General features: G+C 67.5%; 84 protein-coding genes and 2 pseudogenes (1 of these 86 running past the window's edge). 39 read left to right on the top strand and 47 right to left on the bottom strand.

Annotated features, from left to right (window positions below; translation table 11 throughout):
* Window positions 1-224: the 3' portion of a TraR/DksA family transcriptional regulator gene (locus tag F0U60_RS32325; RefSeq protein WP_395805641.1), read on the top strand. It extends 139 nt beyond the left edge of the window; the window shows 224 of its 363 coding nt (coding positions 140-363); the start codon falls outside the window, past its left edge; it ends in the stop codon at window positions 222-224.
* Between the two features lie 59 nt (window positions 225-283).
* On the opposite strand, the gene F0U60_RS32320 is transcribed toward F0U60_RS32325, so the two are convergent.
* Complete coding sequence (locus F0U60_RS32320; RefSeq protein WP_395805639.1) at window positions 284-1,039, bottom strand: FHA domain-containing protein; 756 nt, start codon at window positions 1,037-1,039, stop codon at window positions 284-286.
* A gap of 193 nt (window positions 1,040-1,232) precedes the next feature.
* Here F0U60_RS32320 and F0U60_RS32315 point away from each other — a divergent pair, with 193 nt between their 5' ends.
* Window positions 1,233-3,047, top strand: a complete 1,815-nt coding sequence (locus tag F0U60_RS32315; protein WP_395825552.1) for a protein kinase — start codon at window positions 1,233-1,235, stop codon at window positions 3,045-3,047.
* Between the two features lie 16 nt (window positions 3,048-3,063).
* Here the strand turns inward: F0U60_RS32315 and F0U60_RS32310 are convergent, their stop codons facing one another.
* Window positions 3,064-3,696, bottom strand: a complete 633-nt coding sequence (locus tag F0U60_RS32310; protein ID WP_395805637.1) for an FHA domain-containing protein — start codon at window positions 3,694-3,696, stop codon at window positions 3,064-3,066.
* Window positions 3,697-4,274: 578 nt separating this feature from the next.
* Between F0U60_RS32310 and F0U60_RS32305 the strand changes: the two genes are divergently transcribed.
* Complete coding sequence (locus tag F0U60_RS32305; RefSeq protein WP_395805635.1) at window positions 4,275-6,497, top strand: RelA/SpoT family protein; 2,223 nt, start codon at window positions 4,275-4,277, stop codon at window positions 6,495-6,497.
* Window positions 6,498-6,682: 185 nt separating this feature from the next.
* The gene (locus F0U60_RS32300) at window positions 6,683-7,069 is read left to right on the top strand and encodes a RidA family protein (protein WP_395805633.1); all 387 of its coding nucleotides are present in this window, start codon (window positions 6,683-6,685) and stop codon (window positions 7,067-7,069) included.
* A 97-nt stretch (window positions 7,070-7,166) separates the two neighbouring features.
* Here F0U60_RS32300 and F0U60_RS32295 read toward each other — a convergent pair whose 3' ends face one another.
* The 3 genes from F0U60_RS32295 to F0U60_RS32285 form a co-directional block, all read right to left on the bottom strand.
* Window positions 7,167-9,140 (bottom strand): DsbA family protein, encoded by a 1,974-nt coding sequence (locus F0U60_RS32295; protein ID WP_395805631.1) that lies wholly within the window; start codon window positions 9,138-9,140, stop codon window positions 7,167-7,169.
* 331 nt (window positions 9,141-9,471) lie between these two features.
* Window positions 9,472-10,386: an ABC transporter ATP-binding protein gene (locus tag F0U60_RS32290; protein ID WP_395805629.1), complete on the bottom strand. Its 915-nt coding sequence runs from the start codon at window positions 10,384-10,386 to the stop codon at window positions 9,472-9,474.
* Window positions 10,383-11,186: an ABC transporter permease gene (locus F0U60_RS32285; protein ID WP_395805627.1), complete on the bottom strand. Its 804-nt coding sequence runs from the start codon at window positions 11,184-11,186 to the stop codon at window positions 10,383-10,385. The genes F0U60_RS32290 and F0U60_RS32285 overlap by 4 nt, the downstream gene beginning before the upstream one ends.
* 139 nt (window positions 11,187-11,325) lie before the next feature.
* On the opposite strand from F0U60_RS32285, the gene F0U60_RS32280 reads away from it, so the two are divergent.
* The gene (locus tag F0U60_RS32280; RefSeq protein ID WP_395805625.1) at window positions 11,326-12,783 is read left to right on the top strand and encodes a penicillin-binding transpeptidase domain-containing protein; all 1,458 of its coding nucleotides are present in this window, start codon (window positions 11,326-11,328) and stop codon (window positions 12,781-12,783) included.
* A 218-nt stretch (window positions 12,784-13,001) separates the two neighbouring features.
* On the opposite strand, the gene F0U60_RS32275 is transcribed toward F0U60_RS32280, so the two are convergent.
* Window positions 13,002-14,174 carry a DUF4388 domain-containing protein gene (locus F0U60_RS32275; protein ID WP_395805623.1) on the bottom strand — a complete coding sequence of 391 codons (1,173 nt, stop codon included), beginning with the start codon at window positions 14,172-14,174 and terminating at the stop codon, window positions 13,002-13,004.
* A 21-nt stretch (window positions 14,175-14,195) separates the two neighbouring features.
* Here F0U60_RS32275 and F0U60_RS32270 point away from each other — a divergent pair, with 21 nt between their 5' ends.
* The 3 genes from F0U60_RS32270 (at window position 14,196) to F0U60_RS32260 (ending at window position 17,270) form a co-directional block, all read left to right on the top strand.
* The gene (locus tag F0U60_RS32270) at window positions 14,196-14,474 is read left to right on the top strand and encodes a glutaredoxin family protein (RefSeq protein WP_395805621.1); all 279 of its coding nucleotides are present in this window, start codon (window positions 14,196-14,198) and stop codon (window positions 14,472-14,474) included.
* A 122-nt stretch (window positions 14,475-14,596) separates the two neighbouring features.
* On the top strand, window positions 14,597-15,547 hold the full coding sequence (locus F0U60_RS32265) for a diguanylate cyclase (protein ID WP_395805619.1): 951 nt from the start codon (window positions 14,597-14,599) through the stop codon (window positions 15,545-15,547).
* A gap of 70 nt (window positions 15,548-15,617) precedes the next feature.
* Window positions 15,618-17,270 (top strand): sigma 54-interacting transcriptional regulator, encoded by a 1,653-nt coding sequence (locus F0U60_RS32260; protein WP_395805617.1) that lies wholly within the window; start codon window positions 15,618-15,620, stop codon window positions 17,268-17,270.
* A 357-nt stretch (window positions 17,271-17,627) separates the two neighbouring features.
* On the opposite strand, the gene F0U60_RS32255 is transcribed toward F0U60_RS32260, so the two are convergent.
* Genes F0U60_RS32255 through F0U60_RS32245 form a run of 3 tightly spaced genes read right to left on the bottom strand, consistent with a single transcriptional unit; the run spans window position 17,628 to window position 25,482 of the window.
* Complete coding sequence (locus tag F0U60_RS32255; protein ID WP_395805615.1) at window positions 17,628-18,830, bottom strand: cytochrome P450; 1,203 nt, start codon at window positions 18,828-18,830, stop codon at window positions 17,628-17,630.
* Window positions 18,827-20,341 carry a condensation domain-containing protein gene (locus F0U60_RS32250; RefSeq protein ID WP_395805613.1) on the bottom strand — a complete coding sequence of 505 codons (1,515 nt, stop codon included), beginning with the start codon at window positions 20,339-20,341 and terminating at the stop codon, window positions 18,827-18,829. Before F0U60_RS32250 ends, F0U60_RS32255 begins: the two co-directional genes overlap by 4 nt.
* Entirely contained in the window at window positions 20,338-25,482 is a 5,145-nt protein-coding gene (locus tag F0U60_RS32245) for an amino acid adenylation domain-containing protein (protein ID WP_395805610.1), read from the bottom strand. Before F0U60_RS32245 ends, F0U60_RS32250 begins: the two co-directional genes overlap by 4 nt.
* A gap of 397 nt (window positions 25,483-25,879) precedes the next feature.
* On the opposite strand from F0U60_RS32245, the gene F0U60_RS32240 reads away from it, so the two are divergent.
* Window positions 25,880-28,957, top strand: coding sequence for a triple tyrosine motif-containing protein (locus tag F0U60_RS32240; protein WP_395805608.1), 3,078 nt, complete (start codon window positions 25,880-25,882; stop codon window positions 28,955-28,957).
* A gap of 20 nt (window positions 28,958-28,977) precedes the next feature.
* Here the strand turns inward: F0U60_RS32240 and F0U60_RS32235 are convergent, their stop codons facing one another.
* A complete protein-coding gene (locus F0U60_RS32235; RefSeq protein ID WP_395805606.1) occupies window positions 28,978-29,610 on the bottom strand; it encodes a response regulator in 633 nt (210 codons plus the stop codon).
* Between the two features lie 187 nt (window positions 29,611-29,797).
* Between F0U60_RS32235 and F0U60_RS32230 the strand changes: the two genes are divergently transcribed.
* The 3 genes from F0U60_RS32230 (at window position 29,798) to F0U60_RS32220 (ending at window position 34,493) form a co-directional block, all read left to right on the top strand.
* Window positions 29,798-33,196 carry a WD40 repeat domain-containing serine/threonine protein kinase gene (locus F0U60_RS32230; RefSeq protein ID WP_395805604.1) on the top strand — a complete coding sequence of 1,133 codons (3,399 nt, stop codon included), beginning with the start codon at window positions 29,798-29,800 and terminating at the stop codon, window positions 33,194-33,196.
* A gap of 125 nt (window positions 33,197-33,321) precedes the next feature.
* Window positions 33,322-33,933, top strand: coding sequence for an NUDIX hydrolase (locus F0U60_RS32225; RefSeq protein ID WP_395805602.1), 612 nt, complete (start codon window positions 33,322-33,324; stop codon window positions 33,931-33,933).
* A gap of 269 nt (window positions 33,934-34,202) precedes the next feature.
* Entirely contained in the window at window positions 34,203-34,493 is a 291-nt protein-coding gene (locus tag F0U60_RS32220; protein WP_395805600.1) for a hypothetical protein, read from the top strand.
* Window positions 34,494-34,539: 46 nt separating this feature from the next.
* On the opposite strand, the gene F0U60_RS32215 is transcribed toward F0U60_RS32220, so the two are convergent.
* Window positions 34,540-35,478 carry a LysR family transcriptional regulator gene (locus F0U60_RS32215; protein WP_395805598.1) on the bottom strand — a complete coding sequence of 313 codons (939 nt, stop codon included), beginning with the start codon at window positions 35,476-35,478 and terminating at the stop codon, window positions 34,540-34,542.
* Between the two features lie 155 nt (window positions 35,479-35,633).
* On the opposite strand from F0U60_RS32215, the gene F0U60_RS32210 reads away from it, so the two are divergent.
* Window positions 35,634-36,494, top strand: a complete 861-nt coding sequence (locus tag F0U60_RS32210) for a haloalkane dehalogenase (protein ID WP_395805596.1) — start codon at window positions 35,634-35,636, stop codon at window positions 36,492-36,494.
* 27 nt (window positions 36,495-36,521) lie between these two features.
* Here the strand turns inward: F0U60_RS32210 and F0U60_RS32205 are convergent, their stop codons facing one another.
* Together F0U60_RS32205 and F0U60_RS32200 are read right to left on the bottom strand one after the other, a co-directional pair.
* Window positions 36,522-36,716: a hypothetical protein gene (locus tag F0U60_RS32205; RefSeq protein ID WP_395805594.1), complete on the bottom strand. Its 195-nt coding sequence runs from the start codon at window positions 36,714-36,716 to the stop codon at window positions 36,522-36,524.
* Between the two features lie 141 nt (window positions 36,717-36,857).
* On the bottom strand, window positions 36,858-37,406 hold the full coding sequence (locus F0U60_RS32200; protein WP_395805592.1) for a winged helix-turn-helix transcriptional regulator: 549 nt from the start codon (window positions 37,404-37,406) through the stop codon (window positions 36,858-36,860).
* A gap of 105 nt (window positions 37,407-37,511) precedes the next feature.
* Between F0U60_RS32200 and F0U60_RS32195 the strand changes: the two genes are divergently transcribed.
* Window positions 37,512-38,165, top strand: coding sequence for a glutathione S-transferase family protein (locus F0U60_RS32195; protein ID WP_395805590.1), 654 nt, complete (start codon window positions 37,512-37,514; stop codon window positions 38,163-38,165).
* Between the two features lie 102 nt (window positions 38,166-38,267).
* Here F0U60_RS32195 and F0U60_RS32190 read toward each other — a convergent pair whose 3' ends face one another.
* From F0U60_RS32190 to F0U60_RS32175, 4 genes are all read right to left on the bottom strand, one after another.
* Window positions 38,268-39,731, bottom strand: a complete 1,464-nt coding sequence (locus tag F0U60_RS32190; protein ID WP_395805588.1) for an RICIN domain-containing protein — start codon at window positions 39,729-39,731, stop codon at window positions 38,268-38,270.
* Between the two features lie 122 nt (window positions 39,732-39,853).
* A complete protein-coding gene (locus F0U60_RS32185) occupies window positions 39,854-40,828 on the bottom strand; it encodes a CAP domain-containing protein (protein WP_395805586.1) in 975 nt (324 codons plus the stop codon).
* Between the two features lie 199 nt (window positions 40,829-41,027).
* Window positions 41,028-44,423 carry a DUF4082 domain-containing protein gene (locus F0U60_RS32180; RefSeq protein ID WP_395805584.1) on the bottom strand — a complete coding sequence of 1,132 codons (3,396 nt, stop codon included), beginning with the start codon at window positions 44,421-44,423 and terminating at the stop codon, window positions 41,028-41,030.
* A gap of 227 nt (window positions 44,424-44,650) precedes the next feature.
* Entirely contained in the window at window positions 44,651-44,968 is a 318-nt protein-coding gene (locus F0U60_RS32175) for a hypothetical protein (RefSeq protein ID WP_395805582.1), read from the bottom strand.
* Between the two features lie 112 nt (window positions 44,969-45,080).
* On the opposite strand from F0U60_RS32175, the pseudogene F0U60_RS32170 reads away from it, so the two are divergent.
* The 3 genes and pseudogenes from F0U60_RS32170 to F0U60_RS32160 form a co-directional block, all read left to right on the top strand.
* Window positions 45,081-45,277, top strand: a pseudogene (locus tag F0U60_RS32170) (hypothetical protein); the annotation flags it as partial.
* Between the two features lie 316 nt (window positions 45,278-45,593).
* A complete protein-coding gene (locus F0U60_RS32165) occupies window positions 45,594-46,454 on the top strand; it encodes a hypothetical protein (RefSeq protein ID WP_395805580.1) in 861 nt (286 codons plus the stop codon).
* A 5-nt stretch (window positions 46,455-46,459) separates the two neighbouring features.
* On the top strand, window positions 46,460-48,676 hold the full coding sequence (locus tag F0U60_RS32160; RefSeq protein WP_395826026.1) for a hypothetical protein: 2,217 nt from the start codon (window positions 46,460-46,462) through the stop codon (window positions 48,674-48,676).
* Between the two features lie 215 nt (window positions 48,677-48,891).
* Here F0U60_RS32160 and F0U60_RS32155 read toward each other — a convergent pair whose 3' ends face one another.
* From F0U60_RS32155 to F0U60_RS32140, 4 genes are all read right to left on the bottom strand, one after another.
* Complete coding sequence (locus F0U60_RS32155; RefSeq protein WP_395805578.1) at window positions 48,892-49,827, bottom strand: alpha/beta fold hydrolase; 936 nt, start codon at window positions 49,825-49,827, stop codon at window positions 48,892-48,894.
* Window positions 49,821-50,546, bottom strand: a complete 726-nt coding sequence (locus tag F0U60_RS32150) for a MerR family transcriptional regulator (RefSeq protein ID WP_395805576.1) — start codon at window positions 50,544-50,546, stop codon at window positions 49,821-49,823. The genes F0U60_RS32155 and F0U60_RS32150 overlap by 7 nt, the downstream gene beginning before the upstream one ends.
* Before the next feature lie 89 nt (window positions 50,547-50,635).
* On the bottom strand, window positions 50,636-51,040 hold the full coding sequence (locus F0U60_RS32145) for a hypothetical protein (protein WP_395805574.1): 405 nt from the start codon (window positions 51,038-51,040) through the stop codon (window positions 50,636-50,638).
* Between the two features lie 220 nt (window positions 51,041-51,260).
* The gene (locus F0U60_RS32140) at window positions 51,261-51,812 is read right to left on the bottom strand and encodes a TetR/AcrR family transcriptional regulator (protein WP_395805572.1); all 552 of its coding nucleotides are present in this window, start codon (window positions 51,810-51,812) and stop codon (window positions 51,261-51,263) included.
* Between the two features lie 190 nt (window positions 51,813-52,002).
* Here F0U60_RS32140 and F0U60_RS32135 point away from each other — a divergent pair, with 190 nt between their 5' ends.
* Window positions 52,003-53,187 (top strand): oxygenase MpaB family protein, encoded by a 1,185-nt coding sequence (locus F0U60_RS32135; protein ID WP_395805570.1) that lies wholly within the window; start codon window positions 52,003-52,005, stop codon window positions 53,185-53,187.
* A gap of 86 nt (window positions 53,188-53,273) precedes the next feature.
* Here F0U60_RS32135 and F0U60_RS32130 read toward each other — a convergent pair whose 3' ends face one another.
* The 8 genes from F0U60_RS32130 to F0U60_RS32095 all read right to left on the bottom strand — a co-directional run bounded on the left by F0U60_RS32130 (window position 53,274) and on the right by F0U60_RS32095 (window position 65,319).
* Window positions 53,274-54,632, bottom strand: a complete 1,359-nt coding sequence (locus F0U60_RS32130; protein ID WP_395805568.1) for a TfuA-like protein — start codon at window positions 54,630-54,632, stop codon at window positions 53,274-53,276.
* Window positions 54,629-55,891 (bottom strand): YcaO-like family protein, encoded by a 1,263-nt coding sequence (locus F0U60_RS32125; RefSeq protein WP_395805566.1) that lies wholly within the window; start codon window positions 55,889-55,891, stop codon window positions 54,629-54,631. Before F0U60_RS32125 ends, F0U60_RS32130 begins: the two co-directional genes overlap by 4 nt.
* Window positions 55,888-56,673 (bottom strand): hypothetical protein, encoded by a 786-nt coding sequence (locus F0U60_RS32120; RefSeq protein WP_395805564.1) that lies wholly within the window; start codon window positions 56,671-56,673, stop codon window positions 55,888-55,890. Before F0U60_RS32120 ends, F0U60_RS32125 begins: the two co-directional genes overlap by 4 nt.
* Before the next feature lie 31 nt (window positions 56,674-56,704).
* Window positions 56,705-57,421: a hypothetical protein gene (locus F0U60_RS32115; protein ID WP_395805562.1), complete on the bottom strand. Its 717-nt coding sequence runs from the start codon at window positions 57,419-57,421 to the stop codon at window positions 56,705-56,707.
* Between the two features lie 196 nt (window positions 57,422-57,617).
* Window positions 57,618-58,541, bottom strand: a complete 924-nt coding sequence (locus F0U60_RS32110) for an SDR family oxidoreductase (protein ID WP_395805560.1) — start codon at window positions 58,539-58,541, stop codon at window positions 57,618-57,620.
* Window positions 58,542-58,635: 94 nt separating this feature from the next.
* Window positions 58,636-62,127: a serine/threonine-protein kinase PknK gene (locus tag F0U60_RS32105; protein WP_395805558.1), complete on the bottom strand. Its 3,492-nt coding sequence runs from the start codon at window positions 62,125-62,127 to the stop codon at window positions 58,636-58,638.
* A gap of 117 nt (window positions 62,128-62,244) precedes the next feature.
* Window positions 62,245-63,969, bottom strand: coding sequence for a DEAD/DEAH box helicase (locus F0U60_RS32100; RefSeq protein WP_395805556.1), 1,725 nt, complete (start codon window positions 63,967-63,969; stop codon window positions 62,245-62,247).
* 24 nt (window positions 63,970-63,993) lie between these two features.
* Complete coding sequence (locus tag F0U60_RS32095) at window positions 63,994-65,319, bottom strand: ATP-binding protein (protein ID WP_395825549.1); 1,326 nt, start codon at window positions 65,317-65,319, stop codon at window positions 63,994-63,996.
* Window positions 65,320-65,457: 138 nt separating this feature from the next.
* Here F0U60_RS32095 and F0U60_RS32090 point away from each other — a divergent pair, with 138 nt between their 5' ends.
* The 4 genes from F0U60_RS32090 (at window position 65,458) to F0U60_RS32075 (ending at window position 68,490) form a co-directional block, all read left to right on the top strand.
* The gene (locus tag F0U60_RS32090; protein WP_395805554.1) at window positions 65,458-66,252 is read left to right on the top strand and encodes an NAD-dependent epimerase/dehydratase family protein; all 795 of its coding nucleotides are present in this window, start codon (window positions 65,458-65,460) and stop codon (window positions 66,250-66,252) included.
* A 150-nt stretch (window positions 66,253-66,402) separates the two neighbouring features.
* Window positions 66,403-66,882 carry an RNA polymerase sigma factor gene (locus tag F0U60_RS32085; RefSeq protein WP_395805552.1) on the top strand — a complete coding sequence of 160 codons (480 nt, stop codon included), beginning with the start codon at window positions 66,403-66,405 and terminating at the stop codon, window positions 66,880-66,882.
* Window position 66,883: 1 nt separating this feature from the next.
* Window positions 66,884-67,690 (top strand): ActD protein, encoded by an 807-nt coding sequence (locus F0U60_RS32080; RefSeq protein WP_395805550.1) that lies wholly within the window; start codon window positions 66,884-66,886, stop codon window positions 67,688-67,690.
* 212 nt (window positions 67,691-67,902) lie between these two features.
* Complete coding sequence (locus F0U60_RS32075) at window positions 67,903-68,490, top strand: tetratricopeptide repeat protein (RefSeq protein WP_395805548.1); 588 nt, start codon at window positions 67,903-67,905, stop codon at window positions 68,488-68,490.
* 1 nt (window position 68,491) lies between these two features.
* Here the strand turns inward: F0U60_RS32075 and F0U60_RS32070 are convergent, their stop codons facing one another.
* A complete protein-coding gene (locus F0U60_RS32070; protein ID WP_395805546.1) occupies window positions 68,492-68,935 on the bottom strand; it encodes a GNAT family N-acetyltransferase in 444 nt (147 codons plus the stop codon).
* 111 nt (window positions 68,936-69,046) lie between these two features.
* On the opposite strand from F0U60_RS32070, the gene F0U60_RS32065 reads away from it, so the two are divergent.
* The 5 genes from F0U60_RS32065 to F0U60_RS32045 all read left to right on the top strand — a co-directional run bounded on the left by F0U60_RS32065 (window position 69,047) and on the right by F0U60_RS32045 (window position 72,934).
* Window positions 69,047-69,598 carry an RNA polymerase sigma factor gene (locus tag F0U60_RS32065; protein ID WP_395805544.1) on the top strand — a complete coding sequence of 184 codons (552 nt, stop codon included), beginning with the start codon at window positions 69,047-69,049 and terminating at the stop codon, window positions 69,596-69,598.
* The gene (locus F0U60_RS32060; RefSeq protein WP_395805542.1) at window positions 69,595-70,125 is read left to right on the top strand and encodes a hypothetical protein; all 531 of its coding nucleotides are present in this window, start codon (window positions 69,595-69,597) and stop codon (window positions 70,123-70,125) included. The genes F0U60_RS32065 and F0U60_RS32060 overlap by 4 nt, the downstream gene beginning before the upstream one ends.
* 24 nt (window positions 70,126-70,149) lie before the next feature.
* Window positions 70,150-70,722 (top strand): periplasmic heavy metal sensor, encoded by a 573-nt coding sequence (locus tag F0U60_RS32055; RefSeq protein ID WP_395805540.1) that lies wholly within the window; start codon window positions 70,150-70,152, stop codon window positions 70,720-70,722.
* Between the two features lie 79 nt (window positions 70,723-70,801).
* On the top strand, window positions 70,802-72,262 hold the full coding sequence (locus F0U60_RS32050; protein WP_395805538.1) for an amino acid permease: 1,461 nt from the start codon (window positions 70,802-70,804) through the stop codon (window positions 72,260-72,262).
* A gap of 63 nt (window positions 72,263-72,325) precedes the next feature.
* Window positions 72,326-72,934, top strand: coding sequence for a hypothetical protein (locus F0U60_RS32045; RefSeq protein WP_395805536.1), 609 nt, complete (start codon window positions 72,326-72,328; stop codon window positions 72,932-72,934).
* Window positions 72,935-72,949: 15 nt separating this feature from the next.
* Here the strand turns inward: F0U60_RS32045 and F0U60_RS32040 are convergent, their stop codons facing one another.
* Window positions 72,950-73,384, bottom strand: coding sequence for an EVE domain-containing protein (locus F0U60_RS32040; protein WP_395805534.1), 435 nt, complete (start codon window positions 73,382-73,384; stop codon window positions 72,950-72,952).
* A gap of 26 nt (window positions 73,385-73,410) precedes the next feature.
* Between F0U60_RS32040 and F0U60_RS32035 the strand changes: the two genes are divergently transcribed.
* Window positions 73,411-74,907 (top strand): amidase, encoded by a 1,497-nt coding sequence (locus F0U60_RS32035; protein WP_395805532.1) that lies wholly within the window; start codon window positions 73,411-73,413, stop codon window positions 74,905-74,907.
* A gap of 76 nt (window positions 74,908-74,983) precedes the next feature.
* On the opposite strand, the gene F0U60_RS32030 is transcribed toward F0U60_RS32035, so the two are convergent.
* The 3 genes from F0U60_RS32030 to rpoH form a co-directional block, all read right to left on the bottom strand.
* Window positions 74,984-75,187 carry a cold-shock protein gene (locus tag F0U60_RS32030; RefSeq protein WP_203405671.1) on the bottom strand — a complete coding sequence of 68 codons (204 nt, stop codon included), beginning with the start codon at window positions 75,185-75,187 and terminating at the stop codon, window positions 74,984-74,986.
* A gap of 149 nt (window positions 75,188-75,336) precedes the next feature.
* Window positions 75,337-76,002, bottom strand: coding sequence for a spermidine synthase (locus F0U60_RS32025; protein ID WP_395805529.1), 666 nt, complete (start codon window positions 76,000-76,002; stop codon window positions 75,337-75,339).
* A 32-nt stretch (window positions 76,003-76,034) separates the two neighbouring features.
* Window positions 76,035-76,916 carry an RNA polymerase sigma factor RpoH gene (gene rpoH, locus F0U60_RS32020; RefSeq protein WP_395805527.1) on the bottom strand — a complete coding sequence of 294 codons (882 nt, stop codon included), beginning with the start codon at window positions 76,914-76,916 and terminating at the stop codon, window positions 76,035-76,037.
* Between the two features lie 404 nt (window positions 76,917-77,320).
* Between rpoH and F0U60_RS32015 the strand changes: the two genes are divergently transcribed.
* Together F0U60_RS32015 and F0U60_RS32010 are read left to right on the top strand one after the other, a co-directional pair.
* On the top strand, window positions 77,321-78,886 hold the full coding sequence (locus tag F0U60_RS32015; protein ID WP_395805525.1) for an ATP-binding protein: 1,566 nt from the start codon (window positions 77,321-77,323) through the stop codon (window positions 78,884-78,886).
* A gap of 170 nt (window positions 78,887-79,056) precedes the next feature.
* Window positions 79,057-79,497, top strand: a complete 441-nt coding sequence (locus F0U60_RS32010; protein ID WP_395805523.1) for a DUF6918 family protein — start codon at window positions 79,057-79,059, stop codon at window positions 79,495-79,497.
* Window positions 79,498-79,602: 105 nt separating this feature from the next.
* On the opposite strand, the gene F0U60_RS32005 is transcribed toward F0U60_RS32010, so the two are convergent.
* Both F0U60_RS32005 and F0U60_RS32000 read right to left on the bottom strand, forming a co-directional pair.
* On the bottom strand, window positions 79,603-81,432 hold the full coding sequence (locus tag F0U60_RS32005; protein WP_395805521.1) for a CocE/NonD family hydrolase: 1,830 nt from the start codon (window positions 81,430-81,432) through the stop codon (window positions 79,603-79,605).
* A 16-nt stretch (window positions 81,433-81,448) separates the two neighbouring features.
* Complete coding sequence (locus F0U60_RS32000; protein WP_395805519.1) at window positions 81,449-83,125, bottom strand: serine/threonine-protein kinase; 1,677 nt, start codon at window positions 83,123-83,125, stop codon at window positions 81,449-81,451.
* A 119-nt stretch (window positions 83,126-83,244) separates the two neighbouring features.
* On the opposite strand from F0U60_RS32000, the gene thiM reads away from it, so the two are divergent.
* The 3 genes and pseudogenes from thiM to F0U60_RS31985 all read left to right on the top strand — a co-directional run.
* Complete coding sequence (thiM, locus tag F0U60_RS31995; protein ID WP_395805517.1) at window positions 83,245-84,039, top strand: hydroxyethylthiazole kinase; 795 nt, start codon at window positions 83,245-83,247, stop codon at window positions 84,037-84,039.
* Between the two features lie 13 nt (window positions 84,040-84,052).
* Window positions 84,053-84,703, top strand: coding sequence for a thiamine phosphate synthase (gene thiE, locus F0U60_RS31990; RefSeq protein ID WP_395805515.1), 651 nt, complete (start codon window positions 84,053-84,055; stop codon window positions 84,701-84,703).
* Between the two features lie 48 nt (window positions 84,704-84,751).
* Window positions 84,752-84,892 (top strand): annotated as a pseudogene (locus tag F0U60_RS31985) (serine hydrolase); the annotation flags it as partial.
* Between the two features lie 139 nt (window positions 84,893-85,031).
* Here the strand turns inward: F0U60_RS31985 and F0U60_RS31980 are convergent.
* The 9 genes from F0U60_RS31980 to F0U60_RS31940 form a co-directional block, all read right to left on the bottom strand.
* On the bottom strand, window positions 85,032-85,256 hold the full coding sequence (locus F0U60_RS31980) for a hypothetical protein (RefSeq protein WP_395826023.1): 225 nt from the start codon (window positions 85,254-85,256) through the stop codon (window positions 85,032-85,034).
* Between the two features lie 144 nt (window positions 85,257-85,400).
* The gene (locus tag F0U60_RS31975) at window positions 85,401-87,149 is read right to left on the bottom strand and encodes a glycoside hydrolase family 88 protein (protein ID WP_395805513.1); all 1,749 of its coding nucleotides are present in this window, start codon (window positions 87,147-87,149) and stop codon (window positions 85,401-85,403) included.
* A 79-nt stretch (window positions 87,150-87,228) separates the two neighbouring features.
* The gene (locus tag F0U60_RS31970) at window positions 87,229-88,008 is read right to left on the bottom strand and encodes an N-acyl homoserine lactonase family protein (protein WP_395805511.1); all 780 of its coding nucleotides are present in this window, start codon (window positions 88,006-88,008) and stop codon (window positions 87,229-87,231) included.
* Window positions 88,009-88,016: 8 nt separating this feature from the next.
* Window positions 88,017-90,056, bottom strand: coding sequence for an amylo-alpha-1,6-glucosidase (locus F0U60_RS31965; protein WP_395805509.1), 2,040 nt, complete (start codon window positions 90,054-90,056; stop codon window positions 88,017-88,019).
* Entirely contained in the window at window positions 90,053-91,933 is a 1,881-nt protein-coding gene (gene treZ, locus F0U60_RS31960; RefSeq protein WP_395805507.1) for a malto-oligosyltrehalose trehalohydrolase, read from the bottom strand. Before treZ ends, F0U60_RS31965 begins: the two co-directional genes overlap by 4 nt.
* A 154-nt stretch (window positions 91,934-92,087) precedes the next feature.
* Window positions 92,088-93,431 (bottom strand): hypothetical protein, encoded by a 1,344-nt coding sequence (locus F0U60_RS31955; protein ID WP_395805505.1) that lies wholly within the window; start codon window positions 93,429-93,431, stop codon window positions 92,088-92,090.
* Window positions 93,428-95,725 carry a hypothetical protein gene (locus F0U60_RS31950; RefSeq protein ID WP_395805503.1) on the bottom strand — a complete coding sequence of 766 codons (2,298 nt, stop codon included), beginning with the start codon at window positions 95,723-95,725 and terminating at the stop codon, window positions 93,428-93,430. Before F0U60_RS31950 ends, F0U60_RS31955 begins: the two co-directional genes overlap by 4 nt.
* A 53-nt stretch (window positions 95,726-95,778) precedes the next feature.
* On the bottom strand, window positions 95,779-104,733 hold the full coding sequence (locus F0U60_RS31945; RefSeq protein ID WP_395805501.1) for a CARDB domain-containing protein: 8,955 nt from the start codon (window positions 104,731-104,733) through the stop codon (window positions 95,779-95,781).
* A gap of 353 nt (window positions 104,734-105,086) precedes the next feature.
* Complete coding sequence (locus F0U60_RS31940; RefSeq protein WP_395805499.1) at window positions 105,087-105,287, bottom strand: hypothetical protein; 201 nt, start codon at window positions 105,285-105,287, stop codon at window positions 105,087-105,089.
* 362 nt (window positions 105,288-105,649) lie between these two features.
* On the opposite strand from F0U60_RS31940, the gene F0U60_RS31935 reads away from it, so the two are divergent.
* From F0U60_RS31935 to yvcK, 6 genes are all read left to right on the top strand, one after another.
* The gene (locus F0U60_RS31935) at window positions 105,650-106,228 is read left to right on the top strand and encodes a polysaccharide biosynthesis/export family protein (protein WP_395805497.1); all 579 of its coding nucleotides are present in this window, start codon (window positions 105,650-105,652) and stop codon (window positions 106,226-106,228) included.
* Between the two features lie 63 nt (window positions 106,229-106,291).
* Window positions 106,292-107,446 (top strand): hypothetical protein, encoded by a 1,155-nt coding sequence (locus F0U60_RS31930; RefSeq protein ID WP_395805495.1) that lies wholly within the window; start codon window positions 106,292-106,294, stop codon window positions 107,444-107,446.
* A 32-nt stretch (window positions 107,447-107,478) separates the two neighbouring features.
* Window positions 107,479-108,900 (top strand): GumC family protein, encoded by a 1,422-nt coding sequence (locus F0U60_RS31925; protein WP_395805493.1) that lies wholly within the window; start codon window positions 107,479-107,481, stop codon window positions 108,898-108,900.
* A gap of 40 nt (window positions 108,901-108,940) precedes the next feature.
* On the top strand, window positions 108,941-109,678 hold the full coding sequence (locus tag F0U60_RS31920; protein ID WP_395805491.1) for a CpsD/CapB family tyrosine-protein kinase: 738 nt from the start codon (window positions 108,941-108,943) through the stop codon (window positions 109,676-109,678).
* Between the two features lie 88 nt (window positions 109,679-109,766).
* On the top strand, window positions 109,767-111,152 hold the full coding sequence (locus tag F0U60_RS31915; RefSeq protein ID WP_395805489.1) for a sugar transferase: 1,386 nt from the start codon (window positions 109,767-109,769) through the stop codon (window positions 111,150-111,152).
* A gap of 213 nt (window positions 111,153-111,365) precedes the next feature.
* Window positions 111,366-112,322, top strand: coding sequence for a uridine diphosphate-N-acetylglucosamine-binding protein YvcK (yvcK, locus tag F0U60_RS31910; protein ID WP_395825547.1), 957 nt, complete (start codon window positions 111,366-111,368; stop codon window positions 112,320-112,322).
* A gap of 14 nt (window positions 112,323-112,336) precedes the next feature.
* Here yvcK and F0U60_RS31905 read toward each other — a convergent pair whose 3' ends face one another.
* The gene (locus tag F0U60_RS31905) at window positions 112,337-113,749 is read right to left on the bottom strand and encodes an FAD-dependent oxidoreductase (RefSeq protein ID WP_395805487.1); all 1,413 of its coding nucleotides are present in this window, start codon (window positions 113,747-113,749) and stop codon (window positions 112,337-112,339) included.
* A 61-nt stretch (window positions 113,750-113,810) separates the two neighbouring features.
* Window positions 113,811-115,220 (bottom strand): FAD-dependent oxidoreductase, encoded by a 1,410-nt coding sequence (locus tag F0U60_RS31900; protein WP_395805485.1) that lies wholly within the window; start codon window positions 115,218-115,220, stop codon window positions 113,811-113,813.
* Window positions 115,221-115,343 lie beyond the last annotated feature (123 nt).

Raw genomic sequence — 115,343 nt, 5'->3', positions numbered from 1 at the left:
CTTCTGAGTATGCCCAGTCGATGGTGTTCCGTCTGCGGGACCGGGAGAAGTTCCTGCTTCAGAAGATCGAACGTGCCCTTGCTCGTATCGAGGACGGCACCTTCGGCATCTGCGAACGCTGCGAGGAGGAGATCTCTCCCAAGCGGCTGGAGGCGCGGCCGGTGACGACGCTGTGCATCCGCTGCAAGGAAGAGCAGGAGAAGAAGGAGAAGTCCTACGGGTAGCTCGTAGGAGGGCAGGGGGGTTTCTCGCGTACGGGCCCGCGTGAGATCCCCTGCTCCCCTCAGGCCGCCAGTTGGATCTCCACCCGGAGCAGCTGGCGGCCAATGAGGAAGTGGTCCCCGTTGTCCACGAACACCGGACCGGTCAGTCGGATGAAGGTGCCGTTGGAAGAGCCAACGTCCTTCACTCGCAACCTGTCCTGCTTCACCAGCAACAGCGCGTGACGCCCCGAGACGAAGCCATCGGTGGCGAAGGTGATGTCTCCCTGCTCGCGCCCCAGGTGGTTCTCCCCTTCCTTGAGCGGGAAGGCGGCACCTCGGATACCCCCCTCCAGAATCTGCACCAGCCGCAGCCGGTAGCCCGGGTCATTCGAGCCCCAGATATGGGCTCCGCCCGGGCCCACGGCTGCTGCGGGAATGGGCTCGAGCACCAGGCGCTGCCGGCCCAGGCGCAGCTCGCCGCCCACGGGCAGCTCCCGCTCCTGGCGCAGGCGCACGAAGACGCCATTGGCGCCGCCCACGTCCTCCACGGCCAGCCGCCCTCCCGAGAAGAAGAAGCGGGCCTGCACGGGCATGATGAAGGGGTCGTCCGCCAGCGGCAGGTCGCCCTGGGGGCCGCAGGTGAGCGTGTCCTTGGTCATCCGCACCACGGACTCCGGGCCGCCGTCCGCCCGCACGACGCGCAGGGCCACCTGGGGCCGGGCCGCCGGTTTCGGCGAGGCCATCACCATCGTGCTGGAGCGGATGGACGAGCCACAGGCGTGGCAGGTGGAGGCGGAGTCGGGGTTGTCGGCGTCGCAGCGGGGGCAGTAGACCATGGCGGGCGGGTGTACATATCAAGCCCAGCCGGGGGTTGCTCGGGCGGCGAACAATCCCCGTACAGTGGCCGTCCACCTTGCGGGCAACCCGACGCTCGTGGGAAGTTCGGGCCCCAACACCCCGACCCCTGCTTCAGGGAAACTCTCCTTGCATTGCCCCAGCTGCGGCGCTGACGCCGGTGATGTCTCCAAGTTGTGTCTCTCCTGCGGCGCCACGCTCGCGCGCGGGGAGGCGGACGAGTACATCGGCCGCACCATCGCCAAGAAGTACCAAGTGGAGGCCCTCATCGGTGAGGGCGGCATGGGCAAGGTGTACCGTGCCCGCCAGGTGGCGCTCGACAAGCTGGTGGTGCTCAAGGTGTTGCGCCATTCGTTGCTCGGGGATGATCGCACCGTGGCCCGCTTCAAGCGCGAGGCCAAGGCCGCCAGTCGCCTCAACCACCCCAACTCCATCAGCATCCTCGACTTCGGCCAGACCGAGGACGGGGCCCTCTTCATCGCGATGGAGTTCGTCCCGGGGCAGGATCTGCACACCGTCCTGAGCAAGGACGGCCCGCTCCCCGAGCAGCGCATCATCCGCATCGTCAGCCAGGTGCTCTCCGCCCTCTACGACGCGCACAACGCGGGCGTCATCCACCGGGATCTCAAGCCCGAGAACATCATGGTGGAGCAGCGCCGCAACGATCCGGACTTCGTGAAGGTGCTCGACTTCGGCATCGCCAAGTTCCAGGACGGCGACGGAGAAGGGCCGGCTCTCACGCGCACTGGCTTCGTCTGCGGCACCCCCGAGTACATGTCTCCCGAGCAGGCGCGTGGCGCGACGCTGGACCACCGCTCGGACCTGTACGCCGTGGGCGTCATCCTCTACCAGCTCATTACCGGCCGGCTGCCCTTCGAGTCCGACTCCGCGGTGGGCTACGCCACCAAGCACCTCACGGAGGAGCCCCTTCCTCCGTCCCGCAAGCGCCCGGAGATCCGCATCTCCCCGGCCATGGAGCGGCTCATCATGCGGGCCCTCTCCAAGAGCCCGGATGATCGGCCTCAGGACGCGGAGGCCTTCCAGGCCGAGCTGCTCGCCGTGGACAAGGAGCGCGAGCGCCGCGCCCATGCGCCTGCTCCCGGTCGCCGCCAGCAGGGAGCGGCGGTGCTCGCGCCGCTGCCGCGCAAGGCCACGCCCCCTTCCAGCGGGCTGCACACGGAGGTCACCGATCCGGGCTGGGGGGGTGAGTCCGACGCCACCGTGCGTGCCATGCCCGAGCGGATGCATCCGGGAGCCAGCATGGCCCGCTCCGCGCAGGAGCGCACGCAGCTCGCGCCTCCTCCGAGTCGGCCACCCGATCGCGAGCGTGGAGAGCGCTCACAGCCCCAGCCGCTCGTCGTCGTGCGGCCCGCGCCAACCGAGCGCGTCACGACCGAGCGCACCATCGCCGTTGACCGGGCGCCGGCGACCCACGTCAATGCGTCCCTGCCTGGCAGCAAGACCGAGGCGATGGTCTCCGCCGTGACCGACACCGGTGGCGGCTTCGGCTTCCTCAAGGCCTTTGTCCTGACCCTGGCGCTCCTCACGCTCGGCCTGGTCGGCTACTGGCTGTACACGAGCTGGCGCAGCCAGACCCAGGAGAAGCCCTTCGTCCCTCCGAAGAACGCGCCCATCCCGGGACAGGAGTCCGGCGCCAACGTGCCCTCACCCGGCACGCCGCTGTACGAGCAGGATGTCCCGGCGAAGAAGCGCGATTCAAAGCAGGCGCTGCAGCGGCGGCTGGCGGGGTACGCCGCTTACAAGAACGGCAACCTGGAGCTGGCCGCCCGGGAGTTCGGCACGGCCTTCTCCCTGGAGCCTTCGCCGGAGCTGTCGTTGATCCTCGGCGAGGTGTACTGGGCGCTCGACAACCACGAGGAGGCGCGCGGCTGGTGGATGCGCCACCTGCGTGACCTGCCGGAGTCCAAGGCCCGTGACACCCTGCTGCGCAGGGAGCCACAACTGGCCTCCGCCGTTGGCGGCCGGTAACCGGCGGCTTGCTCCCTCAGCCCACCAGCTCCACTTGGACGATATGCTGGCCCAGGCGCACCCTGTCTCCGGCGCGCAGCGGCCTGTCCACCCCGGGCGTGATGCGCACGTACGTGCCGAGGCCTCCGGAGAGGTCGCGCAGCTGGGCGCCGGTGAGGGTGAAGCTCAGCTCGCAGTGGCGACCGGCCAGCCCCTCCTCCTGAGGAAAGCAGACGTCGCAGTTCGCCTGTCCAAGCGTCAGGAGCGGGGCGGAGGTGACGACGGTGCGTCCACTGCGGCCTCCTACCAGCACCTCCTCCACGCCAAACACGCCTTGCCCGGGAGGCACAGGCGCACCGTAGACGGTGGGACGCCCAGCCAGGGGCGGCGGGGCCTCGAGCTTGCCAAGGAAGCGGAAGAGGCGCTGGCCGATACTGAAGAAGGAGAGCGGCGGGAGCGTCTCGGCACCCGGGATGGTGACGTAGACGCCCGAGGCGCTGGACTCATCGCGCACATGTAGCACGTTGTCCTTGATGAGGAAGGTGGCGTGCTGGGCGGAGACGAACGGATCGTCCGCGAAGAGGATGGCGCCGCGGGAGCGGCCCACGGTGCAGCCCGTGACGGGCAACTTGAAGCGCTGGCCTCGGGCCGAGCCGGCGATGACCGCCAAACCAAAGCGCGAGGCGGCCGGGGCGGGACGAGCTCCTGAGACGGGCGCGGCAGCTGGTTTGGGTGCCAACGATGGTGGCACCGCCGGGTGTGGCGCTCCAGCGGGGCGCGTCAGGGGCAGGGGGGCCGCCGGGCCACGGGGGGCGGCCACACCTGGCGCGGGACGCGCAGCCAGGGGGATGCCTCCGGCTCCGCCGACGGGGGGCGGGGTGCGCGCGGCCGGACGCAGACCGGGCGGGGCGTCGGGCGAACGGATGGCACTTGAAGGGGCCCGGGATACACCCGAGACTGGCTTGCCCACGGAGGAGGCGGGCATGGCTCGGTGAGGTGGCGGCTTTGCCGTGGCCGGCGCCTCGCTCAGCGAGGTGCCGCAGCTCGCGCACACCTCCGCACGGGGCGGATTGTAGCCGTCACAGTTCGGGCACACCACGGCGAGAGCAGACAGCAGGAGCTGTGACATGGGCAGATCGACTCTAGAAGTGGGCGCAACACGGGGTCAACGAAAGCGCATCTCGCGCAAATCCCAAGGTCCTGACATTGCCCCCCCTGAGGGCGGCAGTTAGCATTGCTGACGATTCGATGATTCGCCTCAACGACATCCTCCAGCGGGTTGCCTCCTATCATCCGGACCCCGATCTGGACATCATCAAGAAGGCGTACGTCTACTCGGCCAAGGTGCACCAGGGCCAACTACGCAAGTCGGGTGAGCCCTACCTCATCCATCCGCTCGAGGTTGCTGGGCTCCTCGCCGAGTTGAAGCTGGACGAAGCGTCCATCGTCACCGGCCTGCTCCACGACACCATCGAGGACACGCTCGCCACGGCCGAGGAGCTCACCGAGCTCTTCGGCCCTGAGGTCGCCCAGTTGGTGGACGGCGTGACGAAGCTGTCCAAGTTCTCGGCCTCTGCCACCCTCTCACAAGAGGAGAAACAGGCCGAGAACTTCCGGAAGATGATCATCGCGATGGCGCAGGACATCCGCGTCATCCTGGTGAAGCTAGCGGACCGCACCCACAACATGCGGACCCTGGACCACATGTCCGAGGAGAAGCAGCGGAGGATCGCCCAGGAGACCCTGGACATCTACGCCCCGCTGGCCAACCGCCTGGGCATCAGCTGGATCAAGACCGAGCTGGAGGACTTGTCCTTCCGCTACGTGAAGCCCCAGGACTTCTTCGCGCTCCAGGACAAGCTCAACAAGCGCAAGAAGGAGCGGGAGAAGTACATCGAGGATGTCAGCACGCTCATCCAGAACAAGCTGGAGGATCGTGGCCTGAAGGGCGACGTCAGCGGCCGCTTCAAGCACGTCTACAGCATCTACAAGAAGATGAAGTCGCAGGGGATCGAGTTCGAGCAGATCCACGACATCATCGCCTTCCGCATCATCATGTCCTCGGTGCCTAGCTGCTACGAGGCGCTGGGCCTGGTGCACCAGCTGTGGAAGCCGGTGCCGGGACGCTTCAAGGACTTCATCGCCATCCCCAAGCCCAACATGTACCAGTCGCTGCATACGACGGTGATTGGTCCGCTGGGCGAGCGCATCGAGGTGCAGATCCGCACTCCGGAGATGCACAAGGTGGCCGAGGAAGGCATCGCGGCGCACTGGGCGTACAAAGAGGGCAAGACGCCCAGCGTCAGCAAGGACGACGAGAAGTTCGCCTGGCTGCGCCAGCTCATGGAGTGGCAGCAGGACCTCAAGGACCCCAAGGAGTTCCTGGAGACGGTGAAGGTGGACCTCTTCACCGACGAGGTCTTCGTCTTCACCCCCAAGGGGGACGTGAGGAGCCTGCCGCGGGGTGCGACGCCGGTGGACTTCGCCTACGCCATCCACTCGGACGTGGGCGGCCGGTGCGTGGGCGCCAAGGTGAACGGGAAGATCGTCCCGCTGCGCTACAAGCTGAAGAACGGGGACACGGTGGAGGTGCTCACCAGCCCCCAGGCGCACCCGTCCAAGGACTGGCTCACCTTCGTCAAGACGAGCCGGGCCCAGCAGCGCATCCGTGGCTTCATCAAGCAGCAGCAACGCGAGAAGAGCCTTCAACTGGGCCGCGAGCTGCTGGAGCGGGAGCTCAAGCGCTACCAGCTCAACTTCAACCGGCTGCTGAAGAATGGCGAGCTGAAGAAGACCTGCGAGGAGCTGGGCTACCGAGTGGAGGACGACCTGCTGGTGGCCCTGGGCTACGGCAAGGTGGTGCCCAACCAGGTGATCTCCCGCGTGGTTCCACCGGAGAAGCTGGCGGCCTCGACAGGAGAGAGCAAGGGCTCCGCGACGTCCGGGGAGAGCCAGGCCTCCTCTTCCAGCAGCAGCATGCTGCCGGGCCTGTCTCGCGTCACCGACTTCGCCAAGAAGCTGGTGGGGAAGCAGAACAGCAGCGGGGTGCAGATCGGCGGCGTGGACGACGTGTTGGTGCGCTTCGGTCGATGTTGCAACCCGGTGCCGGGAGACCCCATCGCGGGCTTCATCACCCGAGGCCGGGGCGTGACGGTGCACACGGTGGGCTGCGACAAGGCGCTGGCCACGGATCCCGAGCGTCGGGTGGACGTGTCGTGGGACGTGCGCGGCGACTTCAAGCGTCCCGTCACGCTGCGCGTGCTCACAGCGGACCGGACGGGCCTGCTCGCGGACATCTCCAACACCTTCTCCAAGAAGGGCGTCAACATCTCCCAGGCCAACTGCCGGGCCACGGGGGATGATCGCGCGGTGAACACCTTCGAGGTCACCATCTCCGATCTCAAGCAGCTCACCGATCTGATGCGCACCATCGAGCGCCTCCCGGGCGTCTACTCCGTCGAGCGCATCTAACCGTGCACCTCCTCCCTCTCCCTCTGGGAGAGGGTCGGGGTGAGGGTCTGTGACGAAGCCAGTGCAGTGCCCCGTTCGCACAGCGACGAAGCCATAGGGCAGGGGGTTGGCCGCTCGCCGGGCTGGTGGTAGAGCCGCCGCGGATGCGCGGCCGCTCCTGGCCGCCTCACCTTGGAGGTGAACGCATGGCTCGCAAGATTGTGCACTCCGACGACGCGCCCAAGGCGATCGGTCCCTACTCGCAGGCGGTGCAGGTGGACGCCGGGAAGATGACCTTCCTCTCCGGGCAGATTCCGCTCGACCCGAAGACGATGAACATCGTGGAGGGGGACGTCATCGACCAGGCCGAGCAGGTGATGAAGAACCTGAGTGCGGTGCTGAAGGCCGCGGGCCTGGACTTCTCCCACGTGGTGCGCAGCACCATCTTCCTCACCGACCTGGGCGACTTCACCAAGGTGAACGAGGTCTACGGCCGCTACTTCACCGGCGCGCCCCCCGCGCGCGTCACCGTGCAGGTGGCCGCGCTGCCCCGTGGCTCCAATGTGGAGATCGACGCCATCGCCGTGTCCTGACGCGTGCGAGGAGGGGGGGGAGGAAGACCCCCGCAAAGAGAAAGGCCGCCGGACCCGCTTCGGTCCGACGGCCTTTTTCATTCAGGCGGGGCGGGGACTACTTCTGGTCCGCGGCGACCGTGCCCTTCTTCTTCAGCTCCTCATCGATGACGCGCTTGAAGGCCTCGGCGGGCTGAGCACCGACGAGCGAGCGGCCGTTGATGAAGAAGGTGGGGGTGCCGTTGACGCCCACGCGGGAGGCCTCGCTCATGTCGGCGGTGACCTGCGCGTCGTACTTGTTGCTGTCGAGCGCGGCCTTGAACTGGTTCATGTTCAGGCCCAGCTCCTGGGCGTACTTCTCGAGGGAAGCGCGGTCCAGCGCACGCTGATTGGCGAACAGCTTGTCGTGGTACTCCCAGAACTTGCCCTGCTCGTGGGCGGCCATGGCGGCCATGGCGGCGGGCTTCGCGTTCGCGTGGAAGGGCAGCGGCTGGTGCTTGAAGGCCACGCGGACCTTGCCCTTGTACTCGTCCTCAATCTGCTTGAGCGTGGGCACCACGCGGCTGCAGAACGGGCACTCGAAGTCGGAGAAGGCCACGATGGTGACGGGGGCGTTCTTCGGGCCACGCGCCGGGGCGTTGCCAACCTCGATGTTCTGCACGGGCGGCTCGGCCGGGGCCTGCGCCTGGGGAGCAGAGCCGTTGGACTTCACGCCCTCCTCGATGAGCTTGGCGTACAGGTCGCCCTGCTTGGTGCCGGAGGCCAGCAGCTTCTCGGCGCGAGCCTTCTCCTCCTCGATGATCTTCTTGAAGTTGTCGAAGGGCTGGGCGCCCACGAACTCACGGCCGTTGACGAAGAACGTCGGGGTGCCATTGGCGCCCACCGCGGCGCCGGCGGCGGAGTCCGCCTCCACCTTCGCGCGGAACTTGCCGGAGTCGAGCGCGGCCTTGAACTGGTTCATGTTCAGGCCCAGTTCCTGGGCGTACTTCTCGAGGGAAGCGCGATCCAGGGCGCGCTGATTGGCGAACAGCTTGTCGTGGTACTCCCAGAACTTGCCCTGCTCATGGGCGGCCATGGAGGCCTCGGCGGCGCCCTTGGCGTTCGGGTGGAAGGACAGCGGCTGGTGACGGAACACCACGCGCACGTCCTTGGCGTACGTCTCCTTGATCTGCTTGAGCGTGGGACCCACGCGGCTGCAGAAGGGGCACTCGAAGTCGGACCACTCGACGATCGTCACCTTGGCGTCCTTCGGGCCGAAGGAGGGGGCGTCGTCAGGCACGTCCACCTTGCGGTAAGCCTGGGCGGGAGCCTCGGGCTGCTGCGCGGCCTTGGAGGGAGCGGACTCCACACCCTTGGCCATGATGGCGGCGTACACCTGGCTCGCCGGGGTGCCCGAGCGCGTCAGGGCCTCGGCCTTGCCGAGCTCCTCGTCGATCAGCGTCTTGAAGTTGGCGATCGGCTGCGCGCCGGAGAGGAAGCGGCCGTTGATGAAGAAGGCCGGGGTGCCGTTGGCGCCGAGCTTGCCAGCCAGGGCCTGATCACGGTCCACGATGGCCGACAGCTTGGGGCTGGCCATGTCCGCCTTCCAGCGGGTGATGTCCAGGCCGAGCTGGCTCGCGTACTTCTCCAGGTCCGCGTCCTCGAGCGCCTTGCTGTTGGCGAAGAGAATCTCGTGGTACTCCCAGTACTTGCCCTGCTCACCGGCGGCCAGCGCGGCCAGCGCGGCGGGCTTGGCGCGCGGGTGGAAGGAGAGCGGGTTCTGCTTCATGACCACGCGCAGCTTGCTGCCGTAGTCCTTCTGGAGCTGCTCCACCGTGGCGTTCGCGCGGGAGCAGAACGGGCACTGGTAGTCGGAGAACTCGACGAGCGTGACGAGCGCGTCCGCGTTGCCCTTCACAGGCGAGCCGTCGATGGGCACCTTGAAGACGGTGGGGTCCACCGGCCGGGCATTCGGACGGGGCGCGTTGGCGGCGGCGGCCGCCGTGGGCTTGTTGCCAGCGGCATTGGTCGTGGGGCTGCCGGTGAAGGCACGGCCACCAACGAACCCCAGCACCAGGCCCACCAGCAGGGCCACGATCACATTGGGTTTCATGAGTCTGTTCAGCTCCTCGTACGTCGTCAGGTCCGACTGCGGTCCCGGGCTTTGATCAAGTCAGCAAGGCGCGGGTAGATAACAGAGCCCGTTCCGAGCACGCAAGGCGACGCAGGCGTACCCGGCCGGGTGAAGACACCACCCAGGGCCCCGAAAACACGAAGCTTTTTGGCAATAATTCCCCCAGCACCTGCGCCGTCCAGGCCCGCAGGGCAGGTGGAGATGCATGAGGGGGAGCGGGTTGCCATCGGCTCGTGAGTGACACGAGCGGACCCGGAGTTTCATCCGGAATTTCCGACGGGATTTTCTTCCGCTCCTGGGTGCCTGCTTCCTAGGTGAGCTGCAGCACCCGCTCCTCCAGCCGGTGGCCCCGCGAGACGCCGAGGATGAGCACCCCCGTCTGCAGCAGGTGGCCCACCACGCGGCTGATGACTTCCTCGGGTTTGTGGTTCTGACCGTCGAAGCGGACGTGCAGGAGCGTCTCGCCCTCCATGCGTGCGGAGGTGACTCCCGGGAGCGCATGGAGCTCCGGGATGATGACGGTGCCGCTGGCCACCTGGACGCGGAACTCGGCGGTCTGGCTGGTGAGCTCGGCCATGGTACCGGCCTGGGCCAGCCTGCCCCGATCGAGGATGGCCGCCGCGTCGCACAACTGCTCCAACTCCTGGAGGTTGTGACTGGAGACCACCACCGTCGTGTGTTGGTCCCGCAGCTCCCGGATGACCTGACGCACCTGGTTGGCGATGCGTGGATCCAACCCGGCGGTGGGCTCGTCGAGCAGCACCAGCGGCGGCTTCCCCATGAGCGCCTGTGCCAGGGCCGCGCGCTTGGCCATACCGTGCGACAGCGCGTGCGTGTCCACGCCCCAGGCCTCCATGAGGCCCACCTTCTCGAGCGACCCGCGCGCCTCCTGCTCAGGCCTGTCCAGACCGCTCAGCCGCGCCCAGTAGGTGAGCAGCGGCCCCACCTTCCAGCCACCGGGCAGCACCGCGTCCTGGGGTAGCACGCCGAGCTTCCCCTTGAGGGCCCCATCCACCCACGGATTCACGCCCATCACGCGCAACGTGCCTCCGGAGGGACGCAGGTAGCCGCACATCATGGAGAACGTGGTCGTCTTCCCAGCGCCGTTGGGGCCGATGAGTCCGTACACCTGGCCCCGCTGCACGGTGAGGCTCACTCCATCCACCGCGCTCTTGGCGCCAAAGCGCCGGGTGACGTTGACGAGATCGATGGCCGGCTCGCTCACAGGTCCCTCGTGCGCAGGGCGGTGTAGGCGCCACCCAGGAAGAGCAGCGCGAAGACGACATAGGCCAGGGCGCTCCCGCCGAACTGCAGGGGCTCCGGGTCGAGCAGCTTCGTGCAGTAGTTCATGGGCGACAGGTAGCGGATGGACTCGAGCGGATGGCCCTCTTCGCGGCCGAACCACAGGCCTGCCAGCCAGAAGCAGAAGGAGAGCAGGATGAAGATGAAGTTGAAGACCAGGCTCACCGCGGGGGTGGAGGTGAAGCTGGAGCACAGGGTGGTGAGCGCCAGGAAGGCCAGGGAGAAGACCATGGTCCCCGCCCAGAACCGGAGCAGGTTGAGGAAGAAGGTGCCGAAGCCGAAGCCCGGCGTCGATAGCCACGCGTAGACGCAGAGGATCAGATCGAGCGCGAGTACCAGGCCCAGCAGGATCGTGGTCTGGGCGAGGAACTTGCCCAGCAGCACCGATGAGCGGCGGGCGCGCACGGTAAGGTAGCGGATGGAGCGCGGGCCCACCTCTCCGCTCAGTTGGTCGAAGCCCATCAACGCGACATAGAGGGGCAGGAAGAGGATGCTGAGGTAGAAGACCACCACCACCAGGGTGGGCATCTGCTCGGAGGGTGCGAGCACGCCGCCGGCTTGCTCCGCCATCTGCTGGATCCAGGCGCGCAACAGGGCCCCCACCAGCAGCACCGCCAGGGAGATCAAGCTGTAGAGCCCAAGCAGAACCACCGCGCGCGCGCTGCTCACGGTGCGACGGCACTCGGCGCTCCAGATGACCGCGGTCTCTTTCAGTACGTTCAAGGCGGTCGGACCCTATCGGGCCCAGCAGGGGCTCGCCAGGATTCTTGCTCTCCAGGGGAACTTGGGCGGGAGAATGGACGTCTTGTGTGGGGCAGGTACCATGCCTCCCCCCCAACCCCCTCCCGCGAGACGGTTCCGTATGACGCTCTCCCGCGCCTTTCCGGCGATGCTGCTCCTTCCCGTGTTCCTCTTGCTCGTCGGTGCGGACGAAGGGAGCGCCCAGGATGCAGGCCAGGATGGAGGAACGACGCCGGGGGCCGAGGCCGCGCTCCTGGATGCTGGGACGCCTGGCTCCCCAATCGCCGAAGTGGCGGAGCCGCCTGATGCCGGGGTGATGCTGGGGCTCGTTCCGCCCGTGCCGGTGCCCTCGCGCGAGCAGGACCCGCCCTTCGCCCGCTTGCGCTCGCTGTCCATGAAGCAGGACGTGCTCGCCCGGGCGAAGAAGGATGCCCAGGGGCGACTGGTGGTGCCGGGGCCCCAGGGCAACGTGCCGCTGACCATCGACCCGACGCTCCAGTCGCAGCTCACCCACATCCTCACGGACTACCAGGTGCCCTACGGCGCCGTGGTGGTGCTGGATCCCTCCACGGGCCGTGTGCTGGCCATGGCCGAGCACTCGCAGGCGCAGCCGGGCTTGCGCGGGCTGTCCACGCGCGCTGTCTTCCCCGCGGCGAGCATCTTCAAGATTGTCACGGGCGCCGCGCTGCTGGAGGCCGGCGTCACCCCCATGGAAGAGACGTGCTTCCACGGCGGCAAGCGGCGGCTCTCCGAGAAGCTGCTGGAGGACAGCTCGCGCGATGGCCAGTGCCACTCGCTGGCCGAGGCGATGGGCAAGAGCGCCAACGTCATCTTCGCCAAGCTGACGCAGCGCTACCTGTCGCCCGATGCGCTGAAGCACGCGGCGGCTCGCTTCCGCTTCAACCGGGAGATCTCCTTCCCCGTGCCCACGGACGTGTCGCTCGCCTCCGTGCCGGACAGTGACGAGTTCCGCTTCGCTCAGACGGGCGCGGGCTTCGGGGACGTGTACCTGTCGCCGCTGCACGGCGCGCTGCTGGCGTCCGTGGCGGCCAACAAGGGAGTCTGGAGGGAGCCCATCCTCTTCGAGCCCGACGCCAACGCGGCGCCCCCGGCCGGCGAGCAGGTGCTGTCGCCCGAGGTGGCTCGAGACCTGACGACCCTCCTGGAGGCGACGGTGACCAAGGGCACCGCGCGCCGCACCTTCCGCGAGCGGGGCATGGGGGTGCCGGGCGCGGTGGGCAAGACGGGGACGTTGGCGGACCGCAAGCCCTTCCGGGACTACTCGTGGTTCGTGGGCTTCGCGCCCAAGGACAATCCGAAGGTGGCGGTGGCGGCCGTGATCGTCAATGAGCCGCTTTGGCGCATTCGAGCCACGTGGCTTGGCCGCGAGGCCATGCGTCTGGGCCTGGCGCGCCTGCCTCCGGGCTCCCTGACCCCCGCGAAGGACGAGGCCACGCCCGCGGAGGAGGTTCCGGCGGAAGAGGAGTCCTCGGACGAGGAGCTGCCTGCTGAAGAGGTGGCCGGACCCCCCGCCACGCCCACCGCTCCGGGCGCGAAGGCGGCGATGACAGGACCCTGAGAGCATCCCTGCCGCGACTACCGTGTAGGTCCCCTCTCCCCCTGGGAGAGGGCTAGGGTGAGGGTATTTCCTCCCCGTGTTCCTGAATGGGACTGGGGTTCTAGCGCGGGCCTCGAGAGAACCGTCCGTCACCACGTGAGCCGATGCACACACTGGCTACGGGTGCACGCGGGTGACGACTACCCTCACCCCCCGCCCTCTCCCAGAGGGAGAGGGAGCTACCGCGGGGTGAGCTTCACCAGCCCCGTGTCCACGAAGGCTCGGAAGTACTTCAGCGCCTCCAGCTCCTTCAGCGGAGACACGCTGATGATGGTGCCCAGGTCTCGCTTGCCATCGATGCGTGACAGCAGGTAGCGCTCGGGGGCGCTGAGCTGCGTCGTCTTGAGTTGCGCCGTCGAAACCAGCAGCGAAGGCACCTGGGGCTTGTCCAGCATCTCCCGGCGCAGCGCCCCCAGCAGCGCGGCCTCCGCCGAGCGCAGCAGCGCCTCCGTCTCTGGCGTGGCCGACATCTCGTGCGCCCGACGCGCCAGCGCCTCCCCGTCCCGGAAGTTGCCGTTCTCGAGGAACGACTGCGCCGCCTGGATGACCTCGGCCGTGGGTGACTCGGCGCCGATCACATCCACGTCCACCACCTGCGCCTCGCCCTCGTCCTCGGACAGCGCGGGCCGCTGACGCCCCGCAGGCGGCGTGCTCTGCACCTTCACCGCCTCCAGTCGATAGAGCGCGTACAGCCGCTGGTACACCAGGAAGTCCGAGGCGTGCAGCACCTTGGTCATCTCGTCGAGCGTCAGCCCCTCGCGGATGCGCTTCACCAGCTTCGCGTCCAGCGTGCCTGGCTTGGGCGGCTCGGGCAGCCGGCTCTCATCCATCGTCAGGTACAGGTTCCCCGAGGGAAAGGCCCCCCGGATGGCTTGCCATGCTGTCTCGCGGAACTCGCCCTCCCGGTGGATGTCCGTCAGCTCCACACGAGCCTCCACCCCCTCCACCTCAGGCACCGCGCCCGCGTCGAAGGAGAACTCGCCCTCCTCCCAACGGAACATGTCCAGCAGTGTCTCGCGGAACTTCAGGTTGAGCGTGCCGCGGACTGTCTGCTCGGGCACCAGCCCCGCCATCACCAGAATTTTCCCCAATGGCACCCGCGTCTCGCGCTGGGTGGCGTAGGCCCTGCTGAAGTGCTCCTCGGTCAGGTGCCCCATGTTGATGAGGAACTGGCCCAGGAACTCGCGCGGCTGGTTGGAGCTGGCGCTCAGCACCTGCCCATCACGCAGCAGGATGAGCTTGCGCACGCCTGCTCGCATGACCCTCAGGGTTCCAGAGGCTCGCCGGCTGCCCAGGTACGCGACGAGATCCTTCAAAGGCATCGTCGAGAAGTCACCTGACAGACCGCGCATTGCGTCACATCCTTCGACCGAATGATTGTCCGACTCTACTCGAAACCCAACTGTTCCCTCTGTGACCAGGCCAAGGGAGTACTGGAGCGTCTACGCGAGCGCATCCCCTTCGACCTGGTGGAGGAGGACATCCGGGCCGATCCCGCCACCTTCGCTGCCTGGCGGTACGACATTCCGGTGGTCATCATCGACGGCCGTGACACCTTCAAGCACCGCCTGGTGGAATCGGAGGTCGAGGCGAGTCTCCTTCGGGTGACAAATGGCACGCCAGTTGCTGATTCAGGTGCGCACGAGGAGTAAGTCCCTTCCCACCCCCAGGAAAAACAAGGGGATGGAAAGGGCAGGGGTGGGTAGGACTGTAAACCTGGGAAGTACGCCGGAGGAACGATGAGGAAAAAGGTTCTGGCCGGACGGGGGACACGGTGGCGTTGAGGCGCAAGCACAAAAGGGCGGAGCAGCCGCTGACGGTGCTGGTGGTGGAGCCGCGAGCGGGAGACCTGGAGAGGACTCGGGTCGTTCTGGGCGAGGCGGGCTTTCGGGTGGTGCCAGTGACGCGCTTCGACGCGGCGGGGCCACTGTTCGAGGCCATCCGCCCGGACGCGGTGGTGCTGGCGGCCCAGCCGCCGGACTACGCGGCGATTGCGGTGGCGCGACGGCTGCGGCAGATGGGCCGGGGCGCGGTGCCCATGCTGTACCTGGTGGACTCCGACGATCCGGACACGTACCGCTGCTGCTTGGAAAAGGGGCTGTGCGTGGACATCGTGCCGCGCTCCGGTTCGGGCGAGGAGTTGGTGCTGCGGCTGCGGGCCCAGCTGCGCCTGAAGGCGGCGGTGCGCCGGGCGATTGTCCCGGAGGACGCGGGCTCGGCGGCACTGCATGATCCGCTCACCGGGCTGTACACCCGTGCCTTCTTGCTGGAGCTCATTGCTCTGGAGATGCGGCGGACCGAGCGCTTCGGGGGCACCTTCTCGGTGGTGACGGGGTCGCTCGACGATTTCCGCGCCCTGCGCAAGGCATCCGGTCGGCCGCTGGCCGAGCGCCTGCTCGTCTACAGCGCCGTGGTGTTCGGCCAGACGGTGCGCGAGGCGGACATGGTGGCCCGGGTGGGTGAGGAGGAGTTCGCGGTGCTGTTGCCGGGAACTCCGGCGGAGGGCGTGCCGGACGTGATGGCGCGCGTGAGCGAGCGCTTCGCCCTGGCCCGCTTGCAGGTGGAGGGACGGGTGCTGCGCCCCTCGTTGACGCTGGGCGCGGTGAGCTATCCGGACGTGGTGGGGACGCCCGTGCAGTTGCTGAGCAGCTCGTTGCAGGCCCTTCGCAGGGCTCGCGAGGAGCGCCGGGGAGCAGGGGCGGCGGGGATGGGACTGACGGTTTGACGAGGGGCGGACCCGAGAGGGACGTCCCACGGAGTGAATCGAGATGGACAGGGTGAGGGGAGGCGAGGGGATGGATCGGATCGCGGTGCTGGTGGTGGACGACGAGGAGCAGGTGCGGACGTTCCTCGCCGAGCTGCTCAGCAGCTCGGGGTACCAGGTGCGCTGCGCGTCGAGTGGCTCCCAAGCACTGGAGATGCTCTCCGGTGGCTCGTTCGACGTGGTGCTGCTGGACGTGATGATGCCGGAGATGAGCGGGCTCGAGGTGCTGCGGCGCTACCGGGCCTCCGGTGGTGGCGCGCCCGTCATCGTGCTCTCGGCCCTTTCGGGGGCTGAGGACGCCATGCGCGCCATGAAGCTGGGTGCCAGCGACTATCTGTCCAAGCCCTTCAGCAATGACGAGCTGGAAGATGCAATGAGCCGGGCCCTGGGCAGCCGCATGCCGGCGCGGCAGGGCTCCGCGGGCGCACAGGTGGCGAGCGCGGCGACCAAGGAGGAGTCGAGCGGGGAGCGTGTCCTCATCTCGCACTCGCCGGCCATGCGCCGGGTGCGCGCGCTGGTGGAGCGCATCGCGGACACGGACGTGCCCGTGCTGCTGCTCGGCGAGTCCGGTACGGGCAAGGAGGTGATTGCCCGCGAGGTCCACGCGCGCAGCAACCGGCGCAACCGGCCGTTCATCAAGGTGAACTGCGCGGCGCTGCCGGGCGAGTTGCTGGAGAGCGAGCTCTTCGGTCACGAGCGTGGCGCCTTCACCGGCGCGACGGCGGAGAAGCCGGGCAAGTTCGAGCTGGCGGACCAGGGCACCATCTTCCTGGACGAGATTGGTGAGATGGCCATCCGGCTGCAGGCCAAGCTGCTGCAGGTGCTGCAGGACGAGGAGTTCTTCCGGGTGGGTGGCAAGAAGAGCGTCCGGGTGGACAGCCGCGTGGTGGTGGCGACGAACCGTGACCTGGAGCGGGAGATCGAGCTGGGCAACTTCCGCGAGGACCTGTTCTACCGCCTGAACGTGGTGGCCATCCGGCTGCCGGCGCTGCGCGAACGTCCCGAGGACATTGTTCCGCTGACGGACCACTTCCTGAAGAAGTACGGGCGGCAGTACATGAGCGGGGTGGCGGAGCTGCCGCCCGAGGTGCTTCGAGCCTTCACCGAGTACGAGTGGCCGGGCAACGTGCGCGAGCTGGAGAACATGGTGCGCCGGCTGTGCGTGCTGAAGGATCCGACGCTGGTGCTGGACGAGCTGCGAGCCGGGGGCAGGGCGCCGGCGAGCGCGCCCTCGCTGCCGACGTCCTACGCGGGAGACGGGGACGTGGAGCCTCCGGCGCCGACGATCCGGGTGCCGGTGCCCGCGACGATGCCGGCGATGCCAGCGGTGACGGCGGCGGGAGCGGGCGGCTCGGTGCAGGTCCTGGAGATGCCGTCGCGAGGAGTGGTGCCGCCGGTGGAGGTGCCGGTGAATCAGGTGGCACCGGTGCGCTACGCGAATCCATTCGACGTGCCACAACCTCCGCCTCCGCCGCCGAGCGTGCCGGAGGGGGAGATGTCGCTGAAGGACATCGGCAAGCGAGCGGCGATGCTGGCCGAGCGCGAAGCAATCCTGGCGATGCTGCAGCGGACGGCCTGGAACAAGAGACGAGCGGCGGGCAAGTTGCGCATCAGCTACAAGGCGCTGCTCTACAAGATCAAGGAATGCGGCATCGTGGACCCGAGGGCCACAGCCGAATTCTGACCCTAAGAGTTAGACCCTCTCCCTCTGGGAGAGGGACGGGGTGAGGGTATAGAGGATCCCAGGTTGGCTCGGGACGAAGGTTCTCGGCGCTCCCCGTCATGTTCAGACGGGTAGCAGGCCCCATGCACATAGGGTGCATGGGGCCATTTTTATTGGGCTCAAGCCAGGCGAGCTCATCCGCGGGAGGACAACGGGGCCACCTGTCCCTTGTGTCCCCAGGCCTTCACCGCGCGGTAGAGCTCGAAGCCCCCCAGTCCCCCCAGGCCAAGCTTTGGCGCGGCCATGAGGAGCCCGAGATCGCAGGGACATGGGGCGGGAGCCTAGACAACTCCCGGGGGGCTAGTAAGCGAGGGCGGGCTACCAGGTGACCGGCATCTCGTGCGCACCGAGCAGGTTGTCGTTCTGCTTGAAGGGGATGTCCTCGAGGGGCACGGCCAGTCGCAGGGTGGGGACACGTCGGAACAGCGTGGGGAACATCACCTCGAGCTCAATGAAGGCGAGCGCGCGTCCCGTGCACAGGTGAATGCCATGGCCGAGGGCGAGGTTGCGGTGCGGTGTACGGTGGATGTCCAGGCGGTCCGGGTCGGGGAAGACCGTCTCATCGCGGTTGGCCGAGTCTATCTGGACGATCACGCCTTCACCGGCGCGGATGAGCTGGCCACCGAGGGTGATGTCCTCCGTGGCGACCCGTTGCCTGCCGCTGTGTGAGACGGTGACGTAACGCAGGAGCTCCTGGATGGCCGCGGAGAGCTGGCGCGGATCATCCGCTACCGCAAGGAACTCGCCGAGCTGGGCCGGATCGAGCAACAGCGCCAGCGTGCCCATGCAGACCATGTACGCGGTCGGTCCATGCCCGGCGTGGAACAGCATCTGGAACATGGCGGCTGCGTCCTGCGGGCTCAGCGCTCCCTTCAGCACGTGCTCGGCCACGACGCGGCCGACGAGCGTGTCGCTGGGGTTGCGCATGGTCTCGTCCACCAGACGTTCGAAATAGCGTTCCATCTCGTCCAGTGCTTGTCCGGCCGCCTCCTTCGGCGAGTCCCGGGACCCGATCGTGCAACTGAGGTTGTGCAGGTGCACGTGGTCGTCGTGGGATACGCCGAGCAGCTCGCAGATGACGCGAATGGCCACGGGGAGCGCGAAGGCCGCCATCAGGTCGGTGGGCCTTGGCCCGGCCAGCATCGTGTCGAGAGTCTCGTCGACGATGCTTTGGATCCGCGGTCGAAGGGTCTCCATCCGCCGTGGAGAGAACTCCTGCACGAGCATGGCCCGCTGAACCCGGTACTCCGAGTCGGAGCGGAATGCGAACGGCAGGGTCCGCTCCAGCCGAGCAGCCGACGCGGGCGATGTGTGGGGGAGTCCCGGCAGCCGGAAGTCCATGCTCAGCCGCGGGTCGCCAAGGGCCGCGTAGGCGTCCTCGTAGCGGGTGATCAGCCACGGTGTGCTGCCGTCCCACGCCCGAACACGAGTGATCGGGGCCTCTTGCCTGAGGCGCTTGTACTCGGCCGGAGGGTCCAGCGGGCACCGCCAGTTCTTGGGCAACGGATAGGAATCGCTCATCGTGACGCTCCTGATGAATCAAGCAGGGCGGCGGCTCCGGCCACCGTTGGGGTTGCGTACAGCTCTCGCAGTCCGATGTGCCGGTTGAGCTCGGCACGTACGCGGACTGCGATGTCGACCAGTTGCAGGGAATGGCCGCCGAGACGGAAGAAGTCATCGTGCGGACCGACGGTCTCGACACCCAGCACGTCGGCGAAGATCCGGGTGAGAGCCCGCTCCGTCGTGGAGCGCGTGGGCAGCAGTCGAGACACCGGCACACCCGGAGCAATGGCGCGCAGGACCTCCACGTAGGCCGACAGCAGGCCATCGACGAAGCGGGTGTCGAACACACTCTCGTCGAACTCGGCCCAAGCGACGGCCCTACCGTCGGAGGTCTCCTCGATGCGAAGGGTGAGCTCGAACTTGGCGGTGGGGAAGTCTTGCAGGTGTTCCGTCACCGAGCAGCCGTGCAGCGCCAGCGCACCGATTGTACCCACCGGGTGGTAGGCGAAGTTGACCTGCACGACTGGTGACCGGGTGGGGTCTCTCGGTGGGGCGAGCTCGACGACGAGCTGCTCGAAGGGCAGATCCTTGTGCACGTGGGCGGTGACCGTGGCCTTGGCCACCCTGACGAGCAGCTCGCGGAAGTCGGGGTCCCCACTCAGGTCGACCCGCAGCACGACGGTGTTGACGAAGAACCCGAGTACGCGCTCGAGCTCGGGCAGGTCGCGGTTGGCCACGGCCAGACCGAGCAGGACTTGCTGCCTGCTCGCGAAGTGCCCGAGCACGACCCCCCAGGCCGCGGCCAGAACCGTGAACACGGTCTGACGCTCGGCACTCGCGAACGCGTGCACCGCAGCGGCGAGCTCGGTGGGGAGCGCGCGATGCAGGCGCCGCCCTCGCCCCAGCGCGCGGCGGGGTGGGACGAGGTCCAGCATGAGCGGGAGTCCGGACAGGTGCTGACGCCACCATCGCGACAATTCCGCGCGCCGCTGCTCGGTGAGCTGCTCCCGCTGCCATGCCGCCCAGTCCGCGTATTGCACGGGCAGCTCGGGCAAGCTGGCGGGCTCACCGAGAACCGCCGCTCGGTAGAGGATGGCCAGCTCCTCGAAGAGGAGCTCCTGCGAACAGCCGTCAGCCACCAGAAGATGCGCCGAGAACACGAGGAAGTGCATCTCCGGAGCCAGCCGGAGCACGGCGATCCGCAATAGCGGACCGTGCTCAATGTCGAACGGCTGGGACACGAAGGCTTCCGCGTGCCGCAGTGCCTCGGGTTCGTCCGTTACATCGAGGACGCGCACGTGTCCGCGTCCTTCTGGCAACACGTGTTGGTGCGTACCGAGTGGAAAGACGGTCCGCAGCGATTCATGCCGGGCCACCAGTGCGTCCACTGCCGTGCGCACGGCGTGGGTCTCCAGCGGACCCGTCACCCGGAAGCAGCGGGCCGAGCTCTGCGCGAACCCCGAGGGATCGAGCCAGTGCAGGAAACACAGCCGCTGCTGGGCGAAGGACATCGGGAACACGGTCGTCATGCGCGCGGCCGCCTCGCGATGGTGGGCCGCGCGAGCGGCAAGGTGGAGAGCGCGGCGGCCAGTTGCGCAACGGTCGGGCCCTCGAAGAGCGTGGCGAGACCGAGCTCCCGGCCGGTGGCCCTGCTCAGCCGCGAGGCGAGCTTCAGGGCCAGCAAGGAATGCATGCCCAGCCCGAACAGGTTGTCGTGGACTCCGACCGGGTCCACCTTCAACAGCTCGGCGACGACTGCGGCGATCCGGGCCTCGCTCTCGTTCCTCGGTGCCGTGAACGGCGCGTCTGCTTCCCCCTGTGGCGTTGGCAGGCGGGTCCGGTCGAGCTTGCCCTGGGTGGTCAACGGCCACGCGTCGAGAACCATGACAACCTCGGGCACGAGATGTCCGGGCAACCTGCGCGCCACCGCCTCGCGCACGGCCTGGCCGGACACCGCCGACCCCTGCGCGGCCAGGACGTAACCGACGAGCCGCAACTCGTCACCCATCCGAGCGGCGACCACGACGGCGTCGATCACCTCGGGGTGAGTGGCCAATGCAGCCCGCACCTCGGCCAGTTCCACCCGGACGCCGCGGATCTTCACCTGTTCATCGCGGCGGCCCAGGAACTCGAGCACCCCACCGGGGAGCCACCGGCCCAGGTCTCCGGTGCGGTACATCCGGTCCTCTGGTGACGACCCGAACGGATTCGCCACGAACCGCTCGGAGGTGAGCTCCGGCATGCCGCGGTATCCACGCGCGACGACAGGCCCTCCGATGCAGATTTCTCCGACCACGCCTGGTGGCACCACCTGCAGGTGCTCGTCGAGCACGACGAGTTGGGAGTTGGGCAGTGCTCGGCCAATGGGCACACTGGCTCCCTCGACATCGTGCCAGTCGTCGAGCCGTTGACCGCTGACGACGATGGTCGCCTCGGTCGGGCCATAGGCGTTCGTCACCGCCGTGACGCCCCTGCGCCGCAGCGCGCGGAATGCCTCAGGGGAGACGACATCTCCCCCGACCAGGACCTGCTCCAGGTGGTCGAATACTTCCGGGACTTCCGCCACCAGCGGGTGGAAGACCGCGGGCGTGAACAGGGCATGGGTGATCGCGTTGTGGGTGACGCACCGCAACAGGCCATGCATGTCCCAGCCGGGCTGCAGGAAGTGGATCGCGGCGCCGTTCATCAGCGGCCCCCAGTACTCCAGCACCGACACGTCGAAGGCGGGCGACGCAATGGCCAACATCGTCTTGCCCGGCACCAGGTCCATCGTGTTCGTCCCGTGCAGACGGGCCACGACCGAGCGATGCTCGATCTGGACTCCCTTGGGTCTGCCGGTGGACCCGGACGTGAACATGACGTAGGCAAGGTCGGTGGGCGCTCCCGAGGGCAGCGGGATACCGGGCGTGTCGGGGACATCGTCCAGCAACACGATGGGGATGCCCGAGGGGACCCGATCCACCAGCCCCGCTGTCGTGACCACGGCTCGTGCCTCGGCGTCCCGAACGAGCCTCTCCAAGTGGGACGAAGGGTGGTTGGGCTCCAGCGGCAGGTAGGCCGCACCCGACTTGAGGACCCCCAGTTGTGCCATGACGCGCTCAGCCGAGTGCGGTGCGAGCACCGCCACCAGTTCCTCCCGGTCAATCCCCATCCCACGGAGATGACGCGCCAGCCGTCCCGCCCGATGCGTGAGCTCGCGGTAGGACATCGGCGAGGCACCTGATGTCACCGCGGGGGCGTCCGGGATGAGTTGGGCCCAGTGTTCGACGAGGTCGGGTATCCACTCCGCCGGTGCGTCACGCCTGGGGCCCGAGGAGATGAGCGCCCGCTGCTCCGCGTCGTCCAGCAGGGACAGTCTCGACACCGGGGTGTCCGGAGCGGTGGTGATGGCGTGGAGCAGCTTCTGGTACGCGGACAACATCCCGGAGATGAAGAACTCCTCGAACAGGTCGGAGTCGAACTCCCAGGCGAGAAGGATCCCCGAGAGGGACGAGCGTGGGCTGGGACGCACCGGAGCGTCGGACTGGGGGATGTGCACCACGTCTCCGGCCAGCCTGCTGATGTGCCCCGGCTCGGCGTAACGGGGCACCGCGATGACGCTCAGCTCGAACTTGGCCGAGCCGTTGCTGAGGCCTTCGATGACGGAGACCTCGAGCGGGGCCGCACCGAGCGCACCCGGCGTTGTGTCGTGGAAGCTGAACATGGCCTGGATCAACGGGTTGAGCCCGCCGTGATGCCGTGCGGGCGACTCCGCGAAGATCATCTCGTACGGCAACTCCTGGTTGTCGTAGACCTCCAGGGAGGTTCGCCGCACCCGCGCCAGGAACTCCTCGAACGTGGGGTCTCCGTGCAACCGGCCACGTATCACGACATTGTTGACGAACATTCCCAGCAGGTTCTCGGTGTCCTGCCAGCGCCGGTTGGCGACAGCGGAACCGACGAGGATGTCCCGTGAGCCGGTGTACCTGTGCAGCAGGACGAAGAACGCCGCGAGGAGTGTGGTGAACAGGGACGTGTTGTTCCGGTCCGCCAGGTCCTGCAGACGGCGCGCGAGCTCGCCGTCAAGCTCCATTCGGGGCGCCATGCCGCGGAACTTCCTCGACCTGGGCTCCGTGCGGCGGGGGAGTTGGAGCACGGTCTCAGCGCCTTCCAGCTCCTGGCGCCAGAAACGGCGCTGCGCCGCCGCGGCCTCGGTGCCGCACCACTCCCGCTGCCATCGCGCATAGTCGGAGTACTGCACGGGCAGCTCCGGACGCCGCACCTCGCCGTGTCGCACGAAGTCGGCGTAGCCATCGAGCAGATCGCGGACGAAGACGAGGAACGACCAGCCGTCATGCACGATGTGGTGCTCGACGTGCACGAAGATGTGCTCGTCCGCGCGGAGCCTGAGCAGCAGCCAGCGGAACGGCCTGCCGTCGGAGAGCGAGAACGGCGCCTGGACCATGTCGCGAACAGCCTCACCGACCAGAGTCTCCTGCTGGGCTTCGCCTGCGCCGCTGAAGTCCCGCAGCGGGACCTCTACATCCCAGGGCGGATCCACCTCACACCGGAGCTCTCCGTCCACCTCGATGAAACGCGTGCGCAGCGCGCTGTGGCGCCGGACGATGTCGGTCAGACTGGCGTGCAGCGCGGCGATGTCCAGTTCACCCGCGAGTCTGAGCACCGCTTGCGTGTGGTAGGCCTTCGCGTCCGGGTTGAGCTTGTGCATCAGCCACACCCGCTGCTGGGCGTAGGACGGAGCGATCTCCGCGCCGGGTTCAGCCACCCGCGGGCCCCGCTCCACTGCGTCGTGCCGCTCACCGAGCCGTGCCGCGATCTCAGCAACCGTGGGGGCCTGGAGAACGGCACTCAGCTCGAGGTGCACCCCCATCGCGCTGCGCACCCGGGCGACGAGCTGGGTGGCGAACAGGGAGTTTCCGCCCAGCTCGAACAGGTTGTCCTGCACCCCAACCCCATCCATTCCGAGCAACTCCGCCGCGATCCTCGCCAGCGCCTCTTCCACGGGCGTGCGCGGCGGCTGATAGCCAGTGCCTTCCGGCCGTTGTGGCCGAGGCAGCCGGGTGCGGTCGACCTTGCCGCTTGTGGTCAGCGGCCACTCGTCGACCGACGCGATCACATCCGGTACCAGATAGCCGGGCAGGTGACGGCGGAGCTCGGTGCGCACCGCGTCGACAGACAGCACCGTTCCAGCGGCCGGTATCACATAACCCAGGAGCCGCTCACCTCGTCCGTCGATGACGGCCACAGCGTCACGGACGCCCGGTAGCGCGAGCAGTGCTGACTCGACCTGGCCCAATTCGATGCGCGCACCGCGGACTTTGACCTGGTTGTCGCGCCGTCCGAGGAACTCGATGGTCCCGTCCGCCAGTTGCCTGCCTCGATCGCCGCTGCGATACAGCCGGCTTCCTGGCACCGGGCTGAACGGATCCGGAACGAACCGTTCGGCGGTGAGGCCGGGCTGTCCCAGATACCCGCGCCCGACACCGTCCCCACCGATGCAGATCTCGCCCGGAGCTCCGTCGGGAACGGGTCGCCAGTGCTCGTCGAGGATGACGACGTGCCAGTTGGAGAGGGGACGGCCAATGGGCACCCGCTCGCCGTTCTGGGTCCCCACGGTGTGCAGCGTGCTGGCCACCGTCACCTCCGTCGGGCCGTAGCCGTTGATGAAGCGGTGGCGCGCCGCCCATTCCCGAGCGGTCTCCGGGAGGCACACGTCACCGGTGCTCATCACCACCTGAAGGTCAGAGAACCGGCCCGGTTGCAGTGTGCGCAGGACTGTCGCGGGCAGCACTACGTGGGAGATCCGGCGGGTTCGTAGCACCTCGGCCAGCGGCTCACCGCCGATCTGCGAGGCGTCGAGGGTCTCCAGACGACCGCCGTTGGCCAGCGCCATCAGTATGTCGAACAAGGCGCCGTCGAAGGCCGGGTGGGCGAATTGCAGCACGCGCGTGTCCGGCCCCAGCGCTCCCAAGTAATCCCGCTGGGCGTGGAGCAGATGGGAGACACCCCGATGTTCGAGCATCACCAGCTTGGGCTCACCGGTCGAACCGGACGTGCAGATGATGTACGCCAGATCTTCGGGAGCGAGCGTCGCCTCGGCTGCTGCCTCCTCGAGCGTGGGAACGGGGGTGGGGGAGAGGGGAGCGCTGCCGAGGTCGAGGTGGGGCACGCCCGGCACGGCGCTGGCCTGCGACAGACTCACCACCAGCGTCGCCCCCGCCCTCCGAATGACGTCCTCACGCCATGCCGCAGGGTGCGCAGGGGCCAATGGGAGATAGGCCGCACCGCTCCGCCAGATGGCGATCGCGGTCTCGACGAAGGCGGGCCCACGGTCCATCACGACCGCGACCACATCACCGTTCCCAATCCCCCTGGCTCGCAGCATTCCGGCAAGGGTACGGGTCCGCTCCCGCAGCTGAGCGTAGGTCACTTCGACGACCGCGTCCGCTATCGCGACACGATCAGCATGTCGCCTCCATTGCTGCTCGAGCACATCCAACACCGACCGCCACGGTCCATGGTCGATCCTGTTGTCTTGCACGCGCGCTGCCAGCCGCGCATCATCCATGCCCTCTGGAGGTATATTCCCGGCGTGAGCATCTCCTATCGCCCATGGGCTCTTCAGTCGCAGGCTGGACAGCAGTCTTTCGTATTCTGTTCCGGTGACCATGCTGGACAGAGGGGGAAGGCGGGTTGGCTGTTAAGACTGACAATCACTTCAACATCACGGGCCACCCAACCCATGCCCGGCATGGGGTAGGGTCATTCAAAGACATGTCACGCGTGATGGAGCTGGCGCACAGACGCTTCACGGACTGTCTCAGAACGACAGGGTGAATACTTCACGAGGACGAGTGAGGGCCGGCTACCTCCCAAAGGGGGCCATGAACTCCCACGAAAGGGGTATGACGCTTCCTTGGATTGCAGTCTTTTGGTGAGTTGGACCACCCACCAGGCGGCGCCCCTCTTCGACCTGCGCACCTACCTTCTCCCTCTTTTGAGGGATTTCTCTCACCCGGGTTGGAAGGTATGTAAATGTTTTGTATCACGAGAGGAACGCGGAACGGATGATGGATGCGAAAAGCCATCGCTGGGAGCGGTTGTTGCGCCGGTGGGCCTTGCCCTGGTTCTGCCTGTTCCTGCTCTACGGCGCGGTCGCCACTGCACACACGAATGGCCGCGATCGCAGCATCGGCCAGTTCTATCACTCACGCTGGACCATCAAGGACGGAGCACCCGGACAGATCTCCGCGCTCGCGCAGACCCGTGATGGCTTCATCTGGCTGTCCGCCGCGGCGACGCTGTACAGCTTCGATGGTGTCCGCTTCGAGCGTTTCGATCCGCCCAGCGGTGACCCATTCACCACCATCCAGACGCTGGAGGCCTCGCCAGAAGGGGGATTGTGGATCGGCTTTCAGCATGGCGGCGCGGCCTACCTGAAGGACGGGCAGGTCACGCGCTACGGCGAGGCGGAAGGACTGTCGTCGCTCCAATTGCAGTCATTCGCGATTGACGCACAAGGAGGCGTCTGGGCCGGCGGAAGACAAGCCGGGCTCTATCGCTTGCAGGACGGACGCTGGCATCGTGTCGGCGACGACTGGAGCTTCTCGCGCACGCGCGCCACGGCGCTGTTCGTCGACCGCGACGGGACGTTGTGGGTCTCCACGGGGGATACGCTCGTGTTCCTTCCGAAGGGCGCTCGCGCGTTTCGCGAGACCGGCACTCGCGTACAGTGGGTGGGGAGGATCGCGCAGGCGCCCGATGGTGCCATCTGGATCACCGAGTTGGATGGCTTCGTGCGGCCCGTGGTGCGCGCAAATGGGGAGCCTCTCTCCACCTCGACGCGGATCGAGGTGCAGTCGGCCGGGATGGTGTTCGACCGCGAAGGCAGCCTGTGGCTCAGCACGCTCGGTGATGGCATGCGCCGTGTGCCTCATCCCGAACGGATGGGCGATCAACCCATTGGACGGATTGATCCGGCCGCGGAGCTCTTCACCGAGAAGGAAGGCCTCAGCGCGGACTACGCGTGGCCGCTCATCCAGGACCGTGAGGGGACCATCTGGGTCGGCACCAGCGGAGGGCTCGACAGCTTCCGCCACAGCTCGTTGGTGCTGGCGGAATTTCCGCGCGGCTCACATGACTTCGCCCTGGCCGCGGGTGACAACGGTGCGATCTGGGCGGGCAGCACCAACCGGCCCTTGATGCGGCTTCACGACAAGCAGGTCGAGCTCACCGAGCTCGGTGACGCCGTTCGCAGTGCGTATCGCGATCCGGAAGGCACCGTGTGGTTGGGGACCTCGACAGGTATCTGGCGCATTGAAAACAACCGTCCCGTGCGTGTTGCCACGGTTCCAACCCAAACGACCTTTCCGCAGGTCCAGGCGATGACGAAGGACGCGACCGGTGCGTTGTGGGTCGCGATGGCGTCGGACGACGGGGTGTTGCGTTGGAAGGACGGCGTGTGGACGCGCATGGGCGAACAGCTCGGCATGAGCGCGGAGTCGCGCATCTATTCCGCGACGACCGACGCGCGGGGCCGCGTCTGGCTGGGGGACCGCGACAACGCGATCATCATGGTCGACAACGGTCGCGTGCACCGCTACGGCGCCGCGGATGGGCTCAACCTGGGACTGGTGACCACGCTGCGTGCCGGGCGACGGCTGTGGGCGGGTGGGCAGTTCGGCCTCGTCCATTTCGACGGGCAGCGTTTCCAGCCCCTCACCGTGGCCAGCAGCGAGCCCTTGCGCGGTGTCGCGGGCATCCTGGAGATGCCCGATGGAGCGCTGTGGATCCATGCGGTGCCGGGCATCTTCCACCTCAGCGCGGAGGAGGTGGCGAGCGCCATCGCCGACCCGAGCCATCGCGCACGCTGCGAGCGCTTCGACTTCCTCGATGGTCTGCCAGCACGCCCCACCCAACTGCGCCCTCTGCCCACCGCGGTCCAGGGCACCGATGGCAGGCTGTGGTTCGCGACCAGCAATGGTGTGGTGTGGATCGACCCGGCGAACATCTTCCGCAATCCGCTGCCGCCTCCCGTGCGGATCCGCTCAATGCGTGTGGATGGCCGGCTGCTCGCACCCGGTCCGTCGCTCACCCTGCCGGAGCAGGCGACGAACATCGAAATCGATTACACGGCACTGAGCTTCGCCATCCCCGAGCGCGTGCGCTTCCGCTACCGACTCGAAGGCGTGGACGAGACGTGGCAGGAGGTTGGTACGAGGCGCGAGGCGTATTACACGCATCTCGAGCCCGGGCAATACCGCTTCCGTGTCATCGCCGCCAACAACGACAGCGTCTGGAACGAGACCGGCGCGACGCTCGAGTTCACCTTGCCGCCGGCTTTCTTTCAGACGTGGTGGTTCCGCGCGTTGTGCCTCGCCGTGATCCTGGCGAGCCTGTGGGGGTTGTTCCTGCTGCGTCTGCGCCAGGTGCGGGCGCGCATGCGCGGCTTGCTGGAAGAGCGTCACCGTGAGCGCGAGCGCATCGCGCGCGAGCTGCACGACACGCTGTTACAGGGCGTCCAGGGGGTGATCCTGCGCCTCCAGTCGGTGGCGGAACGGCTCCCGGTGGCCGATCCCGTACGAAAGGCGATGGAGGATGCGCTGGACCGAGCCGACAACGTCCTGGTCGAGAGTCGTGCCCGGGTGAGAGAGCTGCGCGCCGCTTCGGAGCGCACCGGAGACCTGTCCCAGTCCTTCGAGAAGGTGGGTGAGGAGTTCAGGCAGGAGCATTCCGCGGGATTCCATGTGGTGGTGGAGGGGCAGCCCACGTCGCTGGACCCGATCGTTCGCGACGAGGTCTTCCGCATCGGTCGCGAGGCGCTGGTGAACGCGTTCCAACATGCCGACGCGCAGCGGATCGAGGTAGCGCTCACCTATGATTACCGCGAGCTCCGCCTGCGCGTCCGCGACGACGGACGTGGCGTCGACGTGGAATTTCTGCAGGCCGGTGGACGGCCTGGTCACTGGGGCCTGAGAGGGATGCGCGAGCGGGCGAGGAAGATTGGCGCGCAGCTCGACATCTTGTGCCGCAGCGAATCCGGGACGGAAGTGGAGCTGCGCGTGCCGGCCAAGGCCGCGTATCTCGGCGCTCCGAAGCGTAGCTGGCGCAACCGCCTGCGGCACCTCGTCAGCGGAGGTCGCTGAGCCGCCTGGGCGCACCGGGTTCAGACGTCGATGATTCCCCGCTTCAGCGCGACAACCACCGCATGCGTCCGGTCCTTGGCACCGAGCTTGGTCAGGACGTTCTTCATGTGCGTCTTGACCGTCTCCTCGGAGATGCCCATTCGGGCGGCGACTTCCTTGTTGGCGTTTCCGGCGGCAACGTAGGACAGGACGTCACGTTCTCGCGCCGTCAACTCGTCGTCTGCCACGTGCTCGGCCATTTCGGAGGCGATGTCCGCGGCGATGCGGCGACGTCCCGCATGCACGCTGCGTATCGTCTCCACCAACTCCTTGCGCAGCATGCTCTTGAGCAGATAGCCGGACGCACCAGCCTTGATGGCCCGCAGCGCCTGCGCGTCGCCCTCATAGGTCGTCAGGACGATGATTCGTGCCGTGGGAAACTCCGAGCGTATCGCCGTGATCGCCTCGATGCCGCCCATCGCGGGCATCCGCACATCCATCAGCGTGATGTCGGGTTGATGTTCGCGGAAGGCTTGCAAGGCTTGCTCGCCATTCTCCGCTTCGGCCACCAGCGCCATGTCCGGTTGTCCAGCGAGCATGGCGCTGAGCCCTTCGCGCAGCACCGGATGATCGTCGACGACCAGGATGCGAATGATCGAGCCTGAGGAACTCATGGGTATACCGGATACCCTTCGTCAGCCACGTCGGAATCCCCCAAAAGAGGGAGGACGGACCCTCTTATTCTGGCGGAAAACCCCCTGCTGCGGCTGTGCAGGCAGTCCCAGGTGGGGGCTCGACTCCGGCGGCGGATGGTCATAGAAGGATTATACTCATAATCCAGAATTCCCTGGGAAGGCATCCATGAGCCCGGCCAGACCCGTTGAGGCGGGTGTACCCGCTGACCCTGCCCCTGCGCAGGACTCCTCCGGAATAGGAGACGCGCCCACACTGCGGGCGGCCACTCCCTCAAGCCTGGCGCCACCTCCGCCAGGGCACCTGCTGCCCGTGGTGGACCCTGCGCATTACCTCCTTGAGGGGGAGCTCGCGCATGGCGGCATTGGCCGCATCCTCCGCGCCCGAGACCTGCGGCTCGGCCGGCCCGTGGCCCTCAAGCAGATGCTCGCTCCGTCTCCGGAGGCCGAGTCCCGCTTCATGACCGAGGCGCTCGTCACCGCGCGTCTGCAGCACCCGGCCATCGTGCCGGTGTACGAGGCGGGACGCTGGCCGGACGGCGAGCCCTTCTACGCGATGAAGCTCGTCTCCGGGCGCTCGCTGGCGGACGTCGTCTGCGAGTGCAAGACGTTCGAGGAGCGGCTGGCGCTGTTGCCCCATGTGTTGGCGGTGGCCGAGGCCATGGCCTACGCGCACTCCGAGCGCATCATCCATCGCGATCTCAAGCCGGCCAACATCCTGGTGGGAGGGTTCGGCGAGACGGTGATTATCGACTGGGGCCTGGCCAAGGATCTCTCGCGCACGGAGCACACCGCGCCCACGGGCCTCCTTGTCTCCGCTGGCGCCGCGCTGGACAGCGACATGACCCGGCTCGGCACGGTGATGGGGACGCCCGCGTACATGCCGCCGGAACAGGCCGCGGGCCAGCCTGTGGACGAGCGGGCCGACGTCTACGCCCTGGGCGCCATCCTCTATCACCTGCTCGCGGGCTCCCGCCCCTATGAGGGGACGACCTCGGATCAGGTGCTGGAGCGGGTGATAAGCGGGCCTCCGCCGCCACTTTCCAGCCTCCTGGACCGCATCATCCCGAGGGATCTGCTGGCCATCGTGACCAAGGCCATGGCGCGTCGTCCCGCTGAGCGCTACGCCACCGCGCGCGAGATGGCGGAGGATCTCCGTCGCTTCCAGACGGGACAGATCGTCGGCGCCTACCAGTACTCGCGGATGGAGCTGCTGCGCCGGTTTGTGCGCCGCTACCGGGCCACGCTGACGGTCTCGGCGGTGGCGCTGCTGCTGCTCGCCACCCTGGGCGCGGAGAGCTTCCGCCAGGTCAGGGCCGAGCGGGATGAGGCCCATGCGGCCCGGTTGCAGGCGCAGGCTCAATCCGATGAGCTCCTGCTGACCCAGGCGCGGGACATCGTGGAGGACGCGCCCAACGATTCGCTCGATTCGTTGCGGCAGCTCTCGCCAAACTTCGAGAAGTGGTCGGCGGCGCGGACGATCGCGGCGGATGCCCAGGCCCTGGGGTTCGCCAGGGTGCTGCGTGGCCACACCCAGCACGTCAACGACATCTCCTTCATGCCAGACGGCAGGTATCTCGTCTCCGCCAGCGACGATCACACGCTGCGCGTCTGGGACCTCGAGCAGGGCGGGGAACACCTGCTCCTGCGCGGTCACTCCGACGAGGTGTGGAGGGTCCGGATGCTCCCGAATGGCGAGGGCTTCGTCTCCAGCGACAAGGATGGCGTCCTGCGCCAGTGGAACCCCGCAGCCAAGGACGGCAAGATCGAGGTCAAGGTCTTCCCGGCCCTGCCAGGTCCCATCTCGGCACTCACCGTGGGTTGCCAGGGCCGATGCCTGCTCGCCGCCACCCAGACGGATGATGTGCTCCATCGCTGGGACCTGGCCACGGGAGAGGCTCGCACGTACCACACGGGGGTCCAGGGCATCGAGGAGCTGTTGGCCTCGCCGCTCGGCTCCTGGGTGTTCGTGCGAGGCCACCGCAACGCCATCTCCGCCGTGGGAGACGTGGAGACAGGTTCCTTCCAGGCGTTGACGCAGGCCCGGCCCACCGTGGGGGGCTTCTCCGCGGACGGCCGCCTCTTCACCGTGAACATGCGAGGAGAGCTTCACTCCTGGATGCCTGGAACCACCGAGGGACAGCTGCTCGCGAGCAACCTCGGCATCGGCACGTCGCTCGCCTTCGTACCGGGGACCCCCTGGGTGGTGATTGGTACCCAGGAGGGCGTGATCCGGCTGCGGAACTCCGCCACGGGACAGGCGAGGGACCTCCACCACCACGAAGGGCTCGTGAACAGCCTGGACGTTACCTCGGATGGGCGTTACCTCGCCTCGGCCAGCGCCGATCGGACCGCGGTCCTCTGGGAGCTCGCGAGCGGAGAGCCCCGTGTGCTGCGCGGGCCCCGGCAACAGGCCCACCTCGTCCTGTTCTCACCGGATGACCGGCGGCTGGCCGTCGCCAGCTACACCGGGCAGGTGCGCGTGTTCTCCATGGAGACGCAGGTCCACCGTGTGCTGTCGGCGGGTATCGACCCTCAGAGCGCACTGGAGCTCTCCTCCGACGGACAGCGGATGGCCTCGCAGTCCGAGCAGGGCGTCCTGCGGCTTCTCGAGGCCTCCTCGGGGAAACCCTTCTTGGAGGCACCTGGCTTCGCTCCGGACGCGATGCGCTTCTCTCCGGATGGCCAGTGGCTGGCCGCGGGTGGACTCGATGGACGGCTCCACCTGTTCGCCTCCGCCACCGGAAGCGAGCGGTCCCTCCCGCCAGGACATGACACCCGCGTCACTGCGGTCACCTTCTCCGGGGATGGCCAACGCCTCGCCTCGGCGGACGAGAACGGTGGGGTGTGGCTGTGGGAGCACGCTTCGGGGAAGGGACAGCGGCTCGGAGCACATGGCGCGAAGGTGTGGCAGCTCGCATTCTCTCCTGACGGCGGGCACCTGGCCTCCGCGGGTGAGGACAAGGTGGTGCGGCTGTGGAACGTGACCACGGGTGAGTCCCGGGCCCTGACCGGTCATCAGGACGCCGTGCGCGCCGTGGCCTTCTCTCCGAGGGGCGATCTTCTCGTGACGGGAGGAATGGACCAGCTCGTGATCTTCTGGGAGCTGAAGAGTGGCCAGCGCCGTCACCAGGAACCGAGCGGTGGAGGCGTCCTGGAGCTGCGCTACTCGCCCCTGGGCGATGTGGTGGCCAGCCGCAACCAGAAGGATGGCCGGGTGATGCTCTGGGACGGGCGGACGGGAGAGCCGCGCCCCGTGTCCCGAGGTCACCAGGGCGACGTCCTGGACCTCGCCTTCTCTCCGGATGGAACGCGCCTGGCCTCGGCGAGTCTCGACAAGACGGTGCGGCTGTGGGACCTGGCCACCGGAGAGAGCCGCGCGTTGCGAGGCCACATGGGGCAGGTGGAGGCAGTGGCCTTCTTCCCGGACGGAAAGACCCTCGTCTCCACGGGACAGGACGGCAGCATCCGGCTCTGGCCAGATGATCTACCCATGGAACCGGAGGCCCTGCGCGCCTGGCTGCTGTCCTTCACGAGCGATGAGCCACCACCGGGTTCCAGGCATTGAGGCGGGATGGACCCGGGATGGTGTCAAAGGAGTCGAAACGCGAGACCCGGTAGCCGAGTTGCCACGGCAGGCCCAGGTGTCTCAATGCGTGTACACTGCCACCCCCGTTCTCCTCGAGCTCTTGCATGCGACGCCTCCAGTGGATCCAACGTCTCCAGGCCATCGCCCAGACGGGCCTCACCTATGCCAGGGATCCGTACGACCTGGAGCGATACCGCGAGCTGCGCGCACTGGCGGTGGAGATGCTCGCGGCGGAGGCGGGCGTGCCGGAGGAGCCGCTGCGCCTGGTGTTCGCCGCGGAGGACGGCTATCCCACGCCCAAGGTGGACGTGCGGGCGGTGGTGTTCCGCGAGGGCAAGGTGCTCCTCACCAAGGAGCGCGCGGACGGGCGGTGGACGCTGCCTGGCGGCTGGGCGGACGTGGGCAGCAGTCCCGGCGAGATGGCCGCGCGCGAGACGCTTGAGGAGACAGGCTACGTGGTGCGCCCGGTGAAGCTGCTCGCAGTGCTCGATAAGGCGAAGCACGCGCACCCGCCGCAGCCCTCGTACGTGTACAAGCTCTTCATCCGCTGCGAGCTGGAGGGCGGCGCACCGCAGGAGACGCTGGAGACGGAGGGCTGTGACTACTTCGCACGGGATGCGCTTCCACCGCTCTCTCTCGACCGGGTGACGGAGCCGCAGTTGCTGCGGATGTTCGCGCACCTGGATGACCCCGAGCGGCCCACGGACTTCGACTGACGCGGCGGTCCTCGCCGTACGGCTCAGCGCAGCGCATAGGAAGAACTGGAGGCCTCTTCTGCGCCGCTGTGGATTACTTGCCGCCAGCCTTTTTGAATTCCTCGAGCGCGTTGGACGTGAGCTTGTAGTCCGGGCTCAGTGACGTGTGACAGGACTTGCCGTCCTTGATGCTGGGGTTCTTGGCCTTGGCTGTACTCAGGAACTTGTGTTTACTTTTAGTCTTAGCGCCCTTATCGTTGCGTGTCAGTACTCACCCGGATGGAGGAATCATGAGCAACCTTCTGAGATCTCTGCTGGCCGCCACCGCCTTCCTCTCCCTCGCCCCCCATGTCGCTTCGGCCCGCCCGCCGAATTGTGATGTCGTTTGTGATGAGAGCAGCCACTGCAGTGATACCTGTTGGTTCGGCCACACGATGACCTGTGGAGAATGGGGCTTCTGCGGCAGCACTCTCACCGAGCCCTCCGATGAGACCGCCTCGGTGGCTCAGGACGATGCGTCGTCGCAGGTCTGCAGCGAGGAGCAGCAGTCCGCGGAGCTGTCCGCCTCCGTGGAGAGCTGAGCCGCTTCACCCCTGCCAGCCTTTACACCTCACTCCAAGGTACTCTTCACCGGCGTGGGCCGTTCCCGGCAGGAGAGCATTCCAGGACCGCGCGCCGGACGAGCGCGCGAAAGCCCTGCGCCGCGAGGTCTGCATGGGTTCGCTCGTGCCAGCACAGCGCGATCTTGACGGTGTGCGCGGGTACCGGAGCATCAACTGTCTTCACGCCCAGGCGCGAGCCCTGCGCGGCGATGAGCGACTCCGGCAGCGTCGCGACGAAATCCGTCTCGGCCACGACGGCTGCCGCGGTCATGAACGAGGGAACCGTCATTGCGACCTCGCGGCGCACGCCCGCCCGGGAGTAGGCGACACCGACGAGGTCCCTGAACGCCTTCCCCGGAACCATCTCCACGCCGACGTGCCGGAGCGTGCCGAGCGCACGTTCGGACAGACGTCTGCCGAGAGCGGGGTGGCCGACGCGCGCGACCAGAACGGTTCGCTCGTTCATCAGCGGCTCGATGTGGAGCCCCGCGCCCCGGCCGGCGAGGCCGATGTGCAGGTCGACCTGGGACGAGGTCAGGTCGCCGAGCGCGACAAGCGAGGCAATCCCCACCACTGAGAGGTGCGCGTTCGGCATCTCCGCGCCCATCAAGGCGGCGATCCTCGGCACCCAGGTGACCTGCCCCGCATCGGCGACGGCGAGGGTGAAGGTGCGCGTGCAGCTCGCCGGCTCGAAGGGAGCCGCATGAAGCGCGGACTCGAACTCGCGCAAGCCGCGCGCGATGGCGGGCGCGAGAGAGAGCGCGCGCGGAGTGGGGACGATGCCGCGCCCCTTGCGCGTCACGAGCGGATCTCCGAGCGCGGAGCGGAGACGCGCGAGGCCATTGCTGATCGCGGATGGCGTGACGTGGAGCCGCTCGGCCGCGCGCGCCACGCTGCGCTCGGAGAGGACGGTGTGGAGCATCAACAGGAGATTGAGGTCGAGGGCCGAAATCGGAGTGCTCACGAAGGGTGAGGTTACTCCTCACGAATCATCACTAACAGGGAGGATTCAGCCTCCCCCATGATGTGGACATGCACAACAGATTGCTCGGCTGGCTCCTCGCGAGCGCACTCGTCGCATGTCACGCCCCCACGTCTTCTCTTCCTCGGAGCACTCCCATGCCCACGTCACATCGCGTCCCTGTCCTCGACTCGTTCATGTCGTACCGGGAGGTCGGGACTGGCTCGCCCATTGTGTTCCTGCATGGCAACCCCACGTCCTCTCACGTCTGGCGCGAAGTGACGCAGCGGCTCGCCCATCGCGGCCGTTGCCTCGCGCCCGACCTCATTGGGATGGGGAGCTCGGGCAAGCCCGACATTCCCTATCGGTTCGCGGATCACGCGCGGTACCTCGATGCGTGGTTCTCCGCGCTCGACCTCCGCGATCTCGTACTCGTCGGTTACGACTGGGGAGGTGTCCTCGCCCTGGATTGGGCACGGCGGCACCCGGACCGCGTGCGCGGCGTGGTCGTGTTCGAGACCTTCCTGCGACCGATGCACTGGAGCGACTGGCCGCCCCAGGGCGAGCAGTTCTTCCGCGCCTTGCGCACTCCGGGGGTGGGGGAGGGGTTGGTGCTGGAACAGAACGAGTTCCTCGCGCGGTCGCTCGCGAACGGCGTCCTGCACGGCCTCGCGGAGAGCGACCGCCGCGTGTACTACGCCCCATACCCAGATCCGGCGTCACGACGTCCGCTGCTGCAATGGCCTCGTGAAATCCCGATTGATGGCGAGCCCGCGGACGTCGCCGCGGTCATCGAGCGCTACGACGCGTGGCTCGCGAGTACGGCGGCGAAGCCGACGCTCTTGTTGACGTTCGGGGACACGGGGCTCAGCGCGCCGAAGATTGTCGAATGGGTGCGAAGCACGCTACGAGCGGTCGAAATCGTCCCGCTCGGTCGTGCGGGACACCATGCGCCTGAAGACGCGCCCGAGGAAATCGCGAGCGCCATCGAGCGCTGGCTGGAACGGCAAACGCCGTGAGCGCCTCGCGCACCTGTTGATGTGGGTCTATTCCTGCTCCTGCCTGGGGGGAGGGAGCTCCTTGAGGAGAAACTCCTCTTGCAGGGGCGTGAGGTCGAAGCGCCGGGCCGCCTCATTGATGAGCTTGAAGAGGCTTGCCTGCGGTTGCTCGGCGCGACGGGCGGCGATCCACCGGACTGCATTGCGCAGCGGCTCGCCCTCGGGCTGGATTTCTTCGTGCATGGCTGCAATCCCTGGCGGTCGGGTAGCCCCCGGTGGGCCACTCCTTCCCAAAGATTCGAGCGGAGAGCGCAGGAGACAAGCCAGAGGCCATGGAGGAACCTGCCGGCCTGGTAGGCGAGGGCGACGTTGAAAGAGCCCTTGTCACGGCGCGGAGCGTTTGCGAGGGGCCCGTTTGGGCCTCGCCCCGCCCGGCCCCGTTCCGGTCTTCCTGGCGAGAGCCGCCTCGAACGCGGCCTGGAGTTCCGCCAGGACCGAGCGTTGGGGCACGGGCGCGCCGAGGTGTACCGCCCGGAGTTCCGCCATGAAGGCCTCCCACAAGGCCGGGCCGCCTTGTTCCAGCAGCTGCGCGCGGATCGACAGCTCCTCGGAGGCGGGCGTATGCCGCACGCCCCAGGCGCCCATCTGGACGAGCAGCGGTACGAGCTGAATGGCCGGCTCGGTGAGGCTGTAGATCGACTTCTGCCGGTGCGTGGGGTCATCGCGCTTCGACAGCAGGCCGGCTTCGAGCAGGCGCTTGAGGCGGTCCGCCAGGATGTTGGAGGCGATGCCTTCCTCGGATTGGTTCAGCAGCTCGCGGTAATGGCGCCGGTTGCCGAACATGACGTCGCGAATGACGATCAGGCTCCAGCGATCGCCGAGAACTTCCAACGTCAGGTTGATCGGGCAGCCCGAGCGTGGCGCGCCTTCCATCGAGTGAACTCCCACGGACTGCTTGCAAAGTAGGAGCAGTCTGGCTAGAACGCAACCGCTTGCGAAGTGCAAGCAGTACGACCCGCATTATCCGAGGAGCCCGCGATGACCCTGAAGCTCTATGCGCACCCGTTCTCGTCGTACTGCCAGAAGGTCTTGATCGCGCTCTACGAGAACGCCCTCCCTTTCGAGCTGCGCATGCTCGACAACCCCCAGGCGATGGCCGAGCTTGCGGCGCTCTGGCCGCTCAAGCGCTTCCCCGTGCTGGTGGACGAGGGCCGCACGGTGCTGGAATCGAGCATCATCATCGAGCACTTGCAGCTGCATCACCCGGGACCGGTCCGGCTGATTCCCGAGGACGCGCGCGAGGCCCTGGACGTGCGGACGATGGACCGCTTCTTCGACAGCTACGTGTCGACGCCGCAGGGGAGGATCGTCTTCAACCAGCTCCGGCCCGAGGCGGATCGCGACCCCTACGGGGTGGCGGAAGCGCGGGCGATGCTCGACGCGGCGTATGGCTGGCTCGACGGAGTGATGGCGAATCGCGAATGGGCGGTGGGCACGCGATTCAGCCTCGCGGACTGCTCCGCCGCGCCGGCCCTGTTCTACGCGGACTGGACGCATGCGATTGACGCGCGATTCGCGAACGTCCGGGCGTACCGACAGCGGCTGCTGGCCCGGCCGTCATTCGCGCGCGCCGTGGACGAGGCGCGGCCGTATCGCCCCTTATTTCCGCTGGGCGCGCCGGAGCGCGATTGAGGGCGCAGAGCGCAGCCTGACCTCAGTCCCTTGAGGCCCGCGGTCGAGCCTGACGGACGAGGCGTCCGAGAGGCCCTCCCGTGGGATTCGGACGCTGCCAGCTCAGGGCTGATACGGCAGCGTGTCGAACGCGCCTCCGTAGTACAACCCGACCTTCTGGTTCGACTCGGTCCCCCACAGCCCGCAGTTGGCGATCGTGCCGAACACGTTCCCCGTGAAGTCGGTGTGCGCGCAGAAGTTGTTGGCGACGTTGTGCAGACGGATGGGGAAAGACTCGTCGAAGCCGCCCTGGTCGTTCCTCTCGAGCCTCCAGCGCTGCTTGTTGCTGCCGTCGCACGGGTCGGTGACGACGGTCCAGGGGCCGGCGAGGATGCCGGACTGGCTCAGGCACTCGCCGTTCGCGAGGTTGCGGAACCCGAAGGCGTCGTCGCCGTCGGGGAACATCTGCCATTGCTGGAGCGGGTCGGCGGGCTCGCACGTGCTCGTCGAGTGGACCTTGTCGTCGCCGGCGAGCAGGCAACGGTTCTTCGTCTTGAAGCGGATGACGATGAAGCCCGGGTTGTCGTCGCAGGCATCGCCGATGCCGTCGCTATCGACGTCGGCCTGGTCGGTGTTCGGATGCTCGGGGCAGTTGTCGTCGGCATCGACGATGGTGTCACTGTCGACGTCGGGCTTCTCGCAGCCGGCCACGGCGGAGACTGGGCAGATGCCGCCGTGGCAGCTCCAGTCCGGGAAGTCGTAGGCGATCTTCGCGCTCGACGGGGCGCACTCCATCCCTTCCAGAGGATCTGCCGAGCATGCCGCCTCGAAGCTGCCGCCGCCGCGCTTCTTGTTCTTGATCATGATGCGCGAGGTCACCGTGCCGGTGAAATCGCCTGACACCGTGACAGTCCCGCCCTCGTTACCGGTGCCGCTGAAGTCGGTGTCCTGGATCAGTTGGCCGTCGACCACGAGGTTGAACGTCCGCGCGACTGTCGTTCCGTTCTCCTCGACATCGAGGGTGACGGCGTGAGCGCAGGCGGCGAAGGTGAACGTGCTGACCGCGCGCAGGCCGTCGAGGCTCACGTTCCAGGCGACGCTCCCGGTGTCGCACTGCGCCGACCAGTTGCCGGTGGCCGCCGGGTTCTCGCACTTGTTCATCTTGCACTTGACCTCGTCCTGCCAGAGCGCGAAGGCGCGCACCAGCTCTCCGTTGGACCAGGGCAGCACTGGGTCGCAGCTTGCCTTGCAGTCCTCGCTCTCGACCACGTAGCTGGCCTCGTCCGTGCCCGTTGACCACGCGATGCGGATGATGTTGAACCCGCAGTGGGGCACCGCGATCTGGCGGTTTGCGTCGAGCCGATTCGGGCAGTCGCCCCCGTTCCATTCCGGGGCCGTGCCGTCGGTCGTGAAACAGACCACCGGCTCGTCGTCGAGGTTGATGACAGAGACGAGCGAGCCCACCCCGGGGAGGGTGGTGGCGCTGGGGGGATCGAAGTGCGGCGTGGGGGGCTCGATCCCACTGCTCCCGCAGTGGCAGCTCGCGAGGGTCAAGCAAAGAAACGCGTACGCGAAGCGATTGTACATGTTCGGACACTATCACTGCCCGTGCTAGGGCGCCGCCGAACTTGCACCGATTCTTCCGGCGGGCGGACGGCGCGTTCCCCCAAGCAGGCTCGGAGTCGCCAAGGCAGAGGCGGCTCGAAGCCCTAGGGGCAGTTCACCGGCTGCACGGTGTAGTGGATGGGGTTGGTCAGTCCCGGCGCGGTGATGGTCACCGCATAGGTATGGCCCGCCTGAGTGGTCCAGCCCTGAGGGTTGAAGCGGATGGCGTAGGCGGAGCCGTAGTTCGCGAGCAACTGCGTCACGGTGACCGGAGCGGGCTGCCCGTTGTCCGTGACCGTGACCTGCGCGTTCCCGAGGTTGTAGCTGGACGCGTAGGTCTGTACGGACCACCCGGTGACATCGACCGAGGTCTTCCCCGGGATGTGGATGGCTCCGAGGGGGACGGGGCCCGGCGGTGGCCAGGCGGTCCAGGCGCGGTTGGCGCTGCCGCTGCCGCCAATGACCCAGTGGCAGGAGCCGCCTGTCGTACCTCCAATTCCCACCGGACCGAGCTGATTGGAGAGGAACCAGCGGCGATGGCCGAGCGTGGTCGCGTTGCCGGAGTCCGACATGTACAGGTCGATGCAGCCCACGGCTCGGCCCGAGCAGATGTTGCTCTTGCCAGCAGCCTCCGCGCCACCGGAGGTGTAGCAGCTCCAGCTGGAGGGCGGGCTGTGATTGAGGCTGTTGTTGGCGTCCATCATGAGCGCGCACTCCTGGGCCTTCTGATTGCGCACCGCATCGGTGGTCACCGCGGGCAGCTCGGCGAGGAAGCGGTAGAGGTTGATGAGCCGCAGCGTGTTGGCGCGGGCGCTCGCCCCCAGGTCGCCCGCGATGCACCCATTCACGGCTCCGCTCCAGGTGCCTTCGGAGAGGTCCGCGCGGTCACACTTCCAGCGCAGACACACCTGGGTGGCGCGATCTCCGGTGATATTCGAGCAGGAGGGGGGCCCCGCATCCGGAGCCTCCGAGCCCGGCCCCGCATCTGTGGGCGCGTCGACTCCGCCGTCCACCTCTTCGACTTCTCGGACTTCCGCCGCGCAGGCGGATGCCAGCACTGCGGCGGCGAGGCACAACATTCGGAATGGGCTCAGGATTGGGAGGTGGCGCATGGTGTCAGGATATTCGAGCTCGAGCCTGACGGACGAGGGATCGTCAGGCCTGAGACCACGTGGCCCCGTGCAGCCCCTTGGGACACACGCCGCACCCCGCCCCCCTCCCAAGGGAGAGGGGGAGGCGGCGCCACCGTCCCCCCCGAAGAGCGGAGTGGACCGCGACTCAGTTGTACGTGGCCGTGTACGTGCCGGCCTGCGCGCCGTTGATGAACGCGAAGCCCACGCCCTTAATGGTCTGCGGCACCGTCGTCACCGGCGTGCCGTTGACGCTCACGGATACGAGCGTGCGGCCCGTCGCCGTCCGTGTGGGAATCATGAGCGACAGGTTGCGCGCCGGGGTGGCCACGGTGAAGGTGAGCGCCGTGCCGGTAAAGGCCACGGAGGACACCCGGGTGGCCTCTCGCGCGTCGAGCCAGGCGAGCAGTTGCTTCGCGGTGATGACGGACACGCCCTCGCGCCGGGCCGAGGCGATGATGGCCGCCGAGCCCGAGGAGCCCGCCGACGGGTCCGTGTCCACGTGCATGTTGGCGTTGAACGCGCCGTAGTACCCCTTGGGGCCGAGCGCGTTGGCCAGCAGCGTGTCGATGTGCAGCGGGTACGACTGGCCGGACTCGTCCGTCATCTGCGTGGCCAGCTGGTAGACGTCGATGGGCGTGCCGTCCACGTCCGCGAAGCGCATGGCCATTCCCGAGCCGGTGAACAGGCCCGGGCGGTCCTGCACCCAGTAGTCCGGCCAGTAGTAGTAGTTCGTGTCCAGCCGGATGCCGTGGCGCAGCGACACCTTCGGCTGCGTGGCCCAATCGCTGAAGACGATGCAGTGCGTGCGGTTGGTGGTGGGCGCGGGGATGCCCGGGTACGACGCGGCGAAGTTCGCCAGCTGCGGCGTGAAGAAGTTCGGGTCCAGCGTGGCGGCCGTGTAGTCCGCGCAGCCGGTGTTGACGTGGAGGGCGTACTCGAAGCCCTGAGCCTCGTATGCCACGGCCTGCGTCGCCGTCAGCCCGCCGATGAAGTCATAGACGGTGCCGCGCACGCACTCCCAGTTGTCCACGTTGCAGCTCGCGGGGCTGGCGTTGAGGTACTGCTGCCAGCGCTGCACGGTGGCGCCACCCGGGTGCCCGTCACCCGTCATCACCACCACGGCCTTCTTCGCGCCGGGGAAGTACCAGAGACGCGGCAGCGGGACGGCGCTGGTCAGGTGGAGCATGTTCGCCAGCAGGCGCTGCTGCTCGTCCGCCTGGGGAATCTGCACCTTGCTCATGTCCACCCAGTCCGGCTTCGGGTCGAAGGACGCGTTGCCGTAGAACATGTCGTTGGAGCGCGCCCCCGGGCCGATGCTGGAGCCGTCACGGTTCTGGCCTTGCCACGCCGGGTTGCCCTGGCGCGTGAGGATGACGGACTTCGCCAGGTCGTACGCGAAGGCGATGGCCGTGCCGCTGCCCGCCGGACGTAGGCTGACCGCGGCGTAGGACGTGGGCGTGGTGGCGCTCGAGTAGAGCGTGGCGACGGCGCGCGTGCCGGCGGCCAGCGTGTGCAGGTCCGCGGTGCCGTGGTACTGCATCGTCTCCGCGGTGAGGCCCGCGCCCGGCGCCTGGGTCGTGTCGAGCAGGAGGTAGCCCTCCGACAGCGTGCCCGTGGACGGGTTGAGGCCGAGCAGCGCGTTGAGGTTGGCGGAGGGTCGCATGGCGATGAGGCTGCCGCCCGCGTTCACCCAGTTGGTGACGAGCGTCACCTGGGCGGCGCTCAGCGTCGTCTCGCCGAGGATGAGCACCCGGTAGTTATCGAGCGACACCGACGTGCCGATGTTGCCGGCGTCGGTGGCGGCGAACGAGGCGATGCCCTCGGCCTTGAGAAGCTCCTTCAGATAGTCGGTGAAGGCGTTGGCCGGGTCGGTGGCCAGCAGCACCGGGCCGGAGCCGGTGACACCCGGGCGCGGCGGCGGGCCGTTCGACTCGAAGATGACGTCCACCCAGTAGTTGGCGTTCTGGTAGCTGGTGGTGGGGAAGCTGGACACCGTGCCGTAGGCATATACGCCGTTGCCGCCGCTGGTGGTGCTGCCCGGCAGTGCGTGCAGGGGCGGCGCGTCCACGCCGTTGGCCAGCCCGCCCAGGTCGGCGGAGTAGCCGCCGACCGGCGCGAAATACGAGGCCACATACGTGGTGCCCGCGGTGATGGACACCGGCGAGGCGAACGTCACCTGCTGCCAGCCCGTGGCCGTCTCGTTCGTGAAGGTGGCGCTGGCGAGGAGCTGGCCGGAGGCGCTCCACAGGTTACCCACGTGGGTGCCGGTGTTACCCGCGCCCTTGTAGAAGCGGATGCCCTTCACCCGGCCGTCCACGTCCGAGCGGAACTTCACGCCCACCTCGATGGAGGACGCGTCTTGGGCCGTGGGGGTGCCGGGCGTCGCGCTCACGGGGAAGAGGCTGAAGGTGTTGCCCGGCGGGGGTGGCTCCGGCGGCGGCGCGCCCGTGGCCTGGAACAGGACGTCCACCCAGTAGTTGGAGTCGCGGTAGCTGCCTGTGGGGAAGGTGCCCGAGGGCCCATACGCGTAGACGCCGTTGCCGCCGCTGGTGGGGCCGGGAAGCGCGGACACGGGCGGAGCACTCACGCCGTTGACGAGGCCCGCGTCGTCGAAGGCATAGGCTCCGTTGGGCGCGTGGTACGAGGCCACGTACGTCGTGTCGGCGGCGATGGGCACTGGATTGGAGAACGTCACCTGCTGCCAGCCGGTGGCCGTCTCGTTGACGAAGGTGGCCGAGGCCAGCAACTGCCCGGAGGCGCTCCACAGGTGGCCCACGTGGGTGCCGGTGTTGCCCGCGCCCTTGTAGAAGCGCACGCCCACCACATTGCCCGTCACGGAGGTCCGGAACTTCACGCCTACTTCGACGGGGCGGGAGTCATTGCTCACCGAGGCGATGACCGGTGTGGCGGTGGACGGCCAGATGCTCACCGGCGCCGCGGGCCGGAAGACCACGTCCACCCAGTAGTTGGAGTTGCGGAAGCTGTCGGTGGGGAAGGTGCCGGAGGGGCCGTACTTGAAGACGCCGTTGCCGCCGCTGGTGGTGCTGCCCGGCAGCGCGTGCAGGGGCGGGCTGTCCACACCCGCGATGAGGCCCGAGTCCGTGAAGCCATAGGCCCCGTTGGGCGCGTGGTACGAGGCCACGTACGTGGTGCCCGCGGTGACGGGCACCGGGGTGGAGAACGTCACCTGCTGCCAGCCGGTGGCCGTCTCGTTGACGAAGGTGGCCGAGGCGAGCAACTGCCCGGTGGCGCTCCACAGGTGGCCCACGTGGGTGCCGGTGTTGCCCGCGCCCTTGTAGAAGCGGATGCCGACGATGTCGCCCGCCACGTCGGACTTGAACTTCACGCCCACCTCCACCGCGGTGGAGTCATTCGTCACTGAGGGCACGGCGGGCGTGCTGTTGGGCGCGAAGAGGGAGAAGGCCGTCTGCGCGTGCGCGCTCCCGGGGGTAAAGGCCAGGAGGGCCAACGCGAGCGCCGTGGTAACGCACCGGAGCAGGTGCTGGACGGCCCGGGGGGGCCGTTGGGGATGTTGTGTCATTGGGACGTTCCTGATGGGGGGTGGAGTCGTGCTGCGACGCGGTATTCAACCGCGCAGCTCCATCTTTCTGACGGGTTGCTTCATCCACAATGACACAGAGGAGTGACAAGCTCGGAATTCGCGTTTCCGTGCCACCTCATGAAACTTTTGTCACGCCATTGCGAAAGAGGCACTTGGGCTCAGGATGTCCTGGAGCCGCACTCCATCCTTACGCGGAATGGCCCCCTTCAGGGCGCCTTGCCCGAGGCGATGGGCGCCACCCAGAGGACGTACTCCGGTTTCGAGGCACTCGAGCTCGAGATGGCGGCCACCTGGCGCTGATCCGGCGAGACGAGCAGGGCCGTCCAGTGCCCGCCCTCGGGCTCCGGGGGCGGCGGGGAGAAAAGGTGCCAGCTGCGCACATCCTTGGGACTCGTGGGGATGAAGAAATCTCCTTTCCAGGTGAGATAGCGGCCACCGCCCAGCACCGAGCTGCCCACCCCGCGAGCAAACTGCCTCCACACCGAGGGCAGGCGAACACCTCCAGCGCTTTCGCTCCTGCGCACCAGCCCGGCCCCATCCACTCGTGGCGTCCGCTCCTTCTTCGGCTCTGCCCTCGTCCCTGCCTCAGGCGCTGGGCTCTCCTCTCGCGGCTTCGGCTCCGCTCCCGCTTGAGGCGCGGAGACCCGGTTCGGGAACCTGGACGCCGCTGCCCACGTACTCGAACAGCGGCGCGAGCTGTTTTCCTGGAACAGTTCGACTAGTCGGCTCAAGATGAGGACATCCGCGCGGTGACTCTGGCGGAAATGCGGTTGGCCGAGAATGCCGTGGCTCGCCAGGACACGGCGCAGGCGGCCCGTTGGTTGAGCAAGGCGCGTCGAACCTATACCTAACGAGTAGGCGCGGATCGCCTTGGGAGACCAGCGAGGAGGCTACCCTGGGAAAAGTCCCCCAGGATGGCTTCGGTTCCGTTCACACGACATTACCCGGAGGGCTCGTCCTTGCACCGGCCGGCACTCTCCCTGCACGACCGGGACCTTTCCCAGAGGAGCAGGAAAGAAGTGAGAGTCTTTGAATAGACGTGATGCCGTATAAACATGGTTCATCAACTTTCTGCCCTCAGTTGGCTCCGTTGATCTGTCCGCAGCCTCCGTGTAGCGTCCACCACAGTGACTCATGAAGGGGATTGAGATGAAACTCCGCCTCGCTTGTGCCTATGCCACGGCCGTCTTGTTCGTGCTGCCTCCACCGATCCTGGCTGCCGATAAATCGGGGAATAAGGCTGCGAGTTCCGCCCAAGAGCGTCCCAATCAGCTTTCTGATGACTGGAAGGGTTTGATTCAGTTCCCGACGAGCAGCCAGCGAGTATGGTCAGCGAAAGACCAGTCCGGTTTCGGCCTCGGCGACCACCACGCACTCGCGGAGAAGGGCGGTACCATTTGCAGCGAGCAGCTCGTTGCGGCGCAGTACCGCCAGGACATCCAGAAGCAGTTTGATGCAACCGCGCATTTCGACAATTGCGTGATCGAAGGTTCATTCCAGGCCCTGGACACGGAAATCACTGAAATAAACAAGATCCTTTCGGCACCGAGTGACAAGAAGGCCGCCGCTCAGAAGGCCATGTCGCATATCGGGCGCATACTGCATGCCGTCCAGGACTTCTACGCTCACACGAACTGGGTTGAACTGCAGCATTCGGCTGGTACTCCGTTCGACAACGCGACCGTATCGATCTGGACGGAAGAGGGGCGCAAGCGCGTGCGCGACACAAAGAACCTGGTGAGTGGTTACGTCTGGTGGTCGCGAACTCCGAGCCAGTGTGAGTCCGATAAGGTGACCCACGCGATTCTCGCCAAGGACTCATCGAGCACGCAGGGCGGGAAGGTTCCTCTGTTGCAGTGGAAGCGGTCGGCCTACATGGCGGCGTTCACGCTTGCGCAACGGTCCACTGGTGCGTTCCTCGAATGGGCCTATGGGAAGTGGCCGTTGCTAGCGCAGCAGTGCGGTAACGAGTTGTACGTGGTCGTCACTCCTGATCGGCGCCCTGAATGAAACCTATGCGCACGTCGCTGCTCATCCTCGTTCCGTTGATGCTGGCAACCCAGGCGTGGCCCGCGCGTGCTGAGCTGCCCTCCGTTCCCAAGTGCCGCCTCGACTCGTCACTCGAGGCCCCGTTTCAGTCTGCATTCGAGGCAATTCGCAAGCATTGGTCCGAGACAGACCCTTCGGCTTTCCCTTTCGACTCGCTAACCATCAATGCAGAGCCTCTACCGAGAGGACTGCGCCTCGATGTTGTTCGAGATGCCTACGCTGGACAGGTCAATGACAAGGGCTGCCCAATCGGTGGAAAAACCAGGAAGGCGAGGGGGAGCCCGGACGACAAGACAGTGGCTCGACTGTGTCAGCCGGATGGTCCTCGGCGCCTGCGCTGCTCGGCAGATGGAATGCGTGCATTGCTGGATTCCGATCCACAAGAACGAAAGCCGAACTTGGGCTTCGTGTTGGTTCTTGCCCACGAGATGTCGCACCTCGTACATGGAGATCCTGGAGCATTCATCTCTCCTTTCAAGCCAATCTCGAGAGCCTTGTCGGGCGATGAAAAGTGGGCTGCATTATCGCTCGCCTGCGAACTTCCAGACCCAAAGAGAAACAAGGCCCAACTGGACCGGGAGGAGCGTGCAGACAACGAAGCCGTAGCCATCGTCGAACGTCTCGTGGCCGCACAAATGAAGGACGACACCTCCGCAGGTCCCGCAGGTGCTCGTTCCCTACTGTTGGGCAGCATCAATGCGAGTCTGCTCGGGCTTCGCCAATGGCAGGCTAGCCTTCAGGGACGCCGCGACATCCCCCCTATCGACACGCCCCTGGAGCAGGACGACGTGGAGCGTTTCATCGAGTGGGTGACCGATCGGCGACTCTGCGATCTGTTCGCGAATTCGAAGGGTACGGCCCTCGTGCCACAAGTCCCTGCAGATCATCCGATAGCCTCCGTGCGGCTCTCTTATCTCGCGCTCAGATTGGCCTCCCTTCCCGTGTCTGGAGACGGTCCGACTCTCCTGGATCAGATGGGGACAGGAAACGCGAACGAGCTTCTCAACCGGATGGCGAGCGTCATTGCCCTCATTGCCCGGAACGAAGCGGAGGCGGAGGTGCGAAGCACTCAATCCTTCTGCGAACGTGTCAGATGGATGACCGTTCCTGCGTGTGAGGCGGTTCCCGCTCAGTTCCCTCGTGCACCCCGCTCATGCCCCGAGATGCAGGCCAAGGTGGAGTGGCGCCCGTTGAAGGTCAGCCCGGAGAAGACGCTCGTGACGAAGGAGCAGGAGGTGCTCCAACTCGGGGCTCGCAACTTGACCTTCGCACGTCCATTGGGTGGCAACACCCTGCTGGTGGGGGGAATCGGCAGCCTCGGTTTCGTCGGCGCAGACGGTACAGCCTCCTGGTTCGAGGTTCCGTGCATCCCTCGGGATGCAGTCGAGACGGACGACGGAGCGCTCGTCATCTGTGATCATGCGCTTGGGCTAATTCGAACCTCGCGCTCGGCGCCCCTTGCGTGGGGTCGAGCGACGAACCCGGTCTTCAACGGCGAGCCCGATGAAGAGCAGTCCAGTGTTCGTTGGATGGGCCGGGTGGGGGAGCGAATTCTCGCGTTGTTCGTGTCGGGCTCGGGGACCACGCAGACGATCGACGTGACTTCGGACCAGTGGAGGACCGCCGCACCTTGGCGCCAGCAGGGTTGTGACGTCCTCATTCATGGGATGGAGGTGGGGCTGGCCAATGGCCGGTGGACAGGAGCCAGTACGGGGGTGGAGTCGATACATAGAACAGCGCGCTTCGATGACAACTTCACGCGCCCCACGACCTTCACCGCGCGTTCATCACCCGAGTCGCTCACCTGTGGAATTGGCCCGAAGGGCCCACTCTGCTTGGCGGTGGATGGACGGCTCTTCGAGCCCGAACCGAGCCAGCCCCGGGTTATGGCACGCCTTTCCATTGCCGAGCTCGTGCGGAAGGGAAGGCTTCGCGACGCATCACTTTGCACCTCGGGCGAGTCAGTCTGGGCGTTGCTCGTCGAAGATGTTCGTGGGGAGCCGGTGGCGGAGCTTCATCACATCCAGGGTTCGTCAGCACGACGCGTCGTTGAGAGGAAGGGCTTCGATGCGGCAAGCCTTCGCTGCTCATCGGATGAGACCACGGTCATGTTCTCGAGCGGCCTTGCTTCCGAGGTCCATCGGTTCAAGACTGCGGAGAAGGTGACCCGGGACGGTAAGTAGAAGGTATCTCGAGCCAGGGGGCCTCTGATTCACCCCGAGGCCCGTCCCGCCCAGCTCAGGTAATCCGCGTTCTCGCAGATCTGAGTCCCTGCACGAACGGGCCCATACGCGGGAACTTAGCTCCCTGACCGATGGTGTCAAAGGACTCGAGTGGACAGAGGCCCGGCGGCGCTCACCCCCGGCCAACCAACCATGGGGAGCGCCCGGGGCTCGACTCATCGACTCTCCAAACGCCGTGGCGCGGTCCCCGCCGCCCTCGCCTCACCCTTGCGCACAATGGCGGCGATATGATCGGCGATCCGCTCCCAGAGCCCGGGCGGAAGGTTGTGCCCCATCCCGTCGATCAGCACGAGCTCGGCCCCCGGAATCGCGGCAGCCGTGGCACGTCCACCGCTTGGGTCGCACAGTGTGTCGGCGAGCCCGTGCAGCACGAGCGTGGGTACGTCGAGCGTGCGCAGCCGCGGGGTGCGGTCACCCGACGCGACCGACGCCACGGCCTGGCGCGCGATGGCGACTTCGTCGTAATCGCGATCGTACGCAAGCCCCGCGATCTCGGCCACGCTCGCCAGATCCGCCGGGAACGCCGGCGAGCCCACCACTGCAAGGTGGCGCACGGCGCGCGCGACGACCTCCTCGCGCGTGCGTACGGGAGTCCCTCCGAACAACGCCTTCATGGTCTCGGGGTGCGCCTGCCCGACCGACATGTCGCCGGTCGTTGACATCATCGTCGTGAGCGAGCGCACCCGCGTCGGATGCTCGAGCGCGATCGTCTGCGCGATCGCGCCACCCATCGACGCTCCCACCACGTGCGCGGCGTCGATCTTCAGGGCATCGAGCAGGCCCACCGCGTCAGCAGCCATGTCGGAGAACGTGTACGACGCCGAGGACAGATCGCCCTTGAGCGCCGCGGGCAAATCAGGAGTCGGGGCATCGCGCATGTGCGTGGAGTGCCCCGAATCGCGGTTGTCGAAGCGCACCACGTGGAGCTCGCGCGCGACGAGCGCCCGCAGGAAGCCGAGCGGCCAGTTCACGAGCTGGGCGGCGAGTCCCATCACGAGCAGCACCGTCGGGTGTTTTGGATCGCCGAGTTGCTCCCAAGCGATGTCGAGATGTGCTGGTCCGACGTCCTTCGCGATTTGTTCGTTCAGCATGGTTCGTGCTCCTCTTTGTGAAGGCTGGCCAGGGCCTGGTTGAGGTACCGCATCAGCGCGGGGTTCCACCCGGCGAGGTTCTTCGGGGGCGCGAACTGGCGAAGGTGCGCGAGCGCATCCAACGTGGCGCGATCGCCACCGGCGAATTCAACGATCCGCGCCAGGGCCGTGCGGGCCACGGCGCGAGGGCGCGGGGCCGATGGGGCCTCTCCCGCCTTCATGCACGCACGAAGCTTGTCGCCCAGCTCCCGCCACCGGGCCTCTTCCTCCTTCGATGCGTTCCCCTTCTTCCGGAGTGCGTCGCCACGGCGAACGACCCGCGACATGGCCTCGATCGTGGCGAGCACGTCGTCGGGTTCGACGCCGCGGTCCGCATGCTCGCACGCGTGGTCGAGGAGCGTCCGAAGTCTTTCGAGCCGATCGAGCTCGGCCTCGACGCGAGCCCGATGGGCACGCAGGACGTTGGCGAGCGTGGCACGGTCGTCATCGAGCATGCGACCGATGTCCGCGAGTGAAAGCCCCAGGTCGCGCAACGCGCGAATGCGGTAGAGGCGTCGCACGTCGTTCTCGTCGTAGAGCCGTTGGCGTCCCTCCGTCCGCGCCGCTGGCGCGAGCAGCCGGATGTGCTCATAGTGGTGGAGGGTACGCACCGTCAGACCGGTGGCGTCCGCCAGGTCGCCGATACGCCAGCGGCGTCGGCTCGTCGCTCGTTCCTTCATGTCGGCGAACGGTACAACCTGACGCAACGTCAGGTGCAAGCCTGTGCCAGGAGATGACCGCCAGCGACAGGTGCGTGGAGCGCCTGTCTTCAGTCCGGGAGCGTGAGATGCGCGCCGTCGGATTCGATGCTGCACGACGTCATTCTGACGGAGACGTTTTGCTCGGCGGAGCGGCTACCGTCCGCGCTCGTCGCCCGGACGAGATACGTCCCCTCGCCATCGCCGCCTGTCCACCTCTCACAGTTTTGATCGCTCCCAAAGGACTCAGCGCACCAGGCTGGCTGCTCGGTGCCTCCCTCCGGGGTATAGGTGACGCGGGCATCCCGGACTGGATTGCCCCGCGTGTCCACCACGGTCACCATGAAGACTCCGTTGGCGGACCTGGCCGCCGCCAAGAGAGCCCCGTTGGTGGTGCTGGCCGCGCAGATCCCTGGCTCACAAGCGGGCAACAGCGGGAGGACGGCGAGCAACAGGGACGCACGAATCAGACGCATAGGACTCCTCGGGTGTGAAAGAGAAGCCCCGCTCCTTTGCATCCGATATGCCGGGCCTCTTCCTTCGAGGCCCGTGCTCCTCACGCCGGTCCAACTCTGTCGGACCCGCCTCACTCTTTCAGATTTCCGTGGCTCCTCGCGCTTAGCGCAGCCCGGCCCACGGGTGGGCATCGATATCGGAGACGGCGCCATAGCGACTGTTGCCCCAGCGCACGGGAATCTACTGGGTCGTCCGTGGCGCGGTGCGCCCGAGGATTCGCTCGGCGGTCGCCAGCAGGTGTTGGTTCAGTTCCTCGTCCGAGAGTTGGGGGAACCATGCCGCCGCATTGCGCAGCCCGCCGAGCGCGACCGCTAGGTACACCAGCTCCGCGTTGTCGGGGGCGTCACTCTCGAAGAGATGTCTGATGCGCTCGGCGAAGAGCGTCATCTTCTCGCTGATAACCGGGCTGGTCGCCGCGATCGGATCCTGCTCCAGCAGGGCCAGGAGCCCTCGGTGCTTGACCAGCAGCGACACGTAGCCCCTGAGCGCCAGGCGTCGTCGCACCGCCTTCCTGGGCTCGGCCTCCGTCTCGTCCAGGAACTGTCCTAGGTCCGTGAACGCTGGCTCCGCCACGGCCGCCAGGAGATCCTCCTTCGTGCGGAAGTGGTAGGACACTGCCGCCTTGGACAGCTCCATGGCCGTGGCAATCATCTGGATGGACGTGCCTTCGTAGCCGTGTTCCGAGAACAGTTCGAGCGCGGTGCGGATCATGCGCTCTCGCGTTCGTTCCATGGCAGGGGTCGTCATTCCTCCTCTTTACACCCCAAACCCACCCCTCCGTCCTGGATGTCCGCTCGGCTCATGACTGGACGATCGTCCAGTCATGAGCTTGACGATCGTCCAGTTCGCACGTTAGACAAACTGGACGATCGTCCAGGTTTCTGGCCGGTCGCTCTCCCGGCGGACCGGGATGGAGATCTTCATGAGTGCGACGGACCAGGACGTTGGGTTCTCTGGCAGGTTGGCCAACTTCGGGGCCGCGCGCGCCCGGCATGGTGAGAGGGCGGGCTTCATGGCACGCATGCTCGCCGTGGGCGATCCGCTCGCGGATGCGGTGATCGCCGAGTTGGATGCGCTGGGCCAGGCCGGACGGCAGATGCTCAACGCGGGCCTCTCCGACGGGCTGGGCAGCCTGAAGGACCCTCCACCGGCGATTGCCGCGTTGCTGCGTCAGCTCGAGACCGTGCCCGAGTGGGTCGACCGCGAGGCGCTGATCCAGGGCGACGTCGTGTCCCAGTCCATTCCTCCGCTCTGGAGCGATCTCGCCTTCTCCGTCGGCTCGCTGGTGCACACCTACAGCTCGCCAGCCATCGCCCGGCTGCTGGTGCAGACCGGCCAGCTCTCCTCCATGGCGCCGAGGCGGCTGCTGGAGACCGGTATCTGGCGCATCCAGAGCATGCTTCCTGGAGGGCTGGTGCGCGGTGCTCCCGGATACGTTCAGACTGTTCAGGTTCGGTTGCTGCACGCCCGGGTTCGTGCCACTGCGCTCAAGCGCGGCTGGGAGCACGAGCGGTGGGGTGTCCCCATCAATCAGACCGACGTCGCCCGCACCTGGCTGGACTTCACCGTGGTGCCCTTCCGCGCCTTGGAGAAGGTGGGGATCGTTATCACCGAGGCGCAGCAGGAGGCTCTCTACCGGCACTGGTGGTACGTCGGCTACCTGTTGGGTCTGGACGAGGGGTTCTTTCTGCCTCTGCACAACCACGCCGAGGCCGAGGCCTTGCTGGAGTTGGTGGATTCCACCCTCACTCCGCTGGACGAGAACACGCGCTCCCTGGCCACGGCGCTGCTGGACGCCACCGCGGATGCACTCTGCGCCGTCCCGGGCTCTCCCTTCACGCAGCCCTTGGCGCGGGAGCTGCTCAACGCACTGACCCGGAGCTTCCAGGGCGACGCGGTCGCCGATGCTCTGGGTGTTTCTCCCTCGTCGGTGACGTCGTTGCTCCCGCTGTTCGCCGCGGGCAATGCCGAGACCCGTCGCTGGCAACTCCGCACTCCGGATGCCGCGGAACAGGCGCGCGCGGAGAACCTTGTTGTCTACCGCGAGCGGACGACCCTGGTTCCCGATGGCACCGAATACCAGAAGCACATTCGGGCCACGGGCTAGGGGGCTCCCTGGTGGTCAACTCCAGGCGGACATACCCTCACCCTCGCCCTCTCCCAGAGGGAGAGGGGATATCCACGGGTTTTTGTTTAAGAACTTCGTGGGACTTCATTTGCCAACCGAAGGAGGAAACAGCGCTCCCTCTGCACGGCTCGTCGGAGCTCGTCCTCGTCGGTGAATCCTAGGGATTGTGCATACACGTTGATGTCTGGAGGCACGGGACGGCCGAGCCGCTCTTGGAAGTACCATTCCCAGAGCTTCTCCTCGGAGAGCCTTGTCTCGGCGAGATCCGGCCTCTCTTGTCCGGACTCGGCGAGCGCCTGTTCCTTGTGGCGAACGCGCTCCCGGAGCGGGCCGTACTCGCCCGTGGAGCGCAGGTAGTCTGGTAGATGCCAGGCAATGTCCGGTTCGAGCAGCGCCTCGAGCCGGCGCACTTGGAGCTCCGTTTCGAAGAACGACACTTCATCCTCGACGTGCTGTTCCTCCAGCCAGCTCTCGAACTGCTCCGCTTCGAGCAAGCCTCGCTCGCGCCGGAAGGTGTCACAGACCTCGCTCAGCTCCTCTTCCCGGACGGCATGTCCCTGCCGCACGGCCTCCTCCACCGCTAACGCACGCAGCAGCGCCCCCTGCCGAGCCCGAGGGAACGTGCCGGAGATCCGCAGCTCCTCGAGGAGCGACTCTCGCAGGGGTTCTTCTCCCTGTTCCTCCGAAGGCGAGGGGAGCTGCTCGGAGCGGCGGCGCGCCTCCTCCCAGGCATCCGTCCGCGAGAGTGAATAGGTGACCTTCTTCGGACCGGGGTGGCTCGCCAGCTCCTCGCGCATGCCGCGCAGCATGATCAGCGCATCCTCGCGCTTCTGGTTGATTCTCCCCCGGGGGAGCCAGGCGCGCAGCCGCTCCAGCTCAACGGCCGGGACACCCTCGCGAGCCGCCTGAGTCAGCAGGGCAGGGTAGCAGCGCTCCGGGTAGTAGAGCCCTTTGGCAATCCGTTCCAATGTGGCCCGCGTCGGCAGGCGGATCACCCCTGACCGCGCGGCGCTCGCCAGCGTGGCTCGGATGTTGACCATCGCCTCCGAGAGCGGGCGATAGTCCTCCTCCGCCGGGGCATGCACCACCGCGACCTCGTCATCGTCCTCCAGGTCGCCGTGCAGGAACGCCTCGAAGGTGGCGCCGACTCCGCGCATGCCGAACGGGGCCAGCTCCGCCGCGCGCAGGGCGCCCATGCTGGCGCTCCCGTAGACGTGGATGCCCTCGGCCATGGCCCACAGAAGCTCCTTGTGCCACACGGCGGGCGTGCGCTCGAAGTAGCCGTCGATGAGGCCGATGGCCTCGGGGTGCTCGCATGCGGCCCGGTACACGTCTCCCTGCGCCGCAGGTGGCAGGAACACTGCGTCGAGCTCCGCCCTGGCTTCCTCCTCGGAGAGGGTCGGTCCAACGAAGACGTAGATCATCGCGAGCGCTCCTCCAGGAGCCGGCGGGCCCGGGCCCCTGGGACGTAGCCGGGCGCGTCGTGAATGGCCTCCAGGCCGGGAATGACCACTCGTGCCACCGCAATCCCAAACGCGGGTTTGGAGAGGTCCACCACCACCACTTGCTCGAGCCCCACCGCGGCCAGACGCTCCAGCTCCCAGGCCACGTCCTCGTCGAAGCTGTCTCCCTCGAAGGAGGGAATCTCGTGGAAGCGTCGCACGGGCTCGCTGGAGTGCATCAGCTTCTGGACGCGGAGCCAGAGCGTCGGGTCCTGCAGAGTCTCGTAGTAACGGGCTACGCCCAGGTCATCGCGGGAGCCGGAGATCAACGTCGCTCGGACCTGCGCTGCCTCGGTGAGGGCTCGGAGGAGCGCCACCTGGCGGGCGGGATGGCACCCCGCGCCTGTCGTGGGAAAGAGCGGGCGGAGGGGTTCCGGCGAGCGCTCGGCGCTCATGCAGAAGAAGGCCGGCAGACCGACATCCGACGTCGTCTCCCAGACGGCCACGTCCACGCCGGCGCGATCGAACTTCTCCAACACCTCGCGGCAGCCCGGGTCATCCACTGTGTCCAGGTCGAGCCGCGTCCGCTGTCGCTCCTCCGCGCTGCGCAGGTGCCAGAGGGTGGTCGCGTCGCGCTCCACCACCTCGCACAGGCCGTGGCTGATCGCCTCCAGCAGGTGGTTGCCGGAGGCCAGCCCGTTGGAGCTCATGAAGAATGAGCCGCTGCCGGAGGGAAGCGGCAGCGTGTAGTCGGTATGCACCAGCTCGTAGGGCAACCACACCGGGGTGTTGCTCCGCAGGTCGCGACCTTCAATCCACAGCAGTCGAAGGGAAGGGTGGAAGGAGCCCACCGACAGCCGGGGCAGTCGAGTGACGTCGACCAGCGGGTGGCTGAAGCGCAGCTCGTTGTGGCTGGCGAGCACGAGCGGGAGGGTGATGTGCTCGGCGTGATACGTCTCCACGGCCTCCATGAGCCCGGAGACCTTGGCCGAGGTGAGATCCAATCCCTTCCCCTGGGAGACCGCGAGGGAGCGCGAGTTGGGCCGGCAGACCGTCACCACGGGAATGCCCAGCCGGTCCAGGCCGGTGATGTTGGCGATGCGGGTGATGCCCATCACCGCCATCAGGGGACGCACCCGCCGCAGCGTCTCCTCGGGGGAGCGCAGGCGGTGCGTCCCCGCCCGGTACCGCTTGGGCGCCGCCGGGCCGGTGGCGCCGGTGTGGGTCGCCGGATCGATCATTTGTTTTTCCCGCGGCGGACGATGGACCTGGTGCCCCTGCGTGAACCCCCGGGCCCCGAGCCACGCCGGGCCTGGACCTGGACGCGGTGCTCGACGGGCTTCGCAGCGCCGGGGACGGCGAGCCTCTTCTGCCTGATGCGCTCGGCGACGTACGTGCTGCCCTTCCGAATGGAGGCCAGATTCACCAGCTGGCAGGCGCTGCCCGCCGTGGGCAGGCGGGGGATGTCCGCAACCACCGTTCCCAGCTCCACCATGAGCTGGGGCGCGCTCTTCATGTCATCCGGGAGCTTCTGCTTCTCGTAGTACTCCTTCCTCACCCAATAGAAGTTCCCGTCCTCGCCGAAGATGACCAGGTCGTCCTCTTCCACGCACAGCCCTGCCCCATTCTTGACTTCGGGTGGCGCGGACGTGGCCTGCGCCGAGTGGCCGTTCGCGAGCGTGTGCCTGGCGCGGGGATCCTTGTGCTTCTCGCTCTCTTGTCGGATGGCGGCCATGTTCAGCACGATGCAGGAGCAACCCGCGGTCATGGGCTCGCCATCCGCGCCATCCAGCTGCGCCGATTTGTAAGCGGTGACGTCCGCGACCACTGCGCCCAGTCCTACGACGAACTCCGGTGCGCTTCTGAATCTGTCCGGGAGCCGTTGCTCCGGGGTCGCGTAGTAGGCCTTGGGTACATGGTGGAACTCTCCGTCCACGCCGAAGATGACCAGATCATCTTGTTCGAGTTGCAGCACCGACACGCGTGGCTGCTCGGAGTTGTCTGGTTTTTTTCCATTGTTCATGATGTGGGTTCCTGCTGATGGGCCGCCTGTTTCAGGCCGTCATCAAGAAGGGATGGTGTTGGTAGAAGCGCGACACGTTTCGGCAGAGGTGCTGGTCCTGATTGCACATCTTGTCGATCTCGGAATACACGCGGTTGTCTGCGAGCCGCAGCATCAGCTCCCGGTGCTGCTCGAGGTCCTCGAGCTGCCAGATGTTCAGGATCCAGTCGGGATGATCCGTGAACCGGCCCGCGGCGAGCAGGGAGAAGCCCGATTGAGCGAAGGTGGGAATGATATCGCTCACGTAGTCACTGAATCGGCTCAGCCTGCTCTCCAGATCCTCCCCGTCTTCGTCCTTCAGGACGCAGATGTCGTTCAGGAGGTAGGGGGCCGTCGCCAGTCCCCGGGCAACCTCTTCCTGGCTCTTGTGCTTGAGCAGGTAGGGCATCTGCACGAGCGCCCTCACGTGAGGGATTGTTGGGCGTGCGCGATCCAGCACCTCGATCGCCGAGAGCTTCTCCGCGTCGATGATCTTCTGGAGCGCCTGGTACTGTGCGGCGTCCTCCTCCTGCATCATTCCATAGATCGTCTCATCCAGCTTCTCGGGCGGGTGGGAGTTCCAGCGCAGCCGCTTGGGATCCTCGGCGTAGTAGAGCTCGAAGACATGATCGGGGTCACCCGTCAGCGCGGAGGACTTCATCTGCCGACGTAAACCATAGGTCTCCAGCAATCGCTTTCGACCCTGGGTCGCCAGGAGATAACGCAACAAGTGGCCGTGTTTCACCTTGCCAGTGAAAAGGATATACCGGGCGTGCGAATCGAATTGGCCGTTATGATTCAGTGGCCCATGACCGTTCTGATTCATGTGCTCCTCTTGGGATTGACACAGATGACATGACGAGGACGTAGGGGTGCCCGGACGGACGCGACCCCGGCCCTGCCAACAGGGATGACTCTGGTGAGAGTCAGCGCAGCTGGGATTCACGTGACGATAGCGACTGCTCGGCCACGACGCGCGCCACGTAGTCGCGTAGTCGGCTGGGGCGTAGCGACAGGGCCTCCATCGCCGGCCTGGGATCGATCGGGGCTCCGAGCGCGACGTTGAGCATCAACGTGGCAAAGGATCGCTGGAGTGAGTCCGACGCGCCGAGGCTCTGCTCGCGGAGCTCCTGCTCGGACATGTGCTCCAGGGTCCAGGTCCGCCCGCTCGCCTGCTCGAACAGCCGGACCACGTCGAGCTGGCTGAGGGCCTCTTCACCGCCGAGCTCGAGCACCCTGTTCCAGGCCCGAGGACTCGTCAGGGCCCTCACGGAGAAGCGGGCCACGTCCTCGACGGAGATCCAGTTCAGCCTGCCGTGTCCCGTTCCAAAGATGCGGGCCCGGGCATTCCGGTAATCGAAGCCAAGGGCGGGGCTCAGCCAGACCTCGGTGAAGTAGGTGGGCTGGAGGATGGTGTAGCGGGGGAGTCCACTCCCCATCAGCGCTTCTTCAACCGCACGCTTGGCATCCTGCAAGGGAAAGCGTCCCTGGAGCGGGGCGAAGGAGATGAAGACGAAGTGCTCCACTCCGGCACGCTGGGCGGCCTTCACGAGGGCACGCTGGCCGTTCAAATCCACGGATTGAATGGAGTCCCCCTCCTGTCGCGAGAGCGTGGAGGAGGCTGTTGAGATGACGGCCCGGGCTCCCTCGCAAGCGGCCTCGAGAGAGGCGGGATCCTTGAGGTCACCCTGTCGTGGCTCCACCCCCGACCGCGCCAATCGCTCGACCGTGGCTGGCTCCGACGTTGGCCGGACCAGCGCCCTCACAGGCACGCCCGTTGCCGCCAGTTGCTCGCAGATCGCACTGCCCAGCAGCCCGGTGGCACCTACCACGGTCGTGACGTGCCTCATGATGTTCAGCCTCCGCCAAGGAAAAGTGAATCCATGGGGAGAGAGTGGGGCGGCGATAAATGTGACGAAAGATGAACCGGCGGGCTTGCCTGCCTCACAGAAATCCCTGGCTCTGCGCGGCGCTGACGGCGTGTTCCAGGTGTTCCCGCGCCTGCTCCTCCCGCCCCTGCTTCCAGGCGTCGAGTGCCGCTTCCAGCTCGGAGGTCAGGGCCTCTGGCAGTCGCTGCTGCGTAGGGTCCAGCAGTGCGTGCGCATGCTCCACTGCTTGGGCGAGCGCATGACGCTGGAGCTCCGCCGCCACGAGCACCCACAAGCCCAGCCACTGGAACGGATAGGGGTAGAGCGTTGAGAGCTTGCTCCAGCATTCCAGGGCCGTGCGAGCCTCCTGCTCGGCCTCGTTCATCCGCTGCTCTCGCCAGGACACCCAGGCGTGGTTGGCCCGGGCCGCGCCGACGTAGTCGCGCATCTGCGTGACGAGCGCCACCTCCAGGCTCTGCTCGCAGTACTCGCGCACGCGGTTGACGTCACCTCGCTTGCGGTAGACCAGGGTCAGGTAGGTGAGGAGGCGTGACTTCTGCGTCAGGTCGCCTGTCTGCTCCACCAGCTCCAGTCCGGCGAGGCTCTGGCGCTCGGCCTCATCGAGGTCTCCATAGAACAGCAAGGCGAAGGCGTTGCTGAAGCGGGTCGCCACGCGCGTGCCCGGGTCTCCCGAGGCATCGGCGGCCTCCACGGCGAGGCGTCCGTACTCCAAGGTCTCCGCCTGGACCACGTAGCGCTCCTGGCGGAAGGCGGTGTTGAGCACCATCACGAAGAAGTTGGCGCGCTGCAGCGGGGTCAGCTGCGTCTCCGCGACGGCACGCAGCTTCCTCACCAGTGCGTTCATCTCCTCTCGCCGATTCATCCAGTAGTACGTCCAGTGGCGATCCACCTGGATCTGCACCCATTCCTTCCACCAGTCGGCGACACCCGGGTCTCGCTCGCCGGCTTGTTCGGGCGCGGGCCCCAGGGCGGCCTCGGCCTCGTCATAGGCGCGCAGCGCGTCTTCGTGCTGGTGGAGTGTCTCCCACGTCTTGCCCACCTTGCGGTGGATGCAGGCGCGATGGAGTCGCTCGTCGGGGGAGAGCCGGGACAGGGCGTCGCCGAAGGCTGCTCGGGCCTCCTCCTGCCGTCCTGAGAGCGCCAGCACGTCTCCCAGGCGCTCGTGGACGCGGAGCAGGATCGGACGCCAGTGCTCCGGCTCGTGGTGCTCCTGTTGGAAGTACGCGTGGGCCTCGGTGAGCGCCGCCCGGTAGAAGAGGATGGCCTCGCCGTTGGCATGGGCCGCACTCGCGCGATCCCCTGCCAGTTGGAAGTAGCGGCTGGCCTGATCGTGGACATCGGCCTTTGCCCAGTGATTGGCCAGGCTCGGGAAGTACAGGGCGAAGTCGAGCGCCTGTTGGTAGCGGTGCTCGATGGCCTCGGCAGCCCGGCGGTGGTGCTGGCGGCTGCGCTGGAGCGTGATGCTGGCGTAGGTGAACTCCCGCAGCTTGTCGTGGAGGAAGCGCAGCCTGCCGCCCGAGGCCTTCTCGAGGATCTGCCGAACCCGCAGCGTCTGTAGGGCCTCCAGGGCCTCCGTGTGCTCCAGCGGCGCCGTGTCCAGCAGGAGGTCCGCGTCGAACTCGCGCCCGAGCACGGCCGCGGTCTCTGCCATCAGCTGGGCCTTGGGATCCAGGTCGCGCAGGCGTCGGTGGATGATCTCCGCGATGGAGCCGGGCAGCGACAGCTCCTCGAGCGCTCCCCCCGTGCGCACCTGTGCGTCCAGCCGCCACTGGCCCGCGGTGTCTCGGTGGAGCAGCCCCTCGGAGATGGTGGCGCGCAGGTATTCGGCGACGAAGAACGGGTTGCCCTCGGAGCGGCGGACCAGCCTGTCGAAGTCCCGGGGGAGCACGTGCAGGGCGAGCATGCCGCGCGCCATCGACTCAATGCTGCGCTCGTCGAGCCGTCCCAGCTCGATGTGGAGGGAGCCCGGCGCGGAGACCACCTCTCTCAGCGCATCGCCCATCTCCTCCATGCGGTAGGTGCCCAGCAGCAGCACGCCCCGCTCGACCAGGTCCTCGTGCCGCAGCTGCCGCAGGAAGGCCAGGGTCATCTCGTCCGCCCACTGGAGATCGTCGATGATCAGCAGGAGGGGATCCTCCTCGGCGAAGGCGAAGAGGACATCCTGGAGGGCAGAGAAGGTGCGGGCGCGCGCCGTGTCGGCATCCGGGAGCGGGGGAGGTGGGGGCAGCTCTCGCTGGCCGGGGAGCTGGTCCAGAGAAGGCTCGTAGGCGACCAGCACCTTGCCCTTCGGCCCCAGCAATCGTGCCGTCTCCTTCTCACCTCCGTGCTGGCAGTGATCCGCCACCGCGGCCAGCAGCGAGCGGAAGGGGTGGAGGGGCGGGGCCCTCATGCCGGCATCCACCTGTGTGCCGGAGAGACCCAGTGGGATGCACTCGCACGTCACCACCGGGAGATCTCGGTGGATGGCCTCGCGGGCCACCTCCAGGGCCAGCCGTGTCTTGCCGACGCCACTGCCGCCGCCGATGAAGACTCGCCCGCCCTTGCAGAAGAGCATCTCGTCCAGGAGATCGTTCAGCTTCCGCATGGCCTCCTTCCGCCCCGTGAAGGGCGGGCGGTAGAGGTAGGGGTGGGGCTTGGGGAGGGGCTCGGGCTCGCCCGCCTCCACGCCCAGCTCCACGAGCACCCGGGCGACGTCCTCGGCATAACCGAACCGGTCCTCGGGTCTCTTCGCCAGGAGCTTGAGGATGAGCCACTCCAGCTGCTCAGGGATGGGCTCCTCGACGAGCAGGGAGGGGGGCGTGGGCTGCTCCTGAAGGTGCCGGCGGCGGACGAGCTGCGGCGAGCTTCCGAAGAAAGGGGCAAAGCCGGTCACGCACTCGTAGAGGATGCAGCCGAGTGCGTAGAGGTCCGCCCGGGCGTCGACGAGATCTCCGCGGATCTGCTCGGGCGCCATGTACATCAGCGTGCCCATACCGGCGCCGTCGACATGGAGGACCTCTCGCCCCAGGGCTCCGCCGAACTCCACCACCACACCGAAGTCGCCGAGCACCACGGTGCCGTTCTTCCGGATGAAGATGTTCCCGGGCTTGAGGTCCCGGTGGACGAGACCGCAGCCGTGCAAATAGGCCAGCGGCGCGCACAGCTGCAGCACCTTCTCCAGAAGAGGGCGGGCGGGCAGCTTCGGGTCCACTTTCCGAGAGTTGGTCTGGTGGTAGTACCGCTCGATGAGCTGGTTGAAGGTCCGGTTCTCCAGCAGCTCCATGGCGTACCAGGGCAGCCCGCCGGAGATTCCGTGGTCAATGATTCGGACGATGCCCGGGTGGTGGATGCGGCTGAGCGACTGGACCTCCCGCCGGATGCAGGCCAGCGTGGAGGAGCGGGTGACACGCACCGTCTTGAGCGCCACTCGCTCGCCCGTCTCCCGGTGGACGCCCAGGTAGACGATCCCCATGCCACCACTGCCGAGAACCCCTTGGAGCAGATAGGGGCCCATCTCCTGGAGCACAGGCGTGTCCTGCTCCACTCGAGAGACCTCCACCCGGCTCACGGCTCCCCCTGTTCCCAGGTTCTTCGTGCCTATATGGGTAGGGAGGGCGTGGCGGCGCTGACAAGAAGGCCCGACGGAGGGCACGAGCCCTCGTCGTGTCCCTCCTGCCTCCGGCGCTCAACCGCGGTCGCGCCGGACCTGCACCTTCTTGCCGCGCAGGGTGGCCTGGCGCAGCGCGGAGATGATCTGCTCGGCGAGGGGCTCAGGCACCTCGACGAGGGAGTAGTTGTCGCCGATTTCGATGGCGCCGATTCGCCGACCCTCTACGCCCGCCTCGCCGGCGATGGCACCCACCAGGTCCGCAGGCCGTACGCCCGCGTGCCGGCCCACGCCGATGAAGAGGCGCGCCATGTCGAAGTCCTGCGGCGGACCCGAGCGACGCTTCGTGCCCGGCGGACCGCCCGGCCGCTCTCGGGGGCCGGCGCGCTCCGCCATCCGGGCGTTCTTGCCCGGACGGGGGGGCTTCTGCGTGGGCGGGGGCAACGTGGGGATGTCCTCCTCCTCCTCCTCTTGGCCCTCCACCTGGGCGTCGTGGAGCAGCTTCACCGCGGCGGTGGCCACATCCACCAGGTCGAACTCCGAGGCGAGGCTCTCCACCACGGAGCGGTAGGAGTCGAGCTCTCCGGCCACCAGGGCCTCGCGCAGGGAGGCACGCACGAGCTCCAGCCGGCGGGCACGCAGGTCCGCCACGGTGGGCACGGTGGCCACTTCGATTCGTTGGCCCGTGAGCTTCTCGATGTTGCGCAGCAGCCGGTGCTCGCGCGGCTCGGCGAGGGTGATGGCCACGCCCTCGCGCCCAGCGCGGCCCGTGCGGCCAATGCGGTGGACGTACGCCTCGGGGGCGTTGGGCACGTCGTAGTTGACGACGTGGGAGAGCTTCTCGATGTCCAGTCCGCGAGCGGCCACGTCGGTGGCGACCAGCAGATCCACGGCGTGGGTCTTGAACTGCTTGAGGACGCGGTCGCGCTGGGCCTGGTCCATGCCGCCGTGGAGGGCCTGGGCGCGCCAGCCTCGGCCGTTGAGCGACACGGTGAGCTCATCCACCTCCGTGCGGGTGCGGCAGAAGACGATGGCGGCGGTGGGGGCCTCCACGTCCAGCACGCGTCCGAGCGTGGCGGCCTTGAAGGCGCCCGGGACGATGTAGGCCGTCTGACGCACGCGAGGGCCGGTGCCGGGCGCTACCTTCTCCTTGGCGATGCGCACGTGCACGGGCTGGTGCAGGTGACGCTCGGCGATGGAGGCGATGCGGGGGGGCAGGGTGGCGGAGAAGAGGGCCGTCTGGTGCTTCTCCGGGGTGGCCTCGAGGATGGCCTCCAGGTCCTCGGCGAAGCCCATGTCCAGCATCTCGTCGGCCTCGTCGAGCACGACGGTCTGGACGGAGTCGAGCAGGAGGGACTGGCGGTTGAGGTGATCGAGCGCGCGGCCCGGGGTGGCGACGACGACGTCCACGCCGCGCTTGAGGACGCGCAGCTGCTGCCCGATGGGCTGGCCACCGTAGAGCGGCAGCACGGTAATGCCGAGCTTCTGGCCGTAGCGGTGGATGGCCTCGGCCACCTGCATGGCGAGCTCGCGTGTGGGGACGAGCACAAGCGCGGAGGTGGAGAACGGCGCGCGTTTGGCCTCGGGGGTGAGCCGCTGGAGGAGGGGAAGCGAGAAGGCGGCGGTCTTACCGGTGCCAGTGGCGGCGATGCCGAGCAGATCCTTGCCCGCGAGTAGCGGGGGGAGGGCAGCCCGTTGGATGGGGGTGGGCTCCTCGTAGCCGAGTGCGCTGAGCGCCTCGATAAGGGCGGGCCCGAGGCCCAGTTGTTCAAAAGTAGGGATGGTGTCTGTAGCGGTGCTCACGTTGGGCGGCTTGTATCACAATGCCTACGCCGCCGAGGCGGCTGCCGACGCCTCCGTCAGAGTGAGGACGAAGCGAGCGCCGCCCTCGGGCCGGTTCTCCGCCGTGAGAGTCCCCCCCGTCCGGGAGACGTACTCGAGGCACAGCGGCAGCCCCAGGCCGGTGCCCTTTCCCGGGGGCTTGGTGGTGAAGAAGGGCTCGAAGATCCGCGGTAACACCTCTGGGGGAATGCCCGAGCCGTTGTCCGCCACCTCCAACCGGACGCCCTCCTTTGTCCGCCGGGCCCGCAGCGTGATGCGTGCCCGTCGCGCGGGCACTGCGCTCTCCACCGCATCTGCCGCGTTCAGCAGCAGGTTCAGCAGCACCTGCACCAGACGTCGCTGTCCCAGCCGCACCGGCGGTAGACCCGAGGGGATGTCCAGCTCCACGTCGCCCAGGCCGCGCAAGCGGACCGAGGCCAGCCGCCTGGCTTCTTCCATCGCCTCCCCCGGGTCGCCCCGGTCCTCGTTTCCGTCCCCCTCTCGCGAGAAGCGCCGCAGGTCCGTGACGATCTGTTGGATGCGCAGCACCCCCTGCCGCGTCTCGTCCAGCAGCTCGCGCAGCTCGGACGGGTCCGGAGGCTTGTCCCCGCCCAGCAGCTCCTGCTCGAGGTAGTGCAGGTTGGACTTCACGAAGGCCAGCGGGTTGTTCACCTCGTGGGCCACTCCGCTGGCGAGCTGCCCCACCAGCACCAGCCGCTCCACCTCCGCGCGCTCGCGCTCGGCGCGCCGCCGCAGCCGCTCGCTCTCGGCCAGCCGCTCCAAGGCACGCAGCCGCTCCTCCTGGGCCACCTTCTCCGCCTCGCGCAGCCGCCGGTAGGTCGTCCCTCCGTACAGGCCGATGCTGCCGATCAGGCCAAAGGTGAGCACCTGCGGAAGGAAGGTGTTCGTAGGTATTCCGGCCAGGGTATTCAACAGCACCACTGCGCCCAACATCATCCCGACGGACACCAGCGTTGGCAGCCGGGAGTCCGGGGTGAACATGGACAGCAGGAGGGGCGCGGCGACGAGCGTCACGAAGTAGGGGCTCGCCGGTCCGCCGGTGTAGTGGACAATGGCCGTCACCGCGGTGATGCACACCAGAGCGGACCCGGTCCCCGAGGCCCAGGGGGGCAGCAGTCCCGCGCCCACGCCCAGTCCGAGCAGGACGAAGCTCACGCTCCAGGCGAGCTGCACCACCACCAGCCTGGGGTCATGAGTGGGGGAGAGCAGACGGTGGAGCAGGAGGCTCGTCGCCATCATCCCCGCGGAGACGAGGAAGGCCCTCCTTTTCACCCGGAGTTGGGCCTGGAGCGCGGCGCGATCTGCGTTCATCACGGTGAACGCTGCCACGGGGGGCAGGGTGGCACGGTGTCACCCCGTGGACCCACCACGAAGGGGCATCCAGTTTATGACATATGCCCCCAGCAGCGCCCGCTTGCGTTCCTCGCACCGGCCCAGTAATCGCGGGGCATGGTTCCTCTCATCCTGCTCGGGTGTGGTTACACGTTGACGCGGCTGGCGCGCGAGGAAGCCCGCAAGGGGCGCCGGGTGCTCGCGGTGACCCGTGACGAGCAGCGTCGCGAAGAGCTGTCCCGCGAGGGCGTCCAGCTGCTCTCGCTGGAGGAGGCCGTGGCGTCCTCGAAGGAGGCGCATGTGGTGATCTCCATTCCGCCGGACGCGGGGCTCGACGCCTCCCTGGCCGAGTCGCTGGAGCGCACGGGTCCCTCCTGCCTCGTCTATCTCTCTTCCACGGGCGTCTACGGGGGTGCGCGGGGACACGTGGACGAGGACACGCCCGTGGATCCCACCTCCGCGAATGGTCGGGGCCGCATCGAGGCGGAGGCGCGGTATCGGCGGCTCGGTGGTATCGCCCTGCGCATCGCGGGCATCTACGGTCCTGGCCGGGGTCTGCACGAGCGCCTCCGGGCTGGCACGCTCCGCATCCCCGAGAGCGGAGGCGGACGCATCTCCCGGGTGCATGTGGACGACCTGGTGCAGGCCATCCAGGTGGTGCTGGAGAAGGGGGAGCTGGGGGGCTGGTACTGCGTGGCGGATGACCGGCCGGCGACCCAGGCGGAGACCTCTGCCTGGCTGTGTGCGCGAATGGGGCTGCCGCCTCCGCCCGCCGTTCCCCTGGCTTCCCTCCACGAGTCCCTTCGGGGTGATCGGGCCGTCTCCAATGCCCGGCTGAAGGCGCTGGGGTGGAGGCCTCGCTACCCGGATTTTGTCGCGGGTTTTTCGGCCCTTTTGGACGCTGGGACCTGAGCTTTTCCAGTGCTTCCGCGCTGGCCGATGGACGCGATTCCAGCTACTTACGGCCCCTCACCTTCCAGTTGCACGAAAAGACGGGACGCGAGGTAACAGGTCGTGCCCGCTCCGGTGTTCAGGTGCGCGCAAGGGACGGAGGATCCGACGTTGGCCATCGATGTGGAAGCCTGCTACCGCCGGTATGGACCGATGGTGCTCCGGCGTTGCCGCTTCCTCCTCCGTGACGAGGAGCGGGCGGTGGACGCCATGCACGACGTGTTCGTGCAGCTCATCGATCACCAGGAGGTGCTGACGCAGACGGCCCCTTCAAGCCTGTTGCACCGCATGGCGACGAATGTGTGCCTCAACCGGATGCGCTCGGAGCGCCGGCGCCCGGCGGACGCGGATGAGGAGCTGCTGGTGCGCATCGCCTCGCTGGACGACATGGAGGCGCGCACGGGGGCAGCGGCGGTGTTGGATCGACTCTTCGGACGGGAGCAGGTGTCTACGCGCACCATCGCCGTGCTGCACCTGGTGGATGGGATGACGTACGAGGAGGTGGCGAAGGAAGTGGGCCTCTCCGTCTCTGGCGTCCGCAAGCGCCTGCGCACCCTGCGCGCTCACCTGCAGGAACTGGAGGCCGCCTGACATGTCCCAACGCACGCCCGATTGGCTGTTGGAGCGCATCGCCCTGGGAGAGCTGCCCCCCGAGGAGCTGGCCGCCGCCCGCGCGCGGCTGGCCGCGGAGCCTGGAGGTCTCGAGCGGCTCGCCCAGCTGGAGTCCGATGATGGCGCCACGCTCCAGAAGCTCCCCCCGTCCCAGGTTGTCGCCGAGGTCGCGCGCCGTCGCCGGGTGGTGGAGGCCTCCCGCTCGATGCCGGCCGCCTCTCCGTCCCGCCGCTGGCTGCCGGCCGTCGCGCTGGGCGCGCCCCTGGCCCTGGGGCTCGCGCTGATGATGGTCTTCTCGCGTGACGAGCTGCCCGAGGAGGCCCGGCCCCAGCAGGTGGCGCTGCTGGAGACCACGCGCACCAAGGGGTTGGAGCCGAAGCTGCTCATCCACCGCCAGACGCAAGGTGTGCCCGAGCTGCTGGTGGACCCGGCTCGGGCGCGGCAGGGGGACGTGCTGCAGCTCAGCTACGTGGCGGCGGGCCAGCGCTACGGCGCGGTGCTGTCCGTGGATGGACGGGGCTCCGTCACGCTCCACTTCCCGGAGTCGCTCACGGGCTCGCTCGAGTTGAAGGGCGGCACGGTGGCGCTGCCGAGCGCCTACGAGCTCGATGATGCCCCTGCCTTCGAGCGCTTCTTCTTCGTCACCAGTGACGCGCCCTTTGACGTGAACGCGCTGATGGAGTCGGCGCGCCAGCTGGCCCATGACCCGAGCCGCGCTCGCCGCGAGCCGCTGCCCTTGCCGGAGTCGCTGTCACAGACCTCCCTCTCCTTGGAGAAGGTGCCTTGACGCGGAGCGCCGTTCCTCGGCGCGGTGTTGCAGAAGATTCACTTTTTGTCCGGAGAAGCCGGAATCCGGGTAGAGGTGTAGCCCGGGCTACAGCACCTCCAGGTTTAGGATTCCCGAAGAGTCTCCTGTCCTGTCACGCTCTCGTGTCCGACCGCTGTTTGTGAGCCGGTCGCACGACGAGGCCGGCCTGCGTGCCGGCGACAAGGGGCCCTATGTCCACTCTGCTCGCGGCATTCAATGAGGGTGTCAGCCTCTCGATGTCTGGCCATCACCAGGCCGCCATCCAGGTGTTCGATCGCGTTTTGGCTCAGGATCCGAGCCATGTGTTGGCGCTGAGCGCCAAGGGATCCTCGCTCTCCAGTCTGGGACGTCCGCGCGAGGCGCTGAAGTGCTTCGAGCGTGCGATTGATCTGGATCCGGAGACGGCCGAGCACTATCGCAACGCGGCGCTCTGCCAGCTCGAGCTAGACGAGCCAGAGGCTGCGAGGACGCTGCTAGACGAGGCGCAGAAGCTCAACCCCGAGAAGGCCTGGCTCGAGGCGACGGCGGTGGAGATCTCCAACCTCGGCGAGGCGCTCCTGACGGAGTCGGGCAAGCACCGGACCCGGGGCATCGGGCTGACGGGGAAGGCGCGCTACCGTCACGCGCTCCACGTGTTGCAGATGGCACTGGAGCTGCACCCGGGGCTCACGGAAGCGGCCCGGGCCCTGGCGGATGTCTGGGCGCACCTCGGGGACACCGAGAAGCGCGATCAGTACACCCAGCTCGCGGGCCGGCTGATGCGCGCCACCGCGGTCTGAGTCAGAGGGCCCGCCACATGAGGTAGTGCGGGCCAATGCCGGGGAGCTCGAACTCCCCCCCTTCCACGGCGAAGCCCAGCTTGCGGTAGAAGCCCGAGGCCGTCGTGCGCGCGTTGCACCACAGCCGGGTGCCTCCCTGGCGCTTCGCATGATCGATGCAGGCCTGGAGCAGGGCGGCGCCATAGCCCTTGCCCTGATCCGCGGCGAGCACCGCCATTCCCCGCAGGCGCCACTCGGTGGTCGACTTCGAGCCCGGCTGGGACTCGCGGTAGAGCGAGGCCACTCCGTGCTGCTGGCCCTCCACGTACAGCGCCAGGTGCAGGGTGTCGGGGGCCTCGTCTCCCGGGTAGACCAGCTCCTCGGGGCGCTGGTGCGGGCGGAGCACGACGTGGCGGAGGTAGCGCGTCTCTGCGGCGGGAACCTGGCGAAGCTCGTACGGGGGCATGGGGCTGGGGATTCTCCGGGCGGGGCTGGAAAATAGGGGAAAAATCGGCGGTATGCCTCCGATGGGGCTCGTGCGTCCTCCTGTGTGGAAACCGGGCAACGAGGTTCAACCTTGAAGGGCACCGCCGTCATCAACGAGCCGCCAATGGAGGAGAGGGCCACCCCCCTCGACTTCGACGCGCTCGTGGAGGGCGAGCAGGCAGCCCTCCTGCGGTTGGCGCGGCGGCTGGTGTGGGATGGGGAGGAGGCGAGGGACCTCGTGCAGTCCGCCCTGGCCGATGCCTACGAGAAGCGCCACACCCTGAGGGACTCCAAGGCCGGCCCTGCCTGGTTGCGGCGCATCCTCGTCTCGCGCGCCATGGGCCACCTGCGTCGGCGCCGGGTGTGGAATGTCCTGCGCGAGGTGCTGGAGCTCGGTCCGGCTCCGCAGCCCTCTCCCGAGGAGCACTTCGCGGGTGCCGAGCGCTGGCGCGCCTTCGGCCGGGCGTTGCGGACGCTCCCGGCCCAGCAGGCCACGGCCTTCTCCCTCCGGTATCTGGAGGGGCTCGATCTCGATGCCATCGCCGATGCCATGAACATTGGACGCGGCACCGTCCGCATCCACCTCTACCGGGCGCTCCAGAAGCTCAAGGCCGCGGACGCGCTCCAAGGAGACACCCCATGAGCTGCCAGGACATCGCCGCGGCCCTCGTGGACGAGCGGCTGCCCCGGCCTCCGGACTTCCAAGCCCACTTGGAGCGGTGCGCTGCATGCCGCTCGCTCGCCCGCCTTCACACCTCCGCCAGCGCGCTTCAGTTGCCGGAGCCGCCCGCTCCAGCCGCCCTCGCGCGCGAGGCCATTCTGGGCGAGGTGCGCCGTCGCCAGCACCGCCGCCGGAGGGTGGCCACCGTCACGGCCACCGCCGCCGTGGTCACCTTGTTCCTGCTCGTCTCGCCCCACGAGGATGCGCCGGTGCCTGTCGAGGATGCGCCGGTGGTGGTGGGAGGGCCCGTCGAGGGCACCCTGCGGGTCGAGCAGCCCGAGCGGACGGCACCGGCAGGGCAGGGGGACGAGGTGGTCTCCATCGGGGAGCTGTTCGGCGAGGTGTACGGCTACACGCGCACCCTCCCGGGCGTCCAGGACGAGATGTACCGACCTTTTGGGGCGCTCGCCGTCTGGGTGCGCCTGCCAGACGACTTTCGAAGTGAGTGAGCTGTGAATCAAAGGAGCAGAACCATGATGAAGAAGCTGCTGTGTGCCCTCGTGGTCCTCACCGCTGTGCCGGCGCTCGCGCAAGACAAGGTGGAAGACGTGCGCTTCAACGCGCAGCCGACGATGCTGCCCATGCCGCCGATGCCTCCGCATCCGCCTGAGCCTCCGATGGCACCGCCGTCCTATGGAATTCCGCCGCAGGTGGCGGCGAAGATCGGCCTGCCGCAGAGCCTCTTGCAGAAGGTGCAGGATCTGACCTTCGAGGCCAATGACGCGCTGATCGGCCTGGAGGCGGAGCTCAAGCGCACCCAGCTCGCGCTGGAGAAGGAGCTCCGCCAGCCGAGCCCGAACGAGGCCACCGTGAAGGACCTGGTGGAGAAGGCGGGCCGAGCGGAGACGGCGGTGCGCCAGAACCGGGTGGGCTTGATGGTGGCCATCAAGAAGGCGCTGGGCCCTGACTACTGGCAGAAGCTGGAGGCGGAGATGGGCCCCATGACTCCGGGCCCGTCGATGCGCCACATCCGCATCGAGCGGCGCATCGCGACCCCCAAGACGCCTGCTGTCCCAGCCCCGGAGCGAGAGGACGGCAAGCGGTAGCGCCTCCTCCCCGGTATCACCGAGCCCACACTTTCGAGCCGCCGCCCCTTCCCATCCCCCTGGCCGAGGCGCCATGGTCATGGGTATGGATGCAGACAAGAAGCACCAGCTGGAGGCGGATGCAGCTCAGCTCCAGCGTCTGGGATATGCGCAGCAGCTGCTGCGCGACATGGGCGGCTTCTCCAACTTCGCCGTCTCCTTCTCCATCATCTCCATCCTCACCGGAGCGGTGACGCTCTATGGCCATGGCCTGCGCTTCGGCGGGCCGTTCGTCATGGGAGTGGGCTGGCCGTTGGTGGCGGTGATGACGCTGACGGTGGCGGCGAGCCTCGCGCAGCTCGCCTCCTCGTACCCCACGGCGGGTGCGCTCTACCACTGGGCCGCCATGCTGGGGGGCGTGCGGGTGGGCTTCTTTACGGCGTGGCTCAACACCATTGGCCAGTTCGCCATCACCGCGGGCATCGACTATGGCCTCGCGGAGTTCTTGGCGGACATGTTTGGGTGGCCGCGAGAGCGGGGCTATGTGCTGCCGCTCTATGCGGTCATCCTGCTGTCGCACGCGGTGCTCAACCACGTGGGCGTGCGCGCGGTGGCGCTGCTCAACAACGTTTCGGCCTGGTACCACGTGGCGGGTGTGGCGGTGGTGATTGGCGCGCTGATGGCCTTTGCGCCCAAGCAGGACTTCTCCTTCCTGCTCACGCGCTTCACCTCCGAGAGCAACGTCTACGCCTACGGCTTCCTCATCGGCCTGTTGCAGGCGCAGTGGACGTTCACGGGTTATGACGCCAGCGCTCACGTCTCCGAGGAGACGGTGGATCCAACGCGCAACGCGCCCTGGGGCATCTTCCTGTCCGTGGCGGTGAGCGCCGTGGTGGGGTATGTGCTGCTGATGGGGGTGACGCTGGCGATTCGAGACCTGCCGGCCGCGGCCGCCGCGCCCAACCCCTTCCTGTACGTGCTGAGCGAGTCGCTCGGGCCCGCGCTCGGCGGGGCGCTGGTGTGGATCGCCATCGGGGCCATGTGGTTCTGCGGGCTGTCCTCGGTGACGTCCAACTCGCGCATGCTCTTCGCGTTCGCACGAGATGGGGGGTTGCCGGCCTCGCCGCTGCTCGCGCGCGTGTCACCGCGCTTCCGCAGCCCACATGTGGCCATCTGGGTGTCCGTGGCGGCGGCCTTCGTGGTGGCCATCTGGAGCGGGGCCTACGCGGCCATGGTGGCGCTCAGCACGCTGGCGCTCTATGCCTCGTACGCTCTGCCCGTGCTGGTGGGCCTGATCGCGCGGCGCAATGGGACGTGGACGCACCGAGGGCCGTGGGACCTGGGACGCTTCTCCACGCCGGTGAACGTGGTGGCGCTCTGCTGGTGCGCGGTGGTGATGGTGCTCTTCATCCTGCCGCCCAACGAGCTGGCCGGGTACACGTTCGCCGGGGCCCTGGCCCTGCTGACTGTCTACTGGGTGGCATTCCAGCGTCACACCTTCGTGGGGCCGAAGCTGGCGCGGGTCGCTCCGGCGCCGCTTCAGGCCACTTCGGGGAAGTGAGTTGGGAGGCGATCTGTTAGGAACAGGGCTCGGCCCTTCTTCTTCCCGACGGGAGCAGCACCTATGAGCAAGCGGCAGCAGTCCGAGTCCTCCGAGCTGGTCAACGCCGCGATGGCGATCGAAGAGGAGCTGCGCAAGTTCGAGACCCTCGCGGAAGAGGTCCGCACGGGCGAGCTGCGGTCGCAGAAGCACCTGGAGCGGATGGGCAAGCTGCTCAACCAGGTGGCGGACTGCGACGAGCGGATGGTGGCGAACATGCGCTCGCTGCTCTCGGTGCTCAACGGCTGGAGGGATCGGCAGCAAGAGCTGGCGGCCGAGGTGAACAACCGTGCGCTGGAGCTGCAGGAGCGCACGAAGGTGTACCAGTCGTTGATGGAGCGCTTCGCGGCGTTGGGGCAGGAGGCGGGTTCGCTCAGCTCGCACATGCAGGAGCTGGCCAGCCGGACGCAGAAGGGCGAGCCGGTGAAGGCCGAGGACATCATCTCCTCGCTGCAGATGGTGAACGAGCGGATGTCGAAGGTGGCGGAGAGCGCCGGCTCCCTGGCGAGCGACGCGGAGGCGCAGGACTTCGTCGATGTGGCGCGTGATGCCGAGTCGCTGCGGCAGCAGCTGTTGTCGGCGCGCAACCGGGCGAACCTGCTGCAGCAGAAGTTGCACCCGGCCAGCGCCTGAGCTGCCGCGCTCTGCTCACTTCGCCCGGGGCAGCTTCGTCCCGCTCATGGCGAGGATGTGCTTGAAGTGCTCGGCGGTGGCAGGGGCCACGCTCAGCCGGCTCCGGGTGATGAGCGGGAAGTCCTTCAGCTCGCGGGTGGCCTTGATGGTGGCGAGCGTCACCGGCTCCTCGAGCGCCACCACGGGCCCCACGTCCACCGAGGCCCAGTCCTCACCGGGCGCGGTGGGATCCGGCCCGGGCTCGGTGAGCACCCGGGCCACGCCCACCACGGCCTTGTCCTCGTTCGAGTGGTAGTAGAGGCACAGGTCGCCGGGCTTCATCGCCCGGATGTTGTTGCGAGCCTCGAAGCTGCGCACGCCCGTCCATTCCGTCCTGCCGTCCTTCTCCAGCTGAGCATAGGCGTAGACGGAGGGCTCGCTCTTGATCAGCCAATACTGGGGTTTCGCCATGGCGGCGCATGGTAGATACCTGGTCCATGGCCATCCAGGGTTACGACGAGCTCGACGCCACCGCCCTTGCCGGGCTGGTTCGCAAGAAGGAAGTCCATCCCACCGAGCTGGTGGAGGAGGCGATCGCGCGCATCGAGGCCATCAACCCCATGCTCAACGCGGTCGTCCACAAAATGTACGATCAGGCGCGTGAGGCCGCCGTGAGGCCGCTGCCCGAGGGGCCGTTCTCCGGCGTTCCCTTCCTGGTGAAGGACCTGGACGGCTATCTGGCGAACGAGCCCTACGCGGGCGGCTGCCGGGCGCTGGTGGGCTTTGTCCCCGATCATGACGCGGAGCTGATGAAGCGCTTCCGTCGCGCGGGCGTCATCATGCTGGGCAAGACGGCCACGCCCGAGCTGGGGATCCTCGGCATCACCGAGCCCGCGCTGCGCGGTCCCACGCGCAACCCGTGGAACCCGGACCACACGCCCGGAGGCTCCAGTGGAGGCTCGGCGGCCTGTGTGGCGGCACGGGTGGTGCCCATGGCCCACGGCGGAGACGGAGGCGGCTCCATCCGTATCCCCTCATCCGCGTGCGGCCTCTTCGGCCTCAAGCCGACCCGCGCCCGTAACCCCGTGGGCCCGGATGTGGGGGAAGGGTGGGGCGGGTTCGTCCAGCAGCACGTGCTCACCCGCAGCGTGCGCGACAGCGCCGCGATGCTCGATGCGACCCAAGGGACGGAGCCAGGTGCGCCCTACGTGGCGCCGCCTCCCGCCAGGCCCTTCCTCCAGGAGGTGGGCACCGCGCCTGGACGGCTCCGCATCGCCTTCTCCACGAGCTCGCTCCTCGGGAAGAACATGCACTCGGAGTGTGTGGCCGCCGTCCAGGACGCGGTGAAGCTCTGCCAGGAGCTGGGTCACGAGGTTGTCGAGGACGCCCCCCGGTTCGATCGCGAGGAGTTGGCGCGTGCCTACCTCGTGATCGTCGCGGCCAACGTGGCGGTGCAGGTGGAGGAGATTGGCGCGCTGAACGGCAAGACGGTGGGCCCGACCGACGTCGAGGCCTCGACCTGGGCGCTCGCGCAGATTGGCAACATCCTCACCGCGGCCGATCTACAGAAGGCGCGGAACTCCATGCACCGGGCCTCCCGAATCATGGCGGCCTTCCACGAGCGGTACGAGCTCTTCCTGGATGCGACGCTGGCCTATCCGCCGGTGCGCATCGGAGAGCTGGCGCTCAAACCTGCCGAGCTCGCGGCCCTGACCGTCTTGCGCAAGCTCCCGTTGAAGCCCGCCATCCTCAAGATGTTCGACGAGCTCGCCGGCAACAGCCTGGAGCGGACGCCCAACACCCAGCTCTTCAACCTGACGGGGCAGCCGGCCATGTCGGTGCCGCTCTACTGGAACGCCGCCGGGCTGCCCATCGGCGTGCAGTTCGCCGCTCGCTTCGGAGACGAGGCCACACTCTTTCGCCTCGCCGCGCAGCTGGAGCAGGCTCGCCCGTGGGCAGGGCGCAAGCCTCGGATCTCCGGACGGGCGCTCTAGAAATACCAAGGGCCTGCTCCCAGTAAGGGAAGCAGGCCCTGGTTCGAGCCACTATTCGAAGTGGCTCAGGTCCGCATCACAGCGGACGGACGTTCTGCGCCTGCAGACCCTTGGGGCCGCGGGCCACATCGAACTCCACGCGCTGGCCCTCGGCCAGGGTGCGGAAGCCCTCGGTCTGGATGGCGGTGTGGTGGCAGAACAGATCCTCGCCACCGCCCTCCTGCGTGATGAAACCGAAGCCCTTCGCGTCGTTGAACCACTTCACGGTACCAGTCGCCATTTACTTTTCTTCTTTCTCATCCGGCGCGGTGGAATGCGCCGAAACTCCGTCGCTCTGTGCGAGCGGAAGCCCCTATGTGGCATCTTTGGGGGAACAAAGGAAGCCCCCCCTTTTCATTTCCCGAAGCCTCATTGTCAGGTGGTTGTCACTTACACGCGCCCGATGAAGAGGGTGTGCAGGGGCCCACCCCCCTTGCCTCGCGCGGGAGTCTCCACCACCTCCGTGTTGAAACCCGCCCGCTTCAGCCGGCTGGAGAAGGCGCGATCCGGCGAGGCGGACCACACCACCACCACGCCCCGCGGCTTCAGCGCGCGCCGGATGGAGGCCAGTCCGCGCTCTCCGTAGAGCCAGCGGTTTTGCTCTTGGGTGAGGGCCTCGGGCCCGTTGTCCACGTCCAGGAGGATCGCGTCGTAGTGCCCCTCCGCCTGACGGAGGAGCTCTCCCACGTCCCGCGTCTCCACCTTCACTCGGGGATCCTCGAGGGGCTTACCCGCCAAGGGGGCCAACACGCCCTGGTTCCACGCGACGACCGCCGGGACCAGCTCCGAGACAATGACCTCGGCTTCTGGCGGCAGCCGCTCCAGCGCGGCTCGGACCGTGTAACCCAGCCCCAGTCCGCCCACGAGGACTCGTGGGCGTTTCCCGCCGAGGCCCGTACAGGCCACCTCGGCCATCTTCTCCTCGGAGCCATGCTGGCGGCTGGACATGAGCTCGCGGCCGTTCACACGGATGGCGAACTCCTCACCTCGCTGGTGCAGCACCAGCTCCCCACCGCCCGGAGCGGGCGCCCGATCAATCACCTTCCACGGCTTCATCGTCCCTGAAGCCTACTCGTTCCCGAGTAGGGTTACAGGGCGGACGCCTCGTCCATGCCCACCTCGGCCATGAGGGAGGCCAGCTCCGCCTTGAGCTTGTCCTTGGCGCGGATCTCCAGCTGACGGGCGCGCTCGCGCGAGAAGCCGAAGTGCTCGCCCAGCTCGCTGAGGGTCATCTCCGCGTCGCCCATCACCCGGTGCTCGATGATGAAGCGCTCGCGCGGATCCAGCCGCATCAGCGCCTGCTGGATGCGATCACGCGTCATCTTCGCCTGCTGCCGGTCGGCGACCTCATCCACCTGCGAGCTGGACTCCGACTCCACGAAGTCCAGGTGCGTGGCGTCGCCCTCCTCGCCCACGGGCGCGTCCAGCGACAAGTCCCGTCCGCCCATGCGCTGCTCCATCTCGCGCACCTCGGAGGCCTTCACGTTCAGCTTCCGGGCGATCTCTTCCGCGTCGACGATGGCGCCGTCGCCCGAGCCGAGCTTTTCCAGCTCGCGCCGCGTACGCGCCAGGCTGAAGAACAGCCGGCGCTGGGCCTGCGTGGTGCCCAGCTTCACCAGGCTCCAGTTCTTCAGGATGTAGTTCTGGATGTAGGCGCGGATCCACCACACCGCGTAGGAGATGAGGCGGATGCCCTTGTCCGGATCAAACTTCTGCACCGCCTTCATCAGGCCGATGTTCGCCTCCTGGATGAGGTCGGACATCTTGATGCCGTAGGAGCGGTACTCGTAGGCGACCTTCACCACGAAGCGCAGGTTGCTCGTCACCAACTTGTGACCCGCGGCCAGGTCGCCCGAGCGGAAGCGGCGAGCCAGCGCCTGCTCCTCGGGCTGCGTGAGCAGCGGGTACTGGTTGATGTCCGAGAGGTACGTGGAGAGGGTGTCGGCGGAGAAGGAAGAGGTGGCCTGCATGGGGTCGTCTCTCGGGGGTGGTTAAGAAGGTGGGGTTTGCGTTTCGACTTCGTGCCCCTTGCCAAGAGCAATACGGGTGCCAGCGGGCAAATCGGAACGTCCCTCAGTGAAAGCAGGCACTTGCAGCGCGGGCCCACCATGACTAGGCCGGTAATCGGTCGTTTTTACAGACCCGGTTTCTGGAACTTCTTACAGCCTTGGGGGTTTTTCCCGGGTTCGAGGGGATCGCTCCGTGTGTGTGGTTCCACCCACATCCGGTGCCAAACTGGGGTGGAGGTGTGCGGCAGCGGACGCGCCCTGGAACCCCGGTTGGACCAAATGTGAGATGTTGGACGAAAGAGGCGGGGGTTGGACGAGGGATCAACTGCACCCGCCACCCCTTCATGGGTATTCCGTTCTTCATCATGAACGATGGCAGCGTGGCTGGGGGGGCTGGAGGAGCGGGGTCAGAGCCTCTTCCGGGCCACACCGACCGAGAGCTCTTCCTCTCCATTGTCGAGGAGCTACCGGACGCGGTCTTCACCAAGGATCTGCAGGGGCGCTACACCTTCATCAACAGCGTTGGGGCGCGCTTCCTCGGCAGACCGGCGGAGGAGATCATCGGTCGCAAGGACAGCGAGCTGATGTCTCCGGAGGAGGCGCAGAACACGCTGGAGTTCGACCGGCAGACGCTGCTGGCCGGGCACACGCTGCACGCGGAGATCCGCGAGCAGTTGGCGGGAGTGCAGCGGGATTGGCTCTCCACGAAGGGAATCCTCCGCCGGCAGGATGGGCAGGTGGTGGGGCTGTTCGGGATCGTCCGGGATCTGTCGAACTACCGGCGAGGCGAGGCGGCTCAGCGCCAGAGCGAGGCCCTCTTCCGGGCGGCGGCCAGCAGCAGCTTCGACGCGTTCTTCATCCTCCAGCGCGAACAGGAGCAGCTGCGCCTGCTGCGCCTCAACGCCCATGCCGAGTCCCTGCTGGGCCGCGAGGCGCGCGAAGTGGAAGGGCACCTGCTCTCCGAATTTCCGCACGCGGCCTTCATCGCCCCCTTCCCCCTGTGCGAGCAGGTGTGGCGGACGGGCCGGCCCCATGACGAGGTGGTGGAGCAGGTCGTTCCCGGGCAAGGCCGCCGCTGGTTCCGCCGCCAGCTGAACGCGGTGGGCGACTGCATGGCTGTCACGGTGCGGGACATCACCGAGCAGCGCGAGAACGAGCAGCGCCTGCGGCTGAACGAGCGGATGGCGTCCATCGGGATGCTCGCCGCGGGCGTGGCGCATGAGATCAACAACCCGCTGTCCTTCGTTTCCAGCAACCTCGGCTTTATCGGCACCGAGCTGCGCCGGTTGGAGCTGCCCCAGGAGGACCTGGGCGAGCTGCTGGAGGCGCTCACCGAGGCCCGCGAGGGCACCGAGCGCATGCGGCTCATCGTCGAGAGCCTCCGGGCGCTCTCACGCGGCGACGCGGTGCTCACCCACCCATTGGATCTGCACGAGGTGCTGGAGAACTCGGTCCACCTGGCGTGGGGCCGGCTGCGCAGCCGAGGGCGGCTGGTGCGTGATTACGGGGAGCTGCCCCAGGTGCTCGGCAACTCCGTGCAGCTCGCCCAGGTCTTCACCAACCTGCTCATCAATGCGGCGCAGGCGCTGCCCAAGACCGGGGGGGAGATCCGGCTGGTGACGCGCATGCAGGGCACCACGCAGGTGGCGGTGGAGATCCAGGACAACGGGTGTGGGATTCCCGTCGAGAACCTCGAGCGCATCTTCGAGCCCTTCTTCACGACCAAGCCGGTAGGAGAGGGGACAGGGCTGGGCCTGTCCATCAGCCATGACATCATCCGCGCGCTCGGCGGCGTCATGTCCGTGGACAGCCTCGAGGGGCAGGGCAGCACCTTCCGTGTGTTCCTGCCCGTGGCAGAGGTAGCCGGGCAGCAGGAGTCGGAGGAGGAACCGGAGGCGCTCGAGGCGGAGCTCCGGCACTCCGTGGCGTAGCGCACGTCCCGAGGGAGACTTGATTCGGAACCCAGGGGTGTTTACCTGACGGCCTGGCCCGAGGCGTGAAGGCCCTCCCGTGCGTGGGATGTGCTATGCGCCCGGTCGGGCCGGACAGGAACTCCCGGCCCCCGGTTGCGTTCCGCCCGGTGAACGAAAGGCATGATGGGATGGCGTCACTCACCGAGACACTTACCAACGAGACCAAGAAGGCTGCGGTCATCGACGACTGCTGTGAGCTCATCGACGCCGAGGTCGCCGACAAGGGCGGCATCTCGGGTTTCGCCATCAAGGCGGGCTACAGCGCCGTGAAGGGCATCAAGCCCGGCTTCATCAAGCACGCCGTCGAGGATCTCCTCCCCGCGTTCGCCGCGGCGCTCGAGCCGCTCTACCAGGAGGCCAAGACGGGCGGGAAGTCGGTCTCCGCCCACATCACGTCGAACTCGGGGCGCGCCGCGGATGCCCTGCTCGCCATCACCGACGGGAAGGTTCGCAACGCGCAGAGTGGGCTCGTGAAGGGCACCTACGAGAAGCTCCGCGGCACGGCGAAGAAGAACGTCGAGGCCGCCATTCCCCGCATCGGCAAGCTCATCGAGAAGCACGCGGGCTGAGTGTCTGGCTCCCTGTAGCCTCGCGAGCAGCACCTGACGGGAGGGATTTCGTATAGGTGTTGCCCGGGGGCTACACAGCCAGCGTCACCGGATGAGAGGGATTCTTCACCGTGCCGCGGAGCCGGCTGTGGCTGGGAGTTCGAGTGGCAGGGAGAGCCGCGAGCCTCCCTCTCCTCCGAGCACCACCGTCTGCCGCGCCACCACGGGCGTTGTCTCCTCGTACCAGGGACGCGCGGTGTTCATGTGCACCGACAGCATGGGGTGGCTCGATGAGGACACCCACACCCCGAGCCGGTGCCCCTTCGCGAGCACCCAGGAGGTGGGATGGAAGTCGATCTCCACCTCGCGCTCGGTTCCTGGTGCGTAGGGCACGAGCGTCTCTGTCTCCGCGGTGGGCCAGCGCAGGGTGGCCGCGCCATCGGTCACGTGGAGTGCTCGCCCCCGAGCGTCCACGTCCACGAGCTTGGCGACGAACGCGGTGTCCTCCGCGCTCGAACGCACGCGCAGGCGCAACCTCGCCCGGCCGGCGATGCGCTCGTCACGGACGGCTTCTGCTCCCAGGAAGCGCAGCACATCCTCGCGCTTGCACGGCCACGTCTGCTTCACGGGTCCAGGCTCGACGCCATCCCCTCGCAAGAAGGCAAACGCGATTCCTCGTGCGCCGCCCTCGCTCTTCCACGGCTGGCGAGGGTCATAGCGGTAGCTCAGCTCCGCGAGCGTCGAGGCCGGCTCGGGCATCAGCGAGGAGGAGGCACAGGCCCCCGGCGCCGCGGCGGCCTGCGCCGCATTGAGGAAGAGCACCTGCTCCTGCGTTGCGGGAGGCCAGGTCGGCAGCTCGCGGAAGCCCGAGTCTCCATGCCCGGCGATATGCGCGCGACCGGTGGCATACGGCAGGGGAACGCCCTGGAGCGTGTGGCGCAGCCAGGGAATCACGGTTCCCCACTGCTCAAGGCCGTCCTTGACGCCCTCGACCTTCGCGCTTGCTCCACCTTGCGTTCCCAGGTGGTTCCACGGCCCCACCAAGATGACGCTCTGCTCGCGCGTGGCGAGCGATTCCCAGGTGCGCAGGGTAGCCGGGAGGAAGGGATCGTCGAACCCTCCGACGAGGAGCATCGGAATCCCAAGGTGCTTTGGGCTCTGGCGCAGGGCCTCGGTCTCCGGCCGCTTCCACAGCGGCCCTCCGGGCTCCAGGGACGTCAACCACTCACGGTAGAAGGGGAGGGGCTTCCCGAAGCTCGCGACATCCGCCTCGAGGTGGGGCCAGTGCGCGAGCATCTTCTTGTAGGCCGATCCCGCGCTGCGCTTCGCCTCGCGTCCCGGCATGTAGGCCGCCCACGCCGTCAGGAGCTCGTGCGGCATCAGGCCTCGCTCGGAGAGCACCTCTCTCAGGTCCGTGCCGAAGACGCTGACGACGATCGTCTTCACCTCCGCCGGGAGTTGCCCCGCCGAAGCCGCGAGCGCGGTTCCCCCGAGATACGACATGCCATAGAGCGCGACACGGCCGTCGACGAAGGGCTGCTGCACGAGCCAGCGCAGCGTGTCCTCGCCGTCGGCGAGCTCATTCATCAGGGGCCACCACTCGCCACCGCTGTCGAGCCGCCCGCGCACGTCCTGGAGGACACAGCCCATGCCATAGCGGACGAACAGGTCGCAGCTCAGCTCGAAGACGAAGCGGAGATCGTAAGGGTTGCGGATGAGCACCACCGGTGCCCGCTCTACGCCCTTGGGCAGCAGGATGCGGGTGGACAGCTCCACGCCATCCCGCATCCGCACTTGCTCGGTGCGCCAGGCTCCCGCCTGATGGGTGAAGGCCGGAAGCTCGTGCGAGGACTTCCGGTCCTCCTGGATGTAGTTGCGCACCAGCCCACAGGCGCTGAGCGTGAACCCCAGAAGGAGCAAGAGGCCCACTCGGAGCCATGAATCGATGCTTCGCATGTTACCTCTTTTAACGTCAGTCCTTCCCACCCGCCGCGATCGAGCCCTTCGGTGAGAGGACCGCCGTGGGCTCCTCGCTCCTCGCGAAGACCGGGCCACCCTCCGGCCGGGTCTCCTGCTCCGGAGTGGGCACCGCGACCGGTACCCTCTTGTGCACCATCGTCTCCTGAACCAGGCGGGCCAGTGCTTCCTGCCCGTGGGGATAGGGCGCGAAGGCTCCGGTGAGCGCACAGAGTTGCTCGCGCAGCCGCAGTCCTCGGGGCGTGCGGTCCATCACCCTCCACTGGAGCAGGCCCATGATGGCGGCGTCGAGCTCGGGGGGGATTTCTGGACGGATGGTCGAGGGCGGCAAGATGGAGGGTGGGGGGGTGCTCCGCGTCATGTCGGAGACATCTTCTCCAGAGACGACGCGCCGTCCCGTGAGCGCCTCGTGCAGCGTGAGGCCGAGCGCGAAGAGATCCGCGCGCCCGTCGAATGGTTCGCCCCGGGCTTGCTCCGGGGACAGGTACCCCAGCTTGCCGCGGACTCGGTCGACCTGGGTGAGGCGAACATGGATGGCCGCGCGGGCGACTCCGAAGTCTCCCAGCTTCACCTCCCCAATGCGCGACAGCAGGATGTTGGGCGGGTTCACGTCCCGGTGGACGAGGTTCAACGGGACGCCGTCGCTCGCCGTGCGCCGGTGGACGTAGTCGAGCGCCTGGCCCATCTCGGCCCCGATGTAGGCCACCACCTCGGGCGGCAGACGGCCGTGGAGCTTGATCAACTCGCGCAGCGAGAGCCCCTCGATGAACTCCATGGCCATGAAGTAGGTGTCCGAGAACCGGCCCACGTCGAACACCTGGACGATGTTGGAGTGGTTGAGGAGCGAGCCCAGTTCCGCCTCTCGTCGGAACAGCGTCACGAAGTCCTCGTCCTCGGCGTAGGCCGGGAGGATGCGCTTGATGGCCACCACCTTCTCGAAGCCACCCTCCGGGCTGTAGGTGGCGCGGAACACCTCCGCCATGCCTCCCACCCCCAGCTTCTCGTGGAGGAAGTACTTGCCCAGCAGGTCCTTCGCTCGGATGGCATGCAGAGCCTCCTCGGCCTTGCGCGTGAGGTGGCTGGCGATGAAGGCCGCCAGGACGCCGGTGATGAAGTAGTAGACGCCGCGCTGCACCATGAGCGTCGGCGTGAACATCAGGGTGATGGGCTCACTCATCCGGGGCAGGGCGACGAAGAAGTAGAGCAGCAGCATCTCGGCGGTCACGAGACAGCCCGCGAAGAAGGCCAGCCCGCGATTGGCGCGCAACGCCGCGAGCAGGATGAGCGTGCTCCAGAGGACGGTCGAGGGATTGGACAGCGCCTGCTCGACGTCGCCATAGAGGATGTCGAAGAGGAAGATCCACGCTCCGGCGGCGGTCTCCAGGCAGACGTTGAACCAGCAGAGGGCGGGATGGAACCAGCCCCTGTCCAGGACCCGGGAGAGCCACGCGTAGTACCCGGCATAGAGGACACACATGCCCGCCACGGAGAGGGCGCGGGGCCAGCCGAGCAGGGGCCCCAGGGCGAGCGCGGTGAGGATGAAAATGCAGCACACCCCACTGTTGAACCGGGCCACGGAGGCTTCTCGGGCGGCGGTATCCGACCGGATGTGCTCGGCGAGCAGTTGTCTGCCGAGCGGCGTGACGCGTCCTGAACCGTGGAAGAGGGGCATGTCGACCCCATTCTCTTGCAGCCTGGGAGGCAAGGCGAGTTCAACGGCACGCCAGGAGAGCAGTCTGCCTGCCCTCGTGGGGCGGACGGTGCTAGATGACCCGACAGGAGGAACTCGCAGTGGACCTGATCTCAGGAGTCTGGGAGTCGCTGAAGGCGGTGCGGGAGCGGTCGCCGCTCGTGCACAACATCACCAACTACGTCGTGATGAACAACACGGCCAACGCCCTGCTCGCCGTGGGGGCCTCGCCCGCCATGGTCCACGCTCGTGAGGAGGTGGCGGACTTCACGGCCATCTCGCAGGCGCTGGTGGTGAATATCGGCACGCTCTCGCCTGAGTGGGTGGAGGGCATGCAGCTGGCCGTCCACTCCGCGCGCCGAGCACGGGTGCCCTGGGTGCTGGATCCGGTGGGTGCCGGGGCCACGCGCTACCGCACCAGCACCGCTGCCGAGCTGGCACGCCAGGCTCCGGCAGTCATCCGCGGCAACGCCTCGGAGGTACTCGCCGTGGCAGGTGAGGCGGGCGCCACGCGCGGGGTGGACAGTACCCAGTCGTCCGAGGCCTCGCTTGAGGCAGCACGGCGACTGGCCTCCAACTTGGGCACCGTGGTGGCTGTCACGGGCAAGACGGACTACGTCACCGACGGCTCGCGCGTGGTGGCGGTGGACAATGGCCACCCGCTCATGGCTCGGGTGACGGGCATGGGCTGCACGGCCTCCGCGCTGGTGGGGGCCTTCCTGGCGGTGGAGCCTGATGCGGTGCTGGCCGCCGCGCGCGCCCTCTCGGTGTTGGGGATGGCGGGGGAGCTTGCTGCCGAGCAGTCCAAGGGGCCGGGCTCGTTGCAGCTGCACCTGCTGGACGTGCTCTACACCCTGGACGAGGACACCGTGCGCGCCCGCGCTCGCGTGCGCTGAGGAGGCTTCGCCTATGTCCCGTCGCGTGCCCGACCTGTCCGTCTACCTCGTCACGGATCGCCTGCTGGCGCGCGGGCGTGAGCTGGTGGACGTGGTGCTCGCCGCGGTGCGCGGCGGGGCCACCGTGGTGCAGCTGCGCGAGAAGGACGCCTCGGCGCGCGAGACGCTGGAGCTGGGTCGGGCGCTGCTCGGACGGCTCCGGCCACTTGGGGTGCCGCTCATCGTCAATGACAGGGTGGATCTGGCAATGGCGCTGGGGGCGGACGGAGTCCACGTGGGGCAGGGCGATCTGCCCCCCGAGGTGGCCCGTCGCCTGCTGGGGCCCGACGCGCTGGTAGGGTTGTCCATCACCGGGCCGGCGGACCTGAGCACGTTGGATCCGGCGGTGGTGGACTACGCCGGCGTGGGTCCCATCTTCCCCACCGGCTCCAAGGCGGATGCCACTCCAGCGCTTGGGTTGGAGGAGCTCGCCCGTATGCGGCCCCGCTTGCCCGTCCCGGTTGTGGCCATCGGTGGCATCAACGCCGCCAACGCCGCGAGTGTCATTGCCGCGGGGGCGGACGGCGTCTCCGTGGTGTCTGCCATCTGCTCCGCGGATGACTGCGAAGTGGCCGCGAGCGTCCTCGTCCGGGCCGTCCGGCAGGGACTCGCGAGCCGAAAGTAGGGAGTCTCACCTTCATCAACTCTGGGTGACAGGAACACGTGCCGGCGGTTGCCGGGAGCGCGTTTTGAGTATTCCAGTACCAATGACATCCTCGTCAGCCACATCATCGAAAAGGTGACCGGGACGCCGCTGGCCCAGCAGTTGCGCACGCGCATCTTTGAGCCCCTGGAGCTGCGGAGCACGGGGTTGGACGGTGGCGAGCGCCGCGATTGTCTACAGCAGGGGAGATCGAAATGCGTTGGACATGGCGCGCGTACTTTTTCGGTACCGCGCCTCGCCGAACCGAGGCCCGAACGTCAGCCGTGCTCGGACCCCGTGCCGGACCTAATTAGCAGGAGAAGCTGCAGATCCTGCTGCACCTCCTGTAGTTGCTGGTACAGGCGCTCTCGCACGTGGAGTCGCCAGCACAGTCTTCGAGGCAGTAGGTGTAGCCCTCTTCGCAGGTCGAGCAGCACGGCGCTGCGGTGGTCTCCTCGGCACCCGTGGTCGCACCCAGCACGCCACCCACCGCCACCGCCATACCAAAGAGCGCGATCGTCAAAGCCTTCTTCATGGTTCCCCTCTGTTTGACAGACGAAACGGCAGGAATTGCCGTTCGTCGCAACAATGTATCATAAATGGGGAAAGCCCCAATACAGGAAATCATGTATCGAGGCCTTTCCGTGTCTTTGTAGGGATTCAGTGTTGGTGTTCGTCCCTACGGCCGCTGCGCCGGTGCTGAGCGCCCTGTTCGCAGGCGCGTGCTGGGAGCGGCGGTTGTCTCGGCGCGTACGGTGTGGTTGCGGACCCGGAACTCGTTGTCGAAGTGGCCGCTCTTGAGAGACACCTTGCCGAGGTCATCTGTGGCAGGCGCGTCGGAGCGGAAGGCGAAGCGGTCGGCGATGAGCACCTCGGTACCTCCCGGAGGCCGCACCCAGACGCTGTATGTCTTGGCGTTCAGGTCCGTGCGCATGCGCACGTGGTATGTGGCATTGGCCTGGTAGGGCACGTTCGCGAGCGCGGCGTACGCAGCACCTCGGCGCACGTCGAAGGAGCCGCTCGGGTTCATGCGGATGGCCATGGCCAGGCTGGAGTAGGCGGTGACGTTGGTTGAGGTGTCCGCGTAGCCGATGACGCCGTCGATGGGATAGCTGAGCGGCGTCACGTCGAACTCGACAATCCGCACGCCGGTGTTGCCAGTGCCCAGGCTGCGCACGCTCTCGGGGAAGCCGAGCGTCGAGAGCCACCCGTCCTGGTTCCACAGCTTGAAGCGGCTCACCGCCTCGACGAGGTAGTAGTCCCCATAGATGAGGCTCTTGTCGATGTCCTCACCCCGCGGATTGATCGCATTCCTGTAGAACGCCACGCCGTGCAGGAGGATGCCGGGGCCCGTGGTGGCCGAGCCCAGGTAGGCCGGGGATGCGAGGGTGTCGAGCGTCGCCAGGGCCGCGTTCCGGTACCGCTGGGCCACGGTCGGGTCGGTGACGTACCTGCTCAGCTCCTGGAGCGCCGAGGCGACAATGGCGGCGGCGGAGGAGTCCTTCTGCTGCTGGTCCGGAGGGGCGTTGAAGTCCCAGTTGGGAATGTAATCGGCGGGCACCCGGGCCAGGTAGTAGTCGGTGACCTTCTGCGCGGCCTGCAGCATGCCCGGATCACGCGTGTACCGGTAGGCCATGGTGAAGCCGTAGATGGCCCAGGCGTGTCCGCGAGCCCAGGTGGAGCTGTCGGAGTACCCCTGGTACGTCTTCCGGGAGAGGATGGCGCCCGAGGTGCTGTAATCCACCACGTGGAAGGTGCCGCCGTCCGCGCGGACCATGTCCGAAGCGGTCTTCCGGGCATGGCTCAGCGCCATGTCGTTCCAGGCTGCATTTCCTCCGTTCCGGGCCCCCCAGAAGAGCAGCTCCAGGTTCATCATCGTGTCCACAACCATGGGCACATGCCAGGTGCCGTCATTCCAATCGCAGCAATCGATGACGCCCACGGTGGGGTTGTAACGTCTGGCCAGCGAGGTGGCGGCCGTCAACATCACCTGTCGGTAGTAGTCATCCCCCGTCAGCCGGTACGCCTGGCCGAAGCTGGTCATGAACTTGAAGCCCAGGTCGTGGGTGATTTGACGGAGGTCGGTGTTGCTCTTCTGGATCTCCAGGTTGCGCGTCCAGGCGTCTGCTTTGGTGCGCCAATAAGGATCTCGTCCCTGCTCGTACATGAGCCAGAGCTGGCCCGGGAAGAAGCCCTGGACCCAGTCGAAGTTGGCGGTGTTGGGGACGAGCCGCCACGGGCCGTTGGTCGTGGCCTTGGGGTACTGGTTCGTCGGTATCGTGGGATCCGAGGACGTGGCCCGCAGCTTCTGCTGGGCGGTCTGTAGGACCCGATCTGCCGTTGCATTGTCGAAGGCCCAGGCTGGTGCCGCCGCGAACACGCAGAGACATCCCGCCAGAAGCCCATTGACAATCATTTTCCTGTTCATGTCCTCCTCCTGGTGGCCCACTCAGGGCTGATGGGTGGAGTGACTTTTCAGGATTTGTGATGTTTTTTTCTCGAGCCGCCTATTCGTAGAAGTCCGGCGCGAGGCGGCGTGAATGAACGTCGTCCGGATCGTGCATGAAGACGAACTCGCCGCCCGTGGCGTCGCGGATCGCCTTGAGCTTGCGAATCGACGCAATGCCTAACGCCGGGTCCGAGCACTCCCCGGGTGCTCGTTCCTGCTCAAAGTTCTCGTGCAGGTCACCCGCGTCGGCGACGAGGATCTTGGTTCCACTCGCGGGCAGCTCGACGACGACCGACTGGTGTCCCGGCATGTGGCCGAGCGTCAGGACGCCACGCAGCCCTGGCATCAACTCCCAATCGCCGTCGACGAGCCTCCACTCACGGTCCGCCAGCCGGTAGTCGTCGTCGAACACCGCCGGGTTGCCGTGAGGGCCCATGGCATAGTCGTACTCGCGACGCTGGATGTAGATGCGGGCGTTGCGAAAGTACTTGAGATGGCCCGTATGGTCGTAATGGACGTGGCTGAGGATGACGGCGGAGATGTCATCCGCCCCAACCCCCAGCCTCGCCAGTTGCGGCAGCAGCTCGTGCTCCGGCAGGACGATGGGTGGCGCCAGCCAGCCTGGACCCGAGAAGAACCGCTGGCGCAACACCGGATCCTTCAACCGTGCGGGATCGGCTCCCGTATCGAAGAGGACCCAGCCGTGCGCCGTATCCAGGAGATAGGCGCAGACCGGCTCACACAGGATGACGGTGGGATCCGCGCCGTGTACCGAAACGGATTTCGGCAGGATCTCGTAACCGCAGCGGAGGATGTAGAGCCGGCGCACATCGCTCATGGGCGAGGTCAGCGCTCCCCTGTCTTCAGGAAGACGCGCAGCGCCTCCGCCACGCTCCACGCCTGGGCGATGCACCCTCGGGGCCGGTAGGGCTCCGTGGCATCGAAGATCTCACTGATCTGCCCCAGGCCCGCGTGCTCCAGGTGATCCTCCATCCCGTTGAGCAGCGCTCGCGCCGCGCTCTTGTCTGGGTTCACCTTCAACGCCGCATCCACGTAGTGGCCGATCAGCCAACCCCACACCGTGCCCTGGTGATACGCCGCGTCGCGCGCCCGCAGATCTCCGTCGTACCTCGCCTTGTAGTCCGCGTGCCCCGGCGCCAGGCTCCTCAGGCCCACCGGTGTCAGCAATTCCTTGCGCACCTTCTCCAGCACCGGCTCCCACTTGTCCCGCCGCAGCACCGGGTTCTTCAACGAGATGGCGAACACCTGGTTCGGTCTCACCGCGGGATCGTCCTTCCCGTCCTCACCGTCCACGACGTCGAACAGGCACGCCTCCGCCGCGTTCCAGAAGCGCCGGTTGAAGCTCGCGTAGGCCTTCTCCGCCGCCGCCGCGTATGGCCTCGCGTCCTTGCCCAGCCGCTCCGACCACTCCACCATCAGCCGCAGCGCGTTGAACCACAGCGCGTTGATCTCCACCGGCTTGCCGCGCCTCGGCGTGACCACCCAGCCGTCCACCTTCGCGTCCATCCACGTGAGCTGGTAGCCCTCGTCGCCCTGGCTCAGCAGTCCATCTGCGGGATCCACCCGGATGTTGTGCCGCGTTCCCTTCTGGTGGTGGTCGATGATCTTCGCCAGCGTCGGGTAGAAGTCCCGCAGCAACTCCTCGTCCTTCGTGTGCTCGAGGTAGCGGTCCACCGCGTGGAAGAACCACATCGTCGCGTCCGCCGTGTGGTACAGGCCCTCGTTCTCGCCCTCGGGGAAGAGGTTGGGCAGCAGGCCGTCCCGCACGTGGTGATGGAAGGTGCGCAGGATGGCCGCCGCCGTGTTGTGCCGGCCCGTGCTCAGCGTCAGCCCCTCCAGGGAGATCATCGTGTCCCGGCCCCAGTCCGTGAACCAGTGGTAGCCGGCGATCACCGAGCGCGCGTCCTGACCCACCGCTCGAGCCCAGGCGTCGTCCGCGGGGCGCGTCGGGTCGATGATGAACTGGTCCGCCGCCAGCACCAGCCGTGCCGGCACGCCCGTCCGTGCCTCCTGCGGAACCCGCAGCAGCAGCCGCCGCTCGCGCTCGTACTCCAGGGCCAGCGTCTCCTGGGGCTCCCGGTCCAGCACCGCCGGATCCTCCGTGGTGACGCCCATGGCCAAGGACTCGCCCGGCTTCAGTGAGCACTCGAAGTAGCCCGGGCTCACCAGCGTCTCCACGAAGTCATAGCCGCGCGACTTCTCCACCCGGTAGAACTGCGGCGCGCTCGTCTCGCGCAACCCCACGAATGGCGCTGGGCGGGGCGAGTAGATGCGCATGTTCATGGGAGGCACGCCGTCCCCCGCCTGCATCTCCACGCGCGAGCCCCTCAGCAGCACGGTGGGCTCGAGCACCGCGTGGTGCAGCTTGTCATCGTGCATGCGCATGGCCGGGAAGGGCCGCAGCCGCAGCGTCACCTCGGGACCCGACAGGTGCTCCCACAGCACGATGAGCGTGTTTTCCCCGTGCACCAGCGCCAGCTTGCGCTGAATGCGCGCCTCGCCCACCTGGTAGACCCAGTGCGGCACCAGGCCGTCCAGGTGGAAGCCGCGCAGCAGCGTGGCGGCCTCGGACACCTGCGTCCCGTCCGCGAGCTCCTCCGCGTCCAGCCGGTACGTCCTGCCGCCCACCACGGCCAGCTCGCCCAGGCGCGCCAGCAGCACCGTGCGGCCCCGCTTCTCCAGACCGGGGATGAACATCCCGTGGTAGCGCCGCGTGTTGCACCGCGCCACCGTGCACGAGGCGTATCCGCCTCGCCCGTTGGTCACGAGCCACTCGCGGGTGACGATGTCCGAGAAGTCCGCGCCCGTGGGCCAGTCGAAGGCGAGCCGGGGCAGGGAGGGGCACTCAGTTCCAGCAGGGGTCACGTCTTCATCTCCTCGCTCGTGAGTACGAGCGACGTCTGTCCAGGTATCCGCATGCGCGTCTCTTCCGAGAAGGGCGGGGTCCCCATTCCGCCGTAGCGGACGTGCTCAGAAGCCAAGAGGAGGCTCCACTTATTTCCCGGTGGGGGAGCCAGCAGCGGCTCTGGACACGGGGCCACCTCCAGCTCCGCCCCCAGGTTGAGCAGCACCAGTCGGTCGCCCTCCTGCCCGCTTCCGAAATAGCGTAACACCAGCGCGTGCTGCGACAGCACCGCTCCCGTGAGGCGCTTCGGGTCCTGCGCCGCGAACACCGGATCCTCCCGCCGCAGCCTCAGCAGCTCCTTGTGGAGCGCCAGGGCTCCTGTGTTCCGCTCGCGCTCGCTCCAGTCCAGCTTGGACAGGCGGAAGGCCTCTTCGCCGAAGGGCACCTGGTAGCCCTCCACCTCCAGGGCATGGCGAGCGCTCGGGAATTGGGAGAGGAAGTCGTTGCGCCCCTTGCGCACCAGCTCCTGCAGCTCCGCGTTGTGATCCACGAAGTAGAGGAAGGGCGAGGAGGCGAAGAACTCCTGTCCCATGAAGAGCATGGGGGTCTGGGGCAGCAGCAGGAAGAACGTCGTCAGTGCTCGGGCTCGCGCTGGCCCCGCCTGCTGGTGCAACCGCTCGCCCTTCAGGGCGTTGGCGAGCTGATCATGGTTCTGCAGGTAGAAGACGACGTGCTTTGGATCCGTGTGCAGCAGCGGCGTGCCCCGGGGCTTCTTCTGCCACTTGTAGTACTGCCCCTGGTAGAGCGAGTTGCGCAGCACGCACGACAGCAGCTCCTGCGCGGTGCCGCAGTAGTCCATCAGGTAGGCCTCGGAGCGGCCTACCGCCGCCACCTTCGCCGAGTGGTGGAAGTCGTCCACCCAAATGGAGTCCACCCCGTACCCCTTCTCGGAGGGCGGCTTCACCAGCTTCACGTCCTGGGGCTCGTTCTCCCCGATGATGAGGACATGCCGCTTGCCCGCTGCCTCGCGCACCCGCTCGACGAGCTCTCCCACAATGTGCCGCGGCGAGGCGTCATACAGGCTCTGCGTGGCGTCCAGGCGCAGTCCGTCGAAGTGGTACTCGGCCACCCAATAGCAGGCGTTCTGGATGAAGAAGTCGCGCGAGGGGCCCGCCGCCTCCCCGTCATCGAAGTTGGTGGGGTCGCCCCACTCGTTGGGGTACTTCGGGTTGAAGTAGCCCTGGGAATACTGGGACAGGTAGTTCCCGTCCGGGCCCAGGTGGTTGTAGACGACGTCCACGATGATGCCGAGCCCCAGCCGGTGCGCCTCGTCCACCAGCTGCCGCAGCTCGTCGGGACCCCCGTAAGCCGCGTGAGGCGCGTAGAGCTGGACGCCGTCGTAGCCCCAGTTGAAGCGGCCAGGACAGGCGTGCAGCGGCATCAGCTCCAGCGTGGTGACACCCAGCTCCTTGAGCAGCGGGAGCTTCCGGGCCGCCGCCGCGTAGGTGCCCTCGGGGGTGAAGGTGCCGATGTGCAGCTCGTAGAGGACCTGGCCCTTCAATGTGACGCCTGGCCAGTTGCTGTCCTTCCAGGCATAGCGCGTGGGGTCCACCACCTGCGAGGGGCCATGGGGGCCCTCGGGTTGGAAGCGGGAGCAGGGGTCCGGGAAGGCCTCTCCACCGTCCAGACGGTATTTGTAGAGGCTGCCCACCGGGACAGCGAGGGTGCCCTCGAAGTAGCCGCGCCCGGAGGGCTCGAGCGGCAGATAGCGAAGTCCTCCCGACTCGTGGACACAGACATCCACTCGTCGGCGGCGCGGTGCCCACACACGGAAATGTGTGCGACCGTCGGCGAGCGGACGTGCACCCAGCGTCAGTTGAAAGCTTCCGGACCCCACGGTTCCTCCCTGACAGAAGCGAACGCTGTCAAGGTTGTGCAGGGTCTCGGGAGAGAGGAAGGCATGCCTTCCCGTACGCCCCTCCTTATGCAGTGAGGGCCTGCCTGCTCGGTTGGGAGGTCGTAGGGGCCATGTTTACAAGCCCTACCAGCATTCAGCTCCGGTGCCGCTCGGCCTCGCGGTAGAGCTGGGTGAGCGAGTAATCCAGCAACGCCTGCCGCGAGTGCATGGAATGGCGGGCCCTGGCGAAGGGCAACCACACGCGGTTGCCCACGAGAACCTGTGCCTCCTCGAGCTTCTGGCGCGGAATCCACCTACCGCCGAGGTTGCGCACCAGTACTTCGCCCAGGTACGCGCCAATGGCGGGCACTGCGTGCTCGTCGATGGCTTCTCGCAGGCGGCTTGTCGGGAACTCCTCGCGCCAGAAGTAGAAGTCGGCGTCCGTGAGCGACTCGGGCGTTGCCTCGAAGACGGAGGGCACCTCCGAGTGCAGCAGCGCCACGAGGTGCTCGGCGAGGGTGCGGTAATGCTCGAGAGCGCGCTCCAGGTTCTCCACGTCCGAGGGGAGGGCGGAGTCAGCAGGGCGCCACTCCTCGGGCTCGGGGGGGCTCCATGCGTTGAGCTCGGCAATCCTTTGTTGGCGCTCGTGACTGGCGGTGCGGTCCACCACACGCGAGAGGAGCGGGGCCAGGTCCGGGTGGAAGCGGGGCTCCACGGGAGCGAGCCTGGCACTGCGCTCATTCAAGGTGCGCAGCACGGTGTCGAAGTCGAGGTCCGGTCGGAGGTGAGCGTGGGCGCGGGCCTGCGCGAGCCGCGCCTCCTTGCTGGCGAAATCCGCCACGGTGGGCCACGTCACGAGGAGGACAGAGCCGTTGGGCAGTTCCTCCACCCGGTGCGCTGGCGTGGAGAGCATGCGCTCGCGGCCCACGGTCTCCACCAGCTTTGGACCAAAGACGTTGAGCCAGAACACCTCGTAGATTCTGTCGAACCCGTCTCTGGATTCCGTCTCGTCATCGCGGCCGAAGTTGGGTGAGCCCGCCAACTCCGCGTCATCACTGCTGTGGGTCTTGGCATACGTGACTGGATAGCGGGAGGCCCATGCGCGCACCATCTCCACAAACTGGCGACAGCGCTCCGCCTCCGCGAAGAAGGAGAGCGGCTTCACCTTGATGATGATGTTCAGTTCAGGTGGAAGAAGAGGTGGGAATGAAAGCGAGAGCGACATGTCCAATAGGGGCCACTTCGTTCGATAGAGCCCGAGCCCCGATGTTCTCTCGCTGCGCCGCTCCTCCAGTGCCTTCCAAAAGGACGGAGGGGAGTACTTGCGTTGCCGCTTGCCGTTGACGACATCCGGCATCCACCCGCTGGCGTACTCCTCGAGCGCCTGGAGAAAGGGCGCCAATTCTCTCTCCAGTGGCGCTTGTGGATTGAATGCACCGTTGAACGATAGCCGGAGGTAGTCCTCATTCCTCGAGCCGTAGAATTCCAGTGCCTTCATTGGAACAGCACCTCCACTCCCGGAACCTCTTTTCGCGTTTCGTTCACGGCTGACCTCAAGTCCTCTGCCTTCCCGGGCTTGAGCTCGCCCCCCTCGTAGATGAGGCGGACCCGTTGGACGGGCACCTCGCCGCCCTTGCGGAGAAGGGACTGAAGAGAATCCCGGCGGATGTCCAGCGTGCCACCGTACTTGTCCAAAGCTTCCTTCGCATCCGCAATCATCTGGGCCTTCAGTGCCTCGTACTTCAGCCCCGAGAAGTTGCGGCTCTTGAAGCTGAGCGTCTCGACGCGTGGTGGACCCCCGGCGAGCTCACCCTCCTCGATGACGAGCACATCCGCATAGCGCAGGCCGCTCTTGGGCTTCCAAACACCCACGCACCTCAGGATGCGAGGCCTGATGAAGGCTCCGAGGAAGCGGCGCTGCGCCCGAGGCAGGGTGGCGTCGGATTCCAACAACGCCACCATGTCGCGCTCGAAGGCCAGCCCCCGGGCGAACCACCCGCGCATCCGCTCGTAGCCCTCCCATTTCAGGGGGCCCTCGGTGGCTGTGCCTTTCTCCACCTCGCTGAAGCGCCTCTCGTAGTAGTCAACGTACTCGCGCCAGCGCGGGTTGCCTCGGGCCTCCGGCGTCGGGGCGTCGAGGGTGGGGCGGTGCTTCTCCAGCACGCCCCTGTCCTTCGGCAGGCGCGGACCCGTGGCCTCACGTTCCACCGCCGCCAGCTTTGCCTCCACCACCTCTCGCGAGTGGCCAACCCCTTCGTCTACCAACGAGGCGAGGGTGCCTGGGCGCTCCGCGGCACGGGCCTCCTTGAGAGAAGGGCGTGGGGCTTCATCCGCCGCGGCGATCGCTTCCCCGGCGCTTGTCCCCGCACCGCTCTTCACAGGCGGGGAGCCCGTGGCCTCGGGCCTGGCCCTGGACAGCAGCGGCCGGGCCTTGGCCACATCCCCCCGGGCCTCATACAGCGCCAGCGCGGCGTCCGCTCCTCCCACGGCGACGAAACGGCCCGCTTCTCGGCTCGCCTGGAGGTACCGCACGAGCGTGCGCAGGCCCTCCAGGCTTAGCCGCCCTTCCAACTGCCTCGCTGTCTCCTCAAGGGTTCGCAGCCGCAGCTCCAGGGCCTCGAACCCGGTGAGGAGGTGCGGCCTCGTCCCCGGTGCGCCTCTCCCCTCGGAGAGGTAGCGCAGGCCCTTGCCACCCGCGTAGATGGCCACCAGCAGCGCCGCTGGTGCCAGCTCGCGCGTGGCTTGCTCGTACTTGCCCTGCGCCAGCGACTGCGCGCCATGGCCCGTGCTGGATAGCAGGCCGTAGAAACCCAGCGGCACGCCGAAGGTGAGGTGGTCGAATCCTCCCAGGACCACGTTGCCCGCCGAGAAGTGCTGCTCCGCCCATCGCTTCTCCGCCTCGTCGAGGGCCTTCTGGTACTCCGGCGGCAGCTGGTCTCGTATGGAGAGGAAGGCGAAGCTTCTCCCTCCGTCGCTCGCCACAGAGCTGGAGAGCCCGTCCGTCAAGGCGCGACCAGCGCCTCGGCCCAGGTCTCTGATTTCAAAGTCCCGGTCCACACGGGCGGTGGGTTTCAGGCCCCTCTTCTCCAACGCCGTCTGGAAGGCGGGCAGGCGCGCGAGTGTTTCCTCCAGCCGTTTGTCCCGGGCCAACAGGAAGAGAATCTCCCTCAAGTCGTCGTCATGAGCCGAGTCGACAATGAAGACGGCGAGCACTTCGGCTCTGAGGGCGCCGTAATCCTCGAGGGCCTTCACGAGGAAGGATACGCGCCTGCTGTTGAGCAGGCGGGCGACATCCTCACGCGGTGGGCCCAGGGCACCGAGTCGCACGGCGCGCCAGTCGTCCAAGGCCTCCACCAACCGGGGCATGTCCACGCGCTCTTGCAGGGCGAGGACTTCCGCGGGCGAAGTGCATTTGAGGAAGGGGGCGAGCAGTGCCTCTCTGTCGCCAGAGGAGAAGTTGGGCCAGCCTGGGGGCACGGCCTCCCCTCCGCAGGAGGGCGGACCGCGGACTTCACGCCCCGCGCTCGCCAGGGTCGGGCCTGGCCCGCGAGCACTCCGGCGGCGGTGCAGCTGCTCCGGTTCGGAGGAGGAGCGGGCCCCCGTCTCGTGCAACGCGGACAGGGTGCGAGGGCCCTCGGGGAGGCCTCCGCCGGGTTGCGGTGGCAGTGTGACGCAACCGCTCGTCATCAGCGCGGCGCCCAGCAGCAGCGCCGCCCACGTGTACGCCCAAGCCTCAGCGCGAATTGTCTGCTCCCAGGTGTTGCCGCGCAGGCTCGTTGATGGAGCCCTCACCGGACGTGAGCTGTGGGGGCTCACGTCCAGCGAGGACTGACCGGGGTGAGGACTCAGTGAGCGGTGACCTCGAGGGTGCTCGTCGCCCGGGTGTTGTTGTCCTCGCGCAGCTCCTGCAGCCAGCTGTTCGAGTCGACGATGGCACCCAGGTGGAACACCCCGGGTTCCGGGGCCGCGTAGGGCAGGTCGGCCCAGGCGGGCACGTCCAGCGTCACGCACTGGTCGACATCCAGAGGATCCACATGGATGCCGCCCACACTCCGCTGATCGTCATGCGGGGGCTCGCCGGGGTTCATCACCGAGAGGTCGGCGTCCTGCGAGAGGAAGACCTCCAGCCACACCTGCTGCGCGGTGGGGACCGTCCCCTGGTTGCACACCGTCACCGTGGCCGTGAACGCCAGTCCGTTCGCCACGCTGGACGGGCCGCTCACCTCGCTCACCACGAGATCCGGCCGGTAACCCACGCCCACCAGGTCACCCATCCGGCTGTTGTTGTCCTCGCGCAGCTCCTGCTCCACCCACTTCGTGTCGACGGCGGCGGCCAGGTAGTACGCGCCATCACCCTGTGCCTCCTGCGGCAGCACGGCACTGGCGGGCACGCTCAGCGTCACGCACTGCGCGGGGGCCAGGGACTGCTCCAACTCCACGGAGCCGATGAACATCTGGTCCCTGGGCATGCCCGGAGACGGGTAGGGCGAGCCCGGCGAGGGCAGCTCCAGCTCGGTGTCCATGGACAGGTACAGCTCCACGTGAGGCCTGGAGTAGGAGGAGCTGCTGCTGGACTCCGTGCCCTGGTTGCACACCCTCACCGTAGCCATGAAGTTCTGTCCATGCTCGAGGCTGACGGGCCCGCTCACCTCGCTCACCACGAGGTCGGACCGGTTACCCACGCCCATCAGGCCGTTGAACCGGACGTTGTTGTCCTCGCGCAGCTCCCGCTCCACCCACTTCGTGTCGACCGCGGCGGCCAGATGGTACGCACCGTCTCCCTGTGCTCCCTGCGGCAGCCAGGCATTGGCGGACATGCTCTTCGTCACGCACGCCCCCGCGGCCAACGGCTGGTCCAACTCCACGGACGCGATGCTCACCTGGTCCGAAGAGGGCATTCCGGGGGAGGGCTGCGTCAGCTCGGTGTCCGTGGACAGGAACAGCTCCAACCAGATGGAGCCGAAGGTGCCACTGGAGGGGGCCGGGGCCGTGCCCTGGTTGCACACCTTCACCGTGGCCGTGAAGTTCTGACCGTTCGCCACGCTGGCTGGGGCATTCACCTCACTGACCACGAGGTCGGGCAGGTGGCCCACCCCCATGGGCTCGCCAATCCGGGTGTTGTTGTCCTCACGCAGCTCCTGTTCCACCCAGGTCGTGTCGACCGCGGCGGCCAGGTAGTACGCGCCCTCCTCCTGCATCCCAGACGGCAGGTCGGCCCACGCGGACACGCTCTTCGTCACGCACTGCGACGGGTAGAGGGGCTGGTCGAGCTCCACCGACCCGATGAACGCCTGATCCGAGGGCATGCCCGGAGACGGGTAGGGCGAGCCCGGAGCGGGCAGCTCCAGCGTGGTGTCCTTGGACAGGAACAGCTCCACCCGGGGTCTGGAGGAGTTGTAGCTGCTGGTGGGCTCCATGCCCTGGTTGCAGACCTTCACGGCCACCGTGAAGTTCTGACCGTACTCGACGCTGGCAGGACCGCTCACCTCGCTCACCACGAGGTCCGACCGGTGGCCCACGCCCATCAGGCCGCCCACGCGGATGTTGTTGTCCTCGCGCAGCTCCTGCTCCACCCACGTCGTGTCGACCGCGGCGGCCAGGTAGTACGCGCCATCACCCTGTGCGTCCCATGGCTGCCGGGCATGTGCGAACACCGTCTTCGTCACGCACTGCCCCGGATACAGGGACTCGTTGAGGTACTCGGACCCGATGTGCTCCTGGTCCCGGGGCATGCCCGGAGACGGGTAGGGCGAGTTCGGGGTGGGCAGCGTCAGCTCGGTGTCCATGGACAGGTACAGCTCTATCCGGGTGTTGTTGCTCGAGTAGCCGCTGATGGGAGCCGAGCCCTGGTTGCACACCTTCACCGTGGCCGTGAAGTCCGCTCCGTTCCACACGCTGGACGGGCCGCTCACCTCGCTCACCACGAGGTCGGACCGGTTGCCCACTCCCATCAAACCGCCTACGCGGACATTGTTGTCCTCGCGCAGCTCCTGCTCCACCCACGTCGTGTCGACCGCGGCGGCCAGGTAGAACGCGCCGTCACCCTGGGCATCTCGCGGAAGCACGGCATGGGCGGGCACGCTCGTTGTCACGCACTGCGACGGATTGAGGGGCTGGTCGAGGTGCACGGAGCCGATGAGCTCCTGGTCCCGGGACAGGTCCGGAGACGGGTAGGGCGAGTTCGGGAGGGGCAGCGTCAGCTCGGTGTCCATGGACAGGTACAGCTCCACCCGGGGGGGACCGAAGGAGCCGCTGGTCGGGGCCGAGCCCTGGTTGCACACCTTCACCGTGGCCGTGAACGGCTGTCCATTGCTCGCGCTGGACGGGCCGCTCACCTCGCTGATCACAAGGTCCGACCGGTGGCCCACGCCCACCTGGTGACCGATGCGGACGTTGTTGTCCTCACGCAGCTCATTCTCCACCCAGGTCGTGTCGACCGCGGCGCCCAGGTAGTACGCACCCTCCTCCTGCATTCCCGACGGCAGGTCGGCCGAGACGGATACGCTCTTCGTCACGCACTGCGATGGGTAGAGGGGCTCGTAGAGCTCCACCGAGCCGATGAGCGCCTGGTCCCGGGTCTGGTCCGGAGACGGGTACGGTGAGCCTTGGGACGGCAGCGTCAGCTCGGTGTCCTTGGACAGGTACAGCTCCACCCGAGGCCTGGAGTAGTAGCTATTGACGGCGGGGGTCGTGCCCTGGTTGCACACCTTCACCGTGGCCGTGAAGCCCTGCCCGTACTGGACGCTGGCTGGGCCGCTCACCTCGCTCACCACGAGGTCGGACCGGTGGCCCACGCCCAGCAGGTCTCCGACGTGGACGTTGTTGTCCTCGCGCAGCTCGTACTCCACCCACGTCGTGTCGACGGCGGCGACCAGGTAGTACGCGCCGTCACCTTGGGAGGCGGGCGGAGGCCAGGCATTCGCTTGGACGCTCTTCGTCACGCACTGTGACGGGAACAGGGGCTCGTAGAGCTCCAGGCTCCCGATGTAAATCTGGTCCACGGGCATGCCCGGAGACGGGTAGGGCGAGTTCGGGGCGGGCAGCGTCAGCTCGGTGTCCGTGGACAGGTACAGCTCCACCCGGGTGTTGCCCGAGTAGTAGTTGTTGTGGGTGGGGACCGTGCCCTGGTTGCACACCTTCACGCTGGCCATGAAGCTCTGCCCGGGCTCGACATTGGCCGGGCCGCTCACCTCGCTCACCACGAGGTCGGACCGGTTGCCCACGCCCATCAGGCCGCCCACGCGGACGTTGTTGTCCTCGCGCAGCTCCTGCTCCACCCACGTCGTGTCGACCGCGGCGGCCAGGTAGTACGCGCCGAGGTCCTGGGTCCCTGGCAGCGAGGAGGCGTAAGCCGTCACGTTCTTCGTCACGCACTGCGACGGGGCGAGGGGCTGGTCAAGCTCCAGAGACCCAATGGACGCCTGCTCCGAGGACGGGCCCTGAGGCGGATAGGGCGAGCCCGGCGAGGGAAGCTCCAGTGTGGTGTCGGTGGACAGGAACAGCTCCACCCGGGGCCGGGAGTAGTAGGAGTCGCTGGTGGGGGCCGTGCCCTGGTTGCAGACCTTCACGGCGGCCGAGAACTCCTGCCCAGGGCCCACGCTGGCCGGGCCGCTCACCGCGCTGACCACCAGGTCGGACCGGTTGCCCAGGCCCATCAAGCCGCCCACGCGGATGTTGTTGTCCTCACGCAGCTCCTGCTCCACCCACGTCGTGTCGACGACAGCGGCCAGGTAGTACGCGCTGTCACCCTGGGCGTCTCGCGGAAGCACCGCATGGGCGGGCACGCTCGTCGTCACGCACTGCGACGGGGACAGGGGCTCGTAGAGCTCCAGGGTGCCGATGAGCTCCTGGTCTCGGGTCAAGTCCGGAGACGGGTAGGGCGAGTTCGGGGTGGGCAGCGTCAGCTCGGTGTCCATGGACAGGTACAGCTCCACCCGGGGCCGGGAGTAGTAGGAGCCGCTGGTGGAGGCCGTGCCCTGGTTGCACACCTTCACCGTGGCCGTGAACTGCTGCCCGTACCCGACGCTCGCCGGGCCACTGACCTCGCTCACCACGAGGTCGGATCGGTTGCCCACGCCCATTACGCCGCTCACGTGGACGTTGTTGTCCTCGCGCAGCTCCTGCTCCACCCGGTTGGTATCGACGGCGGCGGCCAGGTAGTACGCGCCCTCCCCATGCTCTTCCGGCGGCAGCCAGGGCGTGGCGGGCATGCTCAGCGTCACGCACTGCGACGGGTACAGGGTGTCGTAGAGCTCCGCGTATCCGATGGACGCCTGATCCAGGGGCATGTCCTGTGACGAGGACGGTATCGAGAGCGTGGCGTCCGTGGACAGGAACAGCTCCACCTGGGGCCTGCTGTAATAAGGGTAGTACCCGTTTTGGGTGGGGGCGGTGCCCTGGTTGCACACCGTCACCGTGGCCGTGAACTGGTACCCAGGGCTCACGCTGGCCGGGCCGCTCACCTCCGTCACCACGAGGTCGGACCGGTGGCCCACGCCCATCAGGTTGCCCACGCGGATGTTGTTGTCCTCGCGCAACTCCTGCTCCACCCGGTTCGTGTCGACAGCAGCCGCCAGGTAGTACGCGCCATCGCCCTGTCCGGCTGGCGGCGGCGAGGCATAGGCAGACACGCTCTTCGTCACGCACTGTCCCGGATACAGGGGCTCATAGAGATCCACGGACCCGATGGACGTCTGCTCCAGGGGCATTTCCGAGCCGGGCGTGGACGAATCCGGTACCGAGAGGGTGGCCACCGTGGAGAGGAACAGCTCCACGCGCGTGTTGTTGTTGTAGCTGTTAGTGGGAGCCACGCCCTGGTTGCAGACCTTCACGGTGGCCGTGAACTGCTGTCCATCGCCCGCGCTGGCCGGGCCGCTTACCTCCGTCACCACGAGGTCGGACCGGTGGCCCACGCCCATCAGGTTGCCCACGCGGACGTTGTTGTCCTCACGCAGCTCCTGCTCCACCTGATAGATGTCGACGGCAGCCGCCAGATAGTACGCGCCATCGCCCTGTCCTGCCGGTGGCGGCGAGGCATAGGCGGGCACGCTCTTCGTCACACACTGCGACGGGTAGAGGGTCTGGTCGAGCTCCACGGACCCGATGGACGTCTGGTCCATGGGCATGCCTGGAGACGGGTAGGGCGAGTTCTGAGAAGGCAGCGTCAGCTCGTCATCCGTGGAGAGGAACAGCTCCACCCGAGGCCTGGAGTAGTAATAGCCGTTGCCGGTGGGGGCCGAGCCCTGGTTGCAGACCTTCACGGTGGCCGTGAACTCCTGCCCATCGCCCGCGCTGGCTGGGCCGCTCACCTCCGTCACCACGAGGTCGGCCTTGTAGCCCACGCCCATCAACCCACTCACGTGGACGTTGTTGTCCTCGCGTAGCTCCTGCTCCACCCAGGTGGTGTCGACGGCCGCCGCCAGGTAGTACGCGCCGTCCCCATGTGAGGCCGGTGGCAGCGAGGCATAGGCGGACATGCTCTTCGTCACACACTGCGACGGGGACAAGGGCTGCTCGAGCTCCACGGACCCGATGGACGTCTGGTCCCGGGGCATGTCCGGAGACGGGTAGGGCGAGTTCTGAGAGGGCAGCGTCAGCTCGGCGTCCGTGGACAGGAACAGCTCCACCCGAGGCCTGGAGTAGTAGTAGTAGCTGCCGCTGGTGGGGGCCGTACCCTGGTTGCACACCTTCACGGTGGCCGTGAAAGTCTGCCCGTTCTCGACGCTGGCCGGGTGGCTCACCTCAGTCACCACGAGATCGGACCGGTGCCCCACGCCCATCAGGCCGCCCACGTGGACGTTGTTGTCCTCGCGCAGCTCCCATTCCGTCCAGTTGGTGTCGACGGCGGCGGCCAGGTAGTACGCGCCTTCACCCTGTCCTGTCGGAGGCAGGTAGGCATGGGCGGGCACGCTCTTCGTCGTGCACTGACCCGGGTACAGTTGTTGGCTGAGCTCCACGTACCCGACAGAAACCGCGCCCACCGGCTCCGGGTAGGGCATGGACTGCTCCGGCATCGAGAGCGTGTCACTCGCGGACAGGAACAGCTCCAAGCGCGTGATGTTGTAGTAGGGACCGCCGGTGGAGGAGGCCGTGCCCTGGTTGCAGACCTTCACGGTGGCCGTGAAGTCCTGTCCATCCCTCACGCTGGCGGGACCTGTCAGCTCGGTCACCACGAGGTCGGCCCCATGGCCCACGCCCATCAGGCCTCCCACGTGGACGTTGTTGTCCTCGCGCAGCTCCTTTTGCATCGACTGGGGGTCGACGACGGCTGCCAGGTACCAGGCACCGTTGTTCCCTTGGGCCTCAGGTGGAGACCAGGCGTTGGCGGGCACGCTCTTCGTCACGCACTGCCCCGGCTCCAGGGGCTGGTAGAACTCCACGGACCCGATGGTCGTCTGATCCATGGCCATGGGCGGGTTGGGCGAGCCTGGGGAGGGCAGTGTCAGCTCGGTGTCCGTGGACAGGTACAGATCCACGCGCGTGGAGGGGTAGCCGCTGCTGGAGGAGGTCGTGCCCTGGTTGCAGACCTTCACGGTGGCCGTGAACTCCCGTCCATCCCTCACGCTGGCCGGGCCACTCACTTCGGTCACCACGAAGTCTGGCCGGTGCCCTACGCCGATCAACCCATCCAGGTGGACGTTGTTGTCCTCACGCAGTTCCTGCTCCACCTGGAGGGGGTCGACGGCGGCGAACAGATAGTACGCGCCGGGTTCCGAGGTCGGTGGCAGCGAGGCATAGGCGGGCATGTCCACCGTCACGCACTGCGCCGGCTCCAGCCGCGAGTAGATATCCACGGACCCCATCGACATCTGGTCCATGGGCATGGGCGGGTAGGGTGAGTCCATGGAGGGCAGCGTCAGCTCCGTGTCCATGGACAGGAACAGCTCCACCCTCACACTGCTGTAATACGGATAGCTGTTGCTCTGGGTGGGGGCGGTTCCCTGGTTGCACACCTTCACCCGGGTCGGGAAGCTCTGTCCGTCCCTCACGCTGGCCGGTCGCTCCACTTCGGTGACCACGAGATCGGCCCGGTAGCCCACGCCCATCAACCCACTCACGAGGATGTTGTTGTCCTCACGCAGCTCGTGCTCCGTGGCCAGCGAGTCGACGACGGCGATCAGGTAGTACGCGCCATGGCTCTGCGCTTCAGGTGGCAGCCAGGCGTTGGCGTGCACGCTCGTTGTCACGCACTGCCCCTGCTGCAACATGTCCAGCTCCGTGTACCCAATGGACACCTGGCTCGAAGACGAACCCGGAGAGGGCATTCCTGGAGCCAGCGGAGCCAGCTCGGGCCGCGTCGACAGGAACAGCTCCACACGCGGTCGGCTGTAATAGTTGCCGTTGGTGTGCTCCGTGCCCTGGTTGCACACCTTCACGTTGGCCGTGAAGTTCTGGCCATCCCACACATTCGCCGGCCCGCTCACCTCGCTCACCACGAGGTCGGATCGGTAGCCCACGCCCAGCAACCCACCGACATGGACGTTGTTGTCCTCGCGCAGCTCCTGCTCCACCCCGGCCCTGTCGACGGTGGCCACCAGGTAGTACGCCCCGTCACTCTGAGACTCGGGCGGCGGCCACGCATGGGCGGGCACGCTCTTCGTCACGCACTGGCCTTCGTACAGCACGTCCAGCTCCAGGCTTCCGAGGGGAGCCGGATCCGCCGGCAGCGCGCCCGTCGCGTCCGAGGTCAGGAACAGCTCCACCCGAGGCCTCGAGGGATAGCCTGCGGAGGGGGCGGTGCCTGCGTTGCACACCTTCACCTTGGCCGTGAAGTCCTGCCCCTGCAGCGCGCTGGCCGGGCTCTCCACCCGGGTCACCACGAGGTCGGAGCGGTTGCCCACGCCCATTCGGCTGCCCACGCGGACGTTGTTGTCCTCGCGCAGCTCCTGCTCCATCCCGTTCGTGTCAACGGCGGCCACCAGGTAGTACGCACCGTCTCCCTGGGCCTCGGGCGGTAGGTTGGCGTTGACGGGCACGCCCGTCGTCACACACTGCCCTTCGTACATCTGACCCAGCTCCAGGTACCCAATGGACACCTGATCCGTCGGAACGCTCGGGGACGGAGCGTTCGGATCCGGCAGGGTCAGCTCGGTATCCATCGACAGGAACAGCTCCACCCGCGGCGTGCCGTAGTAGGGGTAGTAGCCGCCCGTGGAGGAGGTGGTGCCCTGGTTGCACACCGTCACCGTGGCCGTGAAGGACTGCCACGACCTCACGCTGGCGGGGCCACTCACCCCGGTCACCACGAGGTCGGCCCGATCGCCCACACCTAGCAGGCCGCCCACGTGGACGTTGTTGTCCTCGCGCGCCTCCTGCTCCACGCCCAGCGTGTCGACGGCCGCCGCCAGGTAGTACGCGCCGTCACCTTGCGCGGCCGGGGGCAGCCAGGCCTGCGCGGGCATGCTCTTCGTCACGCACTGCCCCGGCTGCAGCGAATCCAGATCCCAGGCGCCGATGGACACCTGGTCCGTGGGCGGGCTCGGGGGCGGATTGTTCGGATCCGACAGCGACAACTCGGCATCCATCGAGAGGAACAGCTCGAGCCTGGGCCGGTTGAAGCTGGTGGGCTCGGTGCCCTGGTTGCACACCGTCACCGTGGTCTGGAAGCTCTGGCCGTTCCTCACGCTGGCCGGTCCACGGACCTGGGTCACCACCAGATCTGTCCCGGATTCCAGCGCCGCGGCGATGCTCTTCGAGCGCGTCGTGTCGGAGAGCGCATCCTCCCGACCGCAAGCCGCCAATGCCAGCAGTCCCGTGACGAGCAGGCGCGTGGCGCCCCTCGCCGAGTCTGGCCGTCTCATGTGTTCCCCCTGCATTTGGATGGACGTGCCGCCTCAGAGCGCGGTTGCCAGGAGCTGGCTTCGTCCGTATGCGCTCATAAGTTAGCAAAACGTTAAATACAGGAGAAGTAAAAAAGTGGAGGATTACTTGACGCGCGCGGCCACAGCCCCGTCGGGGGTGTTCTGGTGCCACACACACATGATGGGGAGGGAGCTCTCTGGCAGGTGGGAACGCAGGCCCGCGCTCATGGAGCGCTCGGGCCGGTTCGACCTTCCTGCGGGTGTTCCGTTCAACGAAGCGGGTGGTCGTGGCGGACTGCCCACGCCATCGCCACCCGCTTTTTTTCAGCCCTTCATCTTCAGAACTTCAGGCTTCAGGCCTCCTTGGCGATTCCCGCCTCAGGCACCGCGTCCTTGCTTCCGCTCAGGACCGAGCTGCCCGCGAACAGGCCCGCGCCCACCAGCGCCAGCGTGGCCGCCTCCGCGTACGCGCCCAGTACCGAGCCCAGCAGCGTCATCATCCCCGCGCCCACCGTGAACATCGCGATCACCGCCCCCGCCGCCGCCTTGCTCATAGCCCCGTTCGCTCCTTCACTCGCCCGGGCTCTGTCTACACCCGGGCGTCGCGAGAGATGATTTCAAGCGGCGTGCCACGCGTCTCTCCAGAGGGAGAGGGAAAAATCCAGGTACGGCGGAGGAAGTGCGCTTCCCATTCGGAGGGTAAGAAGGACTGAGATCCTGACCCTCCCTCGGGTCCGAGGCCGGAATTTTTTCCCGGACATCCCACCCAGTTCCGAGGGGCTGTAGCGCGTAACCCATGACGATCCGGGGACTTTGCCCGCCTGGGAGCTTTGGCACACCTACTGCTATCGCCATCCGCGAACACATGGCCCCTGACCTTTTCACCGGGGCCAGGGACTTTGGGGAGAGGCGAGCGATGGGAAAGACGAGCGCGAGGTGGTGGGTGGTGCTGGGGTTGCTCATCCTGTCGGGGTGCGCACACAAGGCGACGGGGAAGGTAGACAATTCAGACCAGCCGTACCGCATCGGCCGTGAGGATCTCCTGGATGTGGCGGTGTGGCGTGACGCGGATCTGTCGCGCACGCTGCCGGTGAGGCCGGATGGTTTCATCTCCCTGCCCATGGTGGGCGAGGTGAGGGCCGAGGGGCGCACGCCGACCGAGCTGTCTGACGAGATTCGCGAGGCGCTCAAGCCGTATGTGCAGGAGCCTCGGGTGACGGTGGTGGTCCGGGAGGTGAACAGCAGCCGCGTCTTCATCACCGGCGAGGTGGCCCACCCTGGCGCCTACCCGCTGCGCGGCCGGGTCTCCATCCTCCAGGCCATTGCCCTGGCGGGAGGTTTCACGGACTTCGCGGATCGCGACGGCATCGTCGTGCTGCGCCGCTCGGGCACGGATGGGAGCACCATCCCCGTGAGCTACAGCGAGCTGGTGGATGCGCCGGACAAGAACGAGCCGCTGATCCTCCGTCCGGGGGACACCATCGTCGTTCCGTAATGCGGTGGCGTGCCTGGAGAAGCAGGGCCGAGTCTGGGTCGGAGTGTGGGGATGGAGGGTGCCGTGAGACGTTCATGGAAGGGATGGGTGGCGGCAGCGGCGGTCCTGGGCACCTGTCCGGCCGCACTCGCGGCCACGCAGGTGGAGCCTCGGCTCCGGGTGTCGCTCGAGGAGCGCTACGACGATGACTTCCGGCTGGCCGCTGATGGTCAGACGGGTGGTCAGCTGATGACGAAGCTGACGCCCCGGCTCGGGCTGGACGTGAGGGACGAGACGCTGAAGCTGGAGAGCTTCTACGCGGCGGACTTCCTCATGCGGCACGGCAGTGGCTCGCTGACGTTGGATCACCGCGGGGGCCTGTCGGTGCGCAAGCTGCTGTCGCGTCGCCTGCGGGTGGAGGCTTCCGGCAACATCTTCCGGGTGACGGACCCTGCCTCGCTGCCGCGTGACAGCGTGGCGCGCTCGAGGGAGCCCGTCCTCTACGGCCAGTCCCGGGTGTACGTCTCGGGGCGGGCGACGCGTCGGGTGGACGTGGGGGCCGGCTACAGCTTCGAGGGCGTGCAGGTGCTCGCGCCGGGGCAGGTCGCTGGTTTCGTCCACACCCCCTTCGTGGAGGCGTGGCTGCGCACCACGCGGCGGCTGTCGTTGGGCGTGGAGTACCGCTACCAGGGCTTCCTGTATGGCGACAGCTTCCAGCAGGCACACGGTGTCTTCGGAGGCCTGCGCTACCGGCTGTCCCGGCAGACCACCTTCACGGCGCGCGCCGGTCCGGTGGCCTTCTCCGGGCAGGAGGGCACCAGCGGGGTGATTCCTCGGGTGAAGCTGGAGCTGCTGCATGAGGCCAGGCACTTCGACCTGGGCTTCATCGCGGGACATGACCTGGTGGGCGCCAGTGGCTTCACCAATGCGTTGTGGGCGGACTACGCGGGCATGGTGGTCAACAAGCACTTCAATGACCGGGTGTCTGTGTATGGAATGGGGAGCTTCTTCCGCAACGGGCGGGCGCCGGGCCACGGCGTCTTCACGTGGGGAGAGGATCCCACTGTGGCACAGGGCTACGCGCTGGGCGTGGGGCTCGAGTTCAAGGTGAGTCGGTATGTGTCGATGCAGGCGGCCGTGGATCGCATCGCACAGGTAGGGATGGATGAGGAGACCACGGCCGGACTGAACCTGACCCGGAATGTGGCGGCGATTCGCCTCCACATGACGGCGTGGTGAGACACGTGACTGGAGTAGGAGGAGGAGAGCACATGGAGCGTGGGATGACGGCAGACCAGGTGCTGAAGGCACTGTGGCGCCGGAAGGTGCTGGTCGGGGCCATCGTGCTGGGAGCTTTCGCGGTGGGCGCCGCCATCGTGTTGAGCCAGCAGAGCGTGTACGAAGCGACCGCGGTGGTGCGAGTGCAGCCGCAGCGCCCCGGAGAGGAGATGGTGCAGCGCACCGTCAGCGAGCTGGTGGAGCAGCGGTTGCTCACCGTTCGCCAGGAGCTGATGGCGCGTCCGGTCCTCCAGAGGGCCATTGAGGAGATGAACCTCTACCCGGAGATCGTCTCCGAGGCCGGCATGGAGGCCGCCGTCAACCGCATGCGCAAGGATCTCACCGTGCGCGTGGAAGGGGAGAGCGCCTTCGAGCTGACGTACGCGCACACGGATCCAAACGTGGCGGCTCAGGTGGCCAACCGGCTCCCGCAGCTCTTCTCCGAGCAAGCGCTCAAGTCGCGCCAGGAGCAGGCGGCGCGTGCCACGAAGCTCTTCGAGGACGAGATCGTCGCCCTCTCCAAGAGCGTCACCGAGTGGGAGAAGAAGATTGCCCAGTTCAAGGTGGACCACATCGGCGAGCTGCCCGAGCAGCTGGAGATGAACATGCGCGGGCTGGAGCGCGTGGGCGCGCTGCTGCAGACGAAGTCCGAGGAGCTGCGCGTGGCGGAGGCTCGCCGCTCGGATCTGGCGCGGGCTCGCAACGCCGCGGACAGCGAGGCCGGCCGGCTTGAGGCCGCCGAGCACTCCCTCACCCAGGGCCTGGTGGCTGCCCGCTCCTCGTGGACGGCGGATCACCCCGAGGTGAAGCGACTCTCCCAGGAGCTCAACGAGATGCGTGAGCGTCGCAAGGATGCCGAGAGCCGTCAGTGGGCCGAGCGTCAGGAGCGCGCCCGCGTGTCCGAGCTCATCGCCACCATCCAGAAGGAGATCGAGGGGCTGCACCAGCAGGCCAAGGGCTACCAGGAGCGGCTGGATCGCACCCCGCAGTGGGCGCATGAGCTGGGGGTTCTCAACCGCGACTACGAGATTGCCCGCGCCAAGTACCAGAGCGTCGTGTCCCGCCGCGTGGAGGCTGAGCTCGCGCAGGACCTCGAGGTGAAGAGCGCGGAGAGCCTGTTCAACGTCGTCTCCCCGGCCGGTGTGCCCGTGGCGGCGGCGCGACCGGACCGCATGAGCGGCCTGCTCATCTCCTTCCTGATCGCCCTGGGTCTGGGCGTGCTCGTCGGGGTGGTGCTGGAGATGCGCGACGACAGCATCCGCGACACGCAGGAGCTGCGCGACCGCTTGCCTCTCCCTGTGCTCGCGGTGGTCCCGAACATGCAAGGCAAGGTGGAGAAGCGGGTGCTGATGCCCGCCTCGGGGGTTCGCAATGGAGTGGCGTCACCGTCTTCGTCGGACTCGCCGCTGAACTAGGAGACTTCGGGTGAACAACGCGGAATCCGGGAGGAACAAGATGGATCAAACGATGGAGCGGGCGGGGAACTTTCTTCCCCGCGTGGATGACGCCGCGGGGTCTCCGAACGCCGTGGACAAGCGGGTGGTGTCGCTGACGGCCCCGGCCTCGGGTGCAGCGGAGCAGTACCGCAGCCTCTACTACCGGTTGGAGCGGATGCGCGAGCTGCGTCCTCTCAAGGTGGTGGGTGTCACCTCGGCGCTGCCCGGCGAGGGCAAGACGGTGACCACGGTGAACCTGGCCCTGGCGGCGGCTCGGGCGAACATGGATCGGCGCATCCTCCTCATCGACGCGGACCTGCGTCGCGGTCAGGTGGCCGAGGTGCTCGGCATCAAGGGCCGGCCGGGTCTGGCGGAGCTGCTGAGCGGGGAGTGCGAGGTGCGTGAGCTGGTGCGCCGCTTCCATGCCACGCGCATGGCGGTCATCACCGCGGGTGCCACGCCCGAGGAGCCCACGCAGGCCCTGGCCGGCGCGCGGATGAAGCAGTTCCTCAAGGTGGTGCGTGAGCACTTTGACGAGGTCTACATGGATCTGCCGCCCACGCTGCCCTTCGCCGACTCGGCGATCCTCGGGCACCAGGCGGACGGTCTGCTCATGGTGGTGCGTGCGAACGTCACCCCGGCCCGGGCGGTCAACCAGGCCGTGGAGCAGCTGGGTGGGGCGCCCATCCTGGGCTGCGTGCTGAACGGGGCGGAGATGAGCGACACCCCGTACTTGAAGAACTACGTCCGCAAGTAGGACGTCGGCAGTTACCCGGCCACGCGCGAGGGGGCGCGTGGCCGGGAGTGATGTGGCAGGGGGGCGAGGCGGTCGGAGGGAGAGATACGTGCTTCGGGTTTTCCATCATTACTTTTCGTCCAGGAAGCTGACGCTCTTCGTCATCGAAGGAGCCGCGATTGCCCTGGCATGTCTGTTGGGGGCGGTGGCTTGTGCGAAGATGCTGGCACCAGAGGATGCGCACCTGCCGCTGGCACAGTCGGGGCCCGCGCTGCTGCTGCTGGGCGCCACCTTCGTGCCCACGTTCCAGTTCTCCATCTATCTGATGGACCTTTACAACCTGAGAGTGGCCGCGGAGGACCGGGGTCGGGGCGCGCGGCTCCTCAAGGCGGCTGGGGTGACGACGGCCTTCGTCGGGCTGGTGATGCTGATCGCGCCGGCGGTGCTGCCGGTACACCTGCCTCCGGGGGCGCTGCTCGGCGGCGCCGTGGGCGCCCTGGTGGGGACGCTGCTGGTGCGCTCCTCGCTGCGCGCGGTGGTGGGGGTGCCCAGCCGCGTCGTCATCGTGGGTGACGGGCTCAAGGCGCGCGCGTTGGCCAACGTCATTGAGCAGGGCGGTGAGGACAGCTTCCAGGTGGTCGCGCTGGTGGATCCTCGCGTGCCGAGGGCGGATGGCTCGCCGGCCGAGCAGGTGGACGTGACGGCCGCGCGGCTCGGGGCCGAGTTCGTGGTACAGGCCGCGGACGACATGCGTGGGGCCAACTGGATGGATGCGCTGCTGCGCTGCCGCCTGGCCGGGCGCCGGGTGTACGAGGCCGCCGGCTTCTGCGAGCGCGTGCTGCGCCGGATTCCGGTGGCGCACCTGCGCACCAGCGACTTCGTCTTCGCGGACGAGCTGACGGTCTCCCGCTCGCGGCGCATGGCCAAGCGCGTCTTCGACATCCTCGTGGCCTCAACGCTGCTGTTGTGCGCCGCGCCCTTCCTGGTGCTGGTGATGCTGGCCATCAAGCTGGACTCGAAGGGGCCCATCTTCTACCGGCAGGAGCGCGTGGGGCTGAATGGGAAGACGTACTGGCTGTGGAAGTTCCGCAGCATGCGCACGGACGCGGAGAAGAACGGGGCGGTGTGGGCGCGGACGAACGATGATCGTGTCACCCGGGTGGGCCGCTTCATCCGCAAGACGCGCATTGACGAGATTCCCCAGGTCTTCAACGTGTTGATGGGGGACATGAGCTTCGTGGGGCCGCGGCCGGAGCGCCCCGTGTTCGTCGAGCAGCTCAAGCAGCAGATTCCCTTCTACGGGCTGCGCGAGGCGGTGAAGCCGGGCCTCACGGGGTGGGCTCAGATTCGTTACCCGTACGGGGCGTCGGTGGAGGACGCGCGCAACAAGCTGGAGTTCGACCTCTACTACGTGAAGAACGGCTCCCTTTTCCTGGACATGGGCATCATCTTCCACACCGTGCGGCACGTGTTGCTGGCGCGAGGTGCGCGGTAGGTCGGGCCAGGCCCTGGTGGGGGCCTGGGTGTTGACGCCGCCGGGGGGCCCGGCGGTGGGGATTCGGATGGGCGTTGGAGGGGATGGAACATGCTCGAGCTGCAGTCGCCTCTCGAAGAGGCGTGGGAGAGGGATACGAGCGATGGGCGCCGGACGGGCAACCGGAACGAGCTGGTACAGGCGCTCGACATCCGGCCGACGCGCATCGTGGCCATGGGCGGTGGGACGGGGCTCCCCATGGTGCTGCGCGGCCTGGCCCGGCGTGCGGATCCCAAGCTGGGGGATCCCGGCCTGGACATCACCGCCGTCGTGGCGATGAGCGACGACGGGGGGAGCTCCGGTCGGCTGCGTCGCACCCGAGGGGTGCTGCCTCCTGGGGACGTGCGCAACTGCCTGGTGGCCCTGGCCGGCGGTAAGAGCCAGAGTCCCCTGAGCGAGGTCTTCCAGTACCGCTTCGCTGGGAAGCGCGGGCTGGCGGGGCACGCGGTGGGCAACCTGCTGATCGCCGCGCTCGCCGAGCTCAAGGGGGACTTCCTGGAGGCGGTGCGCGTCTCCGGGGAGCTGCTGGGCGTGAAGGGCCGGGTGCTGCCCAGCACCACCTCGCCGGTGCAGCTGGTGGCGCAGATGGACGACTCCACCGAGGTGGTGGGCGAGAGCGCCATCTGCCGCGCCCATGGCCGCATCCGCAAGGTGCTGCTCAGCCCCCGCTCGCCGCCTCCGGTGGACGGGCTCATCGAGGCCATTCACACCGCGGACCTCATCGCCATTGGGCCGGGCTCGCTGTACTCGAGTGTCATGCCCAACCTGCTCGTGGACGGGGTGGCCAAGGCGCTGTGCGAGACGCGGGCGCTCAAGGTGATGGTGGCCAACCTGATGACGCAGCCGGGTGAGACGGACGGCATGGACTGCTTGGATCACGTGCGCGCCGTCATCGACCACGTGGGCCCGGTGCTGGACGCGGTGCTGCTCAATGGCACCGCGCCCTCCGAGGAGGCCGCCCGCCGCTACGCGCTCAAGGGCCAGTTCCCCGTCCGGGTGGATCGCCGCGCTCTCATCAGCGCGGGTGTCGTGCCGGTGGAGGCGGACCTCCTCAAGGAGGGCTCGCGCATCCGCCACGACAGCCGCAAGGTGGCGCGTTGCCTGATGAAGATGGCGCGCTGCGGGTTGTAGCGCGTCGTCTGGGCTCAGGCTGTCTGGGTTCGCTGAGCCTGGGCGGCCATGGGCTCCGGCCTCCGGCTTAGGACGTCGGCGCTGGGGCGCGAGGTGAGCACCTTCAGCACCGTTCGCGGGGAGAACATGGCCGCGGGCGACTGGACCATGTTCATCACCTCGACGAACAACCGCAGCGTCTCGTCGTCGTAGCCGGCGAGCTGCTGGAAGCGGTCGCCGTACCAGTTCATCAGGCCGAACGCGGGCGGCCGCTTGCCCTCCACCGAGGGCAGGCGCAGATCCGCGCTCGTCGCGAGCATCCAGGGCACCTCGAGCAGCTTGCCCACGCGCTGGCGGTAGTGCTGGGACACCCCTGCCAGGCCCTGGCGCAGGCACTCGCCGAGCGCCTCGGCCTGCAGCGCGCCCGTGGTCATCCCCTGGCCATACATGGGGTTGAAGGAGCAGAAGGCATCGCCAATCACCGCCAGTCCCTCGGGGAAGCGGGGCATGCGCTCGTAGTAGCGCCGCTGGTTGTGCGAGAAGCGGTAGAGGGAGATGGGCCCGAGCGGCTCGGCGTTGCGCAGCGCCTCGTACATGTGGGGATGGCCCAGCCCGCGGGCGAACTCGAGGAAGCCGGCGTCATCCGTGGGGGGATGATTTCCCAGCCAGCTCCCCATTGAGGCCAGCCAGCGGTCGTCCTCGATGGGGATGAGCGTGCCGAACCGCGTCATCTTGGGCAGGTCGGGCGCGAGGATCAGCCCGCGCCATCCCGGCTCGAACCCCGGCGGACGCCGGTAGAAGCGGCTGCCGTAGCCTACGTCGACGTGGATGCGCGTCTCCTCCACACGAGGGTAGCCCAGCGCCTCCAGCCACTGGGGCAGGCGCGAGCCCCGGCCGCTGGCGTCCACCACCAACTCCCCCTGGAGCGTCTCCTCCTGCCCGCCACCGGGGGCTTGAATCTGGACGCCGGTGATGCGGGCGTTGTCCGCGCTCGCCGTGTAGCCGATGACCTCGCGCCCATCGAGTACGCGGACGTTCGACCGCGCCAGGAGGCACTTGCGGACCGTCCACTCCAGCAGCGGCCGGCTCTGGGCCTGGACGCGGATGCCGCAGGGCTTGCGCGAGCGCCAGATGCCCGCCATGAACCAGGCATAGTCCCCGGACATGTCCAGCGACTGCGAACCGGCGGCCCTCAGCTCTTCCCGGAAGCCGGGGAAGGTGTTGCAGAGGATCCCCAGGCCCCGCAGGAGCAGGACGTGGACATGCGGGGCCTGAGGGATGCCCTTGCGCGGCTGGGGTCCTTCCTCGAATCGATCGCGCTCCACGAGGGTGACGCGCTCGAAGTGACGGGACAGGACACCCGCGACGATCAGCCCGGCCATGCTGCCACCATGAACGATGGCGTGCTTACCGGCCTGCGGTGAGGAAATGGCGTTTTGAATGCTCATGGGCTCCTCGGCTCGACTGCTGGGGTGGGACGACTCGTAGGCGATTGTTGAGCTCAGGCCATCAGGCCACCTGGGCGCGCGGGACGGCAGCCAGGGGCTTGGGCCCTCGACTCAGGGCGACGGTGTCGGGCTCAGAGGTGAGCACCTTGAACACCATCCGAGGAGAGAACATGGCCGCGGGCGACTCGAGCATGTGCATCACCCGCATGAAGACCCGGAGCGCCTCCTCGTCGTAGCACGTGAGGCGCTGGACGCGGTCGCCGTACCAGCTCAGCAGGCCGAGAACAGGCGGGCGCTTGCCCTCGACCTCGGGCAGGCGCAGGTCCCCGCTCGTCGCGAGCATCCAGGGCACCTCGAGCAGCTTGCCCACGCACTGGCGGTAGCGCTGAGACACCCCAGCCAGCCCCCGGCGCAGACACTCGCCGAGCGTCTCGGCTTGCAGCGCGCCCGTGGTCATTCCCTGGCCGTAGACGGGATTGAAGGAGCAGAAGGCATCGCCGATCACCACCAGCCCCTCGGGGAAGCGGGGCATGCGCTCGTAGTGGCGCCGCTGGTTGTGCGAGAAGCGGTAGCGGTGGATGGGCCCGACTGGCTGGGCATTGCGCAGGGCCTCGTAGAGATGCGGCTGGGACAGCCCGCGGGCGAACTCGAGGAAGCTCGCCTCGTCCGCTGACGGTCCGTCGCCCAGCCAGCCCCCCAGCATCACCTGCCAGAGATTGTTCTCGATGCGCTGGATGGTGCCGAGCCGTCGCACCTCGGGCAGCTGAGGCGAGAGGGTGAGCGAGTCCCATCCAGGTTCGAAGCCCGGCGGTCGCTGGTAGAGGCGGCAGGCGTAGACCACGTCGACGTGGATGCACGTCTCCTCCACGCGGGGATAGCCCAGGGCCTCCAGCCACTGGGGCGTGCGCGAGCCCCGGCCGCTGGCGTCCACCACCAGGTCGCCCTCGAGCACCTCCTCCTGCCCGCCACCGGGGGCCTGGAGCTTGACGCCGGTGATGCGCGTCGGGTCCGCATCCGTCTTCAGTCCGGCCGCTTCACGGCCATCCAGGACGCGCACGTTGGGCAGGGCCCGCATGCGCTGGCGGACCACCCACTCGAGCAGCGGCCGGCTGTGGGCGGACATGCTGACACCACCGCGAATCTGGGGCCGCCAGAGACCCGACACGTAGTAGGCCATGGACTCCGTCATGTCCATGATTTCCCCGCCGGCGGCCTTCAGCTCCTGCTCGATGCCGGGGAACACCTCACTCAGGACGTTCCTGCCGCGCGCGAGCAGGATATGGACCTGCGACGATTGGGGGACGCCCTTGCGTGGCTGGGGCCCGTCCTCGAAGCGATCTCGCTCCACCAAGGTGACGCGCTCGAAGTGGCGGGACAGGACTCCGGTGGCGAGCAGTCCAGCCATGCTGCCGCCATAGACGATGGCGTGCTTACCAGCAGGCGTGGGGGGAAGAGTGCTCGAAGTCTTCATGGGGTCTCCGGTGCGGAGGCGTGGCTCCAGCGTAGACAGCCGCCTCGTGGACTGTCGAATCGCGGAACCGGATACACCGAGCGTGTGTGTTTTGGATAGCCAACAGATCGCGGGCTGAGGCTT

This window comes from Archangium minus (assembly GCF_044360475.1).
Lineage (GTDB): Bacteria > Myxococcota > Myxococcia > Myxococcales > Myxococcaceae > Archangium > Archangium minus.
This window is presented reverse-complemented; position numbering and strand designations above follow the sequence as displayed.

Coding starts and splice junctions, on each gene's coding strand:
- F0U60_RS32320 (WP_395805639.1), bottom strand. CDS start 1,039: ATGGTCTACTGCCCCCGCTGCGACGCCGACAACCCCGACTCCGCCTCC.
- F0U60_RS32305 (WP_395805635.1), top strand. CDS start 4,275: ATGATTCGCCTCAACGACATCCTCCAGCGGGTTGCCTCCTATCATCCG.
- F0U60_RS32300 (WP_395805633.1), top strand. CDS start 6,683: ATGGCTCGCAAGATTGTGCACTCCGACGACGCGCCCAAGGCGATCGGT.
- F0U60_RS32295 (WP_395805631.1), bottom strand. CDS start 9,140: ATGAAACCCAATGTGATCGTGGCCCTGCTGGTGGGCCTGGTGCTGGGG.
- F0U60_RS32280 (WP_395805625.1), top strand. CDS start 11,326: ATGACGCTCTCCCGCGCCTTTCCGGCGATGCTGCTCCTTCCCGTGTTC.
- F0U60_RS32275 (WP_395805623.1), bottom strand. CDS start 14,174: ATGCGCGGTCTGTCAGGTGACTTCTCGACGATGCCTTTGAAGGATCTC.
- F0U60_RS32270 (WP_395805621.1), top strand. CDS start 14,196: ATGATTGTCCGACTCTACTCGAAACCCAACTGTTCCCTCTGTGACCAG.
- F0U60_RS32260 (WP_395805617.1), top strand. CDS start 15,618: ATGGATCGGATCGCGGTGCTGGTGGTGGACGACGAGGAGCAGGTGCGG.
- F0U60_RS32255 (WP_395805615.1), bottom strand. CDS start 18,830: ATGAGCGATTCCTATCCGTTGCCCAAGAACTGGCGGTGCCCGCTGGAC.
- F0U60_RS32250 (WP_395805613.1), bottom strand. CDS start 20,341: ATGACGACCGTGTTCCCGATGTCCTTCGCCCAGCAGCGGCTGTGTTTC.
- F0U60_RS32245 (WP_395805610.1), bottom strand. CDS start 25,482: ATGGTCACCGGAACAGAATACGAAAGACTGCTGTCCAGCCTGCGACTG.
- F0U60_RS32240 (WP_395805608.1), top strand. CDS start 25,880: ATGATGGATGCGAAAAGCCATCGCTGGGAGCGGTTGTTGCGCCGGTGG.
- F0U60_RS32235 (WP_395805606.1), bottom strand. CDS start 29,610: ATGAGTTCCTCAGGCTCGATCATTCGCATCCTGGTCGTCGACGATCAT.
- F0U60_RS32230 (WP_395805604.1), top strand. CDS start 29,798: ATGAGCCCGGCCAGACCCGTTGAGGCGGGTGTACCCGCTGACCCTGCC.
- F0U60_RS32225 (WP_395805602.1), top strand. CDS start 33,322: ATGCGACGCCTCCAGTGGATCCAACGTCTCCAGGCCATCGCCCAGACG.
- F0U60_RS32220 (WP_395805600.1), top strand. CDS start 34,203: ATGAGCAACCTTCTGAGATCTCTGCTGGCCGCCACCGCCTTCCTCTCC.
- F0U60_RS32210 (WP_395805596.1), top strand. CDS start 35,634: ATGCCCACGTCACATCGCGTCCCTGTCCTCGACTCGTTCATGTCGTAC.
- F0U60_RS32205 (WP_395805594.1), bottom strand. CDS start 36,716: ATGCACGAAGAAATCCAGCCCGAGGGCGAGCCGCTGCGCAATGCAGTC.
- F0U60_RS32200 (WP_395805592.1), bottom strand. CDS start 37,406: ATGGAAGGCGCGCCACGCTCGGGCTGCCCGATCAACCTGACGTTGGAA.
- F0U60_RS32195 (WP_395805590.1), top strand. CDS start 37,512: ATGACCCTGAAGCTCTATGCGCACCCGTTCTCGTCGTACTGCCAGAAG.
- F0U60_RS32190 (WP_395805588.1), bottom strand. CDS start 39,731: ATGTACAATCGCTTCGCGTACGCGTTTCTTTGCTTGACCCTCGCGAGC.
- F0U60_RS32185 (WP_395805586.1), bottom strand. CDS start 40,828: ATGTTGTGCCTCGCCGCCGCAGTGCTGGCATCCGCCTGCGCGGCGGAA.
- F0U60_RS32180 (WP_395805584.1), bottom strand. CDS start 44,423: ATGACACAACATCCCCAACGGCCCCCCCGGGCCGTCCAGCACCTGCTC.
- F0U60_RS32165 (WP_395805580.1), top strand. CDS start 45,594: ATGAAACTCCGCCTCGCTTGTGCCTATGCCACGGCCGTCTTGTTCGTG.
- F0U60_RS32160 (WP_395826026.1), top strand. CDS start 46,460: ATGCGCACGTCGCTGCTCATCCTCGTTCCGTTGATGCTGGCAACCCAG.
- F0U60_RS32155 (WP_395805578.1), bottom strand. CDS start 49,827: ATGCTGAACGAACAAATCGCGAAGGACGTCGGACCAGCACATCTCGAC.
- F0U60_RS32150 (WP_395805576.1), bottom strand. CDS start 50,546: ATGAAGGAACGAGCGACGAGCCGACGCCGCTGGCGTATCGGCGACCTG.
- F0U60_RS32145 (WP_395805574.1), bottom strand. CDS start 51,040: ATGCGTCTGATTCGTGCGTCCCTGTTGCTCGCCGTCCTCCCGCTGTTG.
- F0U60_RS32140 (WP_395805572.1), bottom strand. CDS start 51,812: ATGGAACGAACGCGAGAGCGCATGATCCGCACCGCGCTCGAACTGTTC.
- F0U60_RS32135 (WP_395805570.1), top strand. CDS start 52,003: ATGAGTGCGACGGACCAGGACGTTGGGTTCTCTGGCAGGTTGGCCAAC.
- F0U60_RS32130 (WP_395805568.1), bottom strand. CDS start 54,632: ATGATCTACGTCTTCGTTGGACCGACCCTCTCCGAGGAGGAAGCCAGG.
- F0U60_RS32125 (WP_395805566.1), bottom strand. CDS start 55,891: ATGATCGATCCGGCGACCCACACCGGCGCCACCGGCCCGGCGGCGCCC.
- F0U60_RS32120 (WP_395805564.1), bottom strand. CDS start 56,673: ATGAACAATGGAAAAAAACCAGACAACTCCGAGCAGCCACGCGTGTCG.
- F0U60_RS32110 (WP_395805560.1), bottom strand. CDS start 58,541: ATGAGGCACGTCACGACCGTGGTAGGTGCCACCGGGCTGCTGGGCAGT.
- F0U60_RS32095 (WP_395825549.1), bottom strand. CDS start 65,319: ATGAACGCAGATCGCGCCGCGCTCCAGGCCCAACTCCGGGTGAAAAGG.
- F0U60_RS32090 (WP_395805554.1), top strand. CDS start 65,458: ATGGTTCCTCTCATCCTGCTCGGGTGTGGTTACACGTTGACGCGGCTG.
- F0U60_RS32080 (WP_395805550.1), top strand. CDS start 66,884: ATGTCCCAACGCACGCCCGATTGGCTGTTGGAGCGCATCGCCCTGGGA.
- F0U60_RS32075 (WP_395805548.1), top strand. CDS start 67,903: ATGTCCACTCTGCTCGCGGCATTCAATGAGGGTGTCAGCCTCTCGATG.
- F0U60_RS32070 (WP_395805546.1), bottom strand. CDS start 68,935: ATGCCCCCGTACGAGCTTCGCCAGGTTCCCGCCGCAGAGACGCGCTAC.
- F0U60_RS32060 (WP_395805542.1), top strand. CDS start 69,595: ATGAGCTGCCAGGACATCGCCGCGGCCCTCGTGGACGAGCGGCTGCCC.
- F0U60_RS32055 (WP_395805540.1), top strand. CDS start 70,150: ATGATGAAGAAGCTGCTGTGTGCCCTCGTGGTCCTCACCGCTGTGCCG.
- F0U60_RS32050 (WP_395805538.1), top strand. CDS start 70,802: ATGGGTATGGATGCAGACAAGAAGCACCAGCTGGAGGCGGATGCAGCT.
- F0U60_RS32045 (WP_395805536.1), top strand. CDS start 72,326: ATGAGCAAGCGGCAGCAGTCCGAGTCCTCCGAGCTGGTCAACGCCGCG.
- F0U60_RS32040 (WP_395805534.1), bottom strand. CDS start 73,384: ATGGCGAAACCCCAGTATTGGCTGATCAAGAGCGAGCCCTCCGTCTAC.
- F0U60_RS32035 (WP_395805532.1), top strand. CDS start 73,411: ATGGCCATCCAGGGTTACGACGAGCTCGACGCCACCGCCCTTGCCGGG.
- F0U60_RS32030 (WP_203405671.1), bottom strand. CDS start 75,187: ATGGCGACTGGTACCGTGAAGTGGTTCAACGACGCGAAGGGCTTCGGT.
- F0U60_RS32025 (WP_395805529.1), bottom strand. CDS start 76,002: ATGAAGCCGTGGAAGGTGATTGATCGGGCGCCCGCTCCGGGCGGTGGG.
- rpoH (WP_395805527.1), bottom strand. CDS start 76,916: ATGCAGGCCACCTCTTCCTTCTCCGCCGACACCCTCTCCACGTACCTC.
- F0U60_RS32015 (WP_395805525.1), top strand. CDS start 77,321: ATGAACGATGGCAGCGTGGCTGGGGGGGCTGGAGGAGCGGGGTCAGAG.
- F0U60_RS32010 (WP_395805523.1), top strand. CDS start 79,057: ATGGCGTCACTCACCGAGACACTTACCAACGAGACCAAGAAGGCTGCG.
- F0U60_RS32005 (WP_395805521.1), bottom strand. CDS start 81,432: ATGCGAAGCATCGATTCATGGCTCCGAGTGGGCCTCTTGCTCCTTCTG.
- F0U60_RS32000 (WP_395805519.1), bottom strand. CDS start 83,125: ATGCCCCTCTTCCACGGTTCAGGACGCGTCACGCCGCTCGGCAGACAA.
- thiE (WP_395805515.1), top strand. CDS start 84,053: ATGTCCCGTCGCGTGCCCGACCTGTCCGTCTACCTCGTCACGGATCGC.
- F0U60_RS31980 (WP_395826023.1), bottom strand. CDS start 85,256: ATGAAGAAGGCTTTGACGATCGCGCTCTTTGGTATGGCGGTGGCGGTG.
- F0U60_RS31975 (WP_395805513.1), bottom strand. CDS start 87,149: ATGAACAGGAAAATGATTGTCAATGGGCTTCTGGCGGGATGTCTCTGC.
- F0U60_RS31970 (WP_395805511.1), bottom strand. CDS start 88,008: ATGAGCGATGTGCGCCGGCTCTACATCCTCCGCTGCGGTTACGAGATC.
- F0U60_RS31955 (WP_395805505.1), bottom strand. CDS start 93,431: ATGAAGGCACTGGAATTCTACGGCTCGAGGAATGAGGACTACCTCCGG.
- F0U60_RS31945 (WP_395805501.1), bottom strand. CDS start 104,733: ATGAGACGGCCAGACTCGGCGAGGGGCGCCACGCGCCTGCTCGTCACG.
- F0U60_RS31940 (WP_395805499.1), bottom strand. CDS start 105,287: ATGAGCAAGGCGGCGGCGGGGGCGGTGATCGCGATGTTCACGGTGGGC.
- F0U60_RS31935 (WP_395805497.1), top strand. CDS start 105,650: ATGGGAAAGACGAGCGCGAGGTGGTGGGTGGTGCTGGGGTTGCTCATC.
- F0U60_RS31925 (WP_395805493.1), top strand. CDS start 107,479: ATGGAGCGTGGGATGACGGCAGACCAGGTGCTGAAGGCACTGTGGCGC.
- F0U60_RS31920 (WP_395805491.1), top strand. CDS start 108,941: ATGGATCAAACGATGGAGCGGGCGGGGAACTTTCTTCCCCGCGTGGAT.
- yvcK (WP_395825547.1), top strand. CDS start 111,366: ATGGGCGGTGGGACGGGGCTCCCCATGGTGCTGCGCGGCCTGGCCCGG.
- F0U60_RS31905 (WP_395805487.1), bottom strand. CDS start 113,749: ATGAGCATTCAAAACGCCATTTCCTCACCGCAGGCCGGTAAGCACGCC.
- F0U60_RS31900 (WP_395805485.1), bottom strand. CDS start 115,220: ATGAAGACTTCGAGCACTCTTCCCCCCACGCCTGCTGGTAAGCACGCC.